The organism is Halopseudomonas pertucinogena (assembly GCF_014646575.1).
GTDB classification, from domain to species: domain Bacteria; phylum Pseudomonadota; class Gammaproteobacteria; order Pseudomonadales; family Pseudomonadaceae; genus Halopseudomonas; species Halopseudomonas pertucinogena.
The window spans coordinates 203,301-315,393 of sequence record NZ_BMNN01000003.1 but is presented as its reverse complement, the minus strand read 5'-3'; the positions used below and the strand labels follow the sequence as shown (position 1 = coordinate 315,393).

Genomic DNA, 112,093 nt, shown 5'->3' with positions numbered 1-112,093 from the left:
CTACGCTGCCCAATACCAGTTGTGAAACCGCCCCGGCGCCCTGGGTGCCGATGGCGACGAGGTCGATGCTTTTCATCCGTGAAATCCTGAGCAGGCTGAGCCCTGGGTCGCCATGGATGATCTTCAGGCGGGAATTGTCCGGTAATGGTCCCCGCTCGTTGAAGATTTCCATGATCTGCTGCCGGGCCATGCGTGCCCGCGCGCGGCGGTAGCGTTCAATTTCGGCCTTGGGTGTGCCGGCTCTGAGCATTGCCTGGATGAAGGGCTGGGGTATCTGCACCGCGTGAATCAGCTCCAGTGCGGCGCCGGGCGATAGCTGCGCGGCGTGGTGCAATGCCTGCTGTGCATGGCGGGACGGGTCCAGCCCCACCGCAACTCGGGCATAGGGACCGGCGACTTCGCGGCGCACCACCAGGACCGGACAGGGCGCCTGCCGTACCAAACGGTCAGCAGTAGAGCCGAACACGTTCTCGCGCAGGTTGCGCGCCACACCCGGACCGATGATCAGCAGGTCGGCGTGGCAGCGGGCGGCTATCTGCTCGATAGCCTCATGGGGTTTGCCGGTTTCCAGCTGGATACTCGCTGGCCGGTGTGCATGCACCAGCAGTTGTCTGAGCTGCACTTCACTCTGTTCGCGCATGGCATTGGCCAATGCCGCAGTATCGATGGCAGAGGGCAAACCGTCATCCTGCGGCGGCAGGCTGTCCAGAACATGAACGCCGATCAGTTGTGCCTGATGCTGGTTGGCCAGTTGCACCGCCCGCTCGGCTATCCGCTGATCGTCGTCTGTGGCAGCCAGGGCAACTACGATGGTCTTGATAGGCATCTTGTCTCAATCCTTCGTTGGAGGCGCCAGGCGCGGCGCGCTGTCCTGTGGTTGGCTATCCATGGGGTATGGATAGTATGACATTGGCAATACTGAAGTAGATCAGCACCCCGGTGGCGTCGGCAATGGAGGTGACCAGGGGTGTACTGGCTGTGGCCGGATCCAGTCTGAAGCGGCTGAGCAGGAACGGCAACAGCATGCCGATCAGGCTGCCCACCATCACGATAAGGATCATTGACAGGCTGATCACCAGCGCAATCTGTGGACCGCCGCGCATTACCCCTATCAGTGCGATGGCGCAAGCCATGCTGGTGCCCAGCAGGATCGCCAGCACCAGCTCGCGCCCAAGTACCCGGGTCCAGTCGGACAGGCCAATCTCGCCGGTGGCCAATGCGCGGATCATCAGGGTGGCCGATTGCGAACCTGCGTTGCCTCCGGATGAAATCAAGATCGGCAGGAAGAACATCAGTGCGAGGTTGGCGGCAATGGTGTCCTCGAAGTGTGCTATGCCGGCCCCAGAGAAGATGCTGCCGAACACCAGCAGCATCAGCCAGACGATCCTGGCCCGGTAAAGCATGAATATGGACGCGGAGCTGACACCGGACTCCAGGTGGGTGATTGTCCCTACCCGGTGGAAATCTTCGGTGGCGCCGGCTTCCATCACATCGAGGGCATCGTCATGGGTAATGATGCCCACCAGGCGATTGTCGGCATCGACCACCGGCAGCGCGATCATGTCATAGTGCGCAATCCGGCGCGCCGCCTCTTCCGCCTCGGCATTGACGTCTATCTGATAGGAGCAGCTTTTCATCAACTCGCTGACGCGGGCACGGGGCGATGCCGTGATCAGGTCCTGCAGGCGGACGGAGCCGAGCAGCTCCCGGCTGTTGTCGACCACATAGGCTCGGTAGATGGTTTCCTTGTCCGGTGCCTCACAGCGCAGCACGGCCAGGGCCTCGGCGGCGCTGATATCCAGTGGTAACGCGGCGTAGCCGGAGGTCATGATAGCTCCCGCCGTTCCTTCCTGATAGGACGCCAGCCGGCGGATATCCTCCCGCTCGGCCCGGGCCAGGGTCGGCATCAATGCGTCTCGCTGTTCTTCTGTGAGTTGGCGGTACAGGTCGGCACGCTCGTCGGCTCTCATGTGCATGACAAGCGTCGTCAGTGCCTGCCGGGGGATGACGCTTACCAGCAGAGCTTGGAACTCGGGAGCCAGATAGCCGAACACCGCCGCCTGCCTGGCAGGACTAGCCTGATGCAGAATGTTCCAGACGACAGCCGGCTCGAATGGCTGAAGGGCGACGGCAAGGTCGGCTGGGTGATATGCACTCAACGCGGTAACTCTGTCACCATTGCTGCCATTGAGGAGGGTATCCCGGAGAGTGATGATGTCGAGTTCCATATGCGCTTCTTCGCTACTGAGGGAGGGGCAGGCAGTTCATGATCGGGGAGGGGCGAGCCGGTCCACCGGCAGCGGTAGGCTGCTGATTGGCAGAGGAATATAACAAAGGGATTCCTGTCAGTAGGGGCTATTTCGGCCATGTTCAGCCCAGGTTCAGCAGGGGTTCAGCGGAGGTTCAGGAGGGGGCTGGCATGCTGTGTCTCACGCTTACAGAGGAGACACACTATGAAAACATCCCTGAAATTTCTTGCTCTTGGTACCGCCATGGCCCTTGCCAGTGCACCGGTTCTGGCTCAGGACAGCTTCGTCGGCCTGACCTGGGGCGAAACCAGCAGCAATATGGATCGCTCCAGCAGCCTGAAAAACAACCCGCAGGCCCGTACGCTGGACAGCGCCATCAATAACTCCGGCACCTGGGGTGTGCGGGGCGGCGTGCAGGATGATACCGGCCGCATGTACCTGACCTATGAGTACATTTCGGACTCGGCCAAGGGCTATAAGCTGCGTCAGCAGAACCTGCTGGGCAGCTATGACCTGTTCCTGCCGGTCGCTGACAATACTCGCCTGTTCGGTGGCGTGACCGCCGGTCTGGTCAAGCTGGAGCAGGACTCTGCAGGCTTCCATCGGGACAGCGATCTGGGGCTTGCCGGTGGCCTGCAGGCCGGCGTACTGCATCAGTTCGATGCACCGGTATCGCTGGAAGCCGGTTATCGCTACCTGCGCACCACCGCTGACGCCAGCCTGAATGCACGGGATGGCAGTGTGGGCGGCAGCTTCGACCTCAAAAGCACCGAGCAGCTGTATCTCGGGGTAAACTATCACTTCTGATCCGGCGCGTTCACGACCCGCCCGGCATGAGCCGGGCGGTTTTCCATGCGCTGGATCTGGCGTATTGGAGGTGCTATGAAGGTGTTGCTGGTCGAAGATGAGGCGCTGCTGCGTCATCATCTTGCTACGCGCTTTGGTGAGGTGGGGCACATCGTCGATGCTGTCGAAAGCGCCGAGGACGGGTTGTACAAGGCGCAGCAATTCAATCATGACATTGCCATCATTGATCTGGGCCTGCCCGGCATGGACGGGCTGGACCTGATCCGGGAATTACGCAGCATGGGGCGAACCTTTCCCATTCTGATTCTGACGGCCCGGGGCAACTGGCAGGACAAGGTCGAAGGCCTGACCTCCGGGGCCGATGATTATGTGGTCAAGCCGTTCCAGTTCGAGGAGCTGGAGGCACGGCTGAACGCACTGGTGCGGCGGTCTTCCGGTTTTGTACAGGCGCAGATCCGTGCTGGTTCGTTACTGCTTGATCTCAACCGCAAGCAGGCCCTGGTCGATGACCGGGTATTGCCGCTGACCGCGTTCGAGTACCGCATTCTCGAATACCTGATGCGGCACCACCAACAGGTAGTGACCAAGGACCGGCTGATCGAGCAGCTCTACCCGGATGACGAGGAGCGGGATGCCAACGTTATCGAGGTGCTGGTTGGCCGGTTGCGCCGCAAGCTCGAGGCGGCCGGCGATCTCAAACTGATCGATACCGTACGCGGACAGGGCTATCTGTTCACCGAGCAATGCCAGTGATGCGTTCGCTGCGGTCACGTCTGGTATTCAGCGCCGCGGGTTTCGCGGCGCTGTTCGTACTGGCGCTGCTGCCGGCGCTGCAGAGTGTTTTTGACCGTACGCTGGAGCAGGTTATTCAGCAGCGGCTGGCGGCGGATGCGTCGACGCTGATCAGTGCTGCCAGCGTGGTTGACGGGCGGCTGGTCATGCCCGAGCGGATGCCGGATGAGGAGTTCAACCTGCCGGAAGCCAAGCTGCTGGGCTATGTGCATGATGCGGCCGGCCAGGTGCTGTGGCATTCCCGTTCGACGAGGGACGAAAAGCTTAGCTATGCCCCGCACTTCAGCGGTAATCGTATCGATTTTGTGCGCATTCGCGACCTGAACAGCAACGAATATTATGTGTATGACGTGGAAGTCAGTCTGGTGGGCGATCATGAGTTGCCCCTGAGTTTCGTGACCATGCTGCCCAGCAGCGAGTTTGACTCCCTGCAGCGGGACTTCAGCAAACGTCTGCGGTTATGGCTCGGCGGGGGGCTGTTGCTGTTGCTACTGCTGCTGTGGCTGGCACTGACCTGGAGTTTACGGTCGTTGAAAGGGGTGCGCCGGGAGCTGAGTGAAATAGAAAATGGCCTGCGCGATAACCTCAGTGATAAGCATCCCAGTGAGCTGGCACGACTGACCCGCTCGCTGAACCGCCTGCTGGACAGCGAGCGCCTGCAGCGAGCGCGCTATCGTGATTCGCTCGGTGATCTGGCGCATAGCCTGAAGACGCCCCTGGCGGTGTTGCAGACGGTAGCGGAGAACATCCGTACCGAGAAGGGTCAGCAGGAACATTCGCGCATTCTGCAGGACCAGATCGAGCGCATGAGTCAGCAGATCGATTACCAGCTGCAGCGGGCCAGTCTGCGTCGAAGTGGATTGGTGCAGTACCAGGCCGACCTGGCGCCGGTGGTCGGCAAGCTGAGCGAGGCGCTGGGCAAGGTGCACCGGGATAAGCCGGTACACCTGCAGATGCAGATCGGCCCGGAACTCAAGGTGCCGATGGAAGAGGGCGCGTTACTGGAGCTGCTGGGTAACCTGCTGGAGAATGCCTACCGGCTTTGCCGCTCGCGCATACGCGTCGGGGCGACCCGTGATGACGAGGTGTGCGAGCTCTGGGTGGAAGATGACGGACCGGGCGTCCCGCCCGATCAGCGCGAACGCATCATCGGTCGGGGAGAGCGACTGGATACCTCGCACCCGGGGCAGGGTATCGGTTTGTCGGTGGTCAAGGATATCGTGGCCAGCTATGGCGGCGAGCTGACGCTCGGTGACTCAGTCATGGGTGGCGCCGCCTTCCGCGTGCGCCTGCCCACTGTAGAGAAGGCGCCGCCGGCCCGCCGTCGCAAGACCTGATCAGTGTGCGGTGCGCTCCATGCGCTGGACGCCTTCGGCGGTACCCAGCAGCAGGATATCTGCCGGCCGTGCGGCAAACAGGCCATTGCAGACGACGCCGACAATGGCATTGAGCTGCTCTTCCAGCCCGCGCGGATCGTGGATCTGCATGTTATGTACGTCGAGGATCACGTTGCCGTTGTCAGTCACCACGCCCTGGCGGTATACGGGATCGCCGCCGAGCTTGACGATCTCCCGGGCCACATGACTGCGGGCCATGGGTATGACCTCCACCGGCAGCGGAAACTCTCCCAGGGTAGTCACCAGCTTGCTCTCGTCGGCAATACAGATGAAGGTGCGCGCTACCGCGGCAACGATCTTTTCCCGGGTCAGGGCAGCGCCCCCGCCCTTGATCAGTTCCAGATGGCGGTTGGCCTCGTCGGCACCGTCAACGTAGAAGTCCAGACCCGCGACGCTGTTGAGGTCATACACCGGAATGCCGTGCTGCTTCAGGCGCTGTGCAGTGGCTTCGGAGCTGGCCACGGCGCCTTCGAAATTGCCCTTGTGTCTTGCCAGCGCGTCGATGAAGAAATTGGCGGTGGAGCCGGTACCGACACCGATGACGCTCTTGTCTTCCAGTTGTGGCAGCAGGATATCCACCGCTGCCTGGCCGACTGCCTGCTTGAGTTCGTCCTGGGTCATGCCGGTTACCTCTGTGGTGAGTGCTTGATGAATAAAGCGGCGATTATACGGCCCGGTGGGGTGGGCGTGTAGTCGAAGCAGGCCCGATTCGTTTAGACTGGCGGTTTTATTTCACCTCACCAAGCTGAAACCTGATGCCGACCCTTGAAAGTTACGTAAAGAAGATCCTCTGCTCCCCGGTATACGATGTGGCGGTGGAAACACCCATCCATCGTGCCAACTTCCTCTCCGAGCGTCTCGGCAATACCGTGCTGCTCAAGCGTGAGGATCTGCAGCCGGTATTCTCCTTCAAGATCCGTGGCGCCTATAACAAGCTGGTACAGCTGACCGAGGCCCAGCGCGCCAGCGGCGTGATCGCCGCATCGGCGGGCAACCACGCCCAGGGGCTGGCCTTTGCTGCCCGGCACATGGGGGTGAAGGCGACCATCGTGATGCCCAGGACCACGCCGGAGATCAAGGTCAAGGCGGTGCGGGCGCGGGGTGGCAAGGTGGTGCTGCATGGGGATGCCTTCGACGAGGCGCTGGCCTATGCGCAGAAGCAGGTGAAGGAAAAGGGCCTGGTGTTCATCCATCCGTATGACGATCCGGATACCATCGCCGGTCAGGGTACGGTGGCGATGGAGATCCTGCGTCAGCATCAGGGGCAGCTGGACGCCATCTTCGTGCCGGTGGGCGGCGGTGGCCTGATCGCCGGTATCGCCGCCTATGTGAAGTACCTGCGGCCGGGCATCAAGGTGATCGGCGTCGAGCCGCGGGATTCCAGCTGCCTGCACACGGCGCTGGAGAAGGGCAGGCGGGTGACCCTCAGTCAGGTCGGCCAGTTTGCCGACGGCGTGGCGGTGGCGCAGATCGGCAAGTACACCTTCGATATCTGCCGGAAGTACGTGGACGAGGTAATCACCGTCAGCTCCGATGAGATGTGCGCCGCCATCAAGGACATCTATGACGATACCCGCTCCATCTGCGAGCCGGCGGGTTGCCTGGGTGTGGCTGGCATCAAGAAGTATGTCGAGCGCGAGGGCTGTACCGGCCAGGTGCTGGTCGCCATCGACTCCGGCGCCAACATCAACTTCGACCGCCTGCGCCATGTCGCTGAGCGGGCCGAGATCGGCGAGCAGCGCGAAGCGCTGCTGGCGGTGACCATTCCGGAGCGGCCGGGCAGCTTCAAGGCGTTCTGCCAGGCCATCGGCAAGCGGGCCATCACCGAGTTCAATTACCGCTACCACGACAGCAGCGAAGCCCACATCTTCGTCGGCGTACAGACCCACCCGGAGTCGGACCCCCGGGAGGCCCTGGTAGAAGGTCTGATCGAGAAGAACTTCCCGGTACTGGATCTCACCGACAACGAGCTCGCCAAGCTGCATATCCGGCACATGGTCGGTGGGCATTCGGTGCAGGTCGAGGACGAGGTGGTCTATCGCTTCGAGTTTCCCGAGCGCCCCGGTGCCCTGTTCAATTTCCTCAATCGGCTCGGCGGTCGCTGGAATATTTCGATGCTCCATTACCGCAACCATGGCGCCGATTATGGGCGCGTGGTGGTGGGGCTGCAGGTCCCGGAGGACGAGCGTAGTCGGGTGCCCGCGGCGCTGGATGAGATCGGCTACCCCTACTGGAACGAGACGGACAACCCCGCCTATCAGCTCTATCTCGGCTGAAACGGCCGGCAGTTGATATGGTTGGCGCCGTGATCCCGGCGCCAGAATTGTGACTCGCCCGTGTTATCGATAAAATACTGGCCTTGATTGCTGCGTAGATATGTTGTATAGCATCACTGTGAAGCGCTGGAAGTGTTTCAATAATGATAATAATATCGCTCCCCGTCTCGCGGATGCTTTCGCAAGCAGTTCAGCAGTCGGCCAGAATGGAGTCAGGAGATGCGCCGCAAACCGGATTTGATTTGGATCCTCGTGCTGGTTTTCACCCTTGGCGTGGTGACTACCGGATACACCCAGAGCTATTTCGAGCGCCCCGCCGAGTCGGCTGGCGCCGTGCCCCACGCAGCAGGAATAATTGTTGATCGCTGACGATGCCATTCAGGGGAATGTCCCATGAGGCGGCAGGCAGCTGCTCGACTTTCTGGCAGGCATGGGCCAGGCCAAGCAGTTGTGGTCCGGTCCAGTGCCGCCTGCGCCTGAGGTAGGCGAAGGTGCGATCGTAGAACCCTCCGCCCATGCCCAGGCGGTTTCCCTGCTCGTCGAAGCCGACCAGCGGCAGGAGTACCAGGTCCAATCGCCAGGGTCGGGCCTGCAGGCTGCGGTTGGGTTGCGGTTCGCGGATGCCGAAACGGTTGCGTGTCCAGCGCTGGCCACTGACCAGCCGCTGGAAACTCATGCGATTGGCCGGCCATTCGCTGAGTACCGGCAGGTAGCAGTGCTTGCCCATCCTGCGGGCCTGTTCCATCAGTGCGGCGGGGTCTATCTCGCCATCATTGGCTAGATAGAAGGCGATGTGCCGGCTGCGGCGGAACAAGGGGTGCTGAGCAAGCTGTTGTAACAGCTTCTGACTGGCCTTGCGCTGCTGCTGGGGGGTGAGGTTGCGTCGGGCCCGGCGCAGCTGGCGGCGCAGCTGACTGCGCTCGTTGCTCATGAGTGGGGTCCCCGGAACGCCGCTGTCGGGTTAGCCCTTGAACCCGAAAGTTCAAGGTGGTGGACACGGCAGCGTCTCAGGCTTTCCGTCTTGCGGACATGCACACTGACGCTAGCGCGCGGCCTCCTTCTACAGGAGTATCGGCTCAGGGACGTCTCCGACTGGCTAACGTCCCAGGGATATGACCGAGTATACAGAATAATCACCAGGTTGCCACCGACCGGGGGGAGCCCTCAGTCCTGATGGCGGGCGAGCGCCTGATCCAGACGGGTGGCAAGGTCGGCAATCTGCTGTTGCTGCTCACTGAGCAGCTGGTTCTGTGAGCGGCTGCCGGTGAGCATTTCATGACTTATGTTGAGTGCAGCCATCACCGCGATCCGCTCCAGCCCGATCACCTTGCCGCGATTGCGGATGTCGCGCATGGTGGCGTCCAGATGGCGGGCGGCCTCTTCCAGGTTGTAGCGCTGGTCCGGTGGACAGGCGACCTGATATTCCTTGTCGAGGATGTGCAGCGTGACGGTGAGGGGTTGGCTCATGAATCGTGCTCCAGGGATTTCAAACGCAATATCATGGCTTCGACCTTCTGGCGGGCCAGATCGTTCTTTTCGATCAGTTGCAGTCGCTCTTCCCGCCAGTTGCGTTCCTGCGCCTGGAGTTGCCGGTTCTGCAGTTGCAGCCGATCGCATATCTCGATCAGCCGGTCTACTTTTTCAATCAGGGTAGCGATTTCGGGGTGTTCCATGGGTGCCGTTCTGTCATCCCGCTGTGGGGCCAACTATAGAGCCGCCCGGCAGGGCGGTCAAACACGGCGATGCTGTCACCGGTTGTTGTTCCGGGTGTCCCATCGGTAGGATATCCGCAGCGTCTGGAATACACTGCTCGCGTTCACCCCCGCCAGAGAGATTGCCAACCATGCTTCGGATGTCCGCCGCCTTTGATTACGACCGCTTCGACCAGATGTTCCGCCAGCTCGGCGCGGCCGGCTTTCCGGCCGAGCTGCACGGCCATCTGGCAGGCCGGCTGAGTGCCGGCGCCCGGCTCGAGCACGCGGGCTGGCTGGACGTCGCTCGGGAACTGATCGACGGGCGCAGCGCGCCCGGTGAGGCCGACCGGGTGCTGCTGATCCAGCTGCACGATGCCACCCTGGCCCAGTTGAGCGACAGCGGTTTCGCCCTGACCCTGCTGCTGCCCAGCGATGAGGCACCCATCGAACAACGCGCGCAGGCCCTGGGCCAGTGGTGCGAGGCCTTTCTCGGCGGCTTCGGTCTGGTCTCGAGGGAGCAGGCACTGAGCGAGGAGGCCGAGGGTGTACTGGCAGACTTTGCCGCCATTGCCCAGGTGCAGACCGATCTGGATGAGTCCGAGGCCAACGAAGTCGATTTCATGGAAGTCATGGAATATGTGCGCATGGCCGTGCTGCTGCTGTTCAGTGAGTGCCAGCCCGCTGGCCGGGATCAGCCGCCTGCATCACTGCATTGAGGAGAACCCATGCGTATCAGCAAACAGGAATACACCCGTCGCCGCAAGGCACTGATGGACCAGATGGTCCCCGGCAGCATCGCGATACTGCCCGCTGCGCCGGTGCATGTGCGCAGCCGCGATACCGAGTATCAGTACCGTCAGGACAGCGACTTCCAGTATCTGACCGGATTCCCCGAGCCGGAGGCGGTGATGGCTCTGATCCCCGGCCGCGAGCATGGCGAGTACGTGCTGTTCTGTCGGGAGAAGGACCCCGAGCGCGAGCTGTGGGACGGATACCGCGCCGGGCAGACCGGTGCGGTGGCCGATTATGGCGCCGACGATGCCTTCCCCATCACTGATATCGACGACATCCTGCCCGGGCTGATCGAGGGGCGCGAGCGGGTCTACTACGCGCTGGGTGCCAATCATGAATTCGATATGCAGCTCACCGGCTGGCTGCATGCCATCCGCAGCAAGGCGCGCATGGGCGCGGAGCCACCCAAGGAATTCGTCGCGCTGGACCATCTGCTGCACGACATGCGTCTGTACAAGAGCGCGGCGGAAATCAAGGTGATGCAGGCCGCCGCGGACATTTCCGCCGAGGCACATATCCGCGCGATGCAGGCCTGCCGTCCGGGCATGTACGAATATCAGCTGGAAGCCGAGCTGCAGTACTGCTTCATGCGCCATGGCAGCCGCGCTCCAGCCTATGCCTCCATTGTTGCCGCCGGGCGCAACGCCTGCATCCTGCATTACACGGAAAACACCGCGCAGATCCGTGACGGCGACCTGGTACTGATCGACGCGGGCTGCGAGCTCGATTGCTACGCCAGCGACATCACCCGCACCTTCCCCGCCAATGGCCGGTTCACCGCCGAGCAGCGGGCGATCTACGATCTGGTGCTCAAGGCCCAGGCAGCCGCCTTTGCCGTCATCGGCCCCGGCCGCGACTGGAACGAAGCCCATGACGCCACGGTGCGGGTCATCACCGAAGGGCTGCTGGAACTCGGGCTGCTGCAGGGTGAGCTGGACGACCTGATCGAGGCTGGCGCCTACCGACCGTTCTACATGCACCGCGCCGGCCACTGGCTGGGCATGGATGTGCATGATGTGGGCGAATACCGTGTCGGCGGAGAGTGGCGGGTGCTCGAGCCGGGCATGGTGATGACCGTCGAGCCGGGCATCTATATCGCAGCGGATAACGAGAACTTACCGGCCAGGTGGCGCGGCATCGGTATCCGCATTGAGGACGACGTGCTGGTGACCCGCGACGGCCACCAGATTCTCACCGGCAAGGTGCCCCGCGAGGCGGACGAGATCGAAGCGCTGATGGCCGAGGCCCGTGCTGTCGGGGAGCCTGCGTGAGCTATCAGCTGAACATCGTCGGTGGCGGCATGGTCGGCGCCAGCCTGGCGCTGGGGTTGCAGGACTGCGCCCGGGCGTCCGGTTGGACCATTCGGCTGATCGAGGCGCAACCGCCGGCAGAGGGCGGCTGGCAGCCGAGCTATGACAACCGCTCCACCGCCCTGTCCCATGGCAGCCGCCGATTGTTCGAGCGGTTGGGCATCTGGACCGAACTGGCTCGGCGCGCCGAGCCTATCCGGCAGATCCACGTGTCCGACCGTGGCCACCCGGGCTCGGCGCGCATGCATGCCGAGGATGAGGGCGTGCCTGCGCTGGGGTACATAGTCGAAAACGCCTGGCTGGGCGAGGTGCTGCTGGGCAATCTGGACCAGCAGGCCATTGAATGGTGCGCCCCGGCGCGGGTCGCCCGCGCCCAGGCGCAGCCCGGCGGCTACCGCCTGGACCTGCAGGTGGCGGACGGCGCGCGGCAGCTGGATTCCGATCTGCTGGTGATAGCCGATGGTGGACGCTCCGGTCTGCTCGACCAGTTGGGCATTCATCGCAAGATCAACCCCTACCAGCAGGTGGCGGTGATTGCCAACGTGACCACGGCGCAGGGCCATGCCGGCGTCGCCTACGAACGCTTTACCGAAACCGGGCCGCTGGCGCTGCTGCCACTGTCCGGGCAGCGCAGCGCACTGGTGTGGACCCTGGCCGTGGATGTGGCAGCCGAGGTCGCCGCGCTGCCGGACGATGCCTTTCTCGAGCGCCTGCAGGCAGCGTTCGGCTTCCGCATGGGGGCGTTGACCCAGGTGGGCGAGCGGGCCAGTTATCCGCTCAGCCTGATCGAGGCCGAAGAACAGGTGCGCTCGCACCTGGTCGTGCTGGGCAACGCCGCACACAGTCTGCATCCGATCGCCGGCCAGGGCTTCAACCTGTCCCTGCGCGACGCCATGGCGCTGGCCGATGCCCTGAGCCGGGCGCAGCGTGACGGTCTTCACCCCGGCTCGCTGGCGGTACTGCAGCAGTATCTTGACGGCCAGCGGGGGGATCAGATGGCAACCGTGGCCTTCAGTCATTACCTGACTCAGTTGTTCAGCAACCGCAACCCGTTGCTGGTCGTCGGCCGCAATACCGGACTGCTGGCAATGGACCTGCTGCCACCGCTGAAGACGCGGCTGGCGCGTCAGGGTATGGGGCTGCGAGGATGAACCCGCAACAGAACGGAGGCGCCATGGCGCAGCAGTTTGATCTGATTGTGGTAGGCGCCGGCATGGTCGGTGCCACCCTGGCCCGGGCGCTGGCGGATGCGCCGCTGCGGGTGGCGCTGCTGGACGGCATGCAGCTGGATGCGCCGCTGCGCGCGAGGGCTACCGGCTCCGGTTATGATCCCCGGGTCAGCGCCCTGAGCGCCGCCTCGGAAAATATTCTCGCCCGTCTCGACGCCTGGTCGCGTATCGATCCGGCGTACCGCAGTCCCTATCGGCATATGTGCGTGTGGGATGGCGCCGGTACCGGCCAGGTCAATTTTGATGCCGCGGCACTCGGTGAGAATCGCCTGGGTCACATCGTCGAGAACTGGCGGGTGCAGCAGGCCGTACTGGAAAGTCTGGGCCAGACCGATGTACAGCTGCTGGGCGGGCGTCAGGTGAGCGGGCTGACGCGGGACGACGAGCTGTGGACTCTGGAGCTGGCCGACGGCGAGCGCCTGCAGGCGCCGCTGGTGGTCGCCGCCGACGGCGCCCGTTCACGCCTGCGGGAGCTGGCCGGTTTCGCCATGCGCGAGTGGGATTACCTGCACCACGCCGTGGTGACCACCGTGCGTACCGGGAACAGCCATGCGGCCACCGCCTGGCAATCCTTCCTTGACACGGGCCCGCTGGCCTTTCTGCCACTGAACGACCGGGACGGGCAGCACTACTGCTCCATCGTCTGGTCGCTGCTGCCGGATCAGGCCCAGCGCGTCATGCAGCTGGACGACCCGGCCTTTCTTGCGGAGCTGGAAGCGGCCATCGAAGGGCGGCTGGGGCCGGTGCTGGAGGCCGACCCGCGTCACTGCATTCCCCTGCGCCAGCGCCATGCGCGGCGTTATGTGCAGCCGGGTCTGGCACTGATCGGCGATGCCGCGCACAGCATTCACCCGCTGGCCGGGCAGGGCGTCAACCTCGGACTGCTGGATGTTGCTGAGCTGGCCCAGGTGATCCGCGCTGCACTGGTCCGTGGTGAGGATATTGCCAGTCTGGCAGTGCTGCAGCGATACGAGCGCCGTCGCATGGGTGCCAACCTGGCGATGATGGCGGCGATGGAGGGCTTCCAGCGGCTGTTCCATGCGGATGCGCTGCCGCTGCGCTGGTTGCGCAACACCGGCATGCGCTGGGTGGATGGCATGGATGGCCTGAAGGCCGGTATCGTCCGCAGGGCGCTGGGGCTGGAAGGGGAGCTGCCGGAGCTGGCCAGAAGCACGGACCAGGCGGGATAAAGTCGCTGCGGCATATTGAAGATCATAATTGAAATCATTATCATCTAGCCTCGCTTTCCCAAATCGAGGCTTACGCTGATGTCCCTAACCCGCAATATCGTTGTGCTCAGCCTGGCGCTGAGCGCCTTTACCAGCGTCGCTCAGGCCAAGGAACTGGTGGTCTACTCTTCCCGTCAGGAGCACCTGATCAAACCGGTCTTCGAAATGTATACCGAAAAGACCGGGGTCAAGATCAACTACATCACCGACCGTGAGGCGCCGCTGATGGCCCGCCTGCGCGCCGAGGGCGCCAACACGCCGGCGGACATGTTCATGACCGTGGATGCGGGCAACCTCTGGCAGGCCGAGGAGCAGGGCCTGTTCCAGCCGGTCGACTCGGAAACCATCAAGGAGAACATCCCCGCCCACCTGCGTTCCAGCAACGACATGTGGACCGGCCTGTCCCTGCGCGCCCGCACCATTGCCTACTCCACCGAGCGGGTGAAACCCGAGGAGCTGAGTACCTATGAGGCGCTGGCTGATGACAGCTGGAAGGGTCGCGTATGTCTGCGTACCTCCAAGAAGGTGTACAACCAGTCGCTGGTCGCCACCATGCTGGAATCCATCGGCGAAGAGAAGACCTCCGAGGTGATCAAGGGCTGGCTGGCCAACCTGGCCACTCCGGTATTCTCCGACGACACCGCGCTGCTGAAGGCCATCGACGCCGGTCAGTGTGATGTCGGCATCGTCAACTCCTACTACTTCGGCCGCCTGCAGAAGGGCGAGCCGGACGTGAAAGTGGCGCTGTTCTGGCCGAACCAGGACGACCGCGGCGTGCACGTCAACATCTCCGGCGCCGGTGTCACCAAGCATGCAAAGCAGCCGGAAGAGGCTACAAAACTGCTGGAGTGGATGACCACTGAAGAGGCCCAGCGCATCTTCGCCGACGTGAACATGGAGTTCCCGGCCAACCCTTCGCTGGAGTCCGCTCCGGAGGTCGCGGCCTGGGGTGACTTCAAGGCCGATGACGTTCACATCGAAGTGGCCGGTCGGCGTCAACCGGAGGCCATCATGCTGATGGACCGCCTCGGCTGGAACTGATCCGCCTGTCATAGCGTTTTGTTTGTATACTGCACGCCCGGCTCATGCCGGGCGTGTTGTTTTGTCTACCACAGGGAGTCTTCGTGGCCCGCCCACTCACCACCCGCAAGCTTCGCTGGCAACTGATTGTCTACGCCGCCGCCGCCCTGGTGCTCATGCCGCTGCTGGTTCTGCTCATCAGCTGGCAGAGCGTGGATCCGCTGATCTGGGAGCACCTGATGCAGACCCAGATGGCGCGATTGATCGGCAATACGCTGGTGCTGGTGTTCGGGGTGGGGATCGGTGTGGTGCTGCTGGGGGTCAGCCTGGCCTGGTTGACCAGCCTGTGCGAATTCCCCGGCAGGCGCTGGCTGGACTGGGCGCTGATGCTGCCCTTCGCGGTGCCGGCATACGTGCTTGCTTTCGTCATGGTGGCCATGCTGGACTTTGCCGGCCCGATCCAGACTGTGCTGCGGGGCTGGTTTGGCAGCGACTTCCGGCTGCCGCCCATCCGCTCCACCGGCGGGGTGATATTGACGCTGGTGCTGGTGTTCTACCCCTACGTCTACATGCTGGCGCGCAGCGCCTTCATGGCCCAGGGCAGGGGCCTGATGGAGGCCTCGCGCATACTCGGGCAGACGCCATGGCAGGGCTTCTGGCGGGTGGCGATGCCGATGGCCAGACCGGCCATCAGCGCCGGTACGGCGCTGGCCATCATGGAAACCCTGGCGGATTTCGGTGCGGTGTCGGTGTTCAATTTCGACACCTTCACCACCGCCATCTACAAGACCTGGTACGGCTTCTTCAGTCTGCAGAGCGCTACCCAGCTGGCCAGCCTGCTGCTGCTGTTCGTCTTTCTGGCGCTGTTCATCGAACGTCACGCCCAGGGCCGCAGCAAGCGCTTCCCGGCCAATGACAAGCCCCGCAAGGGCGCGCTCTACCGGCTGCGCGGGCCGCTTGCCTGGCTGGCCAGCGGCTACTGCGTGCTGATCCTGTCGGTGGCCTTCATCATCCCGGTCATCCAGCTGCTGTACTGGCTGGTCAGCAGTGGCTTCGTCGATCTCGACAGCCGCTACTGGTCGACCATCCGCAATACCCTGATGCTCGGCGGCATCGCCGCGCTGATGACCGTGGCGGTAGCAACCCTGCTGGTGCTGGCCTCGCGCCTGCAGCCGATACGGCGGGTGCGCAGTGCCGTGGCCGTGGCCAATCTGGGTTATGCCCTGCCCGGGTCGGTATTGGCGGTGGGAATCATGTTCTTCTTCAGTTTCCTCGATAACACCCTGGTGGTACCGCTGCGCAGCCTGCTGGGTGCGGCCAACCCGGCCCCGATCCTGCTCGGCAGCCTGTTCGCGCTGCTGCTGGCCTATCTGATCCGCTTCATGGCCGTAGCCTACGGGCCGCTCGATACCTCGCTGGCGCGCATCCGGCCATCGCTCCCGGAGGCAGCCCTGAGTCTGGGGCAGACCGGCTGGCAGGTGTTCTGGAAGGTGTATGTACCGCTGTTGCTGCCGGGTATTCTCAGCGCTGCCCTGCTGGTATTCGTGGATGTGCTCAAGGAGATGCCCGCTACGCTGCTCATGCGCCCCTTCGGCTGGGATACCCTGGCGGTGCGCATCCATGCGCTGACCAGTGAGGGGGAGTGGGCCCGCGCCTCCCTGCCGGCGCTGACGCTGGTGGTGGTAGGCCTGGCACCGGTGATCGTGCTGATCAGACGGTCCGGCCGCCGCTGATACCTCCCGTGTAGCGCCGACCAGCAAGGGACTGCACAGCCCGGTCTTTGTGGCTACAATCTGCCACAGGGCCGGGGCAACAAGGAAAACAACGCCATGGGTTTGCGCACGCCGTTATACGAGAGTCACCTTGCCGCCGGGGCCAGGATGGTGGATTTCGGTGGCTGGGACATGCCGCTGCATTACGGCTCGCAGATCGAGGAACATCATCAGGTGCGCCGCGAGGCGGGCATCTTCGATGTCTCGCACATGGGCGTGGTGGATGTCGCCGGGGCCGATGCCACCGCCTGGCTGCAGCACCTGCTGGCCAATGATGTGGCCCGCCTGGGCACCCCCGGCAAGGCGTTGTACAGCGCCATGCTCAACCCCGAGGGCGGCATTCTCGACGATCTCATCGCTTACCGTCTGGACAATGGAGGCTACCGTCTGGTGGTCAATGCCGGCACCCGCTCGCGGGATCTGGCGTGGATGCGTGAGCATCTGGGCAGCCATGCGGTAACACTCACCGAGCGCACCGACCTGGCGATGATCGCGGTACAGGGCCCGCAAGCCCGCAATTACTGCGCCGGTGTCGTCAGCGACAGCCGTGCGACCCTGATCGAAACCCTCCAACCCTTCCATGGCGGCCACGATGGTCGGTGGTTCATCTCGGCCACCGGCTATACCGGTGAGGACGGCGTGGAAATCATGCTGCCCGCCGCCGAAGCACCGCAGCTGTGGCAGGCGCTGCGCGATGCCGGCTGCAAGCCCTGCGGTCTCGGCGCGCGGGACACCCTGCGGCTGGAAGCCGGACTCAACCTGTACGGCGCCGACATCGACGAGGCCGCTTCGCCACTGGCGGCGAACATGGCCTGGACCATCGCCTGGGAGCCCGCCGGTCGCGACTTCATTGGCCGCGCCGCGCTGGAAGCGCAGCGTCAGGCCGCGGAGCAGCCGAAGCAGGTCGGGCTGATACTCAATGAGCGGGCGGTGCTGCGCGCCGGTCAGAAAGTGCTGGTGGATGGCCTGCCGGACGGCGTGATCACCAGCGGCAGCTTTTCTCCCACCCTGGGCTGTTCCATAGCGCTGGCGCGGGTACCCCGCGCAACGGGCGCCCTGGCCCGGGTGGATATTCGCGGCAGATCGCTGGATGTGCGGGTGATCCGCCCCGGCTTTGTGCGTAATGGCAAGTCCCTTGTCGAATAACCCAGTGCGTTCCGTCACCCCGGAGCGGTCACGTTTCAATTGCATCGAGGAAACTGAAAAATGAGCGACACCCCCACTGAATTGCGTTATGCCAGCAGCCATGAATGGAGCCGTCTGGAAGAGGACGGCACCATCACTGTAGGCATCACCAATCATGCCCAGGATGCGCTGGGCGATGTGGTCTTCGTCGAGCTGCCCGAGGTCGGTCGCCAGCTGAGCGCGGGGGACGAATGCGCGGTGGTGGAGTCGGTCAAGGCCGCCTCGGACATCTACGCGCCGGTCAGCGGCGAGGTGATCGCCGTCAACGAGGCGCTGGCCGATGCGCCGGAGCTGGTCAACAGCGATCCCTATGGCGAGGCCTGGTTCTTCCGCGTCAAGCCGGTCGATGCCAGCGAGCTGGACGGCCTGCTGGACGCCGACGGTTATCTGGCCACTATCTGATCAACAGCAGGAACAGCCCGCCACGATGAGGTAATTCCCATGACCGAGCCCCGGAGTCTCGCCGAACTGCAGCAGCAGGATGCCTTCATCAGACGGCACATCGGCCCGGATACCGACGAGCAGCAACGCATGTTGCAGGCCCTGGGGCTCGCGTCGATGGATGAACTCATCGATCAGGCGGTGCCCGGACGCATCCGCCGGGATGCCCCATTGCCCTTGGCCGGCCCGCGCGGCGAGACCGAGGTGCTGGCCAGCCTCAGGGCCATTGCCGCTCGCAATCAGCAGTTCACCTCCTGCATCGGCATGGGCTACCACGACACCATCCTGCCTCCGGTGATTCAGCGCAACGTGCTGGAGAACCCCGGCTGGTATACCGCCTACACGCCCTACCAGCCGGAGATATCCCAGGGCCGGCTGGAGGCGCTGCTGAACTTCCAGCAGCTCACCCTCGATCTGACCGGCATGCAACTGGCGGTGGCTTCGCTGCTGGATGAGGCCACGGCAGCGGCGGAGGCGATGACGCTGGCGCGGCGGGTGGCCAAGAGCCAGAGCAACTGTTTCTTCGTCGATCAGGACTGCCATCCGCAGACAATTTCCGTGTTGCGCACCCGGGCCCGGGGGTTCGGCTTCGAGCTGGTGGTGGCTGACGTCAGCGAGCTGGACCGGTATCCGTGCTTCGGCGCGCTGTTCCAGTACACCACCACCTGGGGCGAGGTGCGGGACCTGAAACCGCTGATCGACAGAGTGCAGACCCGCAACGGACTGGCCTGTGTCGCGGCCGACCCGCTGAGCCTGTTGCTGCTGACGCCGCCGGGGGAGCTGGGCGCCGATGTGGTGTTCGGCTCTTCCCAGCGTTTCGGTGTGCCCATGGGGTACGGTGGTCCGCATGCGGCCTTCTTCGCCAGCCGTGATGAATACCGCCGGGCCATGCCCGGACGCATCATTGGCGTTTCGGTGGACAGCCGGGGCAGGCGGGCCCTGCGCATGGCCCTGCAGACCCGCGAGCAGCACATCCGCCGGGAGAAGGCCAACTCGAACATCTGCACCTCACAGGTGCTGCTGGCCAATATCGCCGGATTCTATGCGGTGTACCACGGCCCCGAGGGGTTGCGGCGCATCGCCGAGCGGGTCCATCGGCTCACCGCCATGCTTGCCCTGGGACTGGAGCGCTGCGGAATCACCCGCCGCAACAGGCACTTCTTCGACACGCTGACGCTCGATGTGCCCGGGCAGGCCCGGCAGATCGTCGAGCGTGCCCGCAGCCGTCGCATCAATCTGCGCCTGATCGATGCCGACCATCTGGGGGTGAGCCTGGACGAGACCAGCACCGCCGAAACGGTCGAGGCGCTGCTGTGCTGCTTCGCCGGGGAGAGTCACGGCCAGGACCTGCCGGCGCTGGATCTGGCAGTGCGTGGCGGCGATATCGCCATCCCGCCGCCCCTGCGCCGCCGCACTCTTGCGCTGCAGCATCCGGTATTCAACCGGCACCATTCGGAAACCGCCATGCTGCGCTATATCCGCTCGCTGGAGCGCCGCGACCTGGCGCTGGACCACGCGATGATCCCGCTGGGCTCATGCACGATGAAGCTCAATGCCACCAGCGAGATGATCCCCATCAGCTGGCCGGAATTTGCCCGGATGCACCCCTTCGCCCCGCAGGACCAGGCGCAGGGCTACCGGCAGATGATCGATGAGCTGGAAGCCATGCTGCGGGCCATCACCGGCTTCGACGCCATCAGCATGCAGCCCAACTCCGGTGCCCAGGGAGAATATGCCGGGCTGCTGGCGATCCGCGGGTATCACCAGGCAAAGGGCGAGTCGCAGCGGCGGGTCTGCCTGATACCCACCTCGGCGCACGGCACCAATCCGGCATCGGCGCAGATGGCCGGGCTGCGTGTCGTGCTGGTGGCCTGTGACGATCAGGGCAACGTCAATATCGATGATCTGCGAAGCAAGGCCGCGACCCATGCCGCGGAGCTGTCCTGTCTGATGATCACCTACCCGTCCACCCACGGGGTCTACGAGGAGGGCATCGAGGAGATCTGCGAGATCGTCCATCGGCATGGCGGCCAGGTGTACATGGACGGCGCCAACCTGAACGCCCTGGTCGGTCTGGCGAGACCGGCGGACTTCGGCGCCGATGTCGCCCACATGAACCTGCACAAGACCTTCTGCATACCCCACGGCGGTGGCGGGCCGGGCATGGGGCCGATCGGCGTTCGCGCACACCTGGCCCCCTATCTTGCCAACCACATCGTGGTGCCGCTGGACGGGCCGGACCCGGAAAACGATGCGGTCAGCGCCGCGCCCTGGGGCAGCGCCAGCATCCTGCTGATCAGCTGGACCTACATCGCCATGATGGGTGCCAGAGGCCTGCGCAGCGCCACCGAAGTGGCCATCCTCAGCGCCAACTATATTGCCCGTCGCCTCGGCGATGCCTATCCGGTGCTCTACTGCGGCCACAAGGGCTGGGTGGCCCATGAATGCATCATCGATATCCGCCCGCTGAAAGCGGTTACCGGAATCACCGAGGAGGATATTGCCAAGCGTCTGATGGATTACGGCTTCCACGCCCCGACCATGTCCTTCCCGGTGCCCGGCACGCTGATGATCGAGCCCACCGAGAGCGAGTCCAAGGCGGAGCTGGACCGCTTCATCGAGGTCATGCTGAGCATCCGGGCGGAAATCGCCCTGGTGGAGCAGGGCAGCTGGGACGCCGAGGACAACCCGCTGCGCCAGGCGCCCCACACCATGGCCGATGTGGTCGGCGACTGGCAGCGCAGCTATGACCGGGAGCAGGCAGTGTTCCCGCTGCCCTGGGTCGCGCAGAACAAGTTCTGGCCGACAGTGAACCGCATCGACAACGTGCATGGCGACCGCAATCTCTTCTGTGGTTGCCCGCCCATGGAGGATTGGACGCAGGATTGATGCCGGGGGCGGGCCGCCGCCGCTGGCCGCCCCAATGTGGTATTTTAGACAGGCTTGCCGCTGCGCCCATGTAACCCATGCGCCTTGTCGTGCGTCCACCGATCCACCGCTTGACGGAAACGCGCCATGACCGAAGAAACACCTGTCGCTGTCGAAACCCAGGAATCCATCACCGATGCGCTTGCCAGGGGCAAGCTCAAGCGCGTGCGGCGGATTCTGCGCGAGCTGTCGCCGGGCGAGACCGCCGAGCTGCTCGAGCAGCTGGACGAAGAGCAGCAGCAGACGGTATGGGATCAGATCGGCGACCTTGAAGAGCCCGCCATCCTCGCGCTGCTGGAACCTGCCCTGGCCGAGCGCCTGCAGGCCAACAGCGAGGAGAATCTGTTCGACGGCGAACTGGATGACGATCCCGAGTCCGAGGTAAGCCCGATCGCCGTGGTACGTGAGGCGCTGGAAGCGGGCAAGTTCAAGAAGGCGCTGATAATCTTCGGCAGGCTGCACGCCTCCCAGGCGGCGGCGCTGCTGGAATCCCTGCCCCAGGGAGAGCGCAGCAGTATCTGGGAGCGGCTGGACAGTGGTCGTATCGGGCAGATCCTCGTTCACCTGCGCGAAGAGGTGGCCGCCAGCCTGGCGTTGGAGCTGTCCGATGCCGAGTTGCTTGCGGCCGCCCGTGAACTGGACCTGGATGACCTGGTCGACCTGATCCAGGCGCTGCCCTTCGGCCCCGGCCGCCAGCTGCTGCTGTCGGTGGACGTGAAGAAGCGCCAGCAGCTGGCAGACATGCTGTCCTATCCGGAGGATTCTGCCGGTGGTCTGATGAACATCGACCACATCTCGGTGCGTGCCGACGTCAAGGTTGGCTCGGTGCTGCGCTACCTGCGGCTGCTCGAGGACCTGCCCGACCACACCGACAAGCTGATGGTGGTGGACCGGGAGAACCGCTACCAGGGCGTGCTGCGCCTGAGCCGACTGGTCACCAGCATGGCCGATGATCTGGTGCTGGATGTAATGGACGCCGAGTTCCGCGCCCTCGATGTGCTGATGACCAGCCAGGAAGTGGCGCGCCAGTTCGAGGATCTGGACATGCTGTCGGCCGCCGTGGTCAGCGAGGACGGTACCCTGCTCGGGCGGATCACCGTGGACGACGTGATGGACAGCATCCGCGACGACTCGGAACGGGCGATCATGGGCATGGCCGGTCTGGACGACGAGGCCGACATGTTCGCCCCGGTGCTGACCAGTGCACGGCGGCGCTCGGTATGGCTGGGCTGTAACCTGATCACCGCCTTCCTGGCGGCCTCGGTGATCGGCCAGTTCCAGGGTGCACTGGAGCAGATCGTGGCGCTGGCGGTGCTCATGCCGGTGGTCGCCAGCATGGGCGGCATCGCCGGCAGTCAGACGCTGACTCTGGTGATCCGCGGGTTGGCGCTGGGGCAGGTGGATACCGGTAACGTCAAGGCGCTGCTGGTCAAGGAGCTGGGGATCGGCTCGCTCAACGGTGTTCTCTGGGCGGTGCTGGTGGCGGCGGTGGCCATCCTCTGGTTCGGCAGTTTGGGCATCGGCTGGGTGATAGGGCTGGCGATTCTGATCAACCTCATATGCGCGGTGCTTGCCGGTCTGCTGATCCCTCTGGTGCTGCGCCGGTTCGGCATTGATCCGGCGCTGGCGGGCAGCATGGTGCTGATGGCGGTGACCGATGTGGTCGGATTTTCCTCCTTCCTCGGGCTGGCCACCCTGTTTCTCATCTGATCGTGCCCCGCCGTCGAATGCGTTCGACGGCGGGCACCCGCTTCAATATACTGCGCAGCCTTTCCAAGCCTGCCAGCCAACCCGGGAGTCACCATGAATCTGCCCAGCCTGCGTCTCAAGAGCAACAGCGACCGCCGCCTCCGCGGGGGGCACCTGTGGGTGTTCAGCAATGAGGTCGACACCGCGCAGACACCCCTCACCGCGCTGCAGGCCGGCCAGGAAGTTCAGATAGTCACCGCTACCGGCAAGCCGCTGGGGCTGGCCACCGTGAGCCCGGATAACCTGATCTGCGCCCGCCTGCACAGCCGGGATATCAAGCTGGGCCTGGACAAGTCCTTGCTGGTGCACCGGCTCAACATCGCGCTGAGCCTGCGCGAGCGGCTGTTCGATAAACCTTTCTATCGGCTGGTGTACGGCGAGTCGGATCTGCTGCCGGGTCTGGTGGTGGACCGCTTTGCCGATCATCTTGTGGTGCAGATCACCACCCCGGGCATGGAGCGGGTGCGCGAACAGGTCATCGAAGCCCTGGTTCAGGTGCTGAAACCGGCTGGCATCCTGTTCCGCAATGACGGCGCCGCGCGCAAAGCCGAGCAGTTGCCGTCATATATCGAGGTGGCCTGGGGCGAAGTGCCCGAGCGGGTGGCGCTGCAGGAGAACGGCGTGCATTTCGAGGCACCGGTGCACGGCGGCCAGAAGACCGGCTGGTTCTATGATCACCGCATGAACCGCGCCCGCCTGGCACCCTATGTGGCCGGCAAGCGGGTACTTGATCTGTACAGCTATATCGGCGGCTGGGGCGTGCAGGCCGCCGCCTTCGGTGCCAGCGAGGTGATGTGCGTCGACAGCTCCGCCGCAGCACTGGATCAGGTGGAGCACAACGCCGACCTCAACGGCGTCGCCGACAGGATGACCGTTGTCGAGGGAGATGTCATGGACGCCCTGCGCGAACTCAAGGGTGCCGGCGAGAAGTTCGATGTGGTGATCGCCGATCCGCCGGCCTTCATCAAGAAGCGCAAGGATATGCGCAACGGCGAGAACGCCTATCGCCGGCTGAATGAGCGGGCCATGCGCCTGCTCAATCGTGACGGCATACTGATCTCGGCCTCCTGCTCCATGCATCTGGCGGAGAACAGCCTGCGGGACCTGCTGCTGGCCTCCAGCCGTCACCTGGACCGCAACCTGACGCTGATCGAGCGGGGCTATCAGGGCGCTGACCATCCGGTGCACCCGGCCATTCCCGAGACCAGCTATATCAAGGCGCTGTTCTGCCGGGTGCTGCCAGTCTGAGCCCAAGGCGGGCCATGCCCGCCAATCGCGGCGGGGTCGCCGCTCCTACAAAAACACATACCTGCGCACTCGGACTGCAGGAGCCCCGACCCCGGGGCGATTGGCGCGCACCGTGCGCCCGGATCCTGCTACTCAGTCGCGCAGACTGATCACCGGCCAGCCATGTTCTTCGGCATGAGCCCGCAGCACATCATCCGGATCCACCGCCACCGGGTTGTCCACCAGCGAGAGCAGCGGCAGGTCGTTACGCGAGTCGCTGTAGAAGTAGGCACCCTCCAGGCTGTGTCCGGTTTCCTGCAGCCAGCGCTGCAGTCGGGTGATCTTGCCTTCGCGGAAGCAGGGGGTGTCGAACGAGCGGCCGGTGTATTGCCCGTCGACCTCCTCGCACTCGGAAGCCAGCATGATGTCGATACCGTAGCGCTTGCCGATCGGGCCGGCCACGAAACGGTTGGTGGCGGTGATGATCATGGTGAGGTCGCCGGCCTGCTCGTGCCGGGCGATCAGCTCGAAGGCCCTGGGCAGAATGAACGGCTCGATCTTCTCCTGCATGAACAGGGCGTGCCATTGCTCCAGCTGATCGCGGCTGTAGCGGCCCAGCGGCTCCAGACAGAAGTCCAGATAGTCCTTCACATCGAGCCTGCCTTCCAGATAGTCGTTGAAGAACTGGGTGTTGCGGGCACCGTAGGTCTGCGCATCGACAATATTATGGGCGACGGCAAATTCGCCCCAGGCATTGTCGCTGTCGGTGCCGAGCAGGGTGTTGTCGAGATCGAAAATGGCCAGTGCCACGTAAAGCTCCTGTAATCCGGTGAAGCGAAGCTGCAAGGATAATTCAGCTGCACAACAAATGCTCGGCAACCGGCTGTTTATGCAATTGCTGGGGCGCGCGTCTTTGTGGAACAATGCAGTGGAACTTGTAGAGGATAATGGCAGTGATCGACTCCGATGGCTTTCGCCCCAATGTAGGCATCATCCTGACCAACGGGTCGGGCCAGGTGCTGTGGGCCAGGCGTATCGGTCAGGATGCCTGGCAATTTCCCCAGGGCGGCATACGGCGTGACGAGACGCCGGAGCAGGCCCTGTACCGTGAGCTCCACGAGGAAGTCGGGCTGATGCCCGAAGATGTCGAGATCCTCGGATGCACCCGCGGCTGGCTGCGCTATCGGCTGCCCCAGCGGCTCATCCGCAGCCATTCGCAGCCGCTGTGTGTCGGCCAGAAGCAGAAGTGGTTCCTGCTGCGGCTGACCTGCGCCGACGAGCGGGTCTGCATGACGCGCACCGCCAAGCCCGAGTTCGATGGCTGGCGCTGGGTCAGCTACTGGTACCCGCTCGGCCAGGTCGTCGCCTTCAAGCGGGATGTCTACCGCCGGGCGATGAAGGAGCTGGCCCCACGACTGCCGCTGGATGAGTTCAGCGAATGCTGAACATGCTCAGTACGCTTCGGCGTATCGTCCAGGAGGTCAATGCCGCAAAGGACCTGTCGTCCGCGCTGGACATCATCGTCCACCGGGTGCGCGAGGCGATGGAGACGGAGGTCTGTTCCGTCTACCTGCTCAATCCCGATACCGACCGCTATGAGCTCATGGCCACCGAGGGGCTGCACCGCAGCGCCGTCGGTGTGGTCAGCCTCGGCAGCAACGAGGGGCTGGTGGGGTATGTCGGTGTGCGGGAAGAGCCGGTCAACCTCGAGGATGCTGCTGCCCACCCGCGTTTCCGCTATTTCGCCGAGACTGGCGAGGAGCGTTTCGCCTCCTTCCTCGGTGTGCCGATCATGCACCACCGGCAGGTGATGGGGGTGCTGGTGGTACAGCAGAAGGAGCGCCGGCAGTTCGATGAGGTGGAGGAATCCTTCCTGGTCACCATGAGTGCCCAGCTGGCCGGCGTCATCGCCCATGCCGAGGCCACCGGTGCCATCCGCGGGCTTGGCTGGAGTGGCGAGGTCATTCAGGACACCCGCTTCGATGCCGTGCCGGGGGCGCCGGGGGTAGCCATCGGCCGGGCGGTGATCATGCTGCCGCCGGCCGACCTGAAGGCCGTGCCGGACAAGGAAATCAAGGATATCGAAGCGGAAATCGCCCTGTATCGGCGGGCGGTCGAAGCGGTGCGGGCGGATGTCCGCCGGCTGGCGGAGAAACTCTCCAGCCAGCTGCGCCCGGAAGAGCTGGCGCTGTTCGATGTCTACCTGATGATGCTGGACGACTCCTCGCTGGGCAACGAGATCATCCAGGGTATCCGCCAGGGCCAGTGGGCCCAGGGCGCTCTGCGCGATGTGATTGATGCCCATGTCGCCCGTTTCGAGGTGATGGACGATCCCTATCTGCAGGAGCGGGCCGCCGACATCAAGGATCTCGGGCGGCGGTTGCTCGCCAGCCTGCAGGAGGCTGACCGCAAGCAGCTGGTATTCCCCAAGAAGACCATTCTGGTGGCCGAGGAGCTGACCCCCTCCATGCTGGGCGAGGTGCCGAAGGAACGGTTGGTCGGTCTGGTCTCGGTGCTCGGCTCGGGCAGCTCCCACGTTGCCATTCTGGCCCGTGCCATGGGTATCCCCACGGTCATGGGCGCGGTGGATCTGCCTTACCTGCGCATGGACGGGATGGACCTGATCGTCGATGGCAACGCCGGCGAGGTCTATTGCAACCCGTCCCAGGAGCTGCGCCGGCACTATCGCGACCTGATGCGGGAAGAGCAGGAGCTGTCCCACGGGCTGGAGCAGCTGCGCGATCTGCCCTGCGAGACGCTGGACGGTCACCGGGTCCCGCTCTGGGTGAATACCGGCCTGTACGCGGATATTGCCCGGTCGCTGGACCGGGGTGCCGAGGGTGTCGGGCTGTACCGCACCGAGGTGCCCTTCATGATCCAGGACCGCTTTCCCAGCGAGAAGGAGCAGCAGGCCATCTACCGTGAGCAGCTGCAGGCATTCCACCCACAGCCGGTCACCATGCGCACCCTGGACATCGGCGGCGACAAGGAGCTGAGCTACTTTCCGATCAAGGAAGACAACCCCTTTCTCGGCTGGCGCGGTATCCGGGTAACACTTGATCACCCGGAAATCTTCCTGGTGCAGATCCGCGCCATGCTCAAGGCCAGCGAGGGGCTGGACAACCTGCGCATCATGTTGCCGATGATCAGCAGCGTGTACGAGGTGGAAGAGGCCTTGCACCTGATCCACCGCGCCCATGGCGAGGTGCAGGACGAAGGCTTCCAGGTTCCGATGCCGCCGGTGGGGGTGATGATCGAGGTGCCGGCGGCGGTGTATCAGGCCCGCGAACTGGTGCAGATGGTCGACTTTCTGTCGGTCGGCACCAACGACCTGACCCAGTATCTGCTGGCGGTGGACCGTAACAACCCTCGCGTGGCGGACCTCTATCACTCCTTCCATCCGGCGGTGCTGCAGGCGCTGCGGCTGATCGCCGACGCCTGCCGGGAAGCAGGCAAGCCGATGAGCGTCTGTGGCGAAATGGCCGGAGACCCGGCGGCTGCGGTGCTGCTGGTGGCACTGGGCTGCGACGTGCTGTCGATGAGCGCCACCAACCTGCCGCGGGTGAAATGGCTGCTGCGGCAGATCCGTTTCGACGATGCCCGGGCGCTCCTGCAACAGGCCCTGCGCGAGGACAACGCCTATCTGGTGCAGAGCATGCTGCACCTGTCGCTGCGCAACATGGGACTGGGCAAGGTGCTGCAGCCGCTGCGCTGATCAACGGCCACACGATATGGGCGCATTGCCCAGAGTTGTGCGCCGGTAAAATCCGGAACTGTGTCACGCGGCCATCATCGGGCAATTGCCGCTGCAGATCGCAGTCCTTAGGATGTGCGTGTTCAAGAACTCTCCGTGTTCATCATACTAACCGTCCAGGCTCCAGCGACTTACTGCGCTAGCCATGATCTGCAATCAAGCTTGGAATAATTAGGCAAAGGAATATAGCCGTGCTGTTACTCATGGAGTTCAGAGTCAGGTTTATTTTATTTATTTCTATAATTCTGTCCGGATGTGCGATGCCTGCATCACACTTCAAGGATCTGAATCCAAGTAATGTTCATTACAGGATTTTTGCCTCGGTTCCTGAAGGTCATACTCTTGAAGCCAGCACAATATATAAGCCTGTGAATGGAGAGTGCCCTGAGCACTCGGAAGCCTTTGACTGGGAGTTGAGCAGAAAGAGAGTCGAGCTTCACCGGGAAAAAAGCGGTTCAAAGAACGAGTATATGTTCAAAATACCAATGAATATTCTTGTCATGGGCTGCCAACTTAATGCTGCTTCTTCCCATTTGACGCTGAAGCTGAACTATGGTTACGGGTCAACGCAGGATACTGAAGATCTGTACTTTATAAGCGAGCAGGAGAGGCGCGAAGCCAAAGTGCAAGATGAACAGCTGGGCAGCTTAAATCAAGTAAGGCTGTGCTCTCACGAATTCTATGTTACACGTCTAGGTTCACATCTTAAAAAGAGCTTGAGCTGTGCCACCTCTGATAACGGAAGGGTACATTCGCCGATTTTCGCTTTTGAGGAGCTGGGTGGGGAAACAATTACTTACCTTTTTTCCAAAGGCGGTGAAGATGAACCTAGTTCTCCTCGAAGCTGGGTGAGGACTGCCGCTGGATATCGACCTTGCGTTGGTGGGGACTATAACTCCTTTTGTAAAGATCCACCGGAATTCAAACGGTTCAAGATGGGAGAGCGGCAATGCGATATATACCCAGGTTGCAGCCTGCAAGACCAGCCCTGATTGAATGTTTCAACGAGAAAAGTTTTATGGAAAAAACACTCTTACGCCCTATTGTGATGGCAGTGTTGGCATCTTTTACGCTGTATGGCTGCTCGGCGGCAAACCACAGGCCGAACTTTGAACGCCTGGAGCCCAGCGCTGATACCTTTTCAATTACCGTTGATGTCCCTGCTGGATATCACATTGAAGCAGACACAGCCTATCGGCCTCGAAGCTGGTCTTGCCCGGCCTTTCTGGGGGATACGGGGGTGGTCGTGGGGCTGCAGCCTAAAGGTGTCATTTCGAGGCCTGATTCCGCTGCAGTAAGCTATTCTTTTGAGATCCCGCTCCGTATTGTTAACTCTGGCTGCCCGTTGTTTCCCCAGAGGCCCACGCTGACCCTGGTTGGGCCGGGAGGAAAGTCTGATAAAGCAAAGGAAGAAATAATCATATTTTTTCCAGACGATATATGGGGAAGGTTTTGGGGCCATGGGCCTCTTACCTCTTTGCAGCAGTACCGCAGGTGCTCATATGTATTCGACACTCCGTCTGGACGAGGCGGCGTCAGCAAGACCATCAGTTGTAACACTTACGATGCAGAGCGAAAACGAATTGTCAGGGAGACGCCTCGATTCGCCTGGAGTGAGTTGCAGGGCAAGAACATTCATTTCACCTTCGAGCTTGAGCCGGAAGACAACCCCAGAGACCCTCGCGAATGGGTAAAAACCCCTGAAGGGTATCGCGCCTGTGCAAAACAGGGGTCTGACTTTTTCTGCACTGAGCCTCCCCGTTTCAGACAGTTCAAGATGGATGGACAGCTGTGCGACGTTTATCCCGCTTGTACTCTTACGGAAAGTTGAGGCGGCTCTACGTTCCGCTTAGAGAATCCACCCCGACTCCCCCAGCTCCTGTCCATTCGGACCGAAACCCTGCTCGACAAAGGTGATGCTGCCATCGGCATCGATGGCCAGCAGACTGCTGGCGCGGGTGCCGTAGTCCTCCCCGAGAATGAACGCGGCGGACAGGCGTCGCTCCCATTCCAGGCCGACGCCGCTGTCCGGCAGCTGGTCGTCGGGATATTCCCGGCTGTCTTTCAGCAGTTCCAGCAGCTCATCGCTGTCGCAGTCGCTGTCCAGACGTTCCTCCAAACCCCGGCACAGGGCCTGCAGCTTGGGCCAGGGGTCGTTCAGCGATGCATTGGACAGGCCATAGACGCCTGGCTCCAGCGGCCTCGGCTGGGCCTCGTCACTGTTGAGGAACCACAGCTCCTGCATGGTGCCGACCAGCAGGTTGAATCCGGCATAGTCGCCCAGGTTCTGCGTTATGTCGGTCAGGTATGCCTCGGGAGACAGGCGGCCGGTCAGATAATCCCGCACCAGATCGCCCCTGGAACGCGGTCCCCGGCACGCTGCGGGCGAGCGTATGTTGGTCAGTGCCGCGAAGCGTCCGCTGCGGGTGACGCCCAGCCAGGTACCGCCGGCTTCCAGGTCCTTGCCGGCCAGCAGCTGCGGGTGGCCTTCCTCATTCCAGAAACCGGCCGGCCGGGTGGCCCTGGGGTGAAATTCATCACGGTTGCCGAGCAGCAGCAGGGGGCGACCGGACATCTGCCATGCAAAGGCGATAAGACACATAGCGGACTCCATTGAGTTTTCCCCAGTCTACTGACTTTGTTCGGCAATTTCCCGGCCATGGCGAAGCAGCGGGCTGCGGTTTTGGTTACACTAGCCAGCTGGTCAGCGTGACCCGGGGGAGTCATGGAGTTCATCATCTATCTGGTACTGGGCGCCTGCGCGGGCGTCCTGGCGGGGCTGTTCGGTGTCGGTGGCGGCATGATCATCGTCCCGGTGCTGGTTTACAGCTTCGCCCTGCAGGGGTTTGCTCCCGATGTGCTGACGCACATGGCCGTCGGAACCTCACTGGCCACCATTGCCTTCACCTCGATCAACTCGGTGCGTGCACATCACAAGATGGGTGCGGTGCGCTGGCCGTTCTTCGGCTGGCTGGCGCTGGGCATCGTGTTCGGCTGCGTGCTGGGTGCGCTGACTGCCACGGCTCTGAGCGGGCCGGTACTGCAGAAGGTCATCGGGGTCTTTGCCATCTGCGTGGCGATCCAGATGGCCTTCGAGCTGAAGCCCCGGGCCGCGCTAAGCGAGCCCGGCAAGCCGGCGCTGACCATCGCCGGCGGGGTGATCGGCTGGGCCTCGACCATCTTCGGTATCGGCGGCGGGTCGCTGACGGTGCCCTTTCTGGTGTGGCGCAGCGTGCCGATGCAGCAGGCGGTGGCGACCTCGGCGGCCTGTGGCATGCCCATCGCGCTGGCCGGCGCGATCAGCTTCATGGTGGCCGGCTGGGCCGGGCCTCAGCTGCCGGACTGGAGCCTCGGCTATGTGTATCTGCCGGCGATGGTCGGCATCGCCGCCACCAGTGTGTTCTTTGCCGGTTATGGTGCGCGCCTGGCCCACCGGCTGTCGCAGCGCCTGCTCAAGCGGCTGTTCGCGTTGCTGCTGGTGCTGGTGGGCATCAACTTTCTACTCTAGGACCATGTCATGCTGACTTACCCGCAGATTGATCCCGTCGCCCTGTCCCTGGGACCGTTGCAGATTCACTGGTACGGCCTGATGTATCTGGCCGGTATCGGCGGCGCCTGGTGGCTGGCCGGCCGCCGCCTGCACCGTTTCGAGCCGACTTGGTCCCGTGACACCCTGTCGGACCTGGTGTTCTGGGTGGCGCTGGGGGTCATCGCCGGCGGACGGTTGGGCTACGTGCTGTTCTACGATCTGGCCTCCTATATCAATGATCCTTCACTGGTACTGCAGATCTGGAAGGGCGGCATGTCCTTCCACGGCGGGCTGATCGGCGTGCTGCTGGCGACCTGGTGGTTTTCCCGCAAGCATCAGGTGGGCTTCTTTCGGCTGATGGACTTCATCGCACCGCTGGTGCCGATTGGTCTGGGCGCCGGGCGGATCGGCAACTTCATCAATGCCGAGCTGTGGGGCAGACCGACCGATGTGCCCTGGGCCATGATATTTCCCACCGATCCGCTGCAGCTGGCGCGCCACCCGTCGCAGCTCTACCAGTTCGCCTTGGAGGGTGTGGCGCTGTTTGTCATACTCTGGCTCTTTTCCCGCAGGCCGCGCCCGACCATGAGCGTATGCGGCCTGTTCGCCGTGTGCTATGGCGCTTTCCGCTTTTTCGTCGAATTCTTCCGCGAGCCGGATGCCCATATCGGCTACCTGGCCTTCGGCTGGCTGACCATGGGTCAGCTGCTCTGTATACCAATGATTCTGCTCGGTGCCGCCTTCATCTGGTGGGGGTATCGCAAGGGGGATGTAAGGCATGAAACAGTATCTTGAACTGATGCGCCGGGCGCGCGAGTCCGGCACTTTCAAGAGTGATCGCACCGGTACTGGCACCTGGAGCGTGTTCGGCCACCAGATGCGCTTTGATCTGGCCGATGGCTTCCCTCTGGTCACTACCAAGAAGTGCCATCTGCGCTCCATCATCCATGAGTTGCTGTGGTTTCTGCAGGGCGATACCAATATCCGCTACCTGAAGGAAAACGGCGTTTCCATCTGGGACGAGTGGGCCGATGAGAACGGTGATCTCGGCCCGGTCTACGGTTACCAATGGCGCAGCTGGCCGGCACCCAATGGCGAATCGATCGACCAGATCAGCAAGCTGCTGGAGATGATCAGAACCAATCCGGATTCGCGCAGGCTGATCGTCTCGGCCTGGAATCCCGCGCTGGTTGACGAGATGGCGCTGCCGCCGTGCCACGCGCTGTTCCAGTTCTACGTGGCGGACGGCAAACTGAGCTGCCAGCTGTACCAGCGCTCTGCGGATATCTTCCTCGGCGTGCCCTTCAATATTGCCAGCTACGCGCTGCTGACCCTGATGGTGGCGCAGGTCTGCGGCCTGCAGCCCGGCGAGTTCATCTGGACCGGCGGGGATTGCCACCTGTACGCCAACCATGTCGAGCAGGCCGATCTGCAACTGGGTCGCGAACCCTACCCGTTGCCGACCATGCGGTTGAACCCGGAGGTGAAGGACCTGTTCGCCTTCACCTTCGATGACTTCACGCTCGAAGGTTATCAGTCCCACCCCCATATCAAGGCGCCGGTGGCGGTCTGATGAAAACGACGCTGCCGCTTTGTCTGATCGCCGCCTGCGCCCATGATCGGGTGATCGGGCTGAACAACAGCATGCCCTGGCATCTGCCACAGGACCTCAGGCACTTCAAGGCGCTGACCCTGGGCAAGCCCATCATCATGGGCCGCAAGACCTGGGATTCGCTGGGCAGGCCGCTGCCTGGCCGGCTCAACCTGGTGGTCAGCCGCCAGCCGGGGCTGCAGCTTGAAGGAGCAGAGGTCTTTACCGGGCTGGACGCGGCCATCAGCCGTGCCGATGAGTGGGCCAGGGAGCAGGGTGTGGAGGAAATCATGCTGATCGGCGGGGGCCAGCTGTATGCCCAGGCATTGCCGCAGGCCGATCGCATCTACCTGACCCGTATCGACCTTGCGGTAGAGGGTGATGCGTTTTTCCCGGATTTTCCGGGCTGGCAGCGGGTTGCCAGCGAAGCGCACCCGGCGGGCGAGACGACACCCGCGTACTGCTTTGAAACCTGGATCCGGCCCGCCGCCGATTGATCGGCACCGCCAGCAGCGCTGCAGTCAACCCGTCAGAGCGGCATCGCGCCTTTGTTCATGAACCGGTTCGTTGTTGCGGATGTCCTTTCCGCCCCTTGATATTCCTCGCGATTGGCTATGCTGATGGCTGGTATCCCTGGCGCGGAACGAGTCCATGAGCAAGACATTACTGATAGCGCTGTTGCTGGCCATGCCGGCGCAGGCGCAGGAATCCGAGGGTGAACGGCAGACCTGTGCGCGGAAGGAGCAACGCATCAGCGAGCAGCTGCAGGCAGCCGAAGCGGCGGGCAATGAGCGGCAGATGGAAGGTCTGAGCGAGGCGCTGGCAGCGGTACGGCGCAATTGCAGCGAGGAGGGGCTGGCGGCGGATCGTCGCGAGAAGATAGCGGAGAGCGAAGCGGAGGTGGCTGAGCGCAGGGACGATCTGGCCGATGCCATGCGCAGCGGCGATCAGGAGAAGATCAGGAAGCGTGAGGAGAAACTGGCCGAGGCGCTGAATGAACTGGACGCGGCCCGGGCGGAGTAGCTGAGCGCTACTCCGCCGTTACCGGTCAGTCTTCCAGCATGGCCTTGTTGCGTACCGCGCCCTTGTCGGCGCTGGTGGCCAGCAGGGCGTAGGCCTTCAGGGCGGTGGAGACCTTGCGAGCGCGCTGCTCCGCCGGTTTCCAGCCCTTGGCATCCTGCTCGACGCGGCGCTGGGCCAACTCTTCGTCGGAGACCAGCAGGTTGATGCTGCGGTTGGGAATGTCGATCAGGATGCGATCACCTTCACGCACCAGACCGATGGCACCGCCGGCGGCGGCCTCCGGCGAGGCATGGCCGATGGACAGGCCGGAAGTGCCGCCAGAGAAGCGGCCGTCAGTCAGCAGTGCGCATTCCTTGCCCAGCCCCTTGGACTTCAGGTAGCTGGTGGGGTAGAGCATTTCCTGCATGCCCGGCCCGCCCTTGGGACCTTCGTAGCGGATGATCACTACATCGCCCGGCTTGACCTCATCATTGAGGATGCCGCGCACTGCGCTGTCCTGGCTTTCGAAGATCTTCGCCGTGCCTTCAAATACCCAGATCGAGGGATCAACGCCCGCGGTCTTGACCACGCAGCCATCAAGCGCGATGTTGCCGTAGAGCACAGCCAGGCCACCTTCCTTGTTGTAGGCGTGCTCGACACTGCGGATACAGCCGTTTTCGCGGTCCAGATCCAGGGTCGGCCAGCGGGTACTCTGGCTGAACGCGGTCTGGGTGGGGATACCTGCCGGGCCAGCCTTGTAGAAGGTATGCACCGCCTCGTCACTGGTCTGGGTAATGTCCCACCTGGCGATCGCCTCGGCCATGGTCTTGCTGTGGATGGTCGGCAGGTCGGTGTGCAGCAGTCCGCCGCGCGCCAGGGAGCCGAGAATGGCGAAAATGCCGCCGGCGCGGTGCACGTCTTCCATGTGGTACTTCTGGATATTCGGCGCCACCTTGCACAGCTCGGGCACGGTACGCGACAGACGGTCGATATCACGCAGATCGAAATCCACTTCGCCTTCCTGCGCGGCGGCCAGCAGGTGCAGGATGGTGTTGGTCGAGCCGCCCATGGCGATATCCATGGTCATGGCGTTTTCGAAAGCCTTGAAATTCGCGATATTGCGCGGCAGAACGGATTCGTCACCGTCGCGGTAATAACGCTGGGTCAGTTCAACCACGGTGCGCGCGGCCTGCAGGAACAGCTGCTCGCGGTCAGCATGGGTGGCCAGTACGGAGCCGTTGCCGGGCAGCGCCAGGCCCAGCGCTTCCATCAGGCAGTTCATGGAGTTGGCGGTGAACATGCCCGAGCAGCTGCCGCAGGTGGGGCAGGCGCTGCGCTCGTATTCAGCAACCGTCTCGTCGGAACAGGAGTCGTCGGCGGCGGCGACCATGGCATCAACCAGGTCCAGCCCGTGGCTGGCCAGCTTGGTCTTGCCCGCTTCCATCGGACCGCCGGAGACGAACACCACCGGGATGTTCAGGCGCAGGGCGGCCATCAACATGCCGGGGGTGATCTTGTCGCAGTTGGAAATGCAGACAATGGCATCGGCGCAGTGGGCATTGACCATGTACTCGACCGAGTCGGCAATGATTTCCCGGCTGGGCAGGGAATACAGCATGCCGTCGTGACCCATGGCGATACCGTCATCCACCGCGATGGTGTTGAATTCCTTGGCCACGCCGCCGGCTTTCTCGATCTCGCGGGCGACCAGCTGGCCCATGTCTTTCAGGTGCACGTGCCCCGGCACGAACTGGGTGAAAGAGTTGGCGATGGCGATGATCGGCTTCTTGAAGTCTTCATCCTTCATGCCGGTCGCGCGCCACAGGGCACGGGCGCCGGCCATGTTGCGGCCGTGGGTGGACGTCTTGGAACGGTAATCAGGCATGGATATTGTCTCGTTATGCGTGGTGCAGGATGGGGCTTAGCATATCAATTTGCCGCCCGCGCTGCAGCTCTGGCTGCCAGGCGGCGCCCCCGCGGAGAATCATCTTCCGCTGTGAATTGCAAGAGTGCCGACCTGGGCACGATCGGGCTGCGTCAGCAGCCCCGGCCTCTACAGATGCTTCTCGAATACCTTCGAGTTGCGCTGGTAGTTGTACAGCGAGGCCCGCTGCTGCGGCAGCCGCTCCACCGAGCTGGGTTCGAAGCCGCGCTCGCGGAACCAGTGGGCGGTGCGGGTGGTGAGCACGAACAGGGTGCTCAGCCCCAGCCGGCGCGCCTTGGCTTCGATGTGCTCCAGCAGCTGGTCACCGCGCCCGCCATGACGGTAATCCGGATGGATGGCCACGCAGGCCAGTTCGGCGCTGTGCTCGTCCAGCGGATAGAGCGCGACACAACCGATGATCATGCCGTCGCGCTCGATCAGCGTGAACTGGTCGATTTCGGTTTCCAGCACCTCGCGGGAACGCCGGACCAGGATGCCCGCCTGCTCGAGCGGGCGCAGCAGGTCAAGCAGGCCGGCTACGTCGTCGATGCTGGCGTTGCGGATCTTCTCGAAGGGTTCCTTGGTCACCAGGGTGCCGCCGCCGTCCCGGGTGAACAGTTCGGTGAGCATGGCACCGTCTTCGGCATAGCTGACGATATGGCTGCGCGACAGTCCCGCCTCACAGGCCTTGCATGCCGCAGCGAGCAGGGCGCCGGGCAGGCTGTTGCCAAGGGCTTCGAGCAGGGGCAGGGCCCGGCTGGGCTTGAGTTCGCGCAGCAGCTGGCCGTCGCTGTCGAAGATGCCGGTGTCCGGGCCGAACAGGATCAGCTTATCCGCCTCCAGCGCGGTAGCGGTGCTGATCGCCACATCCTCGCAGGCCAGATTGAACACCTCGCCGGTGGGGGAGTAGCCCATGGCCGAGAGCAGCACAATGGCGCCGTCGTCCAGATGGCGATTGATCGCCTTGCGGTCGATGCGGCGGACCTCGCCGGTGTGGTGCAGGTCGACGCCGTCTATCACACCGATCGGTTTGGCGGTCACCAGATTGCCGCTGACCACGCGCAGGCGGCTGCCCTGGCCGGCCAGGGTGCACAGACGCGCCTCGATGGCGATGCGCAGACTGCCGACGGCATCGGTCACGCAGCCCAGGGTGTCGCTGTCGGTGATCCGCAGGTCGTTGTGATAGCGCGACTGCATGCCCCGGGCCGCCAGCCGCTCCTCGATCTGCGGGCGCGTACCGTGCACCAGCACCAGACGTACACCCAGGCTGTTGAGCAGCATGATGTCGTTGATGATGTTGTTGAAGTTCGGGTGCGCGATGGCTTCGCCGGGCAACAGCACCACGAAGGTCCGCTCGCGGTGCGTGTTGATATAGGGCGTGGAGTGGCGGAACCACTTGACGTAGTCGGACATGCTGCTGTTCCGTGGGAAAACGCCAGTGTAGAGATAATGGTGGCGGTCCATCAAGGCCCGGGCACCGGTGGTGCCATCAGCCTGAAACGCAGGCAAGATATATGCATACACAGACCGATCAGAAGAGAGAGCAAAGTGACTACGGGTTCCGACAACTTCATTGCAGTGACCACGCCCGAAGCGGCGGTGGACCGACTGGCACTGTTGTATCAACAGGCGGTGGAGGCGCTGAGCAAGTCGCTGAAGGGCTATGTAAAGGATCGCAGCCGCCCGACCGCCGAGCAGCTGCGACTGTTCCGCTATCCTGAATTGCGTCTGAGCTGGGCCGGCGACGGCGCGCCCGGCTCCAGTGCAAGGGCCTGGGCCAAGGTGCAGGTGCCGGGCACCTACAGTATTACCGTGACCCACCCGAACGATTTCCGGGGCTATCTGCTGGAGCAGCTGCGGCCACTGATGAGCGAATTCAGGGTGCGCATCGAGGTGGGCGTCAGCGAGCAGCCGATTCCCTATCCCTATGTGGTCGACCAGGGGGACGAGCTCGCCGGTTCGGGGGTGACCGCCTCCGAATTGGCAAGAGTGTTCCCCAGCACCGACCTGGCCGCCGCGACTGACGGCAGCGCCGATGGCCTGATCGACTGGCAACACAGCGATCCCCTGCCGCTGGCCCTGTTCGATGCGGCGCGGGTGGATTTTTCCCTGCGCCGGCTGGTGCATTACACCGGCAGCGACTGGCGGCACGTGCAGCCCTGGATACTGCTGACCAACTACCACAGGTACGTCGACCAGTTCGTGCGCCACGGGCTCGACATGCTGCTGGGCGATTCGCGTTTCTGCCGCATGGTGCTTCCGGGCAACATCATCGTCGAGCGCGGCATGGCCGAGGGCGAGATGCAGGCGATACTCGACAGTGTGGTGTGGCACAAGTTTCAGATGCCGGCCTACCACCTGCAGGCGGCGGACGGCGACGGCATCACCCTGGTCAATATCGGTGTGGGCCCGTCCAATGCCAAGAACATCACCGATCATCTGGCGGTGCTGCGCCCGCACTGCTGGCTGATGATCGGCCACTGCGGCGGCCTGCGCCAGTCGCAGACCATCGGCGATTACGTGCTGGCCCACGCCTATATGCGCCGGGACGGGATTCTCGACCGGGTGCTGCCGCCCAACATTCCATTGCCGGCGCTGGCAGAGGTGCAGCAGGCGCTGCAGGATGCCGCTGCCGAGGTCACGGGCGATCATGGTGACGCGCTGAAACGGCGCCTGCGTACCGGCACCGTCCTCACCTACGATGACCGCAACTGGGAGCTGCGCTGGGCCCAGGAGCGACCGCTGATCAACCTGGCGAGGGCGGTGGCGGTGGACATGGAAAGCGGCACCATTGCCGCACAGGGATATCGCCTGCGGGTGCCCTATGGAACCTTGCTGTGCGTGTCGGACAAGCCGCTGCACAGCGAGATCAAGCTGCCCGGGGCGGCAGGGGCGTTCTACGAGAGAGCGGTGACCCAGCACCTGCATATCGGGATTGCCGCGCTGGAGCGGCTGCGCGGGGACAGCAGCCTGCACTCGCGCAAGCTGCGCAGCTTTGACGAGCCGCCGTTCAGGTAGAGGGGGAGAGGACAAAGCCAACCGCACAGGGCAACACCCTACCCCCGCAGACAGAACCGCCCGATCAGCTCCCGCAGCACCCGCACCGTCGGCTCTATCCGGTCGATGGAAAGATACTCGTCCGGCTGGTGTGCCTGGGCTATGTCACCAGGCCCGAGAATCACCGTCTGCAGACCCAGCTGGTTCAGATACGGGCCTTCGGTGGCAAAGGCGACACTGCCGGCACTGTGCCCGGTCAGCTGCTCGCAGGCGCGGACGATCTCGGCATTGGCCGGTGTATCCAGCGGGGCGACGCCGGGGAACAGGGGCTGGTAGTCAATTGCCACCTGATGTTGCTCGGCGACCGCCGCCAGACGCTGGCGGATAGTGGCGCGCAGTTCCTCCGGGTCCATGCCGGGGAGTGGGCGCAGGTCGAACTCCAGGGCGCAGCGGCCGCAGATGCGGTTGGGGTTGTCGCCCCCGTGAATGCAACCCAGGTTCAAGGTGGGAGTGGGGACGCTGAACAGCGGGTTGTGCCACTGGCGCTGCCAGCCGGTGCGCAGTGTCATCAGTTCACTGATCACCTGGTGCATGGCCTCGATGGCATTGCGCCCCAGGGTTGGGTCCGACGAATGGCCGGCCTTGCCGATGATGTCGACCCGCTCCATCAATATCCCTTTGTGCACGCGGATCGGCTGCATGCCGGTCGGCTCGCCGATGACCGCATGACGTGCGCCGGACAGGTCGTCGACGACCAGCGCCTGGGCGCCGCCCATGGCGCTCTCTTCGTCAGCGGTGGCGAGGATGATCAGCGGCTGTTTGAACGGCTGATCCAGTAATGGCTGCAGGGCTTCGATGATCAGCGGAAAGAAGCCCTTCATGTCGCAGCTGCCCAGGCCGTACCAGCGGCCATCCTTTTCGGTCAGATCGAAGGGATCATTCTGCCAGCGGTCCGGGTTGCAGGGCACGGTGTCGGTATGCCCGGCCAGTACCAGCCCACCGGTGCCGGTACCCAGGGTGGCGATGAGGTTGGCCTTGCCCGGTGCGCCGTCGATTGGCTGGATGCGGCAGTCGAAGCCCAGATTGCCAAGCCAGTCGGCCAGCAGGTGGATGACCGGCAGGTTGGACTGATCCAGCTCCGGCTGAGTGCAACTGATGGAGGGTGTTTGCAGCAGGGCAGCAAATTGCGCCCTGAGCGAAGGCAGAGGCATAACGGTACTCCTGACTGAAGCCCTGCGACCGTGTGCACGATCGCAGGGTGTAACTGTCAGGCCAGCTTACGACAGCCAGCCGCTGGCGTCAGCGGAAGATGGTCGAGAACACCGAGAAGTACACGATCGACAGGATTGCGCCTGCCGGCAGGGTGACCACCCACGAGGTGAAGATGCTGCCGATGACACGCAGGTTGAGCGCCGCGATCCCGCGCGCCATGCCGACCCCGAGAATCGCGCCGACCAGGGTGTGGGTGGTGGAGACCGGCAGGCCGAGACCGGAAGCGCCGACGACGGTGGAGGCTGCGGCCAGCTCGGCGGCGAAACCGCGGCTCGGCGTCAGCTCGGTGATGTGCTTGCCGATGGTGGTGATGACCTTGTAGCCATAGGTAGCCAGACCCACCACGATACCCACGGCGCCCAGCAGCAGCACCCAGCCCGGTACGGTAGACTCGGCCTGGATAACACCTGACTGCAACACGCCGACGATGGCCGCCAGCGGGCCTACCGCGTTGGCCACGTCGTTGGAGCCGTGGGCGAAGGCCATGGCACAGGCGGTGAAGATCATCAGGATGGCGAACACCCGCTCGACGCCGTTGGCGTGAACGGTGCCGCCACTGTCTTCCTTGATGCGGCTCATCAGCAGTACGCCAAGGCCGGTCACCACCAGGCCGGCCAGCACCGCCAGGCCGAAGCTTTCCATGTCGCTCAGGTCCAGGCCGACGTGCTTGAGGCCCTTGGTCAGGGTCATCAGGGTGAGGATGAAGCCGACCGCAAACATGTAGATCGGGATATAGCGTTTGGCATTGGCGAAGGGATTGTCGGTATCCAGAATCAGCCGGTGCACGCTCATGAAGATCATGAAGCTGATGGTGCCGGCCAAGAGCGGGGAGATGACCCAGCTTGAGACGATCGGCAATACGCCGGCCCAGCGCACCGAATCCACTGACACCCCGACCGCGGCAAAACCGATGACCGCGCCGATGATGGAATGGGTGGTAGATACCGGCCAGCCCTTGATCGAGGCCACCAGCAGCCAGGTCCCCGCCGCCAGCAGCGATGCCAGCATCCCGAACACCATCTGATCGGGCGTGATCATCGAGGCATCGACAATACCGCTGCGGATCGTCTGGGTGACTGAGCCGCCGGCAAGATAGGCGCCGAGGAACTCGAAGACCATTGCAATGAGAATTGCCTGCTTGATGGTCAGGGCTCGGGAGCCGACCGACGTGCCCATGGCATTGGCGACGTCGTTGGCGCCTACCCCCCATGCCATGAAGAAGCCGAACAAGCAGGCGAGCACCAACAGAATGGTGCCGTATTCTGCGATCAGGGTCATAAGTTTAAAACTCTTGTGAATGAAAAGATTCAGCCGTTAACGGGCCATGATGATTCCCAGACGGTTGCCGACGCGTTCCGCGCGGTCGGCCACATCACCGATCCATTCGATGATCTGGTAGGTGAACATGACGTCCACCGGAGGTAGAACGGCCTCTCGCTTGTACAGTTGGGCCCGCAGCTTGATCTGCATTTCATCTGTTTCGTGCTCGATGTGCTCGAGCTCGTCGATCAGACTCTCCATATGCTTGAGCTCGCGGCCGGCGAAGCTGGTCTCCATCAGCTCGCTCAGTTCGCGGATAGCCAGCAGTGCCTGTGCCGAGGCATCCACCGAGCGCACGACGAAGCTTCTGAATGCGGGTTGCGCATCAGGGTGGATCTTCATCTTGCGTCCCAGCATCAGGCCAGCAATATCCTTGGCGCGGTTGGCAATCTTGTCCTGTACACTGAGCAGTTCGAGCAGGTCGGAGCGCGGAACCGAGAGGAACAGACTGTTGGGCAGACTGACGCGAATATTCTTCTTCATCTGGTCGGCTTCGCGTTCAAGGTGGGATATCTGCAGCTGAATGCGTTCGGCTTCGACCCAGTCCTCTGCCATCAGGGCATCGATAAAGGGCACCAGCTGTTCTGTGCATTCATGGGCCTTGGCCATATGCCGCTGCATCGGGCCGATGGGTGAACGACCGAAGAGATTGAGGATAGGATTGTTGGGCATATACCGAGCTCCAAGGCTTGAAGGGTGGCTGATTATAGTCCCGGTTCACGGCATGGTCACCCGATAGGCTGAAAATGGTAACAATCCGGACGCGGGCGTCTGCAAAAGGCTATTAGTCACGAGAATCGGAATGGTCAAGGAAACAGAAATAAAACTGCGGGTCTCCCCGTCGGCGCTGGCTGTTCTGCGTCAGCACCCCTTGTTGAATGAGCGTCTGGTCGGCGACTGGCAGACCGGCACGCTGTATAACCAGTACTACGATACGGCTGCGCGGGATCTGGCAGCGGCCCGGGTTGCCCTGCGGGTAAGGCGCGACGGCGAGCAGTTCATCCAGACGCTCAAGAGCAAGGGCCAGAGCGTGGCCGGGCTGTCCGAGCGCAACGAATGGGACTGGCCGGTGGGCGGCCCCGCCCTCGACCTGACACTGCTGGACGACAGTTGCTGGCCGGCCAGCCTGGCCGGGCTCGACAAGCTCAGCCTGCAGCCGATGTTCACCACGGACTTCCAGCGGACCAAGGCCATCCTGCGCTGGCAGCGCGGTGAAGAACAGGTGGAAGTGGAGGCAGCGCTTGATCAGGGTGAGGTGCTGGCCGATGGTCGCGCCGAGCCTATCTGCGAGCTGGAGCTGGAACTGCGCAGCGGTTCGCCCGCCGCGCTGCTTGAGCTGGCGGTCAGCCTGGCTGGCGATGTTTCGCTGATGCCCTGTGATATCAGCAAGGCCGAGCGGGGGTATCGGCTGTACGATCCAGCCAGCTACGAGCTGCAGCTGGAAGCCCATCCCTGGTCGGCGGCTACGCCGGTGGACGAGATCGTCGCGGCGGCCGGCTGGCAATTGCTCGGGCACAGTCAGCGCCTGGCCGAACAATACCGCTTCAGCGGCCAGTGGCGGCTGTTCCGTGATCTGGTCTCCCAGCTGGTCAGTCTGCGGGCATTTTTCAGCGTGTTCGATCTGGCGGTACCGCGCAGTACCAGCCGGGACTTCGTTCCGGTACTGGATGAGCTGTTGCAGCAATACCGCCCTTTGGTGCTGGCTGGCTGGGCCGACGACGAAGAGGGCCGCGCAGCCCGGGAGCAGGCGCCCGCCGTGTTCGAACGCAGCGTTGATGATCCTGCCTGGGGACAGCTGTTTCTGAGTCTGGCACTGTGGCTGCATGAAGCCGGCTGGAAAAACGGGCGCCCGCCGCGGGGTGATCGGGTTGGTGCGCTGACGCTGCCCCGCTGGTTGCTTGCTGCGGTGGCCAGGGAGATACAGGAGCTTCGGGTACCCCATCAGAACGACGCGGATGACGAGGTCAATGTCTGGCTGGACCAGCAACCCAGGCTGCAACGGCTGGCTTTTCTGCTGTCGGGCTTTCGCCAGTTTCTGGAGGTGCCGGAAGCCGACCGGCTCTACGGTGAGTTGAACAAACTGCAGGCTCTGCTCGAACAATACCCGCTGGTAGAGCCGGACGTGCAGCCGGGGTTGCTGGCTGCGTTACGCAAGCAAGGCCAGAAGATCCGTCGACTGGATGCCTGGCGCGAGCTGAACGGCTGACCTGCCTCTCGAAGCGGGATCGCCCCGGGGCGATCCCACCGCACAGCTATTTTTCTGGAAGAGTCATGAACTATCGCCACAGCTTTCACGCCGGCAATCACGCCGACGTCCTCAAGCATGCCGTCGTGCTGCGGATGATTCGCCTCATGCAGCGCAAGGACGCGCCGCTCTGTTATCTGGACAGCCATGCCGGCACCGGTCTGTATGATCTGACGGGAACCGACGCCGGCCGCACCGGTGAATATCTTGATGGCATTGGCCGTCTGTGGGAGCGGGATGATCTGCCGGAACTGCTGGCGGACTACCGCGACGCAATCAGCCTGTATAACCCGGACGGTGAGCTTGGTCTGTACCCCGGCTCGCCGCAGCTGGCCGCGGCCGCATTGCGTGCGCATGACAGGCTGATTCTCAGCGAGCTCCATCCAGAGGATGCGGCGACCCTCAGGGAGCACTTTGCCGCTGACGACCGGGTCGCCGTGCATCAGCGCGACGGTTATGAATTACCCCGGGCATTTCTGCCGGTGGCGGAAAAACGCGCGCTGTGGCTGCTGGATCCGCCGTTCGAGAAGGGCGATGATCTGGAGCGCTGCGTAGCGCAGGTGCAGGCCGCCGTCCAGCGCATGCGCCAGACCATCATCGCCTTGTGGTACCCGATCAAGGACGAGCGCCAGCTGCGCGAGTTCTACCGGCGCATGGGCGACGCGGGCCTGCCCAAGGTGCTGCGCGTCGAGCTGGGCGTGCGGCCGATGGATACCAATCTGGGGCTGAATGGGTCAGGCCTGATGCTGGTGAACCCGCCCTGGCCGCTGTGGGAACAGCTGGAAGAGACACTGCCCTGGCTCGCCGCCAGACTGGCGCAGTCGGGGCAGGGCAGCTGGCGCATGGACTGGCTGGCCGGCGGTCCCTGAGCTGTCAGGTGAATAAAGCGGGAACACGGGACGGCTTCCCATAGTCAAGTATTGTGTCAGGGCGATTAGCCCGACCTTTCCGAAGCTATCAAGGAGCCACGAACATGACTGCTGTTGAGAATAACGGACCCGTAGCAAACCAGAACAACGCTGACAGGAAGGCGGAGATCGAATCCGGCAAGGAAGCAGTGTCGGCTGCCTATAGCAAGCTCATGGAAGCCAAGGAGCATTTCCGTCATGCCGCCGAGGCGGCGGGGATGAACTGGAAACAGGATGCCGAGGCGCAGCTGGGTAAGGGCAAGAGCAAGGCCACCGAACTCTGTGATCAGGCCAACAGCTATCTGCATGACAAACCGCTGGCAACGCTTGGCATTGCCTTTGCCGCCGGCTTCCTCGTAGCGCAACTGACCTCGAAAAAATGACAGTCCCAGGGCAGAGCACTCCCGAGAGTGGAGACGCGGGGGGTCAGCCCCAAGAGCCGCAACCGCTGCTCGGCGAACTGAAGTCATCGGTGGAGTGGCTGGAACATGCCGCTCTGGCCGGTGGCGACCTGGTTCGCCTGGCCGGGTTGGAGCTGCGCCTGGCGGCGGGCGACTCCGGTCGCCTGCTGGTTCTCGGGCTGGCCATGATACCGATCGCCATTCTGGCATGGATCGGTCTTTCCACGTTGCTCGGCTGGCTGGTGTACGTCTGGCTGGACTCGGTCGCCCTCGGGATTGTCACCTTTATAGCGGTGCAACTGGTGGCGATGGGCGTGATGGCGGCCTATTGCAAGAAGTTTGCGAAGAGCCTGTCATTCCCGGCGACCAACCGCCAGCTGAAAGCCTTGAAGGAGCAATTCAATGAGCCGCAAGATGCTGGAAAACCAGATCCGGACACTGGACGAGCAACTGGCGATAGAGCTGGCCCTGCTCAAGCTTGATGGTCGCGAACGCCGCGCCGCGGTTGCCAGGATACCCCCCCTGGTCTGGGTAGCGGTGGCGTCGGTGGGTGGGCTGCTGGCAGGCAAGATTATCGGCTCCAAGGGACCGCGCTTGCTGCTCAGTCAGGGTGGTAACCTGTTCCGCCTCGGCAGCATGCTGATGCCGGGCCTGGCGATGGCCAGCGGTAAATCGGAATAACTGCCAGCCTCACGTCTGGTTCCTGTCTTACGGGCCGCACCTCGCTGCGGCCCGGTTCTATTGGTCGTCCGGAAACTGGTAAGCGTCGCCAGGCTTGCCGTCCGGTCTGCGTTTGCGCAGGTCCCGGTAGACCGCAGCACGCATGATCATCATCGATACCACCGGCGCGGTCAGCAGCACGAAGGCCGTGATCAGCAGTTCATGCACGACCGGCCGCTCCAGCGTGCCGGTGAAGTACAGCATCGAGGCGATCAGGAAGCATCCGGTTCCTACCGTAATGAACACGGCGGGACCGTGGATCCGCTGGTAGAAATTGGGCAGCCGAAGCAGGCCCAGTGCGCCGGTGAAAGTGATCAGTCCACCGAGTATCAACAGCAGGGCGATAGGCACTGCCAGCCAGGGGCTGATGTCGCCCATCGACAGAGTCAGGAAACTGCTCATTCGATGATCTCCCCACGTGTGAGGAATTTGGCCAGCGCGATGGAGGAGACGAAGCCGGTCAGGGCTATCAACAGTGCCGCCTCGAAGTAGATCACGTTGGAAAAGCGCATCCCCAGCAATAGAATGAACAGCATGGCTGCCATCCACAGCGAGTCCAGCGCCAGTACCCGGTCCTGTGCGCTGGGACCACGCAGCAGCCGGATGGCGCAGAAGATCAGTGCCAGCAGCACGCAGAGCTGGGCGAAACCGAGCGCCGCAGCCAGCATCAGGGCAATCATGGCTTCTCCTGTTCAAAGATATCAATCAGAGGACGCTCAAGCTTGGTCTTGATCATGTCCACCCACCAGTCGGCGTCATGCAGGTCAAATACATGCAGCGCCAGGTCACTGCTGCCTGGGATGATTTCGACCCACACGGTACCCGGTGTCGAGTTGATGATGCAGGCCAGCACCGCCAGGCCGTGGGGGTCGCGCAGGTCCAGCGGGATGCGGATGAACTGGGTGTTGAGCCGGTCCCGGCGGAACAGGATCAGCATGCAGACGTTGAAGCAGGAGCGGAGAATCTCGACCAGTGAGTGTGCGGTGAGCCGGATGATGGTCAGCGGCCGGGACACCTTCACCGGAGTCGGTCGCAGCGGAGCGATCAGCAGCGGTATGGCGATACCGATAATTGCGCCGAGCAGCAGGTGCGCCGGGGCGATGCTCTGGTTCAGCATCAGCCACAGCAGCAGCAGCGAGATCGAAATCAGCGGAGTGGGTAACCAGCGCTTCATTGTTCACCTCCCGTCTGACCTACGACACCCGGGACCGCCGGACTGGTCAGCACCCGATCCATATAGAGACTGGGCTCGTGCAGCGCCGCAGAGGTGCGGTCGAGATAGCTGATAGTCGGCCCGGCGGCCACACTGAGGGTGATGCACAGCAACACCAGCACCGAGATCGGAGCGGCCTCGCTCAGCTGCAGGCGTGGCGCTCTGGCGTCAGGCGCGGCCCAGAAGGTTCGCACGCCGAAGCGCATCAGCGAAATGATCGCCGACAGTCCTGACAGGATGACCATCGCCAGGATGCCCCAGGCCAGCGGGCCGGCGTAATAGAGGGTGTCGGTCGCGGTGCCGGCAGGGTTGAGTACGGCATGGAACAGGGCAAACTTGGCGAGGAAACCGGACAGCGGCGGCAGGCCGGCGATGATCAGTGCACAGGCGACAAACGACAGGCCGATGAAAGCCATGGCTGCGGGAATGACTACCCCGGCGGACTCTTCCGGGTCATCGTCAATGGCAAACGCCTCCATGGTCAGCGCCAGTATGCTTGCACTGGGCTTGCGAATGCGTTCAACCAGCTCCATCAACAGCATGAAGGCCGCCACCGCCAGTGTCGAACTGATCAGGTAGAACAATGCCGCGCTGATGACCCTGGGCTCGCCATAACCGATCGCGGTCAACAACGTACCAGAGGAAATAATGGCGCTGAAACCGGCCATGCGTCCGAGTTCCTGGCTGCCGAGCAGGCCGATGGTGCCGAACGCCAGGGTCACCAGACCGCCCACCACCAGCGCCGTACTGGACAGGGCATTGAGGCTTTCGGCCTGATCGGCAAATACCAGCAACCACAGGCGCAGGATGACGTAGACGCCGACCTTGGTCATCAGCACCAGCATGGCGGCTACCGGCGGAGCGGCTGCGGAGTAGGTGGTCGGCAGCCAGAAGCCCAGCGGCCACATGGCGCTCTTGGTGAGGAAGGCAATGGCCAGCACCGCGGCGCCGGTTTCCAGCAGCAGCCGTTCGCTGTCAGCCATGGAGGCGGCGCGTACTGCCAGGTCGGCCATGTTCAGCGTGCCGGCGGAGGCATAGATCAATGCCACCCCGATCAGGAAGAACGACGAGGCAACCAGGTTGATCACCACATACTGCATGCTGGCCCGCACCCGGTTGGGCTGCAGTCCGAGCAGCAGCAGGCCGTAGGAGGCGGCCAGCATGATCTCGAAGAACACGAACAGGTTGAACAGGTCGCCGGTCAGGAAGGAGCCATTGATGCCGACCAGCAGGAACTGGAACAGCGAATGGAAGTGCACCCCTGCGCGGCTCCAGCGCCGGTAGGAGAAGACCAGCGCGGCCGTGGCAATGACGGCGCACAGGGTCAGCATCAGCGCCGACAGTCTGTCCGCCACCAGCGCAATGCCGAAGGGGGCTACCCAGTTGGCAGCCAGATAGACACCGACGCCGTCTGGCCAGACCTCGTTGTCGGTCAGCCAGAACAAGGTAATGGAGGTCGCCAGCAGAGCCAGAGTGCCGATCAGGTTGACGGCGAACTTCAGTCGCTGCTGGCGGCCGCTGAGCAGTACCAGCGCCGCCGCGCACAGCAACGGCAGCAGGATGGGCACGAGTATCAGTTGGTCAGCCCAGAAACTCATTGATCGGTTTCCTTGCCATCCACGTGGTCAGTCCCGGTCAGCCCGCGGGACGTCAGCAGCAGAACCAGATACAGGGCAGTGGTGGCGAAGCCGATGACGATGGCGGTGAGCACCAGTGCCTGGGTCACCGGATCGGCGAACAGCCCGGCATCGATCGATTCATCCAGGGTCAGTGGCGGCTTGTTCACCGTCAGACGCCCCATGATGAAGATGAACATGTTCACTGCGTAGGAGATCAGCAGCAGCCCGATGATCACCTGGAAGGTACGCGGCCGCAGGATAAGCCACACACCGGAGGCGAACAGCACGCCGATGGCGATGGCGATGACAGCTTCCATCAGTTTTCCTCCTTGCCGGTATTCTCTGCCACCTCGACTGCCCCGAGGGGCAGGCGGTGGCTGCGGATGGATTGGTGAGCCAGGGCGGTGAGAATCAGCATGGTGGCGCCCACCACCACGCAGAACACCCCGAGATCGAAGAAGAATGCACTGGGCATGTGCAGCTCGCCGAGAACGGGCAGGCTGAAATGCGCGGTGTGGCTGGTCAGGAAGGGGAAGCCGACCGGCAGGGCACCGAGCCCCGTCACCACGGCAATCACCAGCCCCAGTGCCAGCCAGCGGTGCGGCTGCAGATGCAGCCGGGATTCGACCCAGACGGTGCCGGCCATCATGTACTGGATGATGATGCCGACGGAGAACACCAGCCCGGCAACGAAGCCGCCACCCGGCAGGTTGTGCCCGCGCATGAAGAAATACAGCGCGCATACCAGCACCATCGGCAGCAGCAGACGCAGGTATACCGCCGGCACCATCAGATAGCCGGTTTCGCTCTGCTCGGTGGGCGTCTCCCGCGCTGCAGGATCGATCAGGTTGGTCTGCTGGGGCGGCAGGGTCATGCTCTCCGCCGCCGGACGGAAGCGGCGCAGCAGCCCGTACACCGTCAGTGCGACGATGCCGAGTACGGCGATCTCGCCCATGGTATCGAAGCCACGGAAGTCCACCAGCAGAACGTTGACCACGTTACTGCCGCCGCCTTCGGACAGCGCCCGTTCGAGGAAGAACCCACCGATCCCGGCACCGGCCGGCAGCATCAGCACCAGATAGCTGATGGCGGCCATGGCCAGTCCCGAGCCCACGGCGAGAACGAAGTCCCGGGTGCGACGGGTACGGGCGGCGCGCCGCTCGGCCAGATCCCGCGCAATATCAGGCAGCCGCGGCGGCAGCCAGCGCAGGCCGAGCAGGATCAGCACCGTGGTCACGGTTTCCACCATCAGCTGGGTCAGCGCCAGATCCGGAGCCGAGAGCCAGAGGAAGGTCAGACAGACGACGAGACCGGCGCCGCCGACCAGGCTCAGGGCAGCCAGACGGTGGTATTTGGCCTGCCAGGCGGCTGCGATGGCGCAGGCGCAGCCGATCACCCAGATAATGGCAAAGGGAATGTGTGGGGTCGTCGGCTCGAGGTCTGCCCATACCTGCGGCGCGCTGGCAGCGGCTGCGACCGCTGCCGCCAGGCAGGCCGAGACGATCAGCACGAGCTGAGGTTGCAGTCGGCGGGTGCCGAGCAACCGTTCCAGTCGGGAGGCTGCGCTGCGCATCTCCAGCATGATGTTCTCGTAGGCCTGCTTGCCGTTGAAACGGTACAGCACAGGCACCCGGTCACGTTGGGTCAGGTTGTAACGGGTACGCAACAGGTAGTACAGCACGACCCCTCCGCCCAGCGCCAGGAAGCTCATGAGCAGCGGAATGTTGAAACCGTGCCAGAGCGCCAGGCTGTAATACGGGGTCTGGTCGCCGAGCACCGATTCCACTGCGTTGTGCAGCAGCGGGCCGACACTCAGTCCCGGAATGATGCCCACCACAAGACAGAACACCACCAGTACCTCGACCGGAAAACGCATCCAGCGCGGCGGCTCATGGGGCGTCTTCGGCAGATCGGTGGCCGGCTTGCCGAAGAAGACGTGGATGAAGCGCAGCGAGTAGGCCACGCTGAACATGCCCATGGTCACGGCGGCCAGCGGCATCCACCAGTTGTTGCTGCTGCCAACCAGCAATGTCTCGGCGAAGAACATTTCCTTGGACAGGAAGCCATTCAGGAAGGGCACGCCGGCCATGGCGGCGGAGGCGACGATGGCCAGGGTGGCGGTATGCGGCATCAATCTGTACAGGCCGCGCAGCTTGCGCATGTCACGGGTGCCGCTTTCATGGTCGATGATGCCCACGCCCATGAACAGCGATGCTTTGAAGGTCGCGTGGTTGAGGGTATGGAAGATCGCGGCGACCATCGCCAGCGGCGTGCCGATGCCCAGCAGAGCGGTGATCAGCCCCAGATGGCTGATGGTGGAATAGGCCAGCAGGCCCTTGAGGTCATGCTGGAAGATGGCAATGAAGGAGCCGATCAGCAGGGTGCAGACCCCGGCACCGCCGATGATCCAGGTCCACTCGGGGGTGCCGGAGAGGACCGGCCACAGACGCATCAGCAGAAAGATGCCGGCCTTGACCATGGTGGCCGAGTGCAGGTAGGCCGATACCGGTGTCGGGGCTGCCATCGCATGGGGCAACCAGAAATGGAACGGGAACTGGGCGCTCTTGGTCAGGGCGCCGAGTGCGACCAGAATGAGCGCCGGGAGATACCAGGCATGGTCGCGCAGGGTTTCACCGGATGCGAGCACCACGTCCAGGTCGTAGCTGCCGATGATGTGGCCGATCATCAGTACGCCGGCCAGCAGGCACAGGCCACCGCTGGCGGTAACGGTAAAGGCCATGCGCGCGCCGCGCCGCGCTTCCGCACGGTGGTGCCAGTAACCGATCAGCAGGAACGAGGAAAGACTGGTCAGCTCCCAGAACAGCACCAGCTGGATCAGGTTGCCGGAGAGCACCACACCCAGCATGGAGCCCATGAAGGCCAGCAGAAAGGAGAAGAAGCGTGGCACCGGGTCTTCCGGCGACATGTAGTAGCGCGCATACACCACGATCAGCAGGAAGATGCCGACGATAAGCATGCTGAACAGCCACGCCAGACCATCCATGCGCAACACCAGATTCAGACCGTAATCAGGCATCCAGTCAAGCTGGTAGCGGATCACCTCGCCGCTGTTGATATGCGGGAACTGCAGGCCCAGGATGACCAGGCCGACGAGGGCAACGGCGGCGGCCAGCCAGGCTTCGCGGTTGCGCGCGTTGACCGGCAACATGGCAGCGATGAAGCAGCCGATGAAGGGGATCAGAATCAGTGTCAGTAACAGCATGGGCTCCCGGGAAAAAGATGAGGCATTTATGATTGTGTCGATGTCCGAATCGGGCGCAGCCGCGCGCGGCGCTACATCGTCGTTGAGTCGGATACGTCGAACAGGGAATTCCGCAGAGCGGATGTTTTATTAGTAATCCTCTGAATCTGCAAGCAAAAAACTATTACCTCATGCAAATTCCAGTCCCCGCGAGGCCGCAGTAACCTCCCGGATTCCTGTGCAGGTACTGCTGATGATAGTCCTCGGCATAGTAAAACTCCGCCGCCGGGACTATTTCGGTGGTGATCGGCCCCAGGCCGGCCAGCTGCAGGGCATCGGCGAAGCGCGCCCGGCTGGCTTCGGCCTGCGCCCGCTGGTGCATGTCGCTCACGTAGATGCCGGATCGGTACTGGGTGCCCAGGTCGTTACCCTGGCGCATGCCCGAGGTCGGGTCATGGTTTTCCCAGAACACCTTCAGCAGGTCGTCAAGTGCCAGTACCTGCGGATCGAATACCACCAGCACCACCTCGTTGTGCCCGGTGAGCCCCGAGCAGACCTCTTCGTAGGTGGGGTTGGGCGTCAGCCCGGCGGTATAGCCCACGGCCGTGGTGTAGACGCCGTCGAGTTGCCAGAACAGCCGCTCGGCTCCCCAGAAACAGCCCATGCCGACGATAATCTGCTGCATGCCCTCCGGAAAGGGCGGTTTGATCGGAGTGTTCAGCACAAGGTGTGTGCTGCTGGTCGGGATGGGGCTGGGCCGCCCGGGCAGAGCCTCGTCGGCGGTGGGCAGGCGTAACTTGTGCTCGGGCACGTTGCGATGGAACATGCGACATCTCCTGCGTCAGATAAGTGGGTGCTCCGGTTCAGGAAAGGAGCAGGTCACGCAGTGCGCCATCGGCCTTGCCGACGGCGAGGAAATACGGGTTCAGCCAGTCATTGCGCTGCGGATAATCGAAACGGCGACCGTCGAGCCTCAGTACCTGGCCGCCAGCGCCTTCCAGTACGGCCTGTGCCGCAGCCGTATCCCATTGGCTGGTGGGGGCAAAGCGCGGATACAGATCAGCCCCGCCCTCGGCCAGAACGCAGAACTTCAGGGAGCTGCCGACAGCCGTCAGCTCGATGTCATGCCTGCCCTTGAGCCGGTCCAGCAGGGCTTCCTGATCCGGGCTGCTGTGCCGGCGGCTGGCGACCACGCACAGGGGGCTGGCCGGGGAGCGGGAATGGATCGGCTCGGCGGGCTGCCTGCCTGTCTGGCGCCAGGCGCCCAGCCCGGCACCGCCCCAGTAGAGTTGGTCCCGGGCCGGGACGCCCACTGCGCCGAAGCGAACCTGGCCGTGCTCGATCAGTGCGATATTGACAGTGAACTCGTCGGTGCCGGCAATGAACTCCTTGGTACCGTCCAGCGGATCGACCAGCCAGAAGCGGTCCCAGTGCCGACGTTCTCCGTAGGGGACCTCAGCGCCTTCCTCGGAGAGGATGGGGATGTCCGGAGTGAGGGCGGTCAGACCACTGACGATATGCCGGTTGGCTGCCAGGTCCGCTGCGGTAACCGGCGAGTCGTCGGCCTTGGTGATCACGTCCGGGTCGCGGCGCCACCAGGGCAGGGCGATCAGCCCCGCTTCGCGGGTCAGCTGGCAGAGCTGTTCGATGGCGAAGGGCAGGCTCATGGACTCAGCTCTCCGCGCTGCTCCAGCAGGTCACGTACCAGATACAACGCGGCCAGCGCACGGCCCTCGGAGAAGTTCGGGCGGGCCATCAGCTCGCTGAGCTGATAGAGGTCCACGCTGTCTACCCGGATGGGCTCGGGCTCGTCCCCCGGCAGGCGCTTCTCGTAGAGATCCCGGGCCAGCACCACGGAAATGCTCTGGCTCATGTAACTGGGTGACAGCGACAGTTTGCCCAGCAGCTCCAGATTCCGGGCGCCGAACCCTGCTTCCTCCATGAGTTCGCGGTTGGCGCCGTCGAGCACGTCCTCGCCGGGCTCGACCAGGCCCTTGGGCAGCGACAGCTGATAATCCTGGGTACCGCCGCAGTATTCCTCTATCAGCAGGGCGGTTCGCTCGTCGCGCATGGCCACCACCATCACCGCACCATAGCCCTTGCCGGAGCCGACCAGTCTCTCGTAGGTGCGCTCGGTACCATTGCTGAAACGCAGCTGCATCTGCTCGACATTGAACAGACGGCTCCTGGCGACAATGCGGGCATCGAGGATCTCTGGCTTCTGCGGCATGCTGGCTCCGTGGTCACTGACTGGTTTGTTATCATAGCCGTCCACTCGTTCAAAACCCAAACGCCATGCTGAACTGGAACACCATTGATACCGTCCTGCTGGACATGGACGGCACCCTGCTGGATCTGCATTTCGACAACCATTTCTGGGTCGAATATCTGCCCCGTTGCTATGCAGCCAGGCACGGGGAGTCGCTGGAATGGGCGAAGCAGCGCATCCATCCGCTGATGCGCAGGATCCAGGGGAAGATGGACTGGTACTGTCTGGATTTCTGGACCCGGGAGCTGGATCTGCCGATCGTCGAGCTCAAGCGCGAGGTGGCGCACCTCATCCAGCTGCGCCCGGATGCGGACCTGTTCCTTGAAGCCTTGCAGCGCAGTGGACGTCAGGTCATCCTCATCACCAACGCCCATCGTGATTCCCTGGCGTTGAAGATGGAGCGGGTGGAGTTGCGTACCTGGTTCCAGCGCCTGATCAGCTCCCACGACTTCGGCTACCCCAAGGAGGAGCAGGCCTTCTGGCACGCGCTGCGTGCCGAAGTGGAGTTCGATCCCGAGCGCACCCTGTTCATCGATGACGGCCTGGCGATCCTGCGTTCGGCCCGGGAGTTCGGTATCGCCCAGCTGCTGGCGGTCCGTCAGCCGGACAGCCGTGGCGAGCGTCGCGATACCGCGGAGTTCGATGCGGTGGAAGATTACGCCAGTCTGGTGGCCCAGCTGCAGGCCTGCGAAATGACTGAACAACCTTCCTGATCTGCCGGTCGAAATCGGACTGACGACTGCCTGTCGAGGTCCGATATGACCCCCCACCCTGCATCATCTGAAATCCGTCGCCGGTCCATGCTGTGCGCGATCCCCCTGGGCATCGGCCTGATGGCAGCGGTCGACGAGATCCTGTTTCACCAGATCCTGCAGTGGCACCACTTCTTCGACCGGGCGACACCGGCCATCGGGGTGCTCTCGGATGGCCTGCTGCACGCCGGCGAACTGTTTGCCACCGTGTTCGGAGCAATAATGTTGATTCGGCTGGCGCGCGCAGGGCGGCTGGCTGTGCGCCAGGCCTGGGCCGGCGGCCTGCTGGGTGCCGGGGGCTTTCAGCTGTTCGATGGCATCATCAGCCACAAGGTGCTGCGCATTCACCAGATCCGCTATGACGTCGACCTGCTGTGGTACGACCTGAGCTGGAACGGCATTGCCGTGCTGCTGATTCTGGCAGGGCTGATGGTCTGGCGGAGAGGGCAGCCGACCGGTGGCGGCTGAGCACCGGCTGTTCGCCCTGTGGCTGCTCGGGCTGACGCTGCTGTTCACTACCGGCTATCTGGTGGGGATGTCGCGTCAGTCGCGCCGTGGTCGGGACTGGCCGCTGTGGCGGTTGGTCTTCTGGCTCGCGGGGACCCTTGTGCTGGTCGCCGCAGCGTCCCCGGGTGCCATGCGCTGGGCCCATGCCGACCTGCGCTGGCACATGGGTCAGCATCTGCTGCTTGGCATGCTGGCGCCGCTGCTGCTGGTGCTGTCCGCTCCGGTGACCCTGATGCTGCGCAGCGTGCCGGTAACCTGGGCGCGGGTTGTGGTTGCCTGCCTGCAGTCGGACCTGGCGCGCTTTCTGTGTCATCCGATCACGACACTGATGCTGAATATCGGTGGCATGTATCTGCTGTACGGCACCGCGCTGTATGCCGCCAGCCTGCAATCGCCGGCCCTGCATCACCTGCTCCACCTGCATTTCATCCTGGCGGGTTATCTGTTCTGCCAGGCGGTACTCGGTGGGCCGGACCGGATGGCCGCCCGGCATGGCGCCGGTCTGCGGCTGGGCGTGCTGCTGGCAGCCATCGCTTTCCACTCCCTGCTGGGCAAGCTGGCGTACGGTTATCTCTGGCCGGCAGGGCTGCGGCAGCCAGCCGAGCAGGTTCGCTCGGCAGCGCAGCTGATGTATTACGGCGGGGATCTGGTGGAAATGCTGATGCTGGTTCTGCTGCTGCTCGGCGGCAGGCTGACGCGGCGTCAGCCCTTGCCTCTGGTGCGGGTCTGATTCGGCCGGGCATTCTTCTCTATGTACTCGATGATCAGGCCCGCAACATCCTTGCCGGTGGTCGACTCGATGCCCTCAAGGCCCGGTGAGGAGTTCACTTCCATGACTACCGGGCCATGATTGGAGCGCAGGATGTCCACGCCAGCCACGTTCAGGCCCATGACCTTGGCAGCACGCACGGCGGTCATGCGTTCCTCCGGGGTGATCTTGATCAGGCTGGCGCTGCCGCCGCGGTGCAGGTTGGAGCGGAATTCGCCCGGTTTGGCCTGGCGTTTCATTGCCGCGATGACCTTCTCACCCACCACCAGACAGCGGATGTCGGCGCCACCGGCTTCGCGGATGTATTCCTGCACCATGATGTTGGCCTTCAGCCCCATGAAGGCTTCCAGTACCGACTCGGCGGCTTTCTCGGTTTCGCACATCACCACACCGATGCCCTGGGTACCTTCCAGCAGCTTGATCACCAGCGGCGCCCCGCCGACCATGCTGATCAGATCGGGAATATCATCCGGAGAATGGGCAAAGCCGGTCACCGGCAACCCCACACCCTTGCGCGAAAGCAGCTGCAGCGAACGCAGCTTGTCCCGGGAGCGGCTGATTGCCACCGATTCGTTGAGCGGGAACACGCCCATCATCTCGAACTGGCGCAGCACCGCGGCACCGTAGAAGGTGATCGAGGCGCCGATGCGCGGAATGACCGCATCAAAGGGCTCCAGCTCCTCGCCCTTGTAATGGATGCTGGGCTTGTGACTGGCAATGTTCATGTAGGCACGCAGGGTGTCGATGACACGTACCTCGTGGCCGCGCTCCCGGCCGGCTTCAACAAGGCGGCGGGTAGAGTAGAGGTTGGGGTTGCGCGACAATACCGCAATTTTCATGATGTGTTGTTCAGCCTGTGATGAATCGTTCGGTCTGCGGGTGGCTCTGGACGAAGCGTAGTCCAGGGTTGATGACGAGTTGCCCGTCCAGCATCGCTGCGCAGCCGAGCAGCACCCTGTAGCGCATGGACTTGCGACAGGTCAGGGTGAAATCCACTTCCCAGCACTGATCACCCAGCACCATGGGGGTGCGGATGACGTGCCGCTCTTCTATCTGTCCGTTGGAGCTTCTGACCCGTTTGTAACTGATCAGGCGGGCCTCGCAGAGGGTATCCCTGGGCTTGCGCGGCGTACCGGTGTGGGCGGTGAAGCGCACCCAGGTGTCGCCGTCGCGGACGAAGGTCTCGATTTCGCTGGCATGCAGAGCGGAGGTCTTGGCGCCGCTGTCGACCTTGGCGCGGATCCGGTCGACGCCCAGTGCCGGCAGGCCGATCCACTCACGCAGCCCGATCACGGTCAGATGATCAAAGGTTTTCATGCCGCCTCCAGCAGGGCACTCTGATGGAGCGCATGATGGACGAGGAATGGCCTTTCAACAAGCTTGATACACTGCTCCGGTTGATCGCGATGCAGCAGGAGAAAATCATGAGTGATGATGGCAAGCCGCGGCTGGACAAATGGCTGTGGGCGGCACGTTTCTTCAAGACCCGGGGCCTGGCAAAGGCCGCGATTGAAGGGGGCAAGGTGCACTATGCGGGCGAGCGTACCAAGCCGAGCAAGGAGCCGCGGATTGGCGACGAACTGCAGATCCGGCAGGGTTATGATCAGCGCACGGTAGTGATCAAGGCGCTGTCCATGGTCCGCCGCGGCGCACCGGAAGCACAGCTGCTGTATGAGGAGACGGCGCAGAGCATCGCCCGGCGCGAAGAGGCCGCGGCGCAACGCAAGGCTGCCGGGCCGGGGCTGCTGATCAGCGAGCATCGCCCGACCAAGAAGCAGCGCCGGCAGATTCATCGGTTCAAGGAACAGCAGGGAGACTGATTGGGCTATAATCCGGCTTTTGCCCGAGGTCCCAGCCATGTCCTCCCAGGATGTCACCCAGCGCTTTATCTTCGAGCACGCCGACGTACGCGGCGAACTGGTGTCGCTGAATGACAGCTATCGCGAGATCCTGTCCCGCCATGCCTATCCCGAGCCGGTCAAGGCGCTGCTCGGCGAGATGCTCGCCGCCGCAGTCCTGCTGTCGACGGCGATCAAGTTCGACGGCCTGCTGATCATGCAGGCCCGCTCTTCCGGGCCGCTTTCCACCCTGATGGTGGAGTGCTCCAGTCAGCAGGAAGTGCGGGCCATTGCCCGCTACAGCGATGACCTGACCGGCGACTCGCTGCGCGAACTGATGCCCGATGGTGTGCTGGCCATCACCATCGACCCCGCCCGGGGCAAGCGCTACCAGGGCGTGGTTTCCCTTGAAGGCGAGACCCTTGCCGAATCGCTTGCCGGCTATTTCGACAGCTCCGAACAGCTGCCCAGCCGCTTCCGCCTGCTGGCCGACGGGCGCAGTGCGCGGGGCTTCATGCTCCAGGCGCTGCCGGCTGATCGGCAGACCGACCCGGCAGAGCGGGCCGAGTCCTGGAACCGCCTCAGCACCCTGGCGGAGACGCTCACGGTCGAGGAGCTGATGGCGCTGGACAACAGCACCATATTGCATCGTCTGTATCACGAGGAGGATGTGCGCCTGTTCGACGGCCGGCCGGTGTGCTTCCGCTGCAGCTGTTCGGCGGAACGTTCCGGCAATGCCCTGGTCAGTCTGGGTCGTGAGGATGCGCTCGCCCTGCTGGCCGAGCAGGGCGGTGAAATAGAGGTCGACTGTCAGTTCTGCAACACCACCTATCGTTTCGACGAAAAGGCCCTGACAGAGCTGTTTGACCGGGCCAGCGAGCACGCGCGCAGCCTGCATTGAGTGCTGCCGGTCCGCGGCTTTAGCGCAGTTGGCAATTCTTTGGCATAATGTCGCGCCTGCGCGGCCATGCCGCTCATTTTGCAACCCCACTGGCGAGACCGAAAGCATCGGTCTTATGGAGATTTCGGTCAAGCCGAAGAGGACGAAGTTTGATGACGCAAGCAAGCAACACCGTATTCAATGATCTGAGCATCGCCGAGCTGATCGAAGCCGCGATCCAGCGCAACGAAGGGCAACTCGCCGATACCGGTGCGCTGGTGGTGAAGACCGGTCACCGCACCGGCCGCTCGCCCATGGATCGGTATATTGTCGACGAGCCCACTACCAGCTCGTCCATCGCCTGGGGTTCCATCAACCGTCCCTTCCCGGCAGACAAGTTCGACGCCCTGTGGACGCGGGTGGAGGATTACCTGGCCGAAGGCCCGAGCTATGCCTCCCGCGTGCATGTCGGCGCCAGCCCCGAGCATTATCTGCCGGTGATCATGGAAACCGAGACCGCCTGGCACAACCTGTTCGGCCGCACCCTGTTCATCAACCCGCAGCAGTACAACCCGGCGGGCAAGGAAGAGTGGCAGATCCTCAACGCGCCGCACTTCGTCTGCGAGCCCGAGCGCGACGGCACCAACAGCGACGGCTGCGTGATCATCAATTTCGCCCAGCGCAAGGTGCTGCTGGCCGGCATGCAGTACGCCGGTGAAATGAAGAAGGCCATGTTCTCCGTGCAGAACTTCCTGCTGCCGGCCAAGGACGTGCTGCCCATGCACTGCGCCGCCAACGTTGGCGACGAAGGTGACACCACTCTGTTCTTCGGTCTGTCCGGCACCGGCAAGACCACCCTGTCCGCCGACCCGGCGCGCAACCTGATCGGTGACGACGAGCACGGCTGGGGCGAGGGCGTGGTGTTCAACATCGAGGGCGGCTGCTACGCCAAGTGCATCGATCTGTCGCAGAAGAACGAGCCGGTCATCTGGAACGCCATCAAGTTCGGTTCGGTGCTGGAGAACGTCATCATCGACCCCGAGACCCGCAAGGCCGATTACACCGATGTCTCGCTGACCCAGAACACCCGTGCCGCCTATCCGCTGGAGCACGTCGAGAAGCGCGTCGAGGCGAACCTGGCCGGTGAGCCGAACGCGATCATCTTCCTGACCTGCGACCTGACTGGCGTACTGCCGCCGGTGTCCATCCTCAACAACGAGCAGGCGGCCTACCATTTCCTCTCCGGTTACACCGCTCTGGTCGGTTCCACCGAGATGGGTTCCGGCGGTGGGATCAAATCGACCTTCTCCACCTGCTTCGGCGCACCGTTCTTCCCGCGTCCGGCAGGTGAGTACGCCGAACTGCTGATCAAGCGCATCAACGCCTTCGGCAGCAAGGTGTATCTGGTCAACACCGGCTGGACCGGTGGCGGCTACGGCGTCGGCAGCCGTTTCAGCATTCCGACCACGCGCGCCATCATCAGCGCCATCCAGTCCGGCGCCCTGGTCGGTGCCGAGACCGAGCATGTGCCGGTGATCAATCTGGATGTGCCGAAGGCGGTCGAGGGCGTCGACAGCAAGCTGCTGAACCCGCGTAACACCTGGGCTGATCCGGCTGCCTACGACGCTGCGGCGCGTGACCTGGCGGGGCTGTTCATCGAGAACTTCAAGAAGTTCGACGTGGCCGAGGCGATTGTTCAGGCGGGTCCGCAGCTTTAAGGGCTGCACTCCCTGACCGGACAAACCCGCCTTCGTGGCGGGTTTGTTGTTTCTGAGGGGCTGGCGGGGCTGCTGCGCAGCCCGGTCGCCCCGGGGTCGGGGCTCCTACACCTTGCCGCCGAATTCTCAGGCGTTATCGCTACGCTCCTCGTATAGGGATTTCAGCGCCCCTACGCCGGTAGGAGCGGCGACCTCGCCGCGATCGGCGCGCAACGCGCGCCCTGTTCCTGCCACGGTGGTGGTGCGGCAGGCGAACGAGCAGGCAGCATCAAGCTCCGACTGGACAGTTTGTCCCGGACCGAAAAGGCAGCTAAAGGAAATCTGGAAGGGAGGGGTAATCAGAGTCTTGAGTGGTGGGTCGTGCAGGATTCGAACCTGCGACCAATTGGTTAAAAGCCAACTGCTCTACCAGCTGAGCTAACGACCCGCTCAAAAGTGGTCGGGGTAGGGGGATTCGAACTCCCGACATCCTGCTCCCAAAGCAGGCGCGCTACCAGACTGCGCTATACCCCGAATATTGACAGGATGGCTCCGCGACCTGGACTCGAACCAGGGACCCAATGATTAACAGTCATTTGCTCTACCGACTGAGCTATCGCGGAATTGTATCCTGAAAACACCCAGCAAGTTGGTGTGAGCGTTGTCACATATCCCCTGCTGAGGCGCGCCATTTTACCGGCCACGGCGGGGCTGTCAACCCCGAAATTGAGCTTCTGCATGAAAAAGCCCGATTGCCCGGAAAAGGCCGGCGCGCTCAGCCGATTACCAGGGAAGCCAGGTAGCGGGAGAACAACCCCAGCCCGACCACAGCCATGACGAGGGCGGCAAGCAACCACCACACCTTGAAGGGTTTGCGGTTCACCCGGTTCTGGGGGAGGTCGAGATATTCATCGACGCGCTTCTGGTCTTCGGGATAGAGGCGACTGGCCATGTTTCACCCTTTGTGGTTCTGGTTACGACGGACGGAGCGAATGCCGACAGTCTAGAACGCCCCAGGCAGGATTGCACCCCGTGCGGGTCGGCGGAGGAAAGGGTCGACTGTTATCATGGGAGCCTTCGATTCCCTTGCCCACGGAGTGACCATGCTATCAGCCGGCCTGCTTACCACCGCCCCGACAGTCATCTGCCTGCTGGCGTACACCGGGGCGCTGCTGTGGGGTGCGGTACGGGTGAGCTGGGTGGAACTGTTTGCCGATAGCCGGCGGCAACACCTTTTCTACGGCAGCGTCTTCGCGCTGACCATTCTCTGGCTGCTGCGCAAGGATTTCGACAGCGGTCTGACCTTCCACTTTCTCGGCATGACGGTGATCACGCTGATGCTCGACTGGCCGTTGGCGCTGCTGGCTGCGGCACTGGCGCAGGGCGTGCTGGTGCTGTTCGGGCTGGATGATGCCGCGGCGCTGGGAGCCAATGGCCTGCTGCGGTCGCTGGTGCCGGTCCTGGTTACCGTGGCGATGAGTCGCATGCTGGAGCGGTTCAATCCCACCAATCTGTTTCTCTACATCTTCATCAGTGGCTTTTTTGCCGCCTCGCTGTCGGCCGTATGCACGATGCTGGCCGGGATGGGGCTGCTTGCCTGGTCCGGCTCGCTGTCGCCACCGGATTCGCTGGTGGAGCTGCTGGGCTACATGGTGATGGTGATGTTCCCCGAGGGCTTCATCAACGGCATGGGGGTTGCCGCGCTGGTGGTCTTCCACCCGGAGTGGGTGGAGACCTTCGATGCCGACCGCTACCCGCAGGAGCCGTTCGACGACCAGCAGTGACTCAGCGCGCCTGGGGCAGCTGCACCTCGATGACACCATCGGCGCTGACGCTGACGTCGGCTTCGCCACCTTCCACCGCCGGGGTGGCCATTTCCGCATCGGCTGCCATGACCATCATGCGGCCGCTCTGCATATAAGGCCGCGGCGTCATGAACTGGGTGTTCAGGTTGAGATTGACGATGCGGTAACCGTTACCCCCGAGGCTGCGGGTGGCGATGTCGGCCCGCTGCTGGAAGGCCTCGATTGCCCGCTCCATGAGTTCATTCTCGGTCGCGCTGCGGCTGGCGGGAGACAGGCTGAAGTGCATGCCACCGAGACTCAGGTTGCCCAGCAGTTCGCCCATGGTGCTGGAAATGGCGGCAAAATCTGTTCCTTCCAGCCGGATCTCGCCGCGCTCGCGCCAGGCGATGATGTTCTTGCGTTTTTCGTCATACACCGGCTGGGTGTGGCGGTTGCCGCTGGAAACGCGGATGGCGTTGTTGCTGCGTGCGGTTTCCAGCCCCTGATTGAGCCGGGTGGTGATACGATTGGCCAGCTTTGCCGGGTCACTGTCCTGGTCCTCGGCAAACAGGGTCACGGTCAGGGTGTCGTTATTGACCTTTTGCTGTACTTCGGCACGCAGTGAAACCTGGTTGTAGTTCAGCGGCTCGGCCAGCACCGGAAGGGCAACGGCCAGGCCGACCAGCAGAGGCAACATCATGATGGTACGCATTCAAGTCTCCTGATGAGTAGTTTCCACAATCGATATTAACGGGAGTACAGCTGTGTCGCAGCGATTATCCATGAATCTGAACACGCTGGCGCTTTCACCCAACCGGCAGAACCTGTGGCGTTTGATCTTCATCCGCTTGCTGGTACTGGCGGCGCAGACCGCTTCGGTAATGGGCGCCTGGGTCAGTGGTCTGTTTGCCCTGGAGTGGCTGCCGCTGCTGCTGACCCTTGGTCTTTCCGGGGTTGTCAGCCTGGTCACGCTGCTGCGCCTGTCGCGGGACTGGCCGGTAACGGATATCGAATACGGCCTGCAGCTGCTGTTCGACATTCTCATTCACAGCGTGCTGCTGTACTACGCCGGCGGGCCGACCAACCCCTTTGCCTCCTATTTTCTGGTGCCGCTGACCATTGCTGCCGCCACTCTGTCATGGCGGCATACGGCGGCACTGGCCAGTGTATCCATGCTGGCCTATAGCCTGCTGCTGTTCTGGTATCATCCCCTGCCGCTGTTCGAAATGCGCAGTGGTGACAGCCAGATCAACATCCGGGTGATCGGCATGTGGCTCAACTTCGCCATGAGTGCGGGTCTGATCTCGCTGTTCGTGGTGCATATGGCCGAGGCGCTGCGCAAACATGCCGAGCGCCTGGCCGAACGGCGTGAGCAGAGCCTGCGCGACTCCCAGCTGCTGGGTATCGCCAGTGTCGCCGCCGGCGCCGCGCACGAGCTGTCCACGCCGCTGTCCACCATGAGTGTGTTGCTCAAGGACCTGCGCGCCGATCATCAAGACCCGCAGATCCAGGAGGACCTCGCGCTGCTGCAGGAACAGGTCCGTCAGTGCAAGGAAAGTCTGCAGCAGATGGTGCGCAGCGCGGAGTTCAGCCGGGCCCAGCCGCATACCCTGCAGGAGGCGGATGTCTGGCTCAGGGGGCTGCTGGAGCGCTGGAAGCTGATGCGGCCGGAGGTGTCCTGCCGCCTGAGTGCGCTGCCGGAGGGGCCGGCGCCGCGCATAGTGGACAGTCCGGAGCTGGGCCAGTCGATCCTGAATCTGCTCAACAACGCAGCAGACGCCTGTCCCGACAACATCCAGATTGCTCTGGAGTGGAACGCCCAGCGCCTGCGCCTGTGCATCCGCGACTTCGGTCCGGGAGTGCCGCTGCATATAGCAGAACAGCTGGGTACCGCCTTTGTGACGACCAAGGGCAAGAAAGGCTTCGGGCTGGGCCTGTTTCTGAGTCAGGCGGCCGTGGAGCGTACCGGAGGCAGTGTGAAACTGTTCAACCAGGATGGCGGGGGTACGCTTACCGAGGTAATCTTGCCGATAGCAAGCGAGGAACATGCATGACTGAGATAACCAACCAGGAAGAGCAGCCACTGCTGCTGCTGGTCGACGATGATCCCACCTTCACCCGGGTAATGGCTCGCGCATTGACCCGCCGGGGCCTGGACGTCGAAACCGCCGGCAGCGCAGACGAGGCCATGCAGCTGGCACGTCAGAAGAAGCCCGACTACGCGGTACTCGACCTGAAGATGGAAGGGGACTCGGGGCTGGTCCTGCTGCCGCGGCTGCTGGAGCTGTATCCGGATCTGCGAGTCGTCATCCTGACCGGCTATTCGAGCATCACCACCGCCGTGGAGGCGATCAAGCGCGGCGCATGCAACTATCTGTGCAAGCCTGCCGACGCCGACGACGTGCTCACTGCGCTGTTGTCGGATCAGGCCGATCCCGAGAGCCTGGTGCCGGAGCACCCCATGTCGGTGGACCGCCTGCAGTGGGAGCATATCCAGCGGGTACTGGCCGAGCACGACGGCAATATATCCGCTACCGCCCGCGCCCTGGGCATGCATCGTCGCACCTTGCAGCGCAAGCTGCAGAAGAGGCCGGTGCGGCGCTGAGTTTCCAGGCCACCGGAAACAAAAAACCCTCGGCTAGCCGAGGGTTTTTTATGCGCCAGTAATCAGTTCTGGCGGATACCGCAGATGATCCACGGCTGGTTCTCGCCGTCCGCCCGCTCCAGACGCCAGCTCTCATCGAACCGCTCGCCTTCATCGGCGGGGAAGTCGCGGTCAAGGCCGGTGAAGCCGACGGTGGCGATGGTCCGCCCGTCACGTTGTTCAATGCCTTCCAGACGTACTTCCAGCTCCTCCACGAAGCCGTTGCTGCTCGGCGGCGCTTCGGCGCGCGCAGCCACGATCTGCTGCAGTACGGCAGGGTCGAGATATTCTGCCATGCCCTCGACGTCGCCGTCGCGCCAGTGACGCTGCAGGGTATAGAAGTGCTCCTCCGCACCCTTCAGGAAGCTGTCTGCGTCAAACCAGTCCGGCGCCTGCATGGTGATCGGCGCCGCTGCCATTGGTTGGGAAGCTGCTGTCTGGCTGGGCCAGTTCTGCTGGTGCGCCATATCCGCGGGGCCGCCGGCGGGGTGGGGCTGGCGTTGCATGGCCGGTGCGCTGCGGCGACGGAACAGCTTGAACAGCACGAAGGCGATCAGGCCGAAGATCAGGATGTCGAACAGCTGCAGACCCTGGAATCCATCACCGAACAGCATGGCAGCCAGCAGACCCCCGGCAGCGATACCGGCCAGTGGGCCGAGCCAGCGGCTGGCACCGGAGGTGGCTGCGGGGTTCTGCTGCTGGTTACGCGGGTTGGCCTGCTGCTGTTGCGGGGTCTGCCGCTGAGCCGGCTGGCTCTTGTGCATCGGGGCAGCGCCGAAACTCTTGCCGCCGCCCATGCGACGGGCCTCGGCATCGGGTACGGCAAGGCCGACCATGAGGAAAACGGCGAAAAAGGGTAATAGCCAACGCATGGGCACTCTCCGGAATTATCAGTCAGGGGATAGTGCCAAAGGTAAGCCCATACCCGCCAGCACAAAAGTGTTTCGGTATTTTCGATGCAGGCGTTTCAGCCCAGCCTGCGGTCCAGCCTGAAACGTCTGCGCAGCTGGCTGTCGAGTATCGACGTGGGCAGCCAGCGCTTCAGGCGTACCATGCTTCTGGCGCCGGAGCCGATCAGCGCAGTCTCCGGTCGCAGCGGATTGCGGATATAGCCCATCAGCTCCACTGCGAACTCCCGGGCCGGTGTCGACTTTGCATTCTGTGACGCCGCAGCCCGAGCCTGAACGGCCTTCTCCCAGGGCTTGAACCAGGACGTGTCGGCCAGGGTTATGGCGGCGCTGGCGTTGTTGCCGAATTCGGAGGCGATGGCGCCGGGCTGAACGGTGAGGACGCTGATGTCAAAGGGCGCCAGTTCCAGACGCAGCGCATCCGACAGGGCGTGCAGGGCTGCCTTGGAGGCGCAATACACGCCGGAGAAAGGTGTGGTGGTGATTCCCGATACGCTGCCGATATTGACGATCAGCCCCTTCGCCTCGCGCAGCAGGTCGGCGTGAGCGCGCACCATTTCCAGCGGTGCGAACACATTGGTGTCGAACTGTCTGAGCAGGGTGGCCCGGTCCGCATCCAGCACCGGGCCCATGGCGCCATACCCGGCGTTGTTGACCAGCAGGTCCAGCCGGCCAGCTTCGTTGCGCAGGCGCTGGGCGCACGCGGCGATCAGATCGGGCTGGTTCACGTCGAGGGTGACGGCGATCGCGCCGCGGCTGGTCAGCGGCGTCAGGCTGTCGGGGTTACGGGCCGTGGCATAGACGGTATAGCCTTCATCCAGGCAGACCTGAGCCAGTGCCTGGCCGATGCCGCTGGAGCAGCCGGTGATGAGTGCGACGGGTTTGCTCATGTGCTTGTTGTCCTTGTTATTGTTCAGGCTTCAATGCTGGAATTCTGCCCGGATGTGATCGGCCTGGTACTGCAGATCGGCAGGATGAAAACCGCTGCGCAGCGGTGGCACCGCATGGCATTCCTGCTGGCGCTCATCTGCGTGCAGCGGGCGGTCCAGCCGGTAGGTGCTGCGAGTCACGCCGAGATCCAGCAGGTTGGTATTGTAACCGGGCTGCACGGCCTGGAGCTGCCAGCTGATCCAGCTGGCGGTGCGTGAACCGGTATTGTGTATCGTTACCTGCAGCGGCCTGCCGAACTCGCAAGCCTCGGGTCGGTACTCCACGCTGATCTCCAGTCGGGAGACCTGCCGCTCATGCTGCCACTGCCAGATGCCTACGGCTGCCCCCAGCAACAGCGCGATGGCGACCAGGATGGCGCTGGCCGGCAGCATGGCGCGCGGAAAGCGAACCAGTAATACCAGCCATATGATGGACAGGATGATACCCAGCAGTGGCATGGAACTCCTCGATCTCGGTGTGCTGTTACAGACTCTACCAGACGCGGCGCGTCAGGAAACCGCAGCCAGCGGCCAGTCGAACAATTCACAGGTGTTATGCAGGCACTGGCGGGCCAGCTCTTCGGCTGTTTCGCCACGCAGGGCCGCAAGCTCCGCGCAGATGCGCGGCAGGTTCTGCGGACTGTTGCGCTGGTAGGGCGCGAAGGCCGGGGCCATGTCGGGGCTGTCTGTTTCCAGCACCAGACTCTCGGCGGGCAGCTGCGGAATGACCCGGTGCATGCGTTTGGCCTGCGGCCAGGTGGCCGCGCCCCCCAGTCCGATGCGAAAACCCAGCCGGATATATTCCCGTGCCTCTTCATAGCTCCCGGAGAAGGCATGGACGATCCCGCCGCGCCGCAGCGAATAGCGCTTGAGCGCTTCGATGACCGGGGCGTGGGCGCGTCGCACGTGCAGCAGGGCGGGCAGCTCCGCATCCGCTGCCATCTGCAGTTGGGCTTCGAACAGCGCCTGCTGGCGGTCGCGGTCCGGGTTGTCGATGTAGTAATCCAGGCCGAATTCGCCGACGGCGCAGCAGCGGGGGTCCCCTGCGTGCTGCTCAAGCCGTTCGCGCAACTGACGGAGGTCAGTATCGCCGTGCTGATCGAGAAATACCGGATGCAGGCCGAAGGCGGCGAACAGGCGGTCGTCGGATTCGACCATGTGCCAGATCCGCTGCCAGTTGTCCTGCGTCACGCCCATCAACAGCATGCGCTTTACGCCCAGGCGGGTGGCGTCGTCCAGAACCGCGTCGCGGTCGGCGTCAAAGTCGGAAAAGTCCAGATGGGTATGAGTGTCGATATAGGCAGTCATGCCCATTAGCATCGGCATAACCATGGCCGCAGGCAAGCGCAGCGAGAACTAATGTCCGGCGCGAGCAGCGTAGCGTCATCGATTTTTGTGTAAAGGAAGCGAGGCGCAGTTGTCTCCCGCGATGCTGAAAGGTAAAGTTGCGGGCTTTGATTGGGTTCAGCTGAACCACGCGCCTTCCATCGCTGCCCGTTCGGGGTAGTTGGTTCTCGGTTCAAGATCAGATCTTCAAGGAGTAACCATGTACAGGATGTTCGGGATTGTCTTATTGGCCGTCGCCGCTGGCCAGGCTCAGGCGAAGGTGGATGCGGTTCAGGCTGCCCGCCTGGGTGCCGACCTGACCCCACTGGGCGCAGAGCGGGCCGGCAATGCTGCGGGTACCATCCCCGAGTGGACCGGTGGGGTGACCCCTCCGGCGCACTACCAGCCCGGAATGCATCATCCGGATCCCTACGCCGGTGACCAGCCGCTTTTCCGTATCACTGCCGAGGATGTCGAGCGCAATCGCAATCTGCTGGCCGTCGGCCTGGTCGATCTGCTGGAGCGCAACCCCGACTATTACGTACGTGTGTTCCCCACCCGCCGCAGCGCTTCAGCGCCCCAGCGCATCTATGATGCCACCCGTGAAAACGCCGAAAAGGCCGAGCTGATCGAGAACGGCAACGGGATTTCCGGTGCGGTCGCGGGCATTCCCTTTCCGATTCCGCAGAACGGGATGGAGGTGATCTGGAACCACATCCTGCATTACAAGGGCGACCAGACCCGGTTCATCAACAACCAGGCGGTGGTAATCAACGGCCGCGCCAACCTGATCAAGCGTGACCGCTATATCTATTACATCTACAACCGCGAGGGCATGACCCCGGAAGCGATGGACAACACCCTGTTGTACTACCGCTATCATGTGACGGCGCCGGCAAAGCTGTCCGGCACCTCGCTGGTGGTGCAGGACCCGCTTGACCAGGTGCTGACCACTCGCCGCGCCTGGCGCTACAGCCCGAACGACCGTCGGGTACGCCGTCTGCCTTCGCTGGCCTATGACTCCATCCAGCCGGACACCAGCGGCCTGGCCACTGCCGACGTAGTGGATTCCTATAATGGCGCGCCGGACCGTTACGACTGGACGCTGGTGGGCAAGCGGGAAATGCTGGTGCCCTACAACAGCTACGCCGTTCACCAGCAGGGCATTCCCTACGATCAGATCGTGCTGCCGAAGACGGTAAACCCGGAGCTGCTGCGCTACGAATTGCACCGGGTATGGGAAGTGGAGGCGAAGCTGCGTACCGGTTTCTCGCACCCCTACCATACGCGCCGGTTCTATGTGGACGAGGACAGCTGGCAGATCGTGGCGGTTGACCTGTACGACGCCAAGGACGAGCTGGTCGGGCTGCAGGAAAGCCACCCGATCAACTACTATGATGTGCCGATGTTCCAGGCTACCCTGGAAACCCTGTACCACCTGAAAACCGGCAACTACTTCGTCGACGGGCTGGACAACAACGAGCCCATGTACGACTTCGACTACCCGATGTCACCCCAGGATTTCACTCCCCAGGCACTGCGCCGCGCGGGTAACTGATATCGCCCGGGCCGCTGCTCTGCAGCGGCCCGTCTGTTTCCGCTTTCCTCACTTGCCCCAGCGACTGCGGATATCCTCCAGCCAGGCGGGATCGAGGCTGTTCTGCTCGGGGTCCAGCCCCTGTTCCAGCATCCGCGCCCGGTGCAGATCGATCTTGCCGACCATGTCGCTGATGGCGGTGCTGTTGTCTTCCAGCGTGTGCATCTGCAACAGCCCCAGGTGATAGAAGCGCAGCACCCGCATGGCCACGGGGTCGTCGGCCGCAGCACCGGCCTCGACCTGGTGCAGGATATTGGTGATCTTCATCAGGTTGCGCTTGAGGCGAAAGCCGTAGGCGGCGGGCGCCATCCACGGCTGTTCCCACAGAAAGTATCGGACCACGGCGATGGTCAGCAGCACCCCGGCAATCACCCCGGCGAGGTTCCAGCGGAAGTTGCTGCCCTCGGCGCCGCCGAACAGGGCAATGGAGGCGGAGGCCATCAGGAAGCAGAGCGCCGCCAGAATCGCGCAGATGATCAGGGTGCTGCGGCGGGTCTGGCTGCGGTAGTACTCCGCGTCCATGGGTTGGATGGTGAACATCGGCATACCTCAGAGTTTGCTTTTCAGCGGTACATCGTCGATGACGATCGGCTCCGCCGGCCGGCAGCAGCAGGGCAGTATCTCGTCGCGCTTGATGAAGGCCAGCGGGGCAGTGGGGTAGACCACGCTGCCGACCTTGAGTTTGATCCGGCAGGCCCCGCAGTAGCCACTGCGGCACTGGTATTCGACATGGTGACCGGTGCGCTCGAGCCCTTCGAGCAGGGTTTCTTCCTCACCCAGCTCGAAGAAGGTATCGCGGGTATAGACCTGCACCTTACAGCTCGAAATCGCCCAGGTCCTCGACCGAGACCTCGGAGTCGATCTGGCCGACCAGGTAGGAACTGACCTCCACCTCCTGGGGCGCCACCTGCACGTTGTCCGATACCAGCCAGGCGTTGATCCAGGGAATCGGATTCTGGCTGGCACCGGGGAAGATCGGTTCCAGCCCCACCGCGCTCATCCGCAGATTGGTGATGTATTCCACATACTGGCTGAGGATGCTGTAATTCAGGCCGATCATGGAGCCGTCCTTGAACAGGTATTCGGCCCACTTCTTCTCCTGCTCCGCGGCATGGCGGAAGATCTCGATGCTCTGCGCCCGGCAGGCCTCGGCGACCTCGGCCATCTGCGGATCGTCGTCGCCTTCCTGCAGGATGTTGATGATGTGCTGGGTGCCGGTCAGGTGCAGCGCCTCGTCCCGGGCGATCAGCCGGATGATCTTGGCGTTGCCCTCCATCAGCCGGCGCTCGGCGAAGGCAAAGGAACAGGCGAAGCTGACATAGAAGCGGATCGCCTCCAGCACATTCACCGACATCATGCACAGGTACAGCTTCTTCTTCAGTTCGAACAGGCTGACGTTGACGGTCTGGCCATTGAGCTGGTGGCTGCCCTCGCCGAACTGGTTGTACAGGTTGCCGTACTGGATCAGGTCGTCGTAGTAGTTGGAGATGTCCCCGGCACGCTCGATGATGTGCTGGTTGCGGACTATGTCATCGAACACCACCGCCGGATCGTTGACGATATTGCGGATGATGTGGGTGTAGGAGCGGCTGTGGATGGTCTCGGAAAACGACCAGGTCTCGATCCAGGTTTCCAGCTCGGGGATCGACACCAGCGGCAGGAAGGCCACGTTCGGGCTGCGGCCCTGGATGGAATCCAGCAGGGTCTGGTATTTCAGGTTGCTGATAAAGATGTGCTTCTCGTGATCCGGCAGGTTGCGGAAGTCGATGCGGTCCTGGGACACGTCCACTTCTTCCGGGCGCCAGAAGAACGACAGCTGTTTCTCGATCAGCTTTTCGAAGATGGGGTATTTCTGCTGGTCATAACGGGCGACGTTGACCGGCTGGCCGAAGAACATCGGCTCGTTCATCTGGTTGTTGTCGGTCTGGGAAAAGGTGCTGTATTTCATTTTCATGTTGGCCCCTCGGGGAACCTGAAAGCTGGAGGTTACTGTTTGGGAGGGAGGTGCTGTTGGCTTCCCCCCTCTCCCCAACCCCTCTCCCGCAAGGGGAGAGGGGCTTTAGTCTGTGCTCTCTGCTCGACCTATCGTGAGGGAGAGGCTTCACTCTGTACTCGAGCTACATGCCTGCGCCGCTTTTCTCCCTCTCCCCCTCGCGGGAGAGGGCCGGGGAGAGGGGGAGCCCCTTCAGATCTTGCACGCCCCACCCGCACAATCATCCGCCATATCCGCCTGCGCATCATCCGCCCCATCCCGGGTGTTCTGATAGTACAGGGTCTTGAGCCCGAACTTGTATGCGGTCAGCAGATCCTTGAGCAGCTGCTTCATCGGCACCCGGCCGCCCTCGAAGCGTTGCGGATCATAGTTGGTGTTGGCAGAAATCGCCTGGTCGACGAACTTCTGCATGATGCCCACCAGCTGCAGGTAGCCGTCATTGCTCGGCATCTGCCACAGCAGCTCGTAGGCGCCCTTGAGCTCCTCGTAGTCCGGCACCACCTGCTTGAGGATGCCATCCTTGGACTGCTTGACGGTGACCAGCCCGCGGGGCGGTTCGATGCCGTTGGTGGCGTTGGAGATCTGGCTGGAGGTCTCGGACGGCATCAACGAGGACAGCGTCGAGTTGCGCAGGCCGTGGGCGATGATGTCGGCGCGGAGGGCTTCCCAGTCCAGATGCAGCGGCTCGGAGCAGACGGCGTCCAGATCCTTCTTGTAGGTGTCGATCGGCAGCACGCCCTTGGCGTACGTGGTCTCGTTGAAGCCGCTGCAGGCGCCACGCTCCCGGGCCAGCTTGTTGGAGGCGCGCAGCAGGTAGTACTGGATCGCCTCGAAGGTGCGGTGGGTCAGGTTGTTGCCCGAGCCGTCGGAGTACCTGGCGCCATTCTTCGCCAGGTAGTTGGCGAAGTTGATCACGCCGATACCCAGGGTACGGCGCTTCATGGATGCCCTGCGCGCGGCCTCGATCGGGTAGTCCTGGTAGTCCAGCAGCGAGTCCAGCGCGCGTACCGCGAGCTCGGCCAGCTCTTCCAGCTCGTCGAGGCTGTTGATTGCCCCCAGATTCAGGGCCGACAGGGTGCACAGGGCGATCTCGCCGTTGGCGTCGTCCATGCTTTCCAGTGGGCTGGTGGGCAGGGCGATTTCCAGGCACAGGTTGGACTGGCGCACCGGCGCCACCTTCGGGTCGAAGGGGCTGTGGGTGTTGCAGTGGTCGACGTTCTGGATATAGATGCGCCCGGTGCTGGAGCGCTCCTGCATCATCAGGCTGAACAGCTCGACCGCCGGCAGGCTGCGCTTGCGGATGTTCGGGTCCTGCTCGTACTTCTCGTACAACCGCTCGAACTCGTCCTGGTCGGCGAAGAAGGCCTCGTACAGGCCGGGTACCTCATGGGGCGAGAACAGGGTGATGTTGCCGCCCTTGATCAGGCGCTGGTACAGGGTGCGGTTGATCTGCACGCCGTAGTCCATGTGGCGGACGCGGTTTTCTTCCACGCCGCGGTTGTTCTTCAGCACCAGCAGCGACTCCACTTCCAGATGCCACAGCGGGTAGAACAGGGTGGCCGCGCCGCCGCGCACGCCGCCCTGGGAGCAGGACTTGACCGCCGCCTGGAACAGCTTGAAGAAGGGGATGCAGCCGGTGTGCTGGGCCTCGCCGCCTCGGATCGGGCTGCCGACGGCGCGGATGCGCCCGGCGTTGATGCCGATGCCGGCCCGCAGGGACACGTACTTGACGATGGCCGAGGTGGTGGCGTTGATCGAATCCAGGCTGTCGCCGCACTCGATCAGCACGCAGGAACTGAACTGGCGCGAGGGCGAGCGCACGCCGGACATGATCGGCGTCGGCAGCGAGATCTTGAAGGTCGAGATGGCATCGTAGAAGCGCTTGATGTAATCCAGCCGGGTGTCGCGCGGGTAGTCGGCGAACAGGCACATGCCGATCAGCATGTAGAGCATCTGCGGGCTTTCATAGACCCGGCGGCTGACCCGGTCCTGGATCAGGTACTTGCCTTCCAGCTGCTTGACCGCGGCGTAGGAGAAGTTCAGGTCGCGGTTGTGGTCGATGTGCTGGTTCAGCTGGTCGAACTCGTCACGGCTGTAGTCGCGCAGGATGTGCTGGTCGTAGCGCTTCATTTCGGTCAGGGTGGTGACGTGGTCGAACAGGTGTGGCGGCTCGAACTGCCCATAGGCTATCTTGCGCAGATGGAAGATCGCCAGCCGCGCAGCCATGTACTGGTAGTCCGGCGTCTCGGTGGAGATCAGGTCGGCGGCGGCCTTGATGATGGTCTCGTGGATATCCTGGGTGCGCATGCCGTCATACAGCTGGATCTGGGATTTCAGCTCGACCTGGGACACCGACACGTTGCTCAGCCCCTCGGCAGCCCAGTCGAGGACCCGATGGATCTTGTCCAGGTTGATGGGCTCCTGGCGGCCGTCGCGTTTGGTTACCTTGAGGGACTGAAAATCGGTCATGGGGTGCATCCTGGGGAATTGAGGCTTGAATAAGTGATGATTTCGTTGTATGGCGAAATCACTATATGTAGTGATCGGCGTTCGAATGAACGCAATATAGAGTGTGGGCGGCGCGGGGTCAAATGAAGAATCAGCTTGAATTTTTTGAAATCCCCAGTCCCTGCATCGGCGTGTGCGAGGTCAATAACAAGGGGTTCTGCAAGGGCTGTTTCCGCTCGCGGCCGGAACGTCTGCACTGGCTTGAGCTGAGTGCCGAGCAGAAGCGCGAGGTGATTCGTGCCTGTCAGTCCCGCCGGGCCAGAGTGATGCGCGCCCGGCAGGAGACTCTGCAGAAACAGCAAGGCGGGCAGGAACAGATCGGCCAGGCCGACCTGTTCTGAACCTGCAGTTCATTCCACCAGAATCGCTTCCTCCTGAGCGGTGGTATCTAGTTCGGTGCCCAGCGAGGTGAGCAGTTGCAACGTATGGCGTTGCACCGCTTCCATGGCTTCCTGACCGTTCTGTACCGGTAATACGGCGCTGATGGCATCCATCGCCGGCGGCCGTCCCGGCATATGCAAGGAGTAATGGCTGCCGCCCGCGATGCGCGCGACCCGGCGGATCGGTTGTTCAGTGGCGGTGCCCGCGGTCAGCGGGGTCAGCTCCATGTTGCGCCACAGCGGCTCGGTACCTGACAGCGGTGCGGTTTCCGCCACCTGGGTATCCGACAGCCCCATGGCCTGGAACAGGCCGTTATACAGTGGGCCGTTCATCAGATTATTCGGCAGCACCAGGTCCGGAGGGGTGAGCGGGTTGGAGGTAGCGTCGCCAACCATCTCGCTGACGTAGATGGCGGCGTTGCCCTCGGCGATATGCCGTGCGTAGTTGATCGGGTCACCGCTGTCCTCGATAACCTGACCGCGGTTGAGAAAGTCCTCATAGGCCCTGGTGCCGAATTCCAGGCCTTCTGCCGCCAACGCCGGCCGTGCCCGGCCAGCGAAGATGGGCGAGCCATCGAACATCTTGGCCATGCCGCCACCGGGTACGTTGAGGCTGTAGGCCTTGACCTGATCACCGGCGATGCCGGCAAACATGCTGCCGATGACCCCGCCCATGGAAATACCGACGTAGCCGACTCTGTCCGTATCAAAGCGGTGACCGGCCACGTCCATGTCCGGCAGGCTGGCCAGCAGGTGCAGCAGGTCGGCCACGGTCTGACGTCGCACGTCCCGGGTAGTGGCAGGCGAGGTCAACGGTGTGGCGTGCGCCCCTGAGGAATCCGGCACTCCGTCTCCATCCATGTCGATGAAGAAATGCCGCTCGTTGGCGGGGTCCATCAGGGCAGCCCATTGATCCGTAGGTAGGATGCCGTGCAGCGGGTGGTCTATGGCGATCATTGCCCAGCCTTCGGCGGCAAACAGCGGTGCCAGGCCCAGCGCCGCACCGCGGTTGCTGGTCAGGCCGTGTTGGTAGATCGCTACCGGCCAGCCCTCAGCGGGCATGGTGCCGGTGGGAATGGTCACCAGTACCGGCAGGTGCACCTGCTGGCTGGCGACCGGAGCCGGATCGAAGCGATTGACGCCCTGGCCACTGGCGTTGCTCCACTGCCCGCTGAGCACAGTGGCAGCCTCCGCAGGCGGGGTCGGGTTGTCCCTGTTGCCTACATTGGCCGGCTTGTTGCCCAGATAGTAGGGCACGTCGAACATCAGGCCGGCGTGTGCCTGAAACACTCCCATTGGTGCACCGGGCCGGAAAGCGCTGGCGCGGGGCTGCAGGTTGGTTGCGATATGCTCAAGCGCATGGGTGATCGACTGGGTGCTGAAGGAGAAGCTCAGGGTCGTCGTTGACGGGTCGATACCCGCTTCCTCGAGAATATCGAAGGTCGGCTGGTAGGTGGACGCCAGCGGTGCCAGCGCGACGGGCAGCTCGTCCGCCGGGGTATCGCGCAGCGTGGCGTAGGTCTGATCCGGGACAACCGCTTCACCCTCCTCGCTCTGCAGGCCGTCGCGTACAACGACGACATAACCGTTGGAAAATGCCAGCGTATCGAGATCGGATGGCGCGATCACCTCGTTGTAGAAGTTGCCGCTCCCGGTCAGGCAGTCCTGCTCATTGGCGGCGGCCAGCGGCGTCAGCGGCTTGAGCAGCACCGTGGTCGGATCAGTGGCAGAAACCGATATGGCGAAATTATCCGTCGCACGCTCGCTGCAGGTGAAGGTGGGCGCCGGTACGAGGTGGCCGCTGAGCGGCTCGTGTGCCCCTTCGGCTACGGCTGCGTTGATCCGTGTAATGGCTGCGGCGGCGCCTTCGGTGCGGTAGCTCTCGGCGGCGTCACACAGCAGTTGCGCGGTGGCCGCGGAGCTCAGGGTGCTGCGCAGAACCTCGAATTGCCCGTCCAGGCTGGCTGGATCGACTTCTGAGGCGAAGCGGACTTCGACGGGTGACACCGTTGACCAGCCGTCCAGATCATTCATCTGGCTGGCCAGCACCAGGGCGCTGCCCTCAAGACCATCGACATGAATATTCAGCGTGCCGTCCTCGGTACCGAGGAAGGGCAGGTTGGTGGGAAAAGGCAGATCCTCGGTTGCCGGGTTGAACAGCGCGACGAAGGTGGAGTCCGGCGCGCCCGGCTCAGCCGGGTCGGGTGCCTTGGAGCTGCTGCCGCCCCCGCTGCTGAGGCAGCCGCCGAGTACCAGCGGAACGATGGAACACAGACCGACGAGGCTGGCTCGTTTTCTGACTGACATGATGCATCCCTTATTGTTTTTATTGATCCTTCAGACCCGCTCGGGCGTGAGGCAGGTCAGAGAGTTTGATCAAATATAGAGACGGTGTGGGCGGGTGTCCATACCGCGGGCGGGGGAGGGAAGCGGGTGCGGCCAGATGGGCTCGGCGCACCGAGCCCAAGGTCAGTCAGTGCTGATCAGTGATGTTCGCGAGTGGCGTTGAACTGGATCTCCGGCCAACGCTCTTCCATCAGGCTCAGGTTCACCCGCGTGGGCGCCAGGTAAGTCAGATGCCCGCCGCCATCCACGGCAAGGTTGTCGGTGGCCTTGTTGCTGAATTCCTCCAGCTTCTTCCGGTCGCTCGATTCCACCCAGCGTGCCGACCAGACGTTGACGGGCTCATACATGCACTCGACCTTGTATTCCTCCTTCAGCCGGCTGGCCACGACGTCGAACTGCAGCACGCCGACGGCACCGAGGATGATGTCGTTGTTGCGCTCGGGGAAGAACACCTGGGTGGCGCCTTCCTCGGCCAGCTCCTGCAGGCCCTGACGGAGCTGCTTGGACTTGAGCGGGTCCTTCAGCCGCACCCGGCGGAACAGTTCCGGGGCAAAGTGCGGAATACCGGTAAAACTCATGTTCTCACCGGCGGTGAAAGTGTCGCCGATCTGGATGGTGCCGTGGTTGTGCAGGCCGATGATGTCGCCGCCATAGGCTTCTTCCAGACGCTCGCGGTCGCTGGAGAAGAAGGTCAGCGCGTCGGCGATCTTGATGTCCTTGCCGATGCGCACGTGGCGCATCTTCATGCCCTGTTCGTACTTGCCCGAGCACACGCGCATGAAGGCGATCCGGTCGCGGTGGCGCGGGTCCATGTTCGCCTGGATCTTGAACACGAAGCCGCTGAAGGTTTCCTCGGTGGGCAGGACCTCGCGCTCCTGGGTCATGCGCGGCAGGGGCGCCGGGGCCCAGTCGACAAAGGCGTCCAGCACATGGCTGACACCGAAGTTGCCCAGGGCGGTACCGAAGAATACCGGGGTCAGCTTGCCGGCCAGGTATTCCTCCAGATCGAACTCGTGGCAGGCACCCTGAACCAGCTCCAGTTCCTCGACAAAGCCGTCGTACATGTCGCCGAGCAGGGCGCGGGCTTCGTCGCTGTCCAGACCCTGGATGATCTTGTCCTCGGTGCGCTCGTGGCCGTGGCCCGGGGTGTACACGTGGATGCAATCGTTGGCCAGGTGGTAGACACCCTTGAATTCCCGATAGCAGCCGATCGGCCAGGTGATGGGGGCGGCCTTGATATCCAGCACTTCCTCGATCTCGTCGAGCAGTTCGATGGGATCGCGGATGTCCCGGTCCATCTTGTTGACGAAGCTGATGATCGGCGTGTCACGCAGGCGACAGACATTCATCAGGGCGATGGTGCGGGGCTCGACGCCCTTGCCGCCGTCGATCATCATCAATGCGCTGTCCACGGCGGTCAGGGTGCGGTAGGTGTCCTCGGAGAAGTCCTCGTGACCGGGGGTATCCAGCAGATTGATCATGTGCTCGCGGTAGGGGAACTGCATCACCGAGGTGGTGATGGAGATGCCGCGCTGCTGTTCCATGGCCATCCAGTCGGAGGTCGCATGCCGGTCGGACTTGCGCGACTTGACCGTGCCGGCCACCTCGATCGCCTTGCCCATCAGCAGCAGGCGTTCGGTGATGGTGGTCTTACCGGCGTCCGGGTGGGAGATGATCGCGAAAGTACGGCGTTTTGCGACTTCTTGGGAGATGGTCTTGGGCATGGGCGGTTCGATTATCAATCAGGACAGGGAGCCGGACATGACGTACCGGCTCGCGGGAATTCGGTGGAAATCAGTCGGCTATTGTCGCTGATTACATCGGCCAAGACAAAGCCCAATCAGCAGTTGCGTTCAGGGCCTGTGCCATTGGCTGCGCAGCTCAATGTAGTCCTGCAGCGCCGCCACCTGGCCGGGCCTGAGCCGCAGCCCCAGCTTGCTGCGACGCCACAGCACATCGTCGGCGGTCGCTGCCCATTCATGCTGGATCAGATAGCGCACTTCCAGCGCATGAAGCCCAGCGCCGAAGTCCCGACCCATGCCGTTCAGGCTGCTGCAGTCCCCGAGCAGTTCATGGGTCAGGGTACCGTAGCTGCGGGCGAAACGTCTGGCGATGGTCTCCGGCAGCCATGGATAGAGCTTCTGCAGGTCTGCCAGCAGCGTTCCATGATCCGGGAAGTCGCCGCCGGGCAGGGCGGCAGCGCTGGTCCAGGCACGGGAGGGCCGCTGCAGCAGCTCGCATAGCTCATCCGCAGCCTGTTCCGCCAGCCGGCGGTAGGTGGTGATCTTGCCACCGAGCACCGAGAGCAGCGGCGCCTGGCCAGGCGCCGATTCAATGTCCAGCATGTAGTCCCGGGACGCCGCCTGGGCCTTGCCACCCGCTTCGTCAGCCAATGCGCGCACGCCGGCGAAGCTCCAGAGCACATCGCTCGCGGTGAGCTGCCGCTGGAAATGGCTGTTGACCAGGCGCAGGAGGTAGCGGGTTTCCTCGTCGGAAATGGCGGCCGCTGCCGGGTCGCCCTGGTAATCCACATCGGTGGTGCCGATCAGGCTGAAATCCTCCTCGAAGGGGATGACGAACACGATGCGGTTATCCACGTTCTGCAGGATATAGGCATGCTCGGCGGAGTACATTCGGGGCACCACGATATGACTGCCCTTGACCAGCCGCAGCGGTCGCCGGGAGGCGGACTCGATGACCTGGCCCAGCAGGTTCGAAACCCAGGGTCCGGCGGCATTCACCAATGCCCGGCTGCGATGCTGCTGGCGCTGGCCGGTGCGTCGGTCCTCCAGTGTCACCCGCCACAGGTCACCCTGACGTTCGGCCTTCACGCAGGCGGTGCGGGGCAGGATGACAGCGCCGCGTTCGGCTGCCGCCCTGGCCACCAGTACCACCAGCCGGGCGTCGTCCACCCAGGCGTCGGAATACTCGAAGCCGCGGGTGATTTCCGGGCGCAACGGGCTGTCGGCCTGCAGTTTCACCCCGTGCGAGCCGGGCAGGGTTTCGCGACGGGCAAGATGATCATAGAGGAACAGCCCAAGCCGGATCATCCATGCCGGGCGCAGATGAGGCTGGTGGGGCAGGCGAAAGCGCATCGGGCGGATGATATGCGGCGCGTTGCGCAGCAAGGTCTCCCGCTCGGCCAGCGCCTTGCCCACCAGGCCGAACTCGAAAAACTCCAGGTAGCGCAGGCCGCCGTGAATCAGCTTGCTGCTGCGCGAAGAGGTAGCCGAAGCAAGGTCATCCTGCTCGCACAGCAATACCCTCAGGCCGCGGCCAGCGGCGTCCATGGCAATGCCGCAGCCGTTGATACCGCCGCCGATGACGATGACATCATGGATGATGTCGGAAGATGGATTGGGGCGGTGCGCGCCTGCGTCCGGCATGTTGGAAACTCCTTGATGTGGGGCTCCTGCAGCGCCCACGATGGATTATTGCATATGTCGCTTAAAGCTATTGACCGCAAACCCACTTGGTTTTATGGTGCGCACCGAACGTTGACGCTGGCACGATCCATACGGCTCAAGTACTGACGACGAGACAGCAAGACCGGTTCCCGACGGGAACGGACTTATTGCTTTCGGCGCACGCCTTGGGAAGTAGGCGAACCAAAGTGGGGATACTGATCAGACGTTCGCACCCCCGGGTTGTGTGTTGGCTATAGACGTTCAGAGTCCGCTTACGGAAGGCGTTACCTGTCCTGGTGTTTACCGGGCGTTCGGGTACGCCTGTCTGCCCTGCACCTGATCGCCATGTCCCCACGCGGCCCGACACCAGAACTTATGCTTTGGAGCCGACGCCATGACCATCCAGCTTGAAGAGTACTTTGACCGCGACACCTTCAGCCGCATCCGTGCCTGTGCGGATCAGAAGGAAACCCCCTTTCTGGTCGTAGACCTGAACACCATCAGCCGTGCCTATGACGACCTGGTTGAGGGCTTCCCCTACGCCAACGTCTATTACGCGGTGAAGGCCAATCCGGCCAATGAAGTGCTGAGCCTGCTGAAGAACAAGGGTTCCAACTTTGATATCGCCTCGATCTACGAGCTGGAGAAGGTGCTGGCGCTGGGCGTCAGGCCAGAGCAGATCAGCTATGGCAACACCATCAAGAAGTCGAAGGATATCCGCGCTTTCTACGAGAAGGGTGTGCGCCTGTTTGCCACCGACTCGGAAGCTGACCTGCGCAACATCGCCAAGGCCGCGCCGGGCTCCAAGGTCTATGTACGCATTCTGACCGAAGGCTCGACCACCGCTGACTGGCCGCTGTCGCGCAAGTTCGGCTGCCAGAGCGACATGGCCATGGACCTGCTGGTGCTCGCCCGCGAACTGGGTCTGGTGCCCTATGGCGTGTCCTTCCACGTCGGTTCGCAGCAGCGTGATATCGGTGCCTGGGACGGGGCGATTGCCAAGGTCAAGGTGATCTTCGAGCGTCTGAAGGAAGAGGACGGCATCGTCCTGAAGATGATCAACATGGGCGGCGGCTTCCCGGCCAATTACCTGACCAAGACCAATACCCTGCAGACCTATGCCGAGGAAATCACCCGCTTCCTGCAGGAAGACTTCGGCGATGATCTGCCGGAGATCATCCTTGAGCCGGGCCGTTCGCTGATTGCCAACGCCGGGGTGCTGGTCAGCGAAGTGGTGCTGGTGTCGCGCAAGTCGCACACCGCACTGGAGCGCTGGATCTTCACCGACGTGGGCAAGTTCTCCGGGCTGGTGGAAACCATGGACGAGGCGATCAAGTTCCCGATCTGGACCGAGAAGCGCGGTGAGCTGGAAGAGGCGGTAATAGCAGGCCCGACCTGCGACAGCGCCGACATCATGTACGAGGACTACAAGTACGGTCTGCCGCTGAACCTGGCCATCGGGGACCGCATGTACTGGTTGTCCACAGGGGCCTACACCACCAGCTACAGCTCGATCGAGTTCAACGGCTTTCCGCCGCTGGAGGCGTTTTACGTCTGAACGGGGCTGCTGCGCAGCCCGATCGCCCCGGGGTCGGGGCTCCTACCGCAAGAGGATCGGCGGTTTGTAGCCCCGGGGCGGTCCGGCGATCTGTTGGGATCGCTATCCACTCATCTGTGGTAGGAGCGTCGACCCCGACGCGATTGGCGGCCGAAGGACGCCCAGGGGAGGCCCCGCCTTCCGACTACAGCAGGCTCGCCGCGTCCTCATCCACAATCACCGTCACATCCTCATGCAGCCGCAGGGCACTGGCAGGTACCTGCCTGGTGATCGGGCCGTTGACCATGTCGGCAATGCATTTCGCCTTGCCCTTGCCGCTTGCAATGAGCAGGATCGAGCGGGCGCGCAGGATGTTGGCGATGCCCATGGTGATGGCGCTGTGGGGCACTTCGTCCAGTGAGTTGAAGAAGCGCTGGTTGTCCAGTCGGGTCTCTTCGCGGAGGGTGGTGAGGAAGGTTTCCTGATCGAAGGAGGTGCCCGGCTCGCAGAAGCCGATGTGGCCATTGCTGCCGATACCGAGCAGTTGCAGGTCGACCGTGGCGCTGTTCAGCAGGCGGTTGTATTCGTCGCACTGGATCTGCGGGTCGCAGTCCTCGGTGCAGGGGATGTGCACGTTCTCGGGTCGCAGATCCACATGCTGGAACAGGTTGTCCTGCATGAAGCGGTAATAGCTCTGTTCGTGGCTGCGCGGCAGTTCACAGTACTCATCCAGATTGAATGTCTGCACATCCTTCAGCGAGATGTCGCCGGCACGGTAGCGTTCCACCAGATACTGATAGGTGCCGAGGGGGGGTGCCGCCGGTTGCCAGTCCCAGGGTGCAGTCTGGCTTGCTGCGTATCAGGTCGGTGATGATCTGGCCGGCTCTGGTACTCAATTCGTTGTAGTCACGGACGGTGATGACTTTCATGGACTGCTGATTTCCTTTGCTCCAGCCGTTAGGCGCGAAATTCTACTGGTGAGGCCGGCACAGGGAAAGCGGAAATGAAAAACCCGCTCCGTTGCCGGCGCGGGTTTTCCTGCACAGCTATCGGATCAGCTGAATTTCTGAATGTTCTGCATCAGTTCTTTCAGCGCTTCGATGTTGTCCTTCGGGTGCACGGCATTCTCGAAGCTGCACAGCTGCTCGAAGTTGGCCTGGACGTCTTCCGGGGTGAAGCCTTCATCGGGGTTGAAGCCGATGCCCAGGGAGCGCTCCCAGCGCACCTTGCCCATCCAGCCGCCGCCCACTTCAAACAGACTGCCAGTCTCCTGGCTCTGCTCGGAACACAGATAGACCACCAGCGGGCTCACCAGTTCAGGCTTGAGCTTCTCGAAGGCACCGGGCGGGAACAGACCTTCGGTCATGCGGGTGCCGCCGGTGGGGGCAATGGCGTTGACGAAGATGTTGTTCTTGCGGCCTTCGATGGCCAGGGTGCGGGTCAGGCCGTACAGGCCCAGCTTGGCCATGCCGTAGTTGGCCTGACCGAAGTTGCCGTAGATGCCGGAGGTCGAGGAAGTGAAGATGATGCGACCGAAGTTCTGTTCCTTCATCTGGTTCCAGGCGGCATGGGTCACCTTGTAGGCGCCCTCGACGTGCACCTTGTAGACCAGATCCCAGTCCTGATCCGACATCTTGGCGAAGCTCTTGTCGCGCAGGATGCCGGCGTTGTTGACTACCACATCGACCCGTCCGAAGTTGTCCATGGCGCACTGCACGATCTTGTCGCCGTCCACCACGCTGTCGGGGTTGGCGATGGCGGTACCGCCGGCGGCCTTGATCTCTTCAACCACCTTCAGTGCTGCTTCACTGTTGGCGCCTTCCCCCTGGGTGCTGCCGCCCAGGTCGTTGACGATGACCTTGGCGCCGTGCTTGGCGAACAGCAACGCATGGGCGCGACCGATGCCGCCGCCGGCGCCGGTGACGATAACGACCTTGTCTTCAAAACGGATGTCGCTCATGGGGAATCTCCTTGGCTGAATGGGAAGCTGGCCGGCTAGTTTCATTCACTGTTCGCTGGCCGGCAAGCGGCCCGCGGGCAGTGAATGATCGGATATAACCGTCACCGGCCCGCTCGCTGCTCAGATGCGGAAGCTGTCCACCAGTTGCTTCAGCCGGCTGGCCTGATGGGACAGGGCGTCACAGTCCGCCAGGGTGGCGTTGAGATTGGCGACGCTCTGCTGGTTGAGCACGTTGATCTGGTGGATGTCCATGTTTAGCGCTTCGACTACCGTGGTCTGCTCCTCGGTGGCGGCGGCAACGGACTGGTTCATGCCGTCGATCTCGACGATACGGCTGACCACGGTGGTCAGCCGCTCGCCGGCCTGATTGGCCACCGCCACGCTGCGGCCGCTGGATTGCTGACTCTCCTGCATGGAGGCCACCGCCTGGGAGGCGCCATGCTGCAGGTCAGTGATCATCCGGTGGATCTCTTCGGCTGACTCCTGGGTGCGGTGAGCCAGATTGCGCACCTCGTCGGCGACCACCGCGAAGCCGCGTCCGGCATCGCCGGCCCGGGCAGCTTCGATGGCGGCGTTGAGTGCCAGCAGGTTGGTCTGCTCGGAAATGCCCTTGATCACCTCAAGGATCTTGCTGATATCTTCCGTGCTGGCATTGACCGACTCGATCTGCTGGCGGGACACATCAATGGTGGCGGACAGGGTGGTCATCGCCGCGATGGTCTCTTCCATCACCTGCCGGCCCTGTTCGGCCTGATCGTTGGCGTTGCTGGCCTGACTGGAGGCATCGGCGGCGTTGCGGGCGATCTCCTGCGCGGCGGCGCCCAGTTCGTTGATCGCCGCGGCCACGCTCTCGGTGCGGGCGCTCTGCTCGCTGGAACCGGTAATCGAGGCGTTGGAGGCGCTCATCACCCGTACGGCGAGATCATGTACCTGGCGGGTGGCCGAGGCGACCTCACTGATGGAGGCATGGATGCGTTCGACGAAGCGGTTGAATGACGCGCTGAGATCACCGAATTCGTCCGCGCTCTCAACGGCCAGGCGGCGGGTCAGATCGCCTTCGCCCTCGGCGATATCCGCCATGGCCTGGCCCATGTTGTGCAGCGGGCGCATCAGAAGGCTGATCAGCAGATTGAGCAGGACCGCAATGGCCACCACGGCCACCACCATGGCGATGAACGCGGAGGTACGGAACTGCGCCAGCGGCGCCAGTGCCCGGTCGTAGTCGATGGAAAGCCCGATATGCCAGCCCACCGAGGGCAGGCCGGTGATCGGGCTGAAGAACAGCAGGCGCTGCTGACCGTCCAGTTCGGCGGTCTGCAGCTGCGGCTCCAGCCGCGGCGCGGTACCGCTGTAGATGTCACCCAGCTTGCGCATGAGCTGGTCCTGCTCCGGCGACACCTGTACCTGCCCGTCCGCGCCGACCAGAAAGGCATGGCCCAGCCCGCCGAAGTCCACCGAGTTGATGATGTCGATCAGGGTTCGCAGACTCAGATCGCCGCCCACCACGCCGACCAGCATGCCATCGCGTTTGACCGGAGTGGCGATGGTCACTACCAGGTCACCGGTCGGGTCACGGTAGGGTTGGGTAATGATCGGGCCGTCAGCCCTCACGGCTTCGGTATACCAGGGGCGGCTTCGCGGGTCATAGCCGTCCGGCAGGCTCTCCTCAGGATGCTGGATGAAGGTGCCGTCAGCGCCCCCGAGATAGGTGAAGATGAACTGCGAGCCGAAGGAAGGCTGCCCGACCAGCTCCGCCTGGGCGGCGGGTTCATCCTGCAATGCCAGGTTCTCGGCCAGACTCTGCAGCATCCGGATGCGGCCATCCAGCCAGTTATGCACGCTGCCGGCGGACAGTTCACCGGCCTGTTCCGCAGTGAATGCCAGATTGTCCCTGATGGTGTTGCGCTGCAGGTAATCGTTGTAAAGCGCGAACAGGGTGAATGCCAGGATGACGATAGTGCACCCGGCGAGAAGAATCTTGTGACGGAATTTGAGTTTCATGGCCGCTCTGACGTGGTGTAAATAACGAGAGCCCGGAGGTGACCCCCGGTCTGTCAGACAGAGATCGGCAGTAGTGGCGGAAACTTGAGGCCGGCGGGACGCCGGCGCTCAAGCGTGCAGGTTGCGGTTATACCAGTTCGATCGCGACGGCGGTCGCTTCGCCGCCACCGATGCACAGCGATGCGACGCCGCGCTTGCCGCCGGTCTTCTGCAGTGCATTGATCAGGGTCACGATCAGGCGGGAGCCGGTGGAGCCCACCGGATGGCCCTGGGCACAGGCGCCGCCGTAGATGTTGACCCTGGCGTGATCCAGGCCGTGTTCCTGCATGGCCAGCATGGTGACCATGGCAAAGGCTTCGTTGATCTCGAACAGGTCCACATCATCTTTTGTCCAGCCGACCCGATTGAACAGGTTGGTCATGGCGCCCACCGGTGCGGTGGTGAATTCGCTCGGGTCCTGGCTCTGGGTGGCGTGGCCGACGATCCGGGCAAGCGGCTTCAGGCCGCGCCGGAGGGCCTCGGATTCGGTCATCAGGACCAGCGCACTGGCGCCGTCGGAGATGGAGCTGGCATTGGCCGCGGTGATGGTTCCCTCCTTGGCGAAAGCCGGACGCAGCGCCGGGATCTTCTCCACGTTCGCGTTATGCGGCTGTTCATCATCCTTCACGACGGTTTCGCCCTGACGGGTGGCGACGGTTACCGGCACGATTTCACTGTCCAGCGAGCCATCCTCGATGGCGCGCTTGGCGCGATTCAGCGACTCGATGGCGTAGGCGTCCATCTGTTCACGGGTCAGGCCGTATCGGTCTGCGGTTTCCTGTGCGAAGGAGCCCATCAGGCGGCCAGTGCGCGCATCCTCCAGACCGTCCAGGAACATGTGATCCTTGATTTCGCCGTGGCCCATGCGCAGGCCGCCGCGGGCCTTGGCAATGATGTAGGGCGCATTGGACATGCTCTCCATGCCGCCTGCGACCATTACCTGGGCGGAGCCGGCCCTGAGCGCGTCATGGGCCTGCATCACCGCCTTCATGCCCGAGCCGCACAGCTTGTTGATGGTGGTGCAACCGGCGGAGGAGGGCAGCCCGGCATTCAGCGCTGCCTGACGAGCCGGGCCCTGCTTCAGGCCGGCGGGCAGTACGCAGCCCATGATCACTTCCTGCACGTCCGTGGGTACGATACCGGCACGACCGACGGCTTCGCGGATCGCCAGCGCACCGAGATCCACTGCTGACAGGCTGGAAAGGCTGCCCTGAAATCCGCCCATGGGGGTGCGAACGCCACTGACTATAACGATGCTGTCGGACATGCTGACTCCTGAAATATGACTGATTGCTTATTTGTGGTCATCAATCGACTTTATACGCCCGTTTACCCCTTATTGTCGACCGCAAAGCTTTGTATGATCGGGTCACAATACTCCCATGGCCGCCTGACAGTGGCCTCGCTATAGTGGAGCCGTCAGCATTCAGACAATGCTGATCGAACCTGAACAAGCCCAATAAGAAAGGTCGTACCACATGCTGAAGACACGGATCCTTCCGCCTGCCGAGCAGGCCCATTCCATCCCCCTGCTGATCAAGAATCTGCTGCTGTCCGGGGTTCGCTATGAAGCCTCGCAGGAAATCGTCTACCGCGACATCAGCCGTTACGACTACGTCACCTTCAACGAGCGGATCTGTCGGCTCGCCAGTGCGCTGACGAAGGCGGGAGTCAAGGCAGGGGATACCGTGGCGGTCCTGGACTGGGATAGCCACCGCTACCTCGAGTGCATGTTTGCCGTGCCGATGATCGGCGCCGTGCTGCACACCGTCAACGTCAGGCTGTCCCCCGAGCAGATCGTCTACACCATGAACCACGCAGACGACATCATGGTGCTGGTCAACAGCGAATTCCTGCCGCTGTACCAGGCGATCGAGCCACAACTGACCACGGTGACCACCACCATTCTGCTGACCGACGGCCAGGAGAAGTCCGCCGAGCTGCGCGGCTTTGCCGGCGAGTACGAGCAGCTGCTCGCTGCCGCCGACAGCACCTACGAGTTCGCCGACTTCGACGAGAACTCGGTGGCCACCACCTTCTACACCACCGGTACCACGGGCAACCCCAAGGGTGTCTACTTCACCCATCGTCAGCTGGTGCTGCATACCCTGACCCAGGCCGGGATGCTCAACGGCGTGGGCAACCAGCAGCTGCTGAACAACCGCGATGTATACATGCCCATCACGCCCATGTTCCACGTACACGCCTGGGGCATGCCCTACACCGCCACGCTGCTCGGCGTGAAGCAGGTGTATCCGGGGCGCTACGAGCCGGAGTTGCTGGTGGAGCTGATCCAGCGGGAGAAGGTCACCTTCTCGCACTGCGTGCCGACCATCCTGCAGATGCTGCTCAATGCCAAAGCGGCGGAGGGTTTCGACTTCGGCGGCATGAAGATCATCATCGGCGGCAGCGCGTTGAATCGCGGTCTGTATGAGGCTGCCGGCAAGCGGGGCATCCGGCTCTCGGCGGCCTATGGCATGTCGGAGACCTGCCCGCTGATATCCGCCGGCTACAACAACCTGGAGATCGAGGCCGGCAGCGAAGAGCTGCAGGTCACCCACAAGATCCGTGCCGGTGTGCCGGTACCCATGGTGGAGGCGCGGCTGATGGATGCCCAGGGCAACTTCCTGCCGCATGACGGCGAAACCCAGGGTGAACTGGTTCTGCGTGCGCCCTGGCTGACCCAGGGATACTTCAAGGAGCCGGAGAAGAGCAGGGAATTGTGGCTGCACGGCTGGATGCACACCGGCGATGTGGCGTCCATCGACCATACCGGCAGCATCGAGATCCGCGACCGTATCAAGGACGTGATCAAGACCGGCGGCGAGTGGCTGTCATCGCTGGAGCTGGAAAACCTGATCAGTCTGCACCCGGCCATCCGCGACGTGGCGGTGGTCGGCGTGCCGGATCCGCGCTGGGATGAACGGCCCTTCGCCCTGGTGGTGGCAGCCCCGGGGCAACAGATGGACGCCGGGGCGGTGGCCGCGCACCTGCAGCCCTTCGTCGAGGAGGGGCGGATCAACAAATGGGCAGTGCCGACCCAGATAGCCGTGGTTGACGAGATTCCCAAGACCAGTGTCGGCAAACTGGACAAGAAACGCATCCGCGTGGATGTGCTGGGCTGGCTGGAGCAGCAGGACGCCCGCATTTCCTCCGTCTGAGCAAGCCCCGCGCCCGGCCATGGGCCGCGGCGCGGGCGTTGGGGTATCCTTGTCCCGTCCAACAGGGAGAATAACGGTGCCCAGTCTCAATCGCCTGATTTTCATTGCTGCCGCCATCGGCGTTGCCATCGGCTGGCTGCTCGGTCTGATGCCGGAGGACGCGGGCCTGCGCAGCGGCGTGCTCTATGGCAGCACCCTGGTCGGTGCGGTCTTCATCGGTCTGCTGAAGATGATCCTGATACCGTTGGTGTTCACCTCGATTGTGGTCGGGGTTGCCAGCCTGCAGGCCCATCATCAGGTGCACAGGGTATGGATCGCCACGTTGCTGTTCTTCATGCTCACCTCCGCGCTGGCCATGTTGGTGGCGCTGGTCGCGGCCAATATTTTCAGGCCCGGCGCGGGCATGTCGCTGACGATGTTCGCCGATGCCATGGCTGGCTTCGAAGCCCGCCAGATGACCATGCCGGAGTTTTTCCAGCACTTCCTCACCGGTCTGTTCAAGAACCCCTTCGAGGCGTTCACCAACGGGGACATCCTGTCGGTCCTGATGTTTGCGATCTTTGTCGGTGTCGCCCTGGTGGCCGGCGGGCAGCGCTACGAAACCATCCTCCAGCTGATGCAGGAACTGCTGGACATGCTGCTGCGCATCATCGGCTGGATCATGTGGCTGGCCCCGCTGGGCATCATGGCGCTGCTGATCCGGCTGGTGGCGGAGCAGGACGTGGCACTGTTGATCAGCATGCTCGGCTTTGTCGTACTGATCTTCGCCACCACGGTCTTCCATGGCGCGGTGGTGCTGCCGGGATTGCTATACGCGGTTACCCGCCGGTCACCGCTCTGGTTCTTCCGCGGCTCGCGGGAGGCGCTGATCACCGCCTTCGCCACCAGCTCCAGTTCTGCCACTCTGCCCATCAGCCTGCGTTGCGCAGAGGAAAACCTGGGTGTACCCCGCAGAGTTGCCGGATTCGTGATCCCGATGGGGGCCACGGTCAATATGGATGGCACTGCGCTCTACGAGGCCGCTGCGGCACTGTTCGTTGCCAACCTGATCGGCGTCGAGTTGACCCTGGTGGAGCAGCTGGTGGTGTTCATGACGGCCATGATCGCATCGTCCGGCGCGCCGGGCATCCCCAGTGCTGGCATGGTGACCATGGTCATGGTGCTGCAGGCGGTGGGTCTGCCGGCGGAGGCCATCGCCATCCTGCTGCCGATCGACCGCCTGCTGGATACCGTGCGCACGGCGGTCAATGTGGAGGGGGACATCATTGGCAGCCTGGTCGTGCAGAAGCTTGCCGACGACGGCGCCGATTACCAGGGTGCCTGACCCCGGAGGGGCGTTCGCGGAGGTGTAGCGCCTCTGCTCTACGCCCGTCGTTTCAGCAGATAACACAACCCGATCGCCACCACCCACACCGGCAGCGCAAACACCGACAACCGGGTGCTGTCATCCAGAAGCAATACCACCAGAATGAAGCCGACAAACGCCAGGCACAGCCAGTTGCCGAAGGGTGACCAGAGCGCCTTGAAGCTGGGTACCACACCCTGTTCCCGCATGCTGCGGCGGAATCTGAGATGGGACAGGGAAATCATGGCCCAGTTCAGCACCAGGGCCGCGACCACCAGCGACATCAGAATGATCAACGCGCCCTGCGGCAGCACATAATTCAGCGCCACGCACAGTAGGGTGATCAGCCCGGAGACCAGAATGCCCAGCACCGGCACGCCGTTGCGACTGAGCTTGAGGAATACCCGGGGCGCGTTGCCCTGTTCGGCCAGGCCGTAGAGCATGCGGCTGTTGGCGTACACACCGCTGTTGTACACCGACAGCGCCGCGGTCAGCACCACGAAGTTCAGCACATGAGCGGCGGTATCACTGCCGATCAGCGAGAAGATCTGTACGAAGGGGCTGCGGGCGTAGGGGTCGCTTCCGGTGGTAAGGGTCTGCACCAGGCTGTCCCAGGGGTACAGCGACAACAGCACGCCCAGCGCCAGGATGTAGAACAGCAGGATCCGATACACGACCTGATTGATGGCCTTGGGAATGGAGCGGCGCGGGTTCTCCGCCTCGGCGGCGGTGATGCCCACCAGCTCCAGCCCGCCGAAGGAGAACATGATCACCGCCATCACCACCACCAGCCCGGAGATGCCGTTGGGAAAGAAGCCGCCATGGCTCCACAGGTTGGCCACGCTGGCCTGCTCGCCACCGGCGCCGGAGAGCAGCAGATACAGCCCCAGGGCGATCATCCCGAGAATGGCACCGACCTTGATGATGGCAAACCAGAACTCGGCCTCACCGAAGGCCTTGACGTTGCTCAGGTTGATCAGGTTGATCAGCACGAAGAACGCCAGCGCCGTGACCCAGGTGGGTATATCGGGATACCAGTACTGCACATACTTGCCGACCGCCGTCAGCTCGGCCATGCCCACCAGGATATACAGCACCCAGTAGTTCCAGCCCGAGAGAAAGCCAGCGAAGGGGCTCCAGTACTTGTGGGCGAAATGGCTGAAGGAGCCGGCCACCGGCTCCTCGACGATCATCTCGCCGAGCTGGCGCATGATCAGAAAGGCGATCAGGCCACCGATGGCATAGCCCAGCAGCATCGACGGCCCGGCACTGCTCATCACCCCCGCCGATCCCAGAAACAGGCCGGTGCCGATGGCGCCGCCTAACGCAATCAATTGAATGTGGCGATTGGTCAGGCCGCGTTTGAGCTGGCCTTGTTCAGCGGGTGCAGTCATGGGAGGAGTCCGTAGCGGCCGCTCTGGCCAAAAAACGGCCAATTGTACATGGATTGGCCCTCTTGCGCAGGCCCCCGGTCGGCGCCGGGGAGTGTCCGTCCAGCTGGCCGTTCAGGGCCCGCGCACCCAATGCTGGCGGCTCCAGCCGCTGAGGGCGTCGACCGCCAGTACCAGCAGCAACATGGCGATGATCACGGTGCTGGCCTGGGCCTCCTGAAACAGGCTCAGGCTGATATAGAGCATCTGGCCCAGCCCGCCGGCACCGACAAAGCCCAGCACGCTGGCCATGCGGATGTTGTTTTCCCAGCGGTACAGGGTATAGGCCAGCAGTTGTGGCCAGAGGTTGGGCAGGGTGCCATAGAAAAAAGCGGCTAGCTGTCCGCCACCCTGCAGTCGGATGGCGTCGGCCGGGGCGGTGGGGGTATTCTCCAGCGCTTCGGCAAACAGCCTTCCCAGCACCCCGGCGGTATGCAGGGCCAGCGCCAGGGTGCCGGCGTTGGGTCCAAGCCCGGCAGCCAGGACCATCAGCGCCGCCCACACCAGCTCCGGTATGGCCCTCAGCGCATTGAGTACCAGCCGCACCAGAATCTGAGTCGGCCAGCCGAAACGGCCGGCGGCGGGCAGCGCCAGTGCCAGACCCAGCAGGGCGGCAAGCAGGGTGCCCACGGCAGACATCGCCAGGGTCTCCAGCGCACCACCACCCACCGCCAACAGGTGGGCCTGGCTCAGGTCCGGCTGCAGGAAGCGCGCGGCGTAGGCGCCCATCTGGCGCAGGTTGTCGGCCTGGCCGAGAAACAACAGATCAAGCCCCAGGTAGATAAAGGACGCCACCACGGCGATCAGCGTGGCCAGCAGCAACAGCAGGTTGATGGCTCGCTTCACGCCAGCCTCCCGCGCAGCACCCGGCTCAGGCCGTCGGCCAGCAGTACCAGCAGCAGGAAGGTCAGCAGCATGCTGGCCACCTCGTCACCGGCAAACATGCGCAGGGACAGGTCGATCTGCTGGCCCAGGCCCCCGGCACCGACAAAACCCATGACCACCGATGCGCGGATGGCGCATTCCCAGCGGTACAGGGTATAGGAAGTCAGCTCGGCGGCCGCGTTGGGCAGTATGCCGTAGAGGAACGCGCTCAGCCGACCCGCGCCGGCCTGCACCAGGGCGTGCATGGGCCGGTGGTCGACCGACTCGAAGATCTCCGCATAGACCTTGCCGAGCATGCCGGCATAGGTGATGGCGATCGCCAGTACCCCGGCCGTGGGCCCCAGACCCACGGCGCGGACGAACAGCAACGCCCAGACGATTTCCGGCACGCTTCGCAGGAAGATCAGCAGGCCGCGCACCGGCCAGCGCAGCGCCTGGCCCAGCGCTGCGGGCCGACCGCCCCGGGAAACAGCGGACAGCGACAGGGCGCGGCTGGCCAGCAACCCGGTGGGAATCGCCACTACCAGCGCCAGTGCCATGCCGGCGGTGGCAATCGCCAGGGTCTGCAGGGTGGCATCGAGCAGCAGGCGCAGGAAATCAGGGCTGTGGGCCGGTGGCCAGAAGGCGCTGACGAATCGCCCCATCTCGCTCTGGCTGTCGGCAGCGAGCAGCACAGCCAGATCCAGTTCCGCCAGCTGGATACCCGGCCACAGCAGAACCACGGCCACGGCGGTCAGCAGCAGCCGCGGCAGGGCGGCAGGATCCCGGCTGTCGCGTGTCAGCATCGGGGGAGCTGCAGCTCCGGACTGGCCGGGGGCAGGGGAGGAGACACCAGCTGCTCGTTGGCATAGAGGGCGTCGAGCAGCCTGGTGTCGACTTCGGCCGCAGGCCGGTCGAAAACAATCTGCCCGGCGCGCACGCCGATGATCCGGGGAAAGTGCGCCAGTGCCAGTTCCACCGCATGCAGGCTGGCGACCAGAGTGACGCCGCGACTTTCGGCATGGCGGCAGAGCACCCGCAGGGTATGGTCGGCCAGCACCGGGTCCATGGCCGAGACGGGCTCGTCGGCCAGAAGCAGTGTCGGGTCCTGATACAGCGCGCGGGCAATGCCCACCCGCTGCAGCTGGCCACCCGACAGCTGCTGGCACCGGGCGAACAGGCGGTCGGCGAGATCCAGCTGGGCGAGTACGGCGCGTGCTCCCTGCATGTCCAGCGGGTGCAGCAGGTTGACCAGACTGCGGCCCAGCCCCCACTGGCCGAGCCGGCCGGCCAGCACGGCGGTGACCACCCGCTGGCGCGGAGGCAGGGGCGGCGCCTGATGGACCAGGCCGATACGCGAGCGCAGGCGCTGGCGTGCCCGGGACGACAGCTGCCAGGGATTCTCTCCCAGCAGCTGCACACCGCCGCTGGTGGGGCGCAGGGCGCTGGCCATCAGCCCCAGCAGGCTGGACTTGCCGGCACCGGAGGGTCCGATGATGGCGACTCGCTCACCAGCGACGATATGCAGGTCCACCCCCCGCAGGGCGTGGACTCCTTCAGCGTGCTGCAGACCGGCGCCGGACAGGCGCAGGCTCATTTCAGCAGGTCAGCGGCGCGGGCCGCCTCCTCGATGCCCTTGTAGTTGGTCGGCTCGGTCTCGATGAAGCGGCTGGCGGCCTGCAGGTCCAGGATCTGCCTGTGAGCCGGATCGGCCGGATCCAGGGCGAGGAAGGCCTGCCTGATCTTCTCGGCCAGCGCCGGATCCAGCGTGCCACGCACGGTCCAGTTGTAGTCGTAATAGGTGGGGGTAGTGGCAAATACCCGTACCTTGCTGGTATCCACCTTGCCATTGGCGACCAGCTTGTCCCAGACGCTGGCATTGAGCACGCCGGCGTCCACCCGGCCGGCCTGAACCCAGGCAGCGGTGGCGTCATGGGCGCCGGAGTAGCCGATGCGGCTGAAGAAACTCTCCGGCTGGATGCCGTCCTGCAGCATGAAGTAGCGCGGCATCAGACTGCCGGAGGTCGAGGAGATCGAGCCGAAGGCGAAGGTCTTGCCCTTGAGGTCGGACAGCGCGTTCACCTCTGGGTTGGCGGTGATGAACTTGCTGGTGAACTCGGCGTCCTGCTCGCGCTGGACCAGCGGAACGGCATTGCCGGTCTTCAGGTAAACCTGAACGAAGGTGAAGCCGCCGAGCCAGGCCAGGTCCAGCCGGTCGCTGGCCAGCGCCTCGACCACCGCCGGGTAGTCGGCTACCGGGGTGAACTGGACCTTCATCCCCAGCTCCTGCTCCAGATAGGCGCCCAGCGGCTCGAACTTGCGCAGCAGTTCGGTCGGCGCTTCATCGGGGATGGCGCTGACCCTGAGGACATCCGCCGCCTGGCTGACCAGGGCGGACAGCGATAACAGCAGGGCGCTGGCCACTGTGAGGGTACGTTTGAGCATGGAAAGTTCTCCGGTTCAATGGCGGAAAAAATTCAGTAGTGGGTGGTCGGGCGACCGCCGCTGCTGAGAGGAAAAAGAGCGGGGCGATTATACGGAGGGTGAGGGCAAAGCGCAGCTTTGTTACTATCCCCAGCCTCAATTTCTTCTGCCGAGACTACCCATGAGCGAGCCGATCCGCCTGACCCAGTACAGCCATGGAGCCGGCTGTGGCTGCAAGATTTCCCCGAAGGTGCTGGAAACCATCCTCGCCGGCAGCGGCGCGCAGAATATCGATCCGCGGCTGTGGGTAGGCAATGCCTCCCGGGACGATGCGGCTGTCTATGCGCTGGACGACGAGCGGGGCGTGGTATCGACCACCGACTTCTTCATGCCCATCGTCGATGATCCCTTCGACTTCGGCCGCATCGCCGCCACCAATGCCATCAGTGACATCTACGCCATGGGCGGCGATCCGCTGATGGCCATCGCCATCCTCGGCTGGCCGGTCAATCTGCTGCCGCCGGAGGTGGCCCGGGAGGTGATGCGCGGCGGTCGGGCGGTCTGCGACGCCGCCGGCATCCCGCTGGCCGGCGGTCACTCCATCGATGCCCCCGAGCCCATCTTCGGGCTGGCGGTAACCGGCGTGGTGGACAAGCAGTATCTCAAGCGCAACGACACCGGCACCGCCGGCTGCCGGCTGTATCTGACCAAGCCGCTGGGCATCGGCATCCTCACCACCGCCGAGAAGAAGGCGAAACTGCGCCCACAGGACGAAGGTCTGGCCCGGGACTGGATGTGCACCCTGAACCGTCCTGGTTCACGCTTCGGCAAGCTGGCCGGCGTTCGGGCCATGACCGATGTCACCGGTTTCGGTCTGCTCGGGCATCTGGTGGAGATGGCTGATGGCGCGCAGCTGACCGCACAGCTGGAGTTTGCTGCGGTGCCCCGTCTGCCCGGGGTGGACTACTACCTGGGCGAGGGCTGCATCCCCGGCGGCACCCTGCGCAATTTCGACAGCTATGGCGACAAGGTCGCGCCCATCGCTGATGATCAGCGCAATCTGCTGTGCGACCCGCAGACCAGTGGCGGACTGCTGGTAGCGGTCGCACCGGAGGGCGAGCAGGAGTTTCTGGCGGTGGCAGGGGAGCTGGGCCTCAAGCTGGCGCCCATCGGCCAGCTGGTCGAGCGGCGCGCCCACGCCGTCGAGGTGTCTTGATGCGTCCGGATACCCAAGACTATCGCCAGCTGTTTATCGATGACGTTCCCCTGATGGACATGCGCGCCCCGGTGGAATTCAACCGGGGCGCCTTTCCCACTGCGGTCAGTCTGCCGTTGATGACCGATATCGAGCGACAGAAGGTGGGCACCTGCTACAAGAACAGGGGCCAGCAGGCGGCGATCGAGCTGGGGCATCAGCTGGTTTCCGGTGCGACCAAGGCGCAGCGTCTCGAGGCTTGGGCCGCTTTCGCCCGCGCCAATCCCGACGGTTACCTCTACTGCTTTCGCGGCGGACTGCGCTCACAGATCGTCCAGCAGTGGCTGAAGCACGAAGCCGGTATCGACTACCCCCGGGTGGTTGGCGGTTACAAGGCGCTGCGTACTTTTCTGATCGAGTCCCTGGATCAGGCCGTGGCCGAATGCGACTTCGTCATCGTCGGCGGCATGACCGGTACCGGCAAGACAGAAGTGATAGCCAGTCTGGCCAACAGTATCGACCTGGAAGGCCATGCCAACCACCGTGGCTCCAGCTTCGGCAAGCGGGCCACCGCCCAGCCCGGGCAGATCGACTTCGAGAACCGCCTGGCCATCGACCTGCTCAAGCGCCGTGCCCGGGGCCAGAGCCAGTTCGTGCTGGAGGACGAGAGCCGGCTGATCGGCGCCTGCTCCCTGCCGCTGTCGCTGACCCAGGGTATGCAACGCTTTCCCATCGTCTGGCTGGAGGACAGCTTCGACAACCGGGTGCAGCGCATCCTGCGCGACTACGTGATCGACCTGGCCGCCGAGTTCGACCAGGTACATGGTCAACAACAGAGCTTCGCGCTGTTCTCCCAGCGCCTGTTGCAGAGCCTGGACAATATCCGCAAACGTCTGGGCGGCGAGCGCCATGCACGGCTGCGGGGGTTGATGGAACAGGCGCTGGAGGAACAGGCACGCAGCGGCGAGGTGGAGCTGCACCGCGGCTGGATCGAGGGGCTGCTGGGGGAATACTACGACCCCATGTACGTCTACCAGCGCGAGAGCAAGGCCGAGCGCGTCGAGCTTGCCGGCGATGCCGAGGCGATCCGGGCCTATCTGGCCGAGCGAAACCGGCACTGAGCCGGTTCGCGCGAGCTTGAAAATCCCCGACCGTTAGGGTCATATCGGTGAACACACTGGCTGTAGTACAAGGATTATCCATGCAGACCCCCACCCTGATCCGCGAGACCTTCCCCGTCGGCCCGCTGCAGTGCAACTGCACCATCATCGGTGACCCTGTCACCAAAAAGGCAATAGTGGTCGACCCGGGCGGCGATCATCAGCTGATCCTCGATCGGCTGGACCAGCTGGGGCTGAAGGTGGTGAGCATCATTCATACCCATGCGCACCTGGATCACTTCCTTGCCTCCGGCGAGATGAAGAAGGCCACCGGTGCCACCCTGCATCTGCACAAGGATGACAAGTTCCTCTGGGACAATCTGGAGATGCAATGCAAGCTGTTCGGCGTGCCCTACAACCCGGTGCCCGCGCCGGACCACTGGCTGCAGGATGACGAGGAGCTGCCCTGCGGCTGTGGGGTGGCCATGCACACCCCTGGGCATACCCCCGGTTCGATGAGCTTCTGGTTTCCCGAGGCCAAGCTGCTGATCGCGGGAGATACGCTGTTCCGTCGGGGCATCGGGCGTACCGACCTGTGGGGAGGTGACTACGCGCAGATCGAAACATCCATCCGCCAGCGCCTGTACACCCTGGACGAGGATGCGGTGGTGGTGACGGGGCACGGACCTGATACACAGATTGGCGATGAGATCCGCGAGAATCCTTTTATTCGCGGGTGATTCGAGCATAATTGCAGGGTCGGGATAAATGCCCACCGCCTGAGGTCAAAGCTGTTTCGCTCATCTCCGAGCGCGTAGCCGCGAAGACGACGTAAATTAAGGAAAAATCCATGAAAATCAAAGCATTGATTGCCGCTTCCGCCTGTGTTGCCCTGCTGGCAGGCTGTACCAACAACCCCTATACCGGTGAGCGTCAGGCTGGCAAGGCTGGCGTCTATGGCGGCGGCGGAGCCGTGGCCGGCGCGCTGATCGGTGCGGCCACCTCCAGCAAGGATGACCGTGCCAAGGGCGCGCTGATCGGTGCTACCGTCGGTGGCGCGGCTGGCGCCGGCTACGGTTACTATGTGGACCGCCAGGAGCAGCGCCTGCGTCAGGAGCTGACCGGCAGCGGCGTGCAGGTAGTACGCAACGGTGACCACCTGCAGCTGATCATGCCTGGCAACATCACCTTCGCCAGCAGCTCGGCGGACATTTCCAGCAGCTTCTACCCGACCCTGAATTCACTGGTCAAGGTGTTCAAGGAGTTCGACAAGAACGGCATCGATATCGTTGGCCATACCGACAGCACCGGCTCGCTGGAGCTGAACATGCGCCTGTCTCAGCAGCGTGCCACCAGCGTGGCGTCCTACCTGACCGGCCAGGGCGTTTCCGGTGCTCGCATCAGCAGCCGCGGGGTTGGCCCGAGCCAGCCGGTGGCCAGCAACGACACCCAGGAAGGCCGTGCGCAGAACCGTCGCGTGGAGATCAACCTGCGTCCTCTGTAACAGCGAGCGCGGTTGGACTGAAAAGGGACGCCATGGCGTCCCTTTTTCGTATCGGATGGAGGGCCGGGTTCCATCCCGGCCACTGGGGTTCGGCTGTCTACAGATGGGCGAGATGGAACTCGCTCCTCCCAGGCAGCGGACGATGCAGGGTAGTGTTCAGCCAGCGGGCGGATAGTCGCGGTGCAGCTGTTCCAGCTGCTCGTCCTTCTCCTGCCACAGGCGACTGATCCAGCCCTGGAACTGCTCGCGGAATACCGGATCGTTATCGTAGTCCTGACCCAGGAATTCGGCGGGAATGGGGCGCGTATGGCAGCGCACCACCACATGACGTATGCGCCCGCAAAGCAGGTCCCAGAAGCTCGGGCTGCCGTCGGGGTAGTGAATGGTGATGTCCACCAGCGACCGCAGCTGTTCACCCATGGCATCCAGCACGAAGGCCGCGCCGCCGGACTTGGGGCGCAGCAGATGGCGGTAGGGGGATGCCTGCTCCGCCCGTTTCTCCGGCGTCAGGCGGGTGCCCTCGAGAAAGTTGAACACCGCCACCGGGGTGGTCTTGAATTTCTCGCAGGCGCGCTGGGTAGCCAGACGGTCCTGGCCGGCCTTTTCCGGGTGCCTGGCCAGATACGCCTTGCTGTAACGCTTCATGAAGGGGAAATCCAGCGCCCACCAGCAGATGCCGATCACCGGTACCCAGATCAGTTCCTGCTTGAGGAAGAACTTGAACATCGGCATGCGTCGGTTGAAGTTGTGCTGCAACACCAGAATGTCGACCCAGCTCTGGTGGTTGCTGGTGACAAGATACCAGCCGTCGCGGTCCAGCCGCTCGCGGCCCTGTACATCCCACCGGGTGTTGCCGGCCAGCCGCATCCAGCCGCTGTTGCACAGCATCCAGGCTTCGGCAATCCGGATCATCACCCGGGTCATGAAGCGCTGCAGCGGGGCGATGGGCAGCAGTTTTATCAGGGCGCAGGGGAACAGCAGGCTGAACCAGAAAAGAGTATTGAGGATCAGCAGAAGGAGCGAGATGACTCCGCGAAGGAACGCAGGCAAAAAGAACAGCATTGTCTGGTAGCTCGGTTATCAGGCGACGGTGGCCTGGTTGTTGTTCACCAGGCCACATGCCGGACTCAGGTCACTTGTCCGTGTCGGCCTGTATTGCAGTCAGTGCGATAGTAAACACGATATCGTCCACCAGCGCACCGCGGGACAGATCGTTCACCGGCTTGCGCAGACCCTGCAGCATCGGTCCTACACTGATGACATTGGCGCTGCGCTGTACCGCCTTGTAGGTAGTGTTGCCGGTGTTCAGGTCCGGGAAGACGAAGACCGTTGCCTTGCCGGCGACCGGGCTGTCCGGCGCTTTCTGTCGGCCAACGCTGGCAATCGCGGCGGCATCATACTGCAGTGGGCCGTCGATCAACAGTCCCGGCTCCCGTTCGCGGGCCAGCTGGGTGGCCTTGCGTACCTTTTCCACATCCTCGCCGGTGCCGGAGCTGCCGGTGGAGTAGCTGATCATGGCGACCCGGGCCGGAATGCCGAACGCCTCGGCGGAGCGGGCACTCTGAATGGCAATCTCCGCCAGTTCCTCGGCATTGGGGTCGGGGTTCACCGCGCAGTCGCCATAGACCAGGACCTGGTCGGGCAGCAGCATGAAGAACACCGAGGACACCAGGTTGTAGCCGGGCGCAGTCTTGATCAGCTGGAAGGCCGGCCGGATGGTATTCGCCGTGGTATGGATGGCACCGGAAACCAGACCGTCCACCTCGTCCAGCGCAAGCATCATGGTGCCCAGTACGACGTTATCTTCCAGCTGCTGCAGCGCCACCGGTGCCGTCAGGCCTCGGTCCTTGCGCAGCTCCACCATGGGCGGAACGTAGCGCTCGCGGACCACATCCGGGTCGATGATCTGCAGCCCTTCCGGCAGGCTGATGTGGTGAGCACGGGCCACTGCCTCCACCGACTCCGGCTTGGCCAGCAGCACGCACTGGGCAATGCCCCGGCGCTGACAGATGGCCGCGGCCTGGACGGTGCGTGGCTCGTCCCCTTCGGGCAGCACGATCCGCTTGCCGGCCTGCTGGGCACGGTTGACCAGGTCATAGCGGAAGGCCGGAGGAGACATGCGCCGCTCGCTGGGCTGGCCGCAACGGTGCTGCAGCCAGCCATGGTCGATGTGGGATGCCACGAAATCGGTGACCAGGGTGGTGCGTTCCGTGTCGTCCACCGGTATCTCGCGGTTCATGCGGTCCAGCTGGGAGGAGGTGGCGAAGCTGCCGGTGCCGACCAGGAAGATGGGCAGGCCGTTATCCAGCGCCGGCTGGCAGAGCTGCATGACGCGCTCGTCCGGCATGATGTCGCCGGTCAGCAGCAGCCCCGCCAGAGCGGTGCCGGACAGCGATGCCAGGCTGCTGGAGATGATCACGTCGTCCCGGTCGCCCGGTACCACCAGCAGGGTGCCGGGACGGTACAGGTGCAGGGTATTGGGAACGGTGCGGGCGCACAGCACGATATCCAGCACGCGGCGGTGATGCATCTCCCCCGGGTGCAGGATTCTGGCATTGAGCTGACGGGCGACGTCCGAGCTGCGCGGTGCGCTCAGCTCGCTCTGCCAGGGAATACAGCCGATCAGACGGAATGCCTCGGTGTCCAGCACCCGGGATTCCTGTTTCAGCGCCAGGGCATATTCCTTCAGTGTTCGCTTGAGCTCGCCGCGGTCATTGGGCACCTCACCGCCCAGCTCCAGGTCCCGCACCTTGTTGATGATGACCCCAAGCACCTTGGGGTTGGCCGGTCCGCCGAAGCCCTGGGCATGCAGTTCGATACGGTGGGCGAGGCTGGCCAGATTGTCATCATCAGGCGCGCTGACGAGGATGATGTCGGCGTCCAGACTGGTCGCTATATGCTGGTTGATCCTGGCGGCGTAGGCCGCCTGGCGGGTCGGCACCATGCCCTCGACGACCACCACGTCCGCATCGCGGGCCGCTTCGCGGTAACGGCTGACAATGTCTTCCATGACCTCATCCAGCTCGCCATTGCCGAGTCGCCGCTCAACCTCCGGCAGGGCCATCGGTGTCGGTGGTTGCAGCCCCATGGTGTTGCCGATCAGCGCACTGGAGCGTTCCGGGCCGTTATCGCCGGGGTGGGGCTGGGCGATGGGCTTGAGAAAGTGCACCCGCAGGCCGCTGCGCTGCAACGCGCGGATGAGTCCAAGACTGACCGAGGTGAGACCGACTCCGAACCCGGTGGGGGCGAGAAAGAACGTATGCATCAATCAGTTTCCTGTTCCACTGGCTGGTTGGCATTGAAATCGAGCAGCGCCAGACACTCGTCGGTGATCTGCCGCTCTTCATCGGTGGGGATGACGAGAATGGCTGGCGAGTTGCCCGCCTGGATCTGCCGCGCCGGGTTGCCCGGAGGGGTGGCGTTCGCCGCCGGGTCGATGGCCAGGCCGAAGAGCGCCAGATGGCGGACCGTGAGTTCGCGCACCAGCGGTGAGTTCTCACCGATGCCACCGGTGAACACCACGCCGTCGATCCGCGGCAGGGCCACGGCCAGCCCTGCCAGCGAGCGGGCCAGGCGGTAGCAGAACACGTCCACCGCAAGGGTGGCCCCGGGGTGGCCGTCGGCACGGGCGGCGACCAGGGTACGCATGTCGTTCGACAGGCCGCCGGACAGCCCCAGCAGCCCGCTCTCGCGGTTGAGCATGTGGTCGATCCGCTCCAGGTCCCAGCCAAGATTGCGTGCCAGGTGGGAGTGCAGGTTGGGGTCGACATCGCCGCTGCGGGTGCCCATTACCAGACCCTCCAGCGGCGTCATGCCCATGCTGGTGTCCAAGCTTCTGCCATCGAGAATCGCGCAGGTCGAGCAGCCATTGCCCAGGTGCGCCGTGAGCCAGGCGCCATGGCCGGGTTCCATGCCCATCAGCAGACTGGCCTGGGTGGAGACGTAGCGGTGGCTGGTGCCGTGAAAGCCGTAGCGGCGCACGCCGTGTTCGCTGTACAGCTCTTCCGGCAGGGCGTAGCGGTAGGCGTGGGGCGGCATGGTCTGATGAAAGGCGGTGTCGAAGATGGCGATATGGGGAATATCGGCAAATACCTGCCTGGCTTCATTGATGCCGGTCAACTGCGCCGGATTGTGCAGGGGAGCCAGCGGGGCGCTCTGGCTGATGGCCGCGATCACGTCGTCATCGATGATGCGCGCTCCGGTGAAGTGCTCGCCGCCATGGACGATGCGGTGGCCGACGGCGGTCAGCGGCTGCGGGGCAAAACGTTCGATGAGCGGCAGCAGGCTGGTCATTGCGCTGCTGTGCCGGCCGTCGGCGATGGGGACCTGCTCGCGGATATCGCCCGCTTTCCAGTTCAGGATCCCCTCGGGGGTGCCAAGGCGTTCGGCCAGCCCGCTCAGCAGGGGGCTGCTGTGATGTTCGCCGAGCAGCGCGAATTTGAGGGACGAGCTTCCGCAGTTTATGACAAGTACCAGTCGATCGCTCATGTTGCTCCAATGGTCCGTATTGTTGGCAAGCGCGGGGCGCGCTCGGTTCAAGGTTAGCAGTCCGTTATACCCGAGGCACCCCCGGAGTGGAACCGGACGTGCGTACATGGGTTTTTGTGCGTAAACTGACGACTTCAAAGCCCGAAAACACAGGATTTTCTTATGCAGATTGCTGCCAACAAAGCCGTATCGATTGATTACACACTGACCAACGATGCCGGTGAAGTGCTGGACTCCTCCGCTGGCGGCGAACCGCTGGTTTACCTGCACGGTGCGGGTAACATCATCCCGGGTCTGGAGCGTGAGCTTGAAGGCAAGCAGGTCGGTGACGCTCTGAAGGTGACCATCGAGCCGGAAGACGCCTATGGCGAATTCACCGCTGATCTGGTGGCCGTGCTGGGTCGCAACATGTTCGAAGGTGTCGACGAGCTGGAAGTCGGCATGCAGTTCCATGCCTCTGCTCCGGACGGCGGAATGCAGATCGTGACCATCACCGCTCTGGATGGCGATGAAGTGACCGTGGACGGCAACCACCCGCTGGCGGGTCAGCGGCTGACCTTCGACGTCAAGGTCACCGCAGTGCGTGAAGCGACCGAGGACGAAGTGGCCCATGGTCACATCCATGGTGACGGTGGTGTCCATCACTGATCCCGTTTTCATGACAGGCCGGCTCCCGTGAGGGGGCCGGCTTTTTCATTTCTGCTGCCTGATCCGTGATGACACTGATTTCTGTCTCGCCATCAATCCGGTCAATTCAACTTCCGCCTCGACATTTTGCCTATATAGTGACCCACCGAGTCATTTTGAGGAGTTGTTGAATGTCCACCCACGCCGGTCCCCTGTTCGAACCCTTTACGCTGGGCTCCCTGAATCTGCCTTCGCGCCTGGTCATGGCGCCGATGACGCGCAATTTCTCCCCCAATGGCGTGCCTACCGAGAAGGTGGTCGAGTATTACCGGCGCCGTGCCGCCGCCGGCGTCGGGCTGGTCATCAGTGAAGGCACCACGGTGGGCCATTGCGCCGCCAATGGTTATCCCCACGTGCCGCGCTTCCATGGCGAAGATGCACTGGCCGGCTGGAAGAAAGTGGTCGACGCCGTTCACGCCGCCGGTGGCAGATTTGCACCCCAGCTCTGGCACGTGGGCAACGTGCGCCGGCTGGGTACTGAGCCGGACGGCACCGTTCCCGGTTACGGTCCGATGGAAAAGCGCAAGGATGACAAGGTCATCGTCCATGGCATGACCCGGGAGGATATCCAGGACGTGGTCAATGCCTTCGCCCAGGCCGCCAGGGATGCCAAGGCAATCGGCTGCGACGCGGTGGAGCTGCACGGCGCCCACGGTTACCTGATCGACCAGTTCTTCTGGGAAGGCACCAACCAGCGCACCGACGAGTACGGCGGCAGCATGGATAACCGCGGCCGCTTCGCCGTGGAAATCATCCGCGCCGTGCGTGAGGCCGTCGGCCCGGATTACCCGATCATCTTCCGCTTCTCCCAGTGGAAACAGCAGGACTACACCGCGCGCCTGGCGCCGACGCCCGAGCTGCTGGAGCAGTTCCTTACGCCGCTGTCCGAGGCCGGGGTGGATATCTTCCATTGCTCGCAGCGCCGCTACTGGGAGCCGGAGTTTGAAGGGTCAGACCTCAACCTGGCTGGCTGGACCCGCAAGATCACCGGCAAGCCCTGCATTACAGTGGGCAGCGTCGGGCTGGACAGCGAGTTTCTGGAGTACATGGTCAAGACCGACAAGGTAGCCGGTACCGCAGCCAACATCGACGATCTGCTCCAGCGTCTGCAGGATCGAGAGTTCGATCTCGTGGCCGTGGGCCGTGCGCTCATCGTCGACCCTGAGTGGCCGGCCAAGCTCCGTGAAGGGCGCTTCGATGAAGTCCTGCCGTTCAGCCGTGAGGCGTTGAAAGATCTGGTCTGAGCCGGTTCATGCCGTCCCGGTTATTTACCCGGGACGGCATCCGGTGCTGAGATTGGCGCGGCGCAGTGGCGCTGCAGATATCCTTCGAAGCGTCGTCCCACCGCGGCCCAGTCCAGCTGACACGCACGATGTCGTGCATGCATGCGCACCCCGCGCATGCCTTCCCGGTCATTCAACAGCCAGCCCAGGTTCGCCCTGAACTGTGCCTCGTTACCGGGTACGGCCAGACAACCGCTGTAACGGTCGCGAATATGCTGATGGGCTGCGGCCGTGTCATAGGCGACCACCGCCAGGCCAGAGGCCATTGCCTCGGTAACCACATTGCCGAAGGTCTCGGTGAGGCTCGGGAACAGGAATATGTCGGCGCTGGCGTAGGCTGTGGCCAGCTCGGCGCCGGCAAGTGAGCCGGTGAACAGCGCGTCCGGCATCGCCTGCTGCAACTGCTCCTGTTGCGGCCCGTCGCCAACCACCACCATGCGCAGGCGCGTCCCCGGCGGGCAGTGCGTGCGTGCATGCTGCCAGCTGCTCTGCAGCAGCTGCAGATTCTTTTCCGCCGCCAGACGGCCCACATGCAGAAGCACCAGATCGTTCTCGCCCACACCCCATTGCCGGCGCAGCCGGCTGTCCCGATGGGACGGATGGAAAAGTTCGCAATCCACACCCCGGCCGAGCAGCGCCGGGTTGACGATGCCCATACGCACCAGCTCGTGTTGCTGCGTGCTGCTGGCGCTCAGGGTCACCAGGGTCTGGTTGTGGAACCAGCGCAGATAGGCCGAGACCGGGCGCTGGAGCAGGCCCAGGCGGTAGTGCTGGCTGTATTGCTGGAAGTTGGTATGAAAGCCGCTGATCACCGGAATCCGCAGGCGGCGGGCAGCGCGCAGAGCGGACCAGCCGAGCGGGCCTTCGGTAGCCAGATAGATGCTGTCGGGCCGCTGCTGGCGCCAGTGGTTCAGCAGTCGACGGTAGGCCGGCAGGCCGAACTGCAGCTGGCCGTATCCCGGGATGGGCAGCCCCTTGACCAGCAGTTGCTGCATGCTGCGGTCGACCCGCATGCCGGTTGATTCGCCGGGCTGCGCCGGGCGCACCAGCTGCAATGCGTTGCCGCCGGCAAGCAGACCATCACACAGCCGGCCAAGGGTATTGGCGACACCATTGATCTGGGGTCGCCAGGTTTCGGTGACAATGGCGTAGCATCGGGCATTGCGGGTGACTGTCTTCATGATGAACACTATCGCCCGTTATGGTGATCACCCGATGACGTTCAGGTGACGATTTCATGGCATGCTGCGCGGCCCGGGACCCTCGCGTACCCACAGCAGGGTGGAGCCGGCCACGGCGGCGGGCATCACCAGCAGGTTCACCAGCGGAATCAGCAGACCGACATACACCGGTGCGCCAAAACCCAGGGACAGGGCCCGACGGGTCTGCATCCAGCGCAGCATGTCGGGAAAGCCGACCTGGTCGTTGTCCGCCTGGTAATCGATGTACTGCACCGCCATCATCCACACGCCGAACAGCAGAAGCAGCGGCGAAGCCAGCAGGTTGACCACTGGAATCAAGGTGAGCAGCAGCAGGCCTGTGAGTCGGGGCAGGTAATAGACGATCTTGCGCAGCTCTCGGCCGAGACTGCGCGGTACCATCATCAGAATCTCATGCCAGCCGGTGGCAGGACTCACCAGGCCGCGCTCCTGCTCCGCTATCTTCTCCGCCAGGAAGCCATAGAAGGGAGAAGCGATCAGGTTGGCGACGATACTGAAGCCGAAGAACAGCACCAGCAGCACCACGAGGGCGAACAGCGGCCACAGGAGCCATTCCACGAAGCCGGCCCACTCCGGCAGATGCGGCATCAGCCGATCCATCCAATAGTTGAACTGGCGTATTCCCCAGCTGACCAGCGCGGCAAACAGCAGCAGGTTCACCGCCAGTGGTATGACCACAAAGCGCCTCAGACCGGGCTGGCGAATGCGCTGCCAGCCCTCGCGCAGGTAGCCGGAGCCCCTGAGCAGAGCAATTTCCTGGACCATCGAAATCCTTCGCAGTTGATGAATAGGGGTAGACTATGCACCTGATATAGTGACAGCAGTATTCATTGCCTGCCCAGTGCTCTACCATGCATGCAGCAAAAATTTCAGTGCCGCTGAGGCGGTTATCCGGAGGAATCAATGTCTGAAGCACGCCACTCCCGTCTTGTCATCCTGGGCTCGGGCCCGGCTGGTTACAGTGCCGCTGTCTACGCTGCGCGGGCTAACCTCAAGCCACTGCTGATTACCGGGATGCAGATGGGCGGCCAGCTTACCACCACGACCGAAGTCGATAACTGGCCCGGGGACGTGGAGGGCCTGCAGGGGCCTGACCTGATGGAGCGCATGCGCAAGCATGCCGAGCGCTTCGAGACTGAAATCGTGTTCGATCACATCAACAAGGTTGACCTGCAGCAGCGTCCCTTTGTTCTTACCGGCGACCAGGGACAATACACCTGTGATGCGCTGATCATCGCCACCGGCGCCTCGGCCCGCTACCTCGGTCTGCCCTCGGAAGAGGCGTTCATGGGCAAGGGCGTCTCCGCCTGCGCAACCTGCGACGGCTTCTTCTACCGCAACCAGGACGTCGCCGTCGTGGGCGGCGGCAACACGGCGGTGGAAGAGGCGCTGTATCTGTCCAACATCGCGAAGAAGGTCACCCTGGTGCACCGCCGCGATACCTTCCGCGCCGAAAAGATTCTGGTCGACAAGCTGATGGCCAAGGTCGCCGAAGGCAAGATCGAGTTGAAACTCAACGCCACCCTGGACGAAGTGCTGGGAGATGACAGCGGCGTGACCGGCATGCGACTGGCACTCAACGGCGGCGGCACCGAGGAAGTGGCCCTGGCCGGGGTCTTCATCGCCATCGGCCATACACCCAACACCGGTCTGTTCGAAGGCCAGCTGGAAATGAAGGATGGCTACCTGAAGATCCAGAGCGGCACCGAAGGCAACGCCACCGCCACCAACGTACCGGGCGTGTTTGCCGCCGGCGACGTGGCCGACCACGTCTACCGCCAGGCGATCACCTCCGCCGGCGCAGGCTGCATGGCTGCCCTGGACGCAGAGAAGTTTCTGGATCAGCAGTAACATTCACTGATAACCCCACCCTGCCCGGCACTCGCGTCACTCCTCTCCCCTCGCGGGAGAGGGGCCGGGGGAGAGGGGGGAATCAGAACCCACCACCCTCAGCATTCCCACTTACCACCCAGACACCCAGACACAAAAAAACCGGCTCAAGGCCGGTTCTGTTCTGCTTGCCAATCTCTGTTCTGCACCATTCCATCGAATGGTGCCTCGGGGGAGAATCGAACTCCCACTCTGTCACCAGAAGCGGATTTTGAATCCGCCGCGTCTACCAATTCCGCCACCGAGGCTTAACAGCAAGCCGCGCGGAGTATACGGATCGATGCTCGTATCGGTCAATGGTTTGCGTGGCTGGAAGGCCGGTTTTCCGCTACCATGAGCGCCCCTTTTTGCTAAGCCGGTGTTCCGTTTCCATGCGCGTCAGCGATTTCCAATTTGAACTGCCTGATCGGCTGATCGCCCGTCATCCTCTGGCCGAGCGCCGCGCCAGCCGGCTGCTGTGTCTGGATGGCCCCACTGGCGAGCTCGCCCATCGGCAGTTTGCCGATCTGCTCCAATACCTGCGCCCGGGCGATCTGATGGTATTCAACAATACCCGGGTCATCCCGGCCCGGCTGTTCGGCCGCAAGGAGACCGGCGGCCAGCTGGAGATCCTGGTGGAGCGGGTGCTTGGCGAGCGGCGGGTACTCGCCCACGTGCGTTCGAGCAAATCTCCGAAGCCGGGCAGCCGCATCGTGCTTGACGAGCAGTGCGGCGCCACCATGGTTGCCCGCCACGATGCGCTGTTCGAGCTGGAGTTCGACGAGCCGGCGCTGCCGCTGCTGGATCGACTGGGGCACATGCCGCTGCCTCCTTACATCGACCGGCCCGATGAGAAGGCCGACCGTGAGCGCTACCAGACGGTCTACGCCCAGAAGGCGGGCGCTGTGGCCGCGCCGACGGCCGGGCTGCATTTTGACGAAGCCTTGCTTGAAGGGATCCGCGCCATGGGCGTGGAAACCGCCGAGGTGACCCTGCATGTAGGCGCCGGCACCTTCCAGCCGGTGCGGGTGGAGCGCATCGAGGACCACCACATGCACAGCGAATGGCTGGAAGTCAGCCAGCAGGTGGTGGATGCGGTCGAGGCATGCAGGGCCAGGGGCGGGCGTGTCATCGCGGTGGGCACCACCAGCGTGCGATCGCTGGAAACCGCTGCCCGGGACGGCCGGCTCGCGCCGTTCAGCGGGGACACCGACATCTTCATCTACCCCGGTCGACCGTTTCATGTGGTGGATGCGCTGGTCACCAATTTCCATCTGCCCGAGTCCACGTTGCTGATGCTGGTATCGGCCTTCGCCGGTTACCGCCAGACCATGGCGGCCTATCGTGCGGCAGTGGACAATGAATATCGCTTTTTCAGTTACGGTGATGCCATGTTCATCACCCGCAACCCGGATGCCAGTGGGCCCGAGGACGAACAATGAGTCATATGCAGTTTGAAGTACTGGCCACGGACGGCAAGGCGCGTCGTGGCCGCCTGACCTTTCCCCGCGGCGTGGTCGAAACCCCCGCCTTCATGCCGGTGGGTACCTATGGCACGGTCAAGGGCATGCTGCCGCGGGACGTGAAGGATATCGGCGCACACATGATCCTGGGCAATACCTTCCATCTGTGGCTGCGCCCGGGCACCGAAGTGATCCGCAAGCACGGCGATCTGCACGACTTCATGCAGTGGCAGGGGCCGATCCTCACCGACTCCGGTGGTTTTCAGGTATTCAGCCTCGGCGCCATGCGCAAGATCAAGGAGGAGGGCGTGTACTTCTCCTCCCCGGTGGATGGCGCCAAGGTATTCATGGGGCCGGAGGAGTCCATGCAGGTGCAGCGCGAGCTGGGCTCGGACGTGGTCATGATCTTCGACGAGTGCACTCCGTACCCGGCGGACCTGGATACCGCGCGCCGATCCATGGAGCTGTCGCTGCGCTGGGCGCAGCGCTCGAAGAATGCCCACGAAGGCAACCCGTCCGCACTGTTCGGCATTGTCCAGGGGGGCATGCACGAGGAGCTGCGGGCCCGCTCGCTGGAGGGGTTGTGCGAAATCGGCTTTGACGGGCTGGCCATCGGCGGTCTGTCGGTGGGCGAGCCGAAGGAGGACATGATCCGCATCCTCGATTATCTGCCGCCGTTGATGCCCCCGGAGAAGCCCCGCTATCTGATGGGGGTCGGCAAACCGGAGGATCTGGTCGAAGGGGTGCGCCGGGGCGTGGATATGTTCGACTGCGTCATGCCCACGCGCAACGCCCGAAATGGGCATTTATTCACCGACACGGGCGTGGTAAAAATCCGCAATGCGGTTCATCGGCATGACGATTCGCCACTGGACCCCGGCTGCGACTGCTACACCTGTAAGCACTTCACCCGCGCTTATCTGCACCATCTGGACAAATGCGGGGAGATGCTTGGCAGCATGCTCAATACCATCCATAACCTGCGCCATTATCAGCGTGTAATGCACGGTTTGCGCGGTGCGATTCAACAGGGTACATTGAGCCACTTTGTGGATAACTTCTATGCACGTCTCGGCCAGCCGGTACCTCCGCTGGAGGCTTGAATAGCGGTCAGGAAGCCCCATTTACGTTTTCTTGCGAATATATAAAACAGGAGTTTCACATGAGTTTCTTCATCTCCAGCGCCATGGCCCAGGACGCAGGAACCGCGGCCGCTCCGGCCGGGTTCGACGCAATGAGCCTGATCTTCCTGGTCGGCTTCGTTGTCATCTTCTACCTGATGATCTGGCGCCCTCAGGCCAAGCGTGCCAAGGAACACAAGGCCCTGATCGGCGGCCTGAGCGCGGGCGACGAGGTGGTCACCAATGGCGGCATCCTCGGCAAGGTCAAGAAAGTCACTGACGAGTTCATCGTTCTGGAAGTCGGCCAGGGTCAGGAACTCAAGTTCCAGAAGGGCGCCGTGGTTGCTGCGCTGCCCAAGGGCACTCTGAAAGCCATCTGATTTCTTCCAGCATTCAACCGGGCGCCGGACAAGGGTGTCTGCAGAGGATTGCAGACGTCCGCGGGTGCTCGGCTCGTAATCGGGCCACCCTATGCTCAATCGTTACCCATTGTGGAAATACCTGCTTATTCTGGCTGTGATCGCTCTTGGCCTGGTATACGCAACCCCCAACCTCTACCCCGACGATCCGGCCATCCAGATTTCCGGCATCAGTTCCACCCAGACCATCGACCCGTCCGACCTCGATCGCATCGAGCGTGCGCTCAATGACGCGGGTATCCAGACCAAGGGTACCGAGCTGAGCGACAACGCCAGTTCCGGCCTGGTGCGGCTGGTCGAGCGGGACGCGCAGCTGCCGGCCCAGGATATCGTGCGTCGGACGCTGGGTAACCAGTTCGTGGTGGCGCAGAATCTGGCGCCGACCACCCCCGACTGGCTGCTGAATATCGGCGCCGGTCCCATGAAGCTGGGCCTGGACCTGGCCGGTGGCGTGCACTTCCTGCTGGAGGTGGACATGGACAAGGCCATCGAAGCCCGCATGAACGTCTACGACAGCGAGCTGCGTTCACTGTTTCGAACCGAGCGGGTGCGCTATCGCAGTCTGGCCAAGCAGGGTAACGTGTTGCAGTTCGGCTTTACCGAAAGCGACCAGCTGAGCGCTGCCCAGCGGCTGATCAACAGCAAGTACAATGAG

General features: G+C 63.3%; 105 protein-coding genes, 4 tRNA genes, 1 other RNA gene and 1 pseudogene (2 of these 111 only partly in view). 55 read left to right on the top strand and 56 right to left on the bottom strand.

Annotated elements, in window-relative coordinates:
• Together IEW63_RS09365 and mgtE (IEW63_RS09360) are read right to left on the bottom strand one after the other, a co-directional pair.
• A protein-coding gene (locus IEW63_RS09365; protein ID WP_188636342.1) for a universal stress protein crosses the window boundary here: on the bottom strand, positions 1-826 show its 5' portion. The gene continues 83 nt to the left of window position 1, outside the view; the window shows 826 of its 909 coding nt (coding positions 1-826); the start codon lies at positions 824-826; its stop codon lies beyond the left edge, outside the window.
• Positions 827-881: 55 nt separating this feature from the next.
• Positions 882-2,228 carry a magnesium transporter gene (mgtE, locus tag IEW63_RS09360; RefSeq protein WP_188636341.1) on the bottom strand — a complete coding sequence of 449 codons (1,347 nt, stop codon included), beginning with the start codon at positions 2,226-2,228 and terminating at the stop codon, positions 882-884.
• Between the two features lie 225 nt (positions 2,229-2,453).
• Here mgtE (IEW63_RS09360) and IEW63_RS09355 point away from each other — a divergent pair, with 225 nt between their 5' ends.
• The 3 genes from IEW63_RS09355 (at position 2,454) to IEW63_RS09345 (ending at position 5,185) form a co-directional block, all read left to right on the top strand.
• Positions 2,454-3,056 (top strand): outer membrane beta-barrel protein, encoded by a 603-nt coding sequence (locus IEW63_RS09355; protein ID WP_188636340.1) that lies wholly within the window; start codon positions 2,454-2,456, stop codon positions 3,054-3,056.
• Positions 3,057-3,131: 75 nt separating this feature from the next.
• Positions 3,132-3,809: a response regulator gene (locus IEW63_RS09350; RefSeq protein ID WP_188636339.1), complete on the top strand. Its 678-nt coding sequence runs from the start codon at positions 3,132-3,134 to the stop codon at positions 3,807-3,809.
• Positions 3,806-5,185, top strand: a complete 1,380-nt coding sequence (locus IEW63_RS09345; protein ID WP_195826173.1) for an ATP-binding protein — start codon at positions 3,806-3,808, stop codon at positions 5,183-5,185. The genes IEW63_RS09350 and IEW63_RS09345 overlap by 4 nt, the downstream gene beginning before the upstream one ends.
• Here IEW63_RS09345 and rpiA read toward each other — a convergent pair whose 3' ends face one another.
• Positions 5,186-5,866, bottom strand: coding sequence for a ribose-5-phosphate isomerase RpiA (gene rpiA, locus IEW63_RS09340; protein ID WP_188636338.1), 681 nt, complete (start codon positions 5,864-5,866; stop codon positions 5,186-5,188).
• A 134-nt stretch (positions 5,867-6,000) separates the two neighbouring features.
• Between rpiA and ilvA the strand changes: the two genes are divergently transcribed.
• Positions 6,001-7,521 carry a threonine ammonia-lyase, biosynthetic gene (gene ilvA / locus IEW63_RS09335; protein ID WP_188636337.1) on the top strand — a complete coding sequence of 507 codons (1,521 nt, stop codon included), beginning with the start codon at positions 6,001-6,003 and terminating at the stop codon, positions 7,519-7,521.
• A 361-nt stretch (positions 7,522-7,882) separates the two neighbouring features.
• On the opposite strand, the pseudogene IEW63_RS09330 reads toward ilvA, so the two are convergent.
• The 4 genes and pseudogenes from IEW63_RS09330 to IEW63_RS09315 all read right to left on the bottom strand — a co-directional run.
• Positions 7,883-8,452, bottom strand: a pseudogene (locus IEW63_RS09330) (5-formyltetrahydrofolate cyclo-ligase); the annotation flags it as partial.
• Between the two features lie 4 nt (positions 8,453-8,456).
• Positions 8,457-8,635, bottom strand: a non-coding RNA gene (ssrS, locus tag IEW63_RS09325) — 6S RNA.
• A 50-nt stretch (positions 8,636-8,685) separates the two neighbouring features.
• The gene (locus IEW63_RS09320) at positions 8,686-8,988 is read right to left on the bottom strand and encodes a cell division protein ZapA (RefSeq protein ID WP_188636335.1); all 303 of its coding nucleotides are present in this window, start codon (positions 8,986-8,988) and stop codon (positions 8,686-8,688) included.
• Entirely contained in the window at positions 8,985-9,194 is a 210-nt protein-coding gene (locus IEW63_RS09315; RefSeq protein ID WP_188636334.1) for a TIGR02449 family protein, read from the bottom strand. The genes IEW63_RS09320 and IEW63_RS09315 overlap by 4 nt, the downstream gene beginning before the upstream one ends.
• A gap of 170 nt (positions 9,195-9,364) precedes the next feature.
• Here IEW63_RS09315 and IEW63_RS09310 point away from each other — a divergent pair, with 170 nt between their 5' ends.
• From IEW63_RS09310 to IEW63_RS09260, 11 genes are all read left to right on the top strand, one after another.
• Complete coding sequence (locus IEW63_RS09310; protein ID WP_229710426.1) at positions 9,365-9,931, top strand: UPF0149 family protein; 567 nt, start codon at positions 9,365-9,367, stop codon at positions 9,929-9,931.
• Positions 9,932-9,940: 9 nt separating this feature from the next.
• Entirely contained in the window at positions 9,941-11,278 is a 1,338-nt protein-coding gene (pepP, locus tag IEW63_RS09305; RefSeq protein ID WP_188636333.1) for a Xaa-Pro aminopeptidase, read from the top strand.
• Entirely contained in the window at positions 11,275-12,468 is a 1,194-nt protein-coding gene (gene ubiH / locus IEW63_RS09300; RefSeq protein ID WP_272872587.1) for a 2-octaprenyl-6-methoxyphenyl hydroxylase, read from the top strand. The genes pepP and ubiH overlap by 4 nt, the downstream gene beginning before the upstream one ends.
• A gap of 23 nt (positions 12,469-12,491) precedes the next feature.
• On the top strand, positions 12,492-13,736 hold the full coding sequence (locus tag IEW63_RS09295; RefSeq protein ID WP_188636332.1) for an FAD-dependent monooxygenase: 1,245 nt from the start codon (positions 12,492-12,494) through the stop codon (positions 13,734-13,736).
• A gap of 78 nt (positions 13,737-13,814) precedes the next feature.
• Complete coding sequence (locus IEW63_RS09290; RefSeq protein WP_188636331.1) at positions 13,815-14,816, top strand: extracellular solute-binding protein; 1,002 nt, start codon at positions 13,815-13,817, stop codon at positions 14,814-14,816.
• Between the two features lie 83 nt (positions 14,817-14,899).
• Complete coding sequence (locus IEW63_RS09285; protein WP_229710425.1) at positions 14,900-16,528, top strand: ABC transporter permease; 1,629 nt, start codon at positions 14,900-14,902, stop codon at positions 16,526-16,528.
• Positions 16,529-16,624: 96 nt separating this feature from the next.
• Positions 16,625-17,713, top strand: coding sequence for a glycine cleavage system aminomethyltransferase GcvT (gcvT, locus tag IEW63_RS09280; RefSeq protein WP_188636329.1), 1,089 nt, complete (start codon positions 16,625-16,627; stop codon positions 17,711-17,713).
• A gap of 60 nt (positions 17,714-17,773) precedes the next feature.
• Positions 17,774-18,154 carry a glycine cleavage system protein GcvH gene (gcvH, locus tag IEW63_RS09275; protein ID WP_188636328.1) on the top strand — a complete coding sequence of 127 codons (381 nt, stop codon included), beginning with the start codon at positions 17,774-17,776 and terminating at the stop codon, positions 18,152-18,154.
• 39 nt (positions 18,155-18,193) lie between these two features.
• Entirely contained in the window at positions 18,194-21,082 is a 2,889-nt protein-coding gene (gene gcvP, locus IEW63_RS09270) for an aminomethyl-transferring glycine dehydrogenase (RefSeq protein ID WP_188636327.1), read from the top strand.
• A 126-nt stretch (positions 21,083-21,208) separates the two neighbouring features.
• A complete protein-coding gene (gene mgtE / locus IEW63_RS09265) occupies positions 21,209-22,831 on the top strand; it encodes a magnesium transporter (protein WP_188636326.1) in 1,623 nt (540 codons plus the stop codon).
• Positions 22,832-22,924: 93 nt separating this feature from the next.
• Positions 22,925-24,118 (top strand): class I SAM-dependent rRNA methyltransferase, encoded by a 1,194-nt coding sequence (locus IEW63_RS09260; RefSeq protein ID WP_188636325.1) that lies wholly within the window; start codon positions 22,925-22,927, stop codon positions 24,116-24,118.
• Between the two features lie 132 nt (positions 24,119-24,250).
• Here the strand turns inward: IEW63_RS09260 and IEW63_RS09255 are convergent, their stop codons facing one another.
• On the bottom strand, positions 24,251-24,907 hold the full coding sequence (locus IEW63_RS09255) for a histidinol-phosphatase (RefSeq protein WP_188636324.1): 657 nt from the start codon (positions 24,905-24,907) through the stop codon (positions 24,251-24,253).
• A gap of 143 nt (positions 24,908-25,050) precedes the next feature.
• On the opposite strand from IEW63_RS09255, the gene IEW63_RS09250 reads away from it, so the two are divergent.
• From IEW63_RS09250 to IEW63_RS09235, 4 genes are all read left to right on the top strand, one after another.
• Entirely contained in the window at positions 25,051-25,542 is a 492-nt protein-coding gene (locus tag IEW63_RS09250) for an RNA pyrophosphohydrolase (RefSeq protein ID WP_188636323.1), read from the top strand.
• Between the two features lie 2 nt (positions 25,543-25,544).
• On the top strand, positions 25,545-27,812 hold the full coding sequence (gene ptsP / locus IEW63_RS09245; RefSeq protein ID WP_188636322.1) for a phosphoenolpyruvate--protein phosphotransferase: 2,268 nt from the start codon (positions 25,545-25,547) through the stop codon (positions 27,810-27,812).
• Between the two features lie 230 nt (positions 27,813-28,042).
• On the top strand, positions 28,043-28,843 hold the full coding sequence (locus tag IEW63_RS09240) for a hypothetical protein (RefSeq protein WP_188636321.1): 801 nt from the start codon (positions 28,043-28,045) through the stop codon (positions 28,841-28,843).
• Entirely contained in the window at positions 28,801-29,682 is an 882-nt protein-coding gene (locus IEW63_RS09235) for a hypothetical protein (RefSeq protein WP_188636320.1), read from the top strand. Before IEW63_RS09240 ends, IEW63_RS09235 begins: the two co-directional genes overlap by 43 nt.
• 18 nt (positions 29,683-29,700) lie before the next feature.
• On the opposite strand, the gene IEW63_RS09230 is transcribed toward IEW63_RS09235, so the two are convergent.
• Entirely contained in the window at positions 29,701-30,453 is a 753-nt protein-coding gene (locus tag IEW63_RS09230; protein ID WP_188636319.1) for an NRDE family protein, read from the bottom strand.
• 123 nt (positions 30,454-30,576) lie between these two features.
• On the opposite strand from IEW63_RS09230, the gene IEW63_RS09225 reads away from it, so the two are divergent.
• From IEW63_RS09225 to IEW63_RS09205, 5 genes are all read left to right on the top strand, one after another.
• Positions 30,577-31,359 carry a sulfite exporter TauE/SafE family protein gene (locus tag IEW63_RS09225; RefSeq protein WP_188636318.1) on the top strand — a complete coding sequence of 261 codons (783 nt, stop codon included), beginning with the start codon at positions 30,577-30,579 and terminating at the stop codon, positions 31,357-31,359.
• A 9-nt stretch (positions 31,360-31,368) separates the two neighbouring features.
• The gene (lgt, locus tag IEW63_RS09220) at positions 31,369-32,175 is read left to right on the top strand and encodes a prolipoprotein diacylglyceryl transferase (RefSeq protein ID WP_188636317.1); all 807 of its coding nucleotides are present in this window, start codon (positions 31,369-31,371) and stop codon (positions 32,173-32,175) included.
• On the top strand, positions 32,159-32,953 hold the full coding sequence (locus IEW63_RS09215) for a thymidylate synthase (protein WP_188636316.1): 795 nt from the start codon (positions 32,159-32,161) through the stop codon (positions 32,951-32,953). The genes lgt and IEW63_RS09215 overlap by 17 nt, the downstream gene beginning before the upstream one ends.
• Complete coding sequence (gene folA, locus IEW63_RS09210) at positions 32,953-33,468, top strand: type 3 dihydrofolate reductase (RefSeq protein WP_188636315.1); 516 nt, start codon at positions 32,953-32,955, stop codon at positions 33,466-33,468. Before IEW63_RS09215 ends, folA begins: the two co-directional genes overlap by 1 nt.
• 154 nt (positions 33,469-33,622) lie before the next feature.
• A complete protein-coding gene (locus IEW63_RS09205; protein WP_188636314.1) occupies positions 33,623-33,994 on the top strand; it encodes a DUF1090 domain-containing protein in 372 nt (123 codons plus the stop codon).
• Positions 33,995-34,019: 25 nt separating this feature from the next.
• Here IEW63_RS09205 and ilvD read toward each other — a convergent pair whose 3' ends face one another.
• Together ilvD and argA are read right to left on the bottom strand one after the other, a co-directional pair.
• Positions 34,020-35,858 (bottom strand): dihydroxy-acid dehydratase, encoded by a 1,839-nt coding sequence (gene ilvD, locus IEW63_RS09200; RefSeq protein WP_188636313.1) that lies wholly within the window; start codon positions 35,856-35,858, stop codon positions 34,020-34,022.
• A 168-nt stretch (positions 35,859-36,026) separates the two neighbouring features.
• A complete protein-coding gene (argA, locus tag IEW63_RS09195; protein ID WP_188636312.1) occupies positions 36,027-37,310 on the bottom strand; it encodes an amino-acid N-acetyltransferase in 1,284 nt (427 codons plus the stop codon).
• Positions 37,311-37,445: 135 nt separating this feature from the next.
• On the opposite strand from argA, the gene amn reads away from it, so the two are divergent.
• A complete protein-coding gene (gene amn, locus IEW63_RS09190; protein ID WP_229710424.1) occupies positions 37,446-38,915 on the top strand; it encodes an AMP nucleosidase in 1,470 nt (489 codons plus the stop codon).
• Between the two features lie 38 nt (positions 38,916-38,953).
• Here amn and argE read toward each other — a convergent pair whose 3' ends face one another.
• The 3 genes from argE to IEW63_RS09175 form a co-directional block, all read right to left on the bottom strand.
• On the bottom strand, positions 38,954-40,105 hold the full coding sequence (gene argE / locus IEW63_RS09185) for an acetylornithine deacetylase (protein ID WP_188636311.1): 1,152 nt from the start codon (positions 40,103-40,105) through the stop codon (positions 38,954-38,956).
• An 88-nt stretch (positions 40,106-40,193) separates the two neighbouring features.
• A complete protein-coding gene (locus IEW63_RS09180; protein ID WP_188636310.1) occupies positions 40,194-41,444 on the bottom strand; it encodes an inorganic phosphate transporter in 1,251 nt (416 codons plus the stop codon).
• A 36-nt stretch (positions 41,445-41,480) separates the two neighbouring features.
• Positions 41,481-42,158: a TIGR00153 family protein gene (locus IEW63_RS09175; RefSeq protein ID WP_188636309.1), complete on the bottom strand. Its 678-nt coding sequence runs from the start codon at positions 42,156-42,158 to the stop codon at positions 41,481-41,483.
• 130 nt (positions 42,159-42,288) lie between these two features.
• On the opposite strand from IEW63_RS09175, the gene IEW63_RS09170 reads away from it, so the two are divergent.
• From IEW63_RS09170 to IEW63_RS09150, 5 genes are all read left to right on the top strand, one after another.
• The gene (locus tag IEW63_RS09170) at positions 42,289-43,692 is read left to right on the top strand and encodes a CYTH domain-containing protein (RefSeq protein ID WP_188636308.1); all 1,404 of its coding nucleotides are present in this window, start codon (positions 42,289-42,291) and stop codon (positions 43,690-43,692) included.
• 65 nt (positions 43,693-43,757) lie between these two features.
• Complete coding sequence (locus tag IEW63_RS09165; RefSeq protein WP_188636307.1) at positions 43,758-44,600, top strand: 23S rRNA (adenine(2030)-N(6))-methyltransferase RlmJ; 843 nt, start codon at positions 43,758-43,760, stop codon at positions 44,598-44,600.
• Between the two features lie 104 nt (positions 44,601-44,704).
• Positions 44,705-45,022 carry a DUF883 C-terminal domain-containing protein gene (locus IEW63_RS09160; RefSeq protein WP_188636306.1) on the top strand — a complete coding sequence of 106 codons (318 nt, stop codon included), beginning with the start codon at positions 44,705-44,707 and terminating at the stop codon, positions 45,020-45,022.
• 89 nt (positions 45,023-45,111) lie between these two features.
• The gene (locus IEW63_RS09155; protein WP_188636305.1) at positions 45,112-45,522 is read left to right on the top strand and encodes a hypothetical protein; all 411 of its coding nucleotides are present in this window, start codon (positions 45,112-45,114) and stop codon (positions 45,520-45,522) included.
• Complete coding sequence (locus IEW63_RS09150; protein ID WP_188636304.1) at positions 45,443-45,721, top strand: hypothetical protein; 279 nt, start codon at positions 45,443-45,445, stop codon at positions 45,719-45,721. Before IEW63_RS09155 ends, IEW63_RS09150 begins: the two co-directional genes overlap by 80 nt.
• A gap of 57 nt (positions 45,722-45,778) precedes the next feature.
• On the opposite strand, the gene mnhG is transcribed toward IEW63_RS09150, so the two are convergent.
• The 9 genes from mnhG to nudE form a co-directional block, all read right to left on the bottom strand.
• The gene (mnhG, locus tag IEW63_RS09145; protein ID WP_229710423.1) at positions 45,779-46,162 is read right to left on the bottom strand and encodes a monovalent cation/H(+) antiporter subunit G; all 384 of its coding nucleotides are present in this window, start codon (positions 46,160-46,162) and stop codon (positions 45,779-45,781) included.
• On the bottom strand, positions 46,159-46,428 hold the full coding sequence (locus tag IEW63_RS09140) for a K+/H+ antiporter subunit F (RefSeq protein WP_188636377.1): 270 nt from the start codon (positions 46,426-46,428) through the stop codon (positions 46,159-46,161). Before IEW63_RS09140 ends, mnhG begins: the two co-directional genes overlap by 4 nt.
• A gap of 8 nt (positions 46,429-46,436) precedes the next feature.
• Complete coding sequence (locus IEW63_RS09135; protein ID WP_188636303.1) at positions 46,437-46,934, bottom strand: Na+/H+ antiporter subunit E; 498 nt, start codon at positions 46,932-46,934, stop codon at positions 46,437-46,439.
• Positions 46,931-48,571, bottom strand: a complete 1,641-nt coding sequence (locus tag IEW63_RS09130; protein ID WP_188636302.1) for a monovalent cation/H+ antiporter subunit D — start codon at positions 48,569-48,571, stop codon at positions 46,931-46,933. The genes IEW63_RS09135 and IEW63_RS09130 overlap by 4 nt, the downstream gene beginning before the upstream one ends.
• Entirely contained in the window at positions 48,568-48,909 is a 342-nt protein-coding gene (locus tag IEW63_RS09125) for a Na+/H+ antiporter subunit C (protein ID WP_188636301.1), read from the bottom strand. The genes IEW63_RS09130 and IEW63_RS09125 overlap by 4 nt, the downstream gene beginning before the upstream one ends.
• Positions 48,909-51,815, bottom strand: coding sequence for a monovalent cation/H+ antiporter subunit A (locus IEW63_RS09120; RefSeq protein ID WP_188636300.1), 2,907 nt, complete (start codon positions 51,813-51,815; stop codon positions 48,909-48,911). The genes IEW63_RS09125 and IEW63_RS09120 overlap by 1 nt, the downstream gene beginning before the upstream one ends.
• Before the next feature lie 163 nt (positions 51,816-51,978).
• A complete protein-coding gene (gene msrA, locus IEW63_RS09115; RefSeq protein ID WP_188636299.1) occupies positions 51,979-52,620 on the bottom strand; it encodes a peptide-methionine (S)-S-oxide reductase MsrA in 642 nt (213 codons plus the stop codon).
• Between the two features lie 37 nt (positions 52,621-52,657).
• Positions 52,658-53,461 (bottom strand): 3'(2'),5'-bisphosphate nucleotidase CysQ, encoded by an 804-nt coding sequence (gene cysQ / locus IEW63_RS09110; protein WP_188636298.1) that lies wholly within the window; start codon positions 53,459-53,461, stop codon positions 52,658-52,660.
• Positions 53,458-54,024 (bottom strand): ADP compounds hydrolase NudE, encoded by a 567-nt coding sequence (gene nudE, locus IEW63_RS09105; RefSeq protein WP_188636297.1) that lies wholly within the window; start codon positions 54,022-54,024, stop codon positions 53,458-53,460. The genes cysQ and nudE overlap by 4 nt, the downstream gene beginning before the upstream one ends.
• 65 nt (positions 54,025-54,089) lie before the next feature.
• Here nudE and yrfG point away from each other — a divergent pair, with 65 nt between their 5' ends.
• From yrfG to IEW63_RS09090, 3 genes are read left to right on the top strand one after another with little or no spacing between them, the layout of a single operon-like run.
• Positions 54,090-54,776, top strand: a complete 687-nt coding sequence (gene yrfG / locus IEW63_RS09100) for a GMP/IMP nucleotidase (protein ID WP_188636296.1) — start codon at positions 54,090-54,092, stop codon at positions 54,774-54,776.
• 45 nt (positions 54,777-54,821) lie between these two features.
• A complete protein-coding gene (locus IEW63_RS09095; protein ID WP_188636295.1) occupies positions 54,822-55,283 on the top strand; it encodes a DUF2243 domain-containing protein in 462 nt (153 codons plus the stop codon).
• Positions 55,273-56,052 carry a cytochrome c oxidase assembly protein gene (locus IEW63_RS09090; RefSeq protein WP_188636294.1) on the top strand — a complete coding sequence of 260 codons (780 nt, stop codon included), beginning with the start codon at positions 55,273-55,275 and terminating at the stop codon, positions 56,050-56,052. Before IEW63_RS09095 ends, IEW63_RS09090 begins: the two co-directional genes overlap by 11 nt.
• On the opposite strand, the gene rimK is transcribed toward IEW63_RS09090, so the two are convergent.
• The gene (gene rimK, locus IEW63_RS09085; protein ID WP_188636293.1) at positions 56,025-56,930 is read right to left on the bottom strand and encodes a 30S ribosomal protein S6--L-glutamate ligase; all 906 of its coding nucleotides are present in this window, start codon (positions 56,928-56,930) and stop codon (positions 56,025-56,027) included. The genes IEW63_RS09090 and rimK overlap by 28 nt on opposite strands.
• Before the next feature lie 10 nt (positions 56,931-56,940).
• Complete coding sequence (gene rimB, locus IEW63_RS09080; protein ID WP_188636292.1) at positions 56,941-57,408, bottom strand: retropepsin-like aspartic endopeptidase RimB; 468 nt, start codon at positions 57,406-57,408, stop codon at positions 56,941-56,943.
• A gap of 107 nt (positions 57,409-57,515) precedes the next feature.
• Between rimB and IEW63_RS09075 the strand changes: the two genes are divergently transcribed.
• From IEW63_RS09075 to IEW63_RS09065, 3 genes are all read left to right on the top strand, one after another.
• Complete coding sequence (locus IEW63_RS09075) at positions 57,516-57,911, top strand: RNA-binding S4 domain-containing protein (RefSeq protein WP_188636291.1); 396 nt, start codon at positions 57,516-57,518, stop codon at positions 57,909-57,911.
• Positions 57,912-57,948: 37 nt separating this feature from the next.
• On the top strand, positions 57,949-58,830 hold the full coding sequence (gene hslO / locus IEW63_RS09070) for an Hsp33 family molecular chaperone HslO (protein ID WP_188636290.1): 882 nt from the start codon (positions 57,949-57,951) through the stop codon (positions 58,828-58,830).
• A gap of 152 nt (positions 58,831-58,982) precedes the next feature.
• Positions 58,983-60,527: a phosphoenolpyruvate carboxykinase gene (locus IEW63_RS09065; RefSeq protein WP_188636289.1), complete on the top strand. Its 1,545-nt coding sequence runs from the start codon at positions 58,983-58,985 to the stop codon at positions 60,525-60,527.
• Between the two features lie 351 nt (positions 60,528-60,878).
• On the opposite strand, the gene IEW63_RS09060 is transcribed toward IEW63_RS09065, so the two are convergent.
• The 4 genes from IEW63_RS09060 to IEW63_RS09045 form a co-directional block, all read right to left on the bottom strand.
• Positions 60,879-60,954, bottom strand: a tRNA-Lys gene (locus IEW63_RS09060).
• 9 nt (positions 60,955-60,963) lie between these two features.
• Positions 60,964-61,040 (bottom strand) — tRNA-Pro (locus IEW63_RS09055).
• Between the two features lie 13 nt (positions 61,041-61,053).
• Positions 61,054-61,129: transfer RNA gene (locus IEW63_RS09050), tRNA-Asn, on the bottom strand.
• A gap of 152 nt (positions 61,130-61,281) precedes the next feature.
• Complete coding sequence (locus tag IEW63_RS09045) at positions 61,282-61,458, bottom strand: DUF3094 family protein (protein WP_188636288.1); 177 nt, start codon at positions 61,456-61,458, stop codon at positions 61,282-61,284.
• A gap of 151 nt (positions 61,459-61,609) precedes the next feature.
• Here IEW63_RS09045 and IEW63_RS09040 point away from each other — a divergent pair, with 151 nt between their 5' ends.
• Positions 61,610-62,290: an energy-coupling factor ABC transporter permease gene (locus tag IEW63_RS09040; protein ID WP_188636287.1), complete on the top strand. Its 681-nt coding sequence runs from the start codon at positions 61,610-61,612 to the stop codon at positions 62,288-62,290.
• Position 62,291: 1 nt separating this feature from the next.
• Here the strand turns inward: IEW63_RS09040 and IEW63_RS09035 are convergent, their stop codons facing one another.
• Positions 62,292-63,002, bottom strand: a complete 711-nt coding sequence (locus IEW63_RS09035; RefSeq protein ID WP_188636286.1) for an SIMPL domain-containing protein — start codon at positions 63,000-63,002, stop codon at positions 62,292-62,294.
• A gap of 70 nt (positions 63,003-63,072) precedes the next feature.
• Here IEW63_RS09035 and IEW63_RS09030 point away from each other — a divergent pair, with 70 nt between their 5' ends.
• The gene (locus IEW63_RS09030; protein WP_188636285.1) at positions 63,073-64,344 is read left to right on the top strand and encodes an ATP-binding protein; all 1,272 of its coding nucleotides are present in this window, start codon (positions 63,073-63,075) and stop codon (positions 64,342-64,344) included.
• Entirely contained in the window at positions 64,341-64,895 is a 555-nt protein-coding gene (locus IEW63_RS09025; protein WP_188636284.1) for a response regulator transcription factor, read from the top strand. The genes IEW63_RS09030 and IEW63_RS09025 overlap by 4 nt, the downstream gene beginning before the upstream one ends.
• A gap of 62 nt (positions 64,896-64,957) precedes the next feature.
• Here IEW63_RS09025 and IEW63_RS09020 read toward each other — a convergent pair whose 3' ends face one another.
• The 4 genes from IEW63_RS09020 to IEW63_RS09005 all read right to left on the bottom strand — a co-directional run bounded on the left by IEW63_RS09020 (position 64,958) and on the right by IEW63_RS09005 (position 68,085).
• Positions 64,958-65,806, bottom strand: a complete 849-nt coding sequence (locus IEW63_RS09020; RefSeq protein ID WP_188636283.1) for a Tim44 domain-containing protein — start codon at positions 65,804-65,806, stop codon at positions 64,958-64,960.
• Between the two features lie 95 nt (positions 65,807-65,901).
• Positions 65,902-66,732 carry an SDR family oxidoreductase gene (locus IEW63_RS09015; protein WP_188636282.1) on the bottom strand — a complete coding sequence of 277 codons (831 nt, stop codon included), beginning with the start codon at positions 66,730-66,732 and terminating at the stop codon, positions 65,902-65,904.
• Positions 66,733-66,762: 30 nt separating this feature from the next.
• Complete coding sequence (locus tag IEW63_RS09010) at positions 66,763-67,230, bottom strand: multidrug transporter (protein WP_188636281.1); 468 nt, start codon at positions 67,228-67,230, stop codon at positions 66,763-66,765.
• A 51-nt stretch (positions 67,231-67,281) separates the two neighbouring features.
• On the bottom strand, positions 67,282-68,085 hold the full coding sequence (locus tag IEW63_RS09005) for a TatD family hydrolase (RefSeq protein ID WP_188636376.1): 804 nt from the start codon (positions 68,083-68,085) through the stop codon (positions 67,282-67,284).
• A 232-nt stretch (positions 68,086-68,317) separates the two neighbouring features.
• On the opposite strand from IEW63_RS09005, the gene IEW63_RS09000 reads away from it, so the two are divergent.
• A complete protein-coding gene (locus IEW63_RS09000; protein WP_188636280.1) occupies positions 68,318-69,655 on the top strand; it encodes a DUF1329 domain-containing protein in 1,338 nt (445 codons plus the stop codon).
• Between the two features lie 48 nt (positions 69,656-69,703).
• On the opposite strand, the gene IEW63_RS08995 is transcribed toward IEW63_RS09000, so the two are convergent.
• The 4 genes from IEW63_RS08995 to nrdA all read right to left on the bottom strand — a co-directional run bounded on the left by IEW63_RS08995 (position 69,704) and on the right by nrdA (position 74,156).
• A complete protein-coding gene (locus tag IEW63_RS08995; protein WP_188636279.1) occupies positions 69,704-70,234 on the bottom strand; it encodes a DUF3087 domain-containing protein in 531 nt (176 codons plus the stop codon).
• A gap of 9 nt (positions 70,235-70,243) precedes the next feature.
• The gene (yfaE, locus tag IEW63_RS08990; RefSeq protein WP_188636278.1) at positions 70,244-70,507 is read right to left on the bottom strand and encodes a class I ribonucleotide reductase maintenance protein YfaE; all 264 of its coding nucleotides are present in this window, start codon (positions 70,505-70,507) and stop codon (positions 70,244-70,246) included.
• Between the two features lies 1 nt (position 70,508).
• Positions 70,509-71,648: a class Ia ribonucleoside-diphosphate reductase subunit beta gene (gene nrdB / locus IEW63_RS08985; RefSeq protein WP_229710422.1), complete on the bottom strand. Its 1,140-nt coding sequence runs from the start codon at positions 71,646-71,648 to the stop codon at positions 70,509-70,511.
• A 231-nt stretch (positions 71,649-71,879) separates the two neighbouring features.
• Positions 71,880-74,156, bottom strand: coding sequence for a class 1a ribonucleoside-diphosphate reductase subunit alpha (nrdA, locus tag IEW63_RS08980; protein ID WP_229710421.1), 2,277 nt, complete (start codon positions 74,154-74,156; stop codon positions 71,880-71,882).
• Between the two features lie 122 nt (positions 74,157-74,278).
• Here nrdA and IEW63_RS08975 point away from each other — a divergent pair, with 122 nt between their 5' ends.
• Positions 74,279-74,536, top strand: coding sequence for a DUF1289 domain-containing protein (locus IEW63_RS08975; RefSeq protein WP_188636276.1), 258 nt, complete (start codon positions 74,279-74,281; stop codon positions 74,534-74,536).
• A gap of 9 nt (positions 74,537-74,545) precedes the next feature.
• Here IEW63_RS08975 and IEW63_RS08970 read toward each other — a convergent pair whose 3' ends face one another.
• From IEW63_RS08970 to glpD, 3 genes are all read right to left on the bottom strand, one after another.
• Positions 74,546-76,882, bottom strand: a complete 2,337-nt coding sequence (locus tag IEW63_RS08970) for a hypothetical protein (protein ID WP_188636275.1) — start codon at positions 76,880-76,882, stop codon at positions 74,546-74,548.
• 176 nt (positions 76,883-77,058) lie between these two features.
• On the bottom strand, positions 77,059-78,645 hold the full coding sequence (locus tag IEW63_RS08965; protein ID WP_188636274.1) for a peptide chain release factor 3: 1,587 nt from the start codon (positions 78,643-78,645) through the stop codon (positions 77,059-77,061).
• A 129-nt stretch (positions 78,646-78,774) separates the two neighbouring features.
• On the bottom strand, positions 78,775-80,307 hold the full coding sequence (glpD, locus tag IEW63_RS08960; RefSeq protein WP_188636273.1) for a glycerol-3-phosphate dehydrogenase: 1,533 nt from the start codon (positions 80,305-80,307) through the stop codon (positions 78,775-78,777).
• A 415-nt stretch (positions 80,308-80,722) separates the two neighbouring features.
• On the opposite strand from glpD, the gene IEW63_RS08955 reads away from it, so the two are divergent.
• Positions 80,723-81,886 (top strand): type III PLP-dependent enzyme, encoded by a 1,164-nt coding sequence (locus tag IEW63_RS08955; protein WP_188636272.1) that lies wholly within the window; start codon positions 80,723-80,725, stop codon positions 81,884-81,886.
• A gap of 184 nt (positions 81,887-82,070) precedes the next feature.
• Here IEW63_RS08955 and IEW63_RS08950 read toward each other — a convergent pair whose 3' ends face one another.
• The 4 genes from IEW63_RS08950 to IEW63_RS08935 form a co-directional block, all read right to left on the bottom strand.
• Complete coding sequence (locus IEW63_RS08950) at positions 82,071-82,655, bottom strand: glucosamine-6-phosphate deaminase (protein ID WP_272872588.1); 585 nt, start codon at positions 82,653-82,655, stop codon at positions 82,071-82,073.
• Between the two features lie 264 nt (positions 82,656-82,919).
• Positions 82,920-83,825, bottom strand: a complete 906-nt coding sequence (locus tag IEW63_RS08945) for an SDR family oxidoreductase (protein WP_188636271.1) — start codon at positions 83,823-83,825, stop codon at positions 82,920-82,922.
• Between the two features lie 120 nt (positions 83,826-83,945).
• A complete protein-coding gene (locus tag IEW63_RS08940; protein ID WP_188636270.1) occupies positions 83,946-85,826 on the bottom strand; it encodes a methyl-accepting chemotaxis protein in 1,881 nt (626 codons plus the stop codon).
• Between the two features lie 127 nt (positions 85,827-85,953).
• A complete protein-coding gene (locus IEW63_RS08935) occupies positions 85,954-87,132 on the bottom strand; it encodes an acetyl-CoA C-acyltransferase (protein ID WP_188636269.1) in 1,179 nt (392 codons plus the stop codon).
• Between the two features lie 211 nt (positions 87,133-87,343).
• On the opposite strand from IEW63_RS08935, the gene IEW63_RS08930 reads away from it, so the two are divergent.
• A complete protein-coding gene (locus IEW63_RS08930; protein WP_188636268.1) occupies positions 87,344-89,026 on the top strand; it encodes a fatty acid--CoA ligase in 1,683 nt (560 codons plus the stop codon).
• 76 nt (positions 89,027-89,102) lie between these two features.
• A complete protein-coding gene (locus tag IEW63_RS08925; protein WP_188636267.1) occupies positions 89,103-90,350 on the top strand; it encodes a dicarboxylate/amino acid:cation symporter in 1,248 nt (415 codons plus the stop codon).
• Positions 90,351-90,388: 38 nt separating this feature from the next.
• On the opposite strand, the gene IEW63_RS08920 is transcribed toward IEW63_RS08925, so the two are convergent.
• The 5 genes from IEW63_RS08920 to IEW63_RS08900 all read right to left on the bottom strand — a co-directional run bounded on the left by IEW63_RS08920 (position 90,389) and on the right by IEW63_RS08900 (position 95,110).
• Positions 90,389-91,765, bottom strand: coding sequence for an amino acid permease (locus tag IEW63_RS08920; protein WP_188636266.1), 1,377 nt, complete (start codon positions 91,763-91,765; stop codon positions 90,389-90,391).
• Positions 91,766-91,876: 111 nt separating this feature from the next.
• Complete coding sequence (phnE, locus tag IEW63_RS08915; RefSeq protein ID WP_188636265.1) at positions 91,877-92,647, bottom strand: phosphonate ABC transporter, permease protein PhnE; 771 nt, start codon at positions 92,645-92,647, stop codon at positions 91,877-91,879.
• Positions 92,644-93,471 carry a PhnE/PtxC family ABC transporter permease gene (locus tag IEW63_RS08910; protein WP_188636264.1) on the bottom strand — a complete coding sequence of 276 codons (828 nt, stop codon included), beginning with the start codon at positions 93,469-93,471 and terminating at the stop codon, positions 92,644-92,646. Before IEW63_RS08910 ends, phnE begins: the two co-directional genes overlap by 4 nt.
• Positions 93,465-94,262: a phosphonate ABC transporter ATP-binding protein gene (locus IEW63_RS08905; protein ID WP_188636263.1), complete on the bottom strand. Its 798-nt coding sequence runs from the start codon at positions 94,260-94,262 to the stop codon at positions 93,465-93,467. The genes IEW63_RS08910 and IEW63_RS08905 overlap by 7 nt, the downstream gene beginning before the upstream one ends.
• Positions 94,259-95,110, bottom strand: a complete 852-nt coding sequence (locus IEW63_RS08900) for a putative selenate ABC transporter substrate-binding protein (RefSeq protein ID WP_188636262.1) — start codon at positions 95,108-95,110, stop codon at positions 94,259-94,261. The genes IEW63_RS08905 and IEW63_RS08900 overlap by 4 nt, the downstream gene beginning before the upstream one ends.
• Positions 95,111-95,270: 160 nt before the next feature.
• On the opposite strand from IEW63_RS08900, the gene selD reads away from it, so the two are divergent.
• The 4 genes from selD to IEW63_RS08880 all read left to right on the top strand — a co-directional run bounded on the left by selD (position 95,271) and on the right by IEW63_RS08880 (position 98,888).
• On the top strand, positions 95,271-96,305 hold the full coding sequence (gene selD, locus IEW63_RS08895; RefSeq protein WP_188636261.1) for a selenide, water dikinase SelD: 1,035 nt from the start codon (positions 95,271-95,273) through the stop codon (positions 96,303-96,305).
• Positions 96,305-97,405 (top strand): tRNA 2-selenouridine(34) synthase MnmH, encoded by a 1,101-nt coding sequence (gene mnmH, locus IEW63_RS08890; protein WP_188636260.1) that lies wholly within the window; start codon positions 96,305-96,307, stop codon positions 97,403-97,405. The genes selD and mnmH overlap by 1 nt, the downstream gene beginning before the upstream one ends.
• 80 nt (positions 97,406-97,485) lie before the next feature.
• Entirely contained in the window at positions 97,486-98,124 is a 639-nt protein-coding gene (locus IEW63_RS08885) for an MBL fold metallo-hydrolase (RefSeq protein ID WP_188636259.1), read from the top strand.
• 110 nt (positions 98,125-98,234) lie between these two features.
• The gene (locus IEW63_RS08880) at positions 98,235-98,888 is read left to right on the top strand and encodes a YiaD family glycine zipper/OmpA-like lipoprotein (RefSeq protein WP_188636258.1); all 654 of its coding nucleotides are present in this window, start codon (positions 98,235-98,237) and stop codon (positions 98,886-98,888) included.
• Positions 98,889-99,044: 156 nt separating this feature from the next.
• On the opposite strand, the gene yihG is transcribed toward IEW63_RS08880, so the two are convergent.
• From yihG to IEW63_RS08865, 3 genes are all read right to left on the bottom strand, one after another.
• On the bottom strand, positions 99,045-99,950 hold the full coding sequence (gene yihG / locus IEW63_RS08875; RefSeq protein WP_188636257.1) for a 1-acylglycerol-3-phosphate O-acyltransferase, YihG family: 906 nt from the start codon (positions 99,948-99,950) through the stop codon (positions 99,045-99,047).
• Positions 99,951-100,020: 70 nt separating this feature from the next.
• On the bottom strand, positions 100,021-102,153 hold the full coding sequence (pta, locus tag IEW63_RS08870) for a phosphate acetyltransferase (protein WP_188636256.1): 2,133 nt from the start codon (positions 102,151-102,153) through the stop codon (positions 100,021-100,023).
• Positions 102,153-103,376 (bottom strand): acetate/propionate family kinase, encoded by a 1,224-nt coding sequence (locus IEW63_RS08865; RefSeq protein WP_188636255.1) that lies wholly within the window; start codon positions 103,374-103,376, stop codon positions 102,153-102,155. Before IEW63_RS08865 ends, pta begins: the two co-directional genes overlap by 1 nt.
• A 162-nt stretch (positions 103,377-103,538) precedes the next feature.
• Between IEW63_RS08865 and IEW63_RS08860 the strand changes: the two genes are divergently transcribed.
• Both IEW63_RS08860 and IEW63_RS08855 read left to right on the top strand, forming a co-directional pair.
• Positions 103,539-104,024: an FKBP-type peptidyl-prolyl cis-trans isomerase gene (locus tag IEW63_RS08860; protein ID WP_188636254.1), complete on the top strand. Its 486-nt coding sequence runs from the start codon at positions 103,539-103,541 to the stop codon at positions 104,022-104,024.
• A 170-nt stretch (positions 104,025-104,194) separates the two neighbouring features.
• Positions 104,195-105,307: an NADH:flavin oxidoreductase gene (locus IEW63_RS08855; RefSeq protein WP_188636253.1), complete on the top strand. Its 1,113-nt coding sequence runs from the start codon at positions 104,195-104,197 to the stop codon at positions 105,305-105,307.
• Between the two features lie 20 nt (positions 105,308-105,327).
• Here IEW63_RS08855 and IEW63_RS08850 read toward each other — a convergent pair whose 3' ends face one another.
• Positions 105,328-106,527, bottom strand: a complete 1,200-nt coding sequence (locus tag IEW63_RS08850) for a glycosyltransferase family 4 protein (protein ID WP_188636252.1) — start codon at positions 106,525-106,527, stop codon at positions 105,328-105,330.
• A gap of 54 nt (positions 106,528-106,581) precedes the next feature.
• Positions 106,582-107,331: a sulfate transporter CysZ gene (gene cysZ / locus IEW63_RS08845; protein ID WP_188636251.1), complete on the bottom strand. Its 750-nt coding sequence runs from the start codon at positions 107,329-107,331 to the stop codon at positions 106,582-106,584.
• A gap of 138 nt (positions 107,332-107,469) precedes the next feature.
• Here cysZ and trxB point away from each other — a divergent pair, with 138 nt between their 5' ends.
• Entirely contained in the window at positions 107,470-108,417 is a 948-nt protein-coding gene (gene trxB, locus IEW63_RS08840; protein ID WP_188636250.1) for a thioredoxin-disulfide reductase, read from the top strand.
• A 200-nt stretch (positions 108,418-108,617) separates the two neighbouring features.
• Here the strand turns inward: trxB and IEW63_RS08835 are convergent.
• Positions 108,618-108,704: transfer RNA gene (locus IEW63_RS08835), tRNA-Leu, on the bottom strand.
• Between the two features lie 123 nt (positions 108,705-108,827).
• On the opposite strand from IEW63_RS08835, the gene queA reads away from it, so the two are divergent.
• The 4 genes from queA to secD all read left to right on the top strand — a co-directional run.
• Entirely contained in the window at positions 108,828-109,877 is a 1,050-nt protein-coding gene (queA, locus tag IEW63_RS08830; RefSeq protein WP_188636249.1) for a tRNA preQ1(34) S-adenosylmethionine ribosyltransferase-isomerase QueA, read from the top strand.
• A 5-nt stretch (positions 109,878-109,882) separates the two neighbouring features.
• Positions 109,883-111,001: a tRNA guanosine(34) transglycosylase Tgt gene (tgt, locus tag IEW63_RS08825; protein ID WP_188636374.1), complete on the top strand. Its 1,119-nt coding sequence runs from the start codon at positions 109,883-109,885 to the stop codon at positions 110,999-111,001.
• A gap of 59 nt (positions 111,002-111,060) precedes the next feature.
• Positions 111,061-111,399 (top strand): preprotein translocase subunit YajC, encoded by a 339-nt coding sequence (yajC, locus tag IEW63_RS08820; protein WP_188636248.1) that lies wholly within the window; start codon positions 111,061-111,063, stop codon positions 111,397-111,399.
• 91 nt (positions 111,400-111,490) lie between these two features.
• On the top strand, positions 111,491-112,093 hold the 5' portion of the coding sequence (gene secD / locus IEW63_RS08815) for a protein translocase subunit SecD (RefSeq protein ID WP_188636247.1). It continues 1,278 nt past the right edge of the window; only the first 603 of its 1,881 coding nucleotides appear in the window; it begins with the start codon at positions 111,491-111,493; its stop codon lies off the right edge, out of view.

What these genes read in the sequence shown, in the direction of transcription:
- mgtE (WP_188636341.1), bottom strand. Translation starts at nt 2,228, where the DNA reads ATGGAACTCGACATCATCACTCTCCGGGATACCCTCCTCAATGGCAGC.
- IEW63_RS09355 (WP_188636340.1), top strand. Translation starts at nt 2,454, where the DNA reads ATGAAAACATCCCTGAAATTTCTTGCTCTTGGTACCGCCATGGCCCTT.
- IEW63_RS09350 (WP_188636339.1), top strand. Translation starts at nt 3,132, where the DNA reads ATGAAGGTGTTGCTGGTCGAAGATGAGGCGCTGCTGCGTCATCATCTT.
- rpiA (WP_188636338.1), bottom strand. Translation starts at nt 5,866, where the DNA reads ATGACCCAGGACGAACTCAAGCAGGCAGTCGGCCAGGCAGCGGTGGAT.
- ilvA (WP_188636337.1), top strand. Translation starts at nt 6,001, where the DNA reads ATGCCGACCCTTGAAAGTTACGTAAAGAAGATCCTCTGCTCCCCGGTA.
- IEW63_RS09320 (WP_188636335.1), bottom strand. Translation starts at nt 8,988, where the DNA reads ATGAGCCAACCCCTCACCGTCACGCTGCACATCCTCGACAAGGAATAT.
- IEW63_RS09315 (WP_188636334.1), bottom strand. Translation starts at nt 9,194, where the DNA reads ATGGAACACCCCGAAATCGCTACCCTGATTGAAAAAGTAGACCGGCTG.
- IEW63_RS09310 (WP_229710426.1), top strand. Translation starts at nt 9,365, where the DNA reads ATGCTTCGGATGTCCGCCGCCTTTGATTACGACCGCTTCGACCAGATG.
- pepP (WP_188636333.1), top strand. Translation starts at nt 9,941, where the DNA reads ATGCGTATCAGCAAACAGGAATACACCCGTCGCCGCAAGGCACTGATG.
- IEW63_RS09295 (WP_188636332.1), top strand. Translation starts at nt 12,492, where the DNA reads ATGGCGCAGCAGTTTGATCTGATTGTGGTAGGCGCCGGCATGGTCGGT.
- IEW63_RS09290 (WP_188636331.1), top strand. Translation starts at nt 13,815, where the DNA reads ATGTCCCTAACCCGCAATATCGTTGTGCTCAGCCTGGCGCTGAGCGCC.
- gcvT (WP_188636329.1), top strand. Translation starts at nt 16,625, where the DNA reads ATGGGTTTGCGCACGCCGTTATACGAGAGTCACCTTGCCGCCGGGGCC.
- gcvH (WP_188636328.1), top strand. Translation starts at nt 17,774, where the DNA reads ATGAGCGACACCCCCACTGAATTGCGTTATGCCAGCAGCCATGAATGG.
- gcvP (WP_188636327.1), top strand. Translation starts at nt 18,194, where the DNA reads ATGACCGAGCCCCGGAGTCTCGCCGAACTGCAGCAGCAGGATGCCTTC.
- mgtE (WP_188636326.1), top strand. Translation starts at nt 21,209, where the DNA reads ATGACCGAAGAAACACCTGTCGCTGTCGAAACCCAGGAATCCATCACC.
- IEW63_RS09260 (WP_188636325.1), top strand. Translation starts at nt 22,925, where the DNA reads ATGAATCTGCCCAGCCTGCGTCTCAAGAGCAACAGCGACCGCCGCCTC.
- ptsP (WP_188636322.1), top strand. Translation starts at nt 25,545, where the DNA reads ATGCTCAGTACGCTTCGGCGTATCGTCCAGGAGGTCAATGCCGCAAAG.
- IEW63_RS09235 (WP_188636320.1), top strand. Translation starts at nt 28,801, where the DNA reads ATGCGATATATACCCAGGTTGCAGCCTGCAAGACCAGCCCTGATTGAA.
- IEW63_RS09230 (WP_188636319.1), bottom strand. Translation starts at nt 30,453, where the DNA reads ATGTGTCTTATCGCCTTTGCATGGCAGATGTCCGGTCGCCCCCTGCTG.
- IEW63_RS09225 (WP_188636318.1), top strand. Translation starts at nt 30,577, where the DNA reads ATGGAGTTCATCATCTATCTGGTACTGGGCGCCTGCGCGGGCGTCCTG.
- lgt (WP_188636317.1), top strand. Translation starts at nt 31,369, where the DNA reads ATGCTGACTTACCCGCAGATTGATCCCGTCGCCCTGTCCCTGGGACCG.
- IEW63_RS09215 (WP_188636316.1), top strand. Translation starts at nt 32,159, where the DNA reads ATGAAACAGTATCTTGAACTGATGCGCCGGGCGCGCGAGTCCGGCACT.
- folA (WP_188636315.1), top strand. Translation starts at nt 32,953, where the DNA reads ATGAAAACGACGCTGCCGCTTTGTCTGATCGCCGCCTGCGCCCATGAT.
- IEW63_RS09205 (WP_188636314.1), top strand. Translation starts at nt 33,623, where the DNA reads ATGAGCAAGACATTACTGATAGCGCTGTTGCTGGCCATGCCGGCGCAG.
- ilvD (WP_188636313.1), bottom strand. Translation starts at nt 35,858, where the DNA reads ATGCCTGATTACCGTTCCAAGACGTCCACCCACGGCCGCAACATGGCC.
- argA (WP_188636312.1), bottom strand. Translation starts at nt 37,310, where the DNA reads ATGTCCGACTACGTCAAGTGGTTCCGCCACTCCACGCCCTATATCAAC.
- argE (WP_188636311.1), bottom strand. Translation starts at nt 40,105, where the DNA reads ATGCCTCTGCCTTCGCTCAGGGCGCAATTTGCTGCCCTGCTGCAAACA.
- IEW63_RS09180 (WP_188636310.1), bottom strand. Translation starts at nt 41,444, where the DNA reads ATGACCCTGATCGCAGAATACGGCACCATTCTGTTGGTGCTCGCCTGC.
- IEW63_RS09175 (WP_188636309.1), bottom strand. Translation starts at nt 42,158, where the DNA reads ATGCCCAACAATCCTATCCTCAATCTCTTCGGTCGTTCACCCATCGGC.
- IEW63_RS09170 (WP_188636308.1), top strand. Translation starts at nt 42,289, where the DNA reads ATGGTCAAGGAAACAGAAATAAAACTGCGGGTCTCCCCGTCGGCGCTG.
- IEW63_RS09165 (WP_188636307.1), top strand. Translation starts at nt 43,758, where the DNA reads ATGAACTATCGCCACAGCTTTCACGCCGGCAATCACGCCGACGTCCTC.
- IEW63_RS09160 (WP_188636306.1), top strand. Translation starts at nt 44,705, where the DNA reads ATGACTGCTGTTGAGAATAACGGACCCGTAGCAAACCAGAACAACGCT.
- IEW63_RS09150 (WP_188636304.1), top strand. Translation starts at nt 45,443, where the DNA reads ATGAGCCGCAAGATGCTGGAAAACCAGATCCGGACACTGGACGAGCAA.
- mnhG (WP_229710423.1), bottom strand. Translation starts at nt 46,162, where the DNA reads ATGAGCAGTTTCCTGACTCTGTCGATGGGCGACATCAGCCCCTGGCTG.
- IEW63_RS09140 (WP_188636377.1), bottom strand. Translation starts at nt 46,428, where the DNA reads ATGCTGGCTGCGGCGCTCGGTTTCGCCCAGCTCTGCGTGCTGCTGGCA.
- IEW63_RS09135 (WP_188636303.1), bottom strand. Translation starts at nt 46,934, where the DNA reads ATGAAGCGCTGGTTACCCACTCCGCTGATTTCGATCTCGCTGCTGCTG.
- IEW63_RS09130 (WP_188636302.1), bottom strand. Translation starts at nt 48,571, where the DNA reads ATGAGTTTCTGGGCTGACCAACTGATACTCGTGCCCATCCTGCTGCCG.
- IEW63_RS09125 (WP_188636301.1), bottom strand. Translation starts at nt 48,909, where the DNA reads ATGGAAGCTGTCATCGCCATCGCCATCGGCGTGCTGTTCGCCTCCGGT.
- IEW63_RS09120 (WP_188636300.1), bottom strand. Translation starts at nt 51,815, where the DNA reads ATGCTGTTACTGACACTGATTCTGATCCCCTTCATCGGCTGCTTCATC.
- msrA (WP_188636299.1), bottom strand. Translation starts at nt 52,620, where the DNA reads ATGTTCCATCGCAACGTGCCCGAGCACAAGTTACGCCTGCCCACCGCC.
- cysQ (WP_188636298.1), bottom strand. Translation starts at nt 53,461, where the DNA reads ATGAGCCTGCCCTTCGCCATCGAACAGCTCTGCCAGCTGACCCGCGAA.
- nudE (WP_188636297.1), bottom strand. Translation starts at nt 54,024, where the DNA reads ATGCCGCAGAAGCCAGAGATCCTCGATGCCCGCATTGTCGCCAGGAGC.
- yrfG (WP_188636296.1), top strand. Translation starts at nt 54,090, where the DNA reads ATGCTGAACTGGAACACCATTGATACCGTCCTGCTGGACATGGACGGC.
- IEW63_RS09095 (WP_188636295.1), top strand. Translation starts at nt 54,822, where the DNA reads ATGACCCCCCACCCTGCATCATCTGAAATCCGTCGCCGGTCCATGCTG.
- rimK (WP_188636293.1), bottom strand. Translation starts at nt 56,930, where the DNA reads ATGAAAATTGCGGTATTGTCGCGCAACCCCAACCTCTACTCTACCCGC.
- rimB (WP_188636292.1), bottom strand. Translation starts at nt 57,408, where the DNA reads ATGAAAACCTTTGATCATCTGACCGTGATCGGGCTGCGTGAGTGGATC.
- IEW63_RS09075 (WP_188636291.1), top strand. Translation starts at nt 57,516, where the DNA reads ATGAGTGATGATGGCAAGCCGCGGCTGGACAAATGGCTGTGGGCGGCA.
- hslO (WP_188636290.1), top strand. Translation starts at nt 57,949, where the DNA reads ATGTCCTCCCAGGATGTCACCCAGCGCTTTATCTTCGAGCACGCCGAC.
- IEW63_RS09065 (WP_188636289.1), top strand. Translation starts at nt 58,983, where the DNA reads ATGACGCAAGCAAGCAACACCGTATTCAATGATCTGAGCATCGCCGAG.
- IEW63_RS09045 (WP_188636288.1), bottom strand. Translation starts at nt 61,458, where the DNA reads ATGGCCAGTCGCCTCTATCCCGAAGACCAGAAGCGCGTCGATGAATAT.
- IEW63_RS09040 (WP_188636287.1), top strand. Translation starts at nt 61,610, where the DNA reads ATGCTATCAGCCGGCCTGCTTACCACCGCCCCGACAGTCATCTGCCTG.
- IEW63_RS09035 (WP_188636286.1), bottom strand. Translation starts at nt 63,002, where the DNA reads ATGCGTACCATCATGATGTTGCCTCTGCTGGTCGGCCTGGCCGTTGCC.
- IEW63_RS09030 (WP_188636285.1), top strand. Translation starts at nt 63,073, where the DNA reads ATGAATCTGAACACGCTGGCGCTTTCACCCAACCGGCAGAACCTGTGG.
- IEW63_RS09025 (WP_188636284.1), top strand. Translation starts at nt 64,341, where the DNA reads ATGACTGAGATAACCAACCAGGAAGAGCAGCCACTGCTGCTGCTGGTC.
- IEW63_RS09020 (WP_188636283.1), bottom strand. Translation starts at nt 65,806, where the DNA reads ATGCGTTGGCTATTACCCTTTTTCGCCGTTTTCCTCATGGTCGGCCTT.
- IEW63_RS09015 (WP_188636282.1), bottom strand. Translation starts at nt 66,732, where the DNA reads ATGAGCAAACCCGTCGCACTCATCACCGGCTGCTCCAGCGGCATCGGC.
- IEW63_RS09010 (WP_188636281.1), bottom strand. Translation starts at nt 67,230, where the DNA reads ATGCCACTGCTGGGTATCATCCTGTCCATCATATGGCTGGTATTACTG.
- IEW63_RS09005 (WP_188636376.1), bottom strand. Translation starts at nt 68,085, where the DNA reads ATGGGCATGACTGCCTATATCGACACTCATACCCATCTGGACTTTTCC.
- IEW63_RS09000 (WP_188636280.1), top strand. Translation starts at nt 68,318, where the DNA reads ATGTACAGGATGTTCGGGATTGTCTTATTGGCCGTCGCCGCTGGCCAG.
- IEW63_RS08995 (WP_188636279.1), bottom strand. Translation starts at nt 70,234, where the DNA reads ATGTTCACCATCCAACCCATGGACGCGGAGTACTACCGCAGCCAGACC.
- nrdB (WP_229710422.1), bottom strand. Translation starts at nt 71,648, where the DNA reads ATGAAAATGAAATACAGCACCTTTTCCCAGACCGACAACAACCAGATG.
- nrdA (WP_229710421.1), bottom strand. Translation starts at nt 74,156, where the DNA reads ATGACCGATTTTCAGTCCCTCAAGGTAACCAAACGCGACGGCCGCCAG.
- IEW63_RS08975 (WP_188636276.1), top strand. Translation starts at nt 74,279, where the DNA reads ATGAAGAATCAGCTTGAATTTTTTGAAATCCCCAGTCCCTGCATCGGC.
- IEW63_RS08970 (WP_188636275.1), bottom strand. Translation starts at nt 76,882, where the DNA reads ATGTCAGTCAGAAAACGAGCCAGCCTCGTCGGTCTGTGTTCCATCGTT.
- IEW63_RS08965 (WP_188636274.1), bottom strand. Translation starts at nt 78,645, where the DNA reads ATGCCCAAGACCATCTCCCAAGAAGTCGCAAAACGCCGTACTTTCGCG.
- glpD (WP_188636273.1), bottom strand. Translation starts at nt 80,307, where the DNA reads ATGCCGGACGCAGGCGCGCACCGCCCCAATCCATCTTCCGACATCATC.
- IEW63_RS08955 (WP_188636272.1), top strand. Translation starts at nt 80,723, where the DNA reads ATGACCATCCAGCTTGAAGAGTACTTTGACCGCGACACCTTCAGCCGC.
- IEW63_RS08945 (WP_188636271.1), bottom strand. Translation starts at nt 83,825, where the DNA reads ATGAGCGACATCCGTTTTGAAGACAAGGTCGTTATCGTCACCGGCGCC.
- IEW63_RS08940 (WP_188636270.1), bottom strand. Translation starts at nt 85,826, where the DNA reads ATGAAACTCAAATTCCGTCACAAGATTCTTCTCGCCGGGTGCACTATC.
- IEW63_RS08935 (WP_188636269.1), bottom strand. Translation starts at nt 87,132, where the DNA reads ATGTCCGACAGCATCGTTATAGTCAGTGGCGTTCGCACCCCCATGGGC.
- IEW63_RS08930 (WP_188636268.1), top strand. Translation starts at nt 87,344, where the DNA reads ATGCTGAAGACACGGATCCTTCCGCCTGCCGAGCAGGCCCATTCCATC.
- IEW63_RS08920 (WP_188636266.1), bottom strand. Translation starts at nt 91,765, where the DNA reads ATGACTGCACCCGCTGAACAAGGCCAGCTCAAACGCGGCCTGACCAAT.
- IEW63_RS08910 (WP_188636264.1), bottom strand. Translation starts at nt 93,471, where the DNA reads ATGCTGACACGCGACAGCCGGGATCCTGCCGCCCTGCCGCGGCTGCTG.
- IEW63_RS08905 (WP_188636263.1), bottom strand. Translation starts at nt 94,262, where the DNA reads ATGAGCCTGCGCCTGTCCGGCGCCGGTCTGCAGCACGCTGAAGGAGTC.
- IEW63_RS08900 (WP_188636262.1), bottom strand. Translation starts at nt 95,110, where the DNA reads ATGCTCAAACGTACCCTCACAGTGGCCAGCGCCCTGCTGTTATCGCTG.
- selD (WP_188636261.1), top strand. Translation starts at nt 95,271, where the DNA reads ATGAGCGAGCCGATCCGCCTGACCCAGTACAGCCATGGAGCCGGCTGT.
- mnmH (WP_188636260.1), top strand. Translation starts at nt 96,305, where the DNA reads ATGCGTCCGGATACCCAAGACTATCGCCAGCTGTTTATCGATGACGTT.
- IEW63_RS08885 (WP_188636259.1), top strand. Translation starts at nt 97,486, where the DNA reads ATGCAGACCCCCACCCTGATCCGCGAGACCTTCCCCGTCGGCCCGCTG.
- IEW63_RS08880 (WP_188636258.1), top strand. Translation starts at nt 98,235, where the DNA reads ATGAAAATCAAAGCATTGATTGCCGCTTCCGCCTGTGTTGCCCTGCTG.
- yihG (WP_188636257.1), bottom strand. Translation starts at nt 99,950, where the DNA reads ATGCTGTTCTTTTTGCCTGCGTTCCTTCGCGGAGTCATCTCGCTCCTT.
- pta (WP_188636256.1), bottom strand. Translation starts at nt 102,153, where the DNA reads ATGCATACGTTCTTTCTCGCCCCCACCGGGTTCGGAGTCGGTCTCACC.
- IEW63_RS08865 (WP_188636255.1), bottom strand. Translation starts at nt 103,376, where the DNA reads ATGAGCGATCGACTGGTACTTGTCATAAACTGCGGAAGCTCGTCCCTC.
- IEW63_RS08860 (WP_188636254.1), top strand. Translation starts at nt 103,539, where the DNA reads ATGCAGATTGCTGCCAACAAAGCCGTATCGATTGATTACACACTGACC.
- IEW63_RS08855 (WP_188636253.1), top strand. Translation starts at nt 104,195, where the DNA reads ATGTCCACCCACGCCGGTCCCCTGTTCGAACCCTTTACGCTGGGCTCC.
- IEW63_RS08850 (WP_188636252.1), bottom strand. Translation starts at nt 106,527, where the DNA reads ATGAAGACAGTCACCCGCAATGCCCGATGCTACGCCATTGTCACCGAA.
- cysZ (WP_188636251.1), bottom strand. Translation starts at nt 107,331, where the DNA reads ATGGTCCAGGAAATTGCTCTGCTCAGGGGCTCCGGCTACCTGCGCGAG.
- trxB (WP_188636250.1), top strand. Translation starts at nt 107,470, where the DNA reads ATGTCTGAAGCACGCCACTCCCGTCTTGTCATCCTGGGCTCGGGCCCG.
- queA (WP_188636249.1), top strand. Translation starts at nt 108,828, where the DNA reads ATGCGCGTCAGCGATTTCCAATTTGAACTGCCTGATCGGCTGATCGCC.
- tgt (WP_188636374.1), top strand. Translation starts at nt 109,883, where the DNA reads ATGCAGTTTGAAGTACTGGCCACGGACGGCAAGGCGCGTCGTGGCCGC.
- yajC (WP_188636248.1), top strand. Translation starts at nt 111,061, where the DNA reads ATGAGTTTCTTCATCTCCAGCGCCATGGCCCAGGACGCAGGAACCGCG.